We start from the raw sequence: 115,343 nt of genomic DNA on the forward strand, positions 1-115,343 counted from the left end.
CAGGTCACGCATGAACGTCGTCAGTACCCATACGGTGAATGGCAGCGTGAAGATCATGTAGGAAAAGATCAGCCCGCCGAGTGTGTTATAGAGACCCAGAAGCCGGATGATTTCGAACAGACCTGCGAGAACGGCTATCTGCGGGAACATGGAAACTGACAGAATCGTCAAGAGTAACAATGAGCGCCCGCGAAATCGAACCCTGGACAAAGCAAAAGCCGCCGTCACCGCCATCAGCAGGGAGAGGGTCACGACGCATGCCGATACAATGATGGAATTCAACAGGTTGCGGGCAAAACTTCCCGAAGCGATAACGTTCACATAATTCGCTACGGAGAATGAAGTCGGCCAATATTCGATCGTGAAAATCGCACTACCGGTTCTAAAACTTGTGATGATCGCGTAGTAAAACGGGAAAACTGCGCAAACAACGATCACAGCGACAAGCGCATAGAACGCTGTGTTCTTGATGATGGACATCGGCATCAGCGCTCTCCTCCGTCCAGCTTCACACGGCCGATCCAGATCGCCAGAATAGTCATGAGCGCTATAACCAGAAATAACAGCGTCGACTGGGCCGAGCCGTAGGCGAATTTATCGAAGTCGATCAGATTTTCGCGCGCCAGAACCGACATGGTCTTGGTCTGGGCACTGTTTGGCGTCAGCACATAGATCAGGTCGAAGATCCGCATGGCGTCGAGCAGCCGGAAAATGATCGCCACCATGAGCGCTGGCTTCACCAGCGGCAACGTGATCCGAAAGAATTGTTTGACGGGATGAGCACCATCAATACGCGCCGCTTCATAAATATCGCCGGGGATCATCTGCAGGCCCGCAAGGATCAAAAGCGCCATGAACGGTGTCGTTTTCCACACATCGACGATCAGCACGGCGATCATTGCGGTATCGGAACTTGCGGTCCAGGCAATCGGATGGTCGATCAGCCCCACGCGCATAAAGAGGTCGTTGAGGATGCCGAACTGATCATTCAGCATCCATCCCCACATGCGCGCCGACACGATGGTCGGGATCGCCCAAGGGATCAGTATTGCCGCACGCACAAGGCCCCTGCCCTTGAATTCGGCATTAAGGACGAGCGCTATGATCATTCCAAAAATGGCCTCGAGTGACACCGAGATAACGCTGAAGCGAACCGTGTTCCACACAGCGTTCCACCAGGCCGGATCGACCAGCAGTCCGGAATAAATCGTCCGCCCGCTTTTGAGCTGTATCCACGAAAGATAATTCTTGAAACCCACCCACTTGGCCGCATCGATGTTGGTCAGCGAGGCATCAGTAAAGGAAAAATAAATCGTACGGATCAGCGGCCAGCCTGCAACAACCGCCAAAGCCAAAATCATGGGAAGAAGAAACAATCGCGCGGAGCGCGAGCGCTGACGCAAGAGTTCCGAACGCACAGTGGGAGACGCTGTCATCAAATTTCCGCCCGTGATGATTGCATTCAGGGTCGATCAGCCTATCTGTGCGAATGACGTAAATCCTTCGCACCATGCCGTTGACTGGCAGGCTACCAGCTACCTCCCTGAAGTTCCGTCAGCTTGGCTTCCAGAAGCTCAAGATTATCGGCAGCAGTTCCGTTACCGGACAACGTATCGTGAACCGCGCTCCAGAACAGGGACGACACTTCATTGTATTTGACCTTCGTGGGTGCGGATGGACGAGGCACGGACGTCTCGAATACCGGCTTCCAGTTCGTGATTACCGGTTGAGCCGCGGCGATATCCTTATCGTCATAGAGAGCCTTCAGCGTAGGCAAATTGGCGATTTCGATCGCCCGTTCCTTCTGTTGTTCAGGCGCAGCAAGGAATCTGACCAGTTTGATCGCTTCCTCGGGTGATTTTGTATATTTCGAGATCGCGAGATTCCAGCCGCCCAATGTCGCTGCGGAACTTTGCCCCTCTTTCGAGCTCGGGAGGGTCGTCACGTCGAATTTGCCTTTGATCGCGCTGTCGGGGCCATTACCCAGCGCGTAGGCATAAGGCCAGTTGCGCATGAAGACGGCATTCCCCGTCTGCCAGACGCCGCGGCTCTCCTCTTCCGTATAGGCCAGGACGCCTTTTGGCGCGATCGTATCGATCCACCCCTTTGCCCGGTCTACTGCAGTAACCGCTTCGGGATTGTTGATCGAGATCGTGCCGTCGGACTCTATGATCTGGCCGCCTCCCGAAGATTTGATCCATTCGAGCGCGTTGCAAGTCAGGCCCTCATAGGCGTTACCCTGGAAAACATAGCCATACATGGCCTTGTTGCCAGCCTTGCGCTCGCCCTCCTGGATTTCCTTGGCAGTCGCAGCCATCTCATCCCAGGTTTTGGGAACCGGCTTCTTGTATTTCTCCAGCAGATCCTTGCGGTAGTAGAAGGCGGGCGCATCTGTATACATCGGCATGGCAACGAGTTTGCCATCAACCGTCTGGCTTTGGATCATTGATGGAAAGTGTTGATCGACGACATCCTTCATGGCCTCTGTCAGATCAAGAAACTGGTCGGCCAATTGCGGCGCCCAGATCACATCCGTGCGGTAGACATCGATGTCCGTATTCCCTGCAGCAAGCCACAGCCTGTACTGGCCAAACTGATCGGAGCTGTTTGCGGGCATCGCGACAATTTTGACTTTATTACCCGTTTCCTTTTCGAAACGGTCGAGCTGCTTGCGCAGGAACTCGCGCCCGTTGCCGGTATCACCCGAGGCGATCGACAGGTCGGCGGCGAACGCGCCCGAGCAGATAAGCGTGGTAGCCAAAAGGCTGACAAAAATTGATTTCGCTCTCATGATTTCCTCCCGTAAATCCAAGTGGAACAACGCGTACTGGTGGTGCGCCGTTCCAATTTATGAAAACTCCTCCTCGAACACTTTGAAGCATTGATGCAAAATATCAATCCAAAGCGCTTTGGACAAAGGGTGACAAAGGCAGGTCTTACTGTCAAGTTGGAATATGAGATGTCCGCAAAAATCCAGAGAATGAAGCCTGTCTATTTCTACCTGTATCCATCTTGGGTTGAAATTACTTTCAAAGCGCTTCGAAATTGCGCTATGATAAGGTATGTGCATGCCCCTCTGATTAAATGAAATTTGCACGCTTGGATCGTCTGATATGAAACTCAAGGAACTGGCCGAACAACTTGGGCTCTCGCAAACGACGGTCAGCCGCGCGCTCAATGGCTATCCGGAGGTCAACGAGGCGACACGGGAGCGGGTCAACAAGGCGGCTCTCAAGTTTGGTTATAGCGCCAACGCCAATGCGCGCCGCCTGGCGATGGGGCGTGTCGGCGCGATTGGAATTGTCGTGCCGATCCACAGCAGCGAACGTTTCGGCCCGCATACCAGCGAGTTCTTGTCAGGCCTGGCGGAGCGCCTCTCGCGTGACGAAATCGATTTTCTGATCACCCCTCTGATCAACAATGACGAGATTTCCGCCTATAGACGTCTGATCTCCAGCAAGCGCGTCGACGCGATGATTGTCTCACATCCTTCCCTTGTCGATGAGCGCGTTGCTGTGCTTACGGAAGCCCAATTTCCGTTTGTGCTTCATGGGCGGACAAACATAGACGCGCCGCACGCCTGGCTGGATATCGACAATAAGGGTGCCTTCTATCAGGCAACGTCACATCTTCTCGATCTTGGCCACAAGCATATTGCCATGATCGATGGCCTTAAGGGATTCACCTTCTCGGAGCATCGCGAGGAGGGTTATCGTGATGCGCTAACGGAACGCGGTATTTCGATCGACCCGCATTTTATCGTGCACGACTGTTTTTCCGACGAGATCGGTTTTCGCGAAACCCAGCGTTTCCTGTCCTTGCAGCCTCATCCAACCGCCATTCTCGCAGGATCGATGATGACCGCATTGGGCGTCTCCCGGGCGATCCGCGCCAAGGGCTACCAGCTTGGCAAGGAAGTTTCGATCATCGCCCATGATGACGTCTTTCCCTATCTCAATGCCAGCAACATGGTTCCGGCGATGACGACGACACGTTCTTCGATAAGAGCGGCAGGTACGCGGATTGCAGAAATGCTTGTCCGCTTGCTCGATGGCGAGCCACCAGAAACCATCCACGAAGTTTGGCCGGTTGAACTGATTCTGCGCCAATCGAGTGGCCCGCCGGTTATTCCGGCTAAGTAACAGCTGACCCGCGTTTCTCGGCTTCCATACACCACATATTAATCCTTGTGGAACACAACTGGAACAGATAGTGTTTGTTCTGGTTTTGTTTTTTCCGATTCCACGCAAAGGATCGCCGATGCTCACGCGTAAACAACATGAACTTCTGCTCTTCATCCACGAGCGTTTGAAGGAGACAGGCATCCCGCCTTCGTTCGACGAGATGAAGGATGCATTGGATCTGGCCTCGAAATCCGGCATACACCGGTTGATCACTGCCCTGGAAGAGCGCGGCTTCATTCGCCGGCTTGCAAACCGTGCAAGAGCGCTGGAAGTTTTGCGCCTGCCGGACTCCATCGCTCCCGGCCTCAACGCTCAACGGAAATTCTCGCCGAGTGTCATCGAGGGAAGCCTTGGCAGAAATGTCGCCCCCGCCCGGCCACAAGCGCGTTCCTCCGACGATATAAGCGCGTCGACGGTCGTCAGCATCCCGGTCATGGGCCGCATTGCCGCTGGTGTGCCGATTTCCGCTATCCAGAACCAGACCCATATGATCGGCCTGCCCCCGGACATGATAGGGAGCGGCGAACATTACGCGCTTGAAGTCAAAGGCGATCTCGATGATCGAGGCCGGGATTTTCGATGGGGATACTGTCGTGATCAAGCGCGGTGATACTGCCAATCCGGGCGAGATCGTTGTCGCACTGGTCGATGACGAAGAGGCAACGCTCAAGCGCTTCCGCCGTAAAGGAGCGTCGATTGCCCTCGAAGCGGCAAATCCAGCCTATGAGACGCGGATTTTCGGCCCGGATCGCGTTCAGGTTCAGGGTAAGCTTGTCGGTCTTATAAGACGATACTAACAATCGCCGGGCTTTTCGCAGCCCGACGTCTGATTCCGGGCGGCATTGACACGTTTACGGGATTTGTAATCCTCGATGTTGCGCGCGGCACGCGAATACATTCGATAAGCGTTCCATGGACGGACCGGTGGTCCTACGGCATAATTGATGATGACGGACTGAAGGCGACGGGCGCGAGAAGAGTTTGCCTCGGCGAGGAATGCTTGCGAACCATTTTCGCGGTCTGTGGAAGGTAGCCGAACAGGTTCGTGTGAATTCAGGCTAATCTCTGCGGTACCGTGCAACGCGAGATCGCGCTTGGTTAGTACGAGTATGTTCTTATCCTCGCATATCGCGGTTCCGGTCGAATACGCCAGGATAACAATATCTCCCTCGCCGCACGCAGCTTGCCTCCGTCCAGCCTCGTCCGTATAGGCGATTATCAACCCTCCCGGCTCGCGTGCAGTGCAAACTTTTTCAACACACTCAAACTGCATTTCTTTAGAAGGTGCGCCGGCCTTCGACGGTTTTACCACCTCGTTTATGCCATAGCCCTGCTGCCAATTGTTTAGAGTGAACGCGCTGCCGGATGCTCGATTGACCGCCAGATTGCTGTCATCTGTACGCAGTGCGACCAGTTTTCCGTCCTCTGAAACAATGATCTGCGGCTCCTGCGCTCGCATCATCATAAACGCCGCGCCTAACAATAAGGGTATGCCGCACAGCCGCAGACGCGTCGATAGGCACAGCAACATCACAAGGCCAATGCTCATCAGGATCAAAGTACCTTGCGGCATAAGGCCTAAATTGCCGCTGGGAGAGCGCGACGCGACCATTTTTGCAAGCGCAATGACGACCTCGATGCCCCGTCCCATGACTGTAAACGGTAGCCAATCCAGATCGAATGGCATGGCCAGCAAACCGAGCACGGCAAATGGCATGACAAACACTGAAATGACCGGCAGCGCGAGAGCGTTACCGATAAGGCCGAATGGCGCCGTATTGTTGAAATGATAAGCCGCAAAGATTGAGCTCGCGGTCCCGGCTACCACTGATGTCATGGCAATAGTGCCTATGTGGTTCACGGCCTTGATCGGCAACGCTAAAACCAAATGATTGGACGCACCTTTCTGGAAGGCAAGTCTTCCCTGACGCCGGGACCACCAGCTATAAAATGCAATCAAGGCGGCAGTTGCCGAATACGACATCTGAAAGCTTGGACCAAGGATTTCGTGCGGTGATATCGCCGTGGTGATCAACGCCGCAATAGCGAGATTGCGCATCGATATAGCCGCCCGGTCAACAGTCACAGCCAGGAGTATCACAGCGAGCATGACGAAGCTGCGCTGGGCCGCGACGTCTGAGCCCGACAGCAGCAAATAGAATGCGGAGCCCACCAAGGCGATCACCGCCGAGAGTTTCTTCACGGGAAACCGCGCCGAAAAACCGGGGAAAAATGCCATGATCGCGCGTAGCGAGCCGATGATCGTTGCCGCTACCAGTGCCATGTGGAAGCCGGAGATCGACAGGATATGTGAAAGTCCGCTCAAGCGGAAAGCGCTGTTGGTGGCGTCGCTGATACCATCGCGCTGGCCGGTGATCAGCGAGGCAGCGATGTCACCCGGTTCGCCTCTGATATTGCGTAGAATGCGCTGGGTGAGTTGCTGCCTGATATTTGCAATCGCCAGCAAGATTGTAGCAACTGGTCCTGTGTCCGAAGCCACAGGCAGTGTTTCGAGCTTTCCCAGCACAAATCCACTCGCGCCGACACCCCTGTAGTAGTTATAGAAGGCGAAATCATAATTACCCGGCCGCATCGGGCCTGACTGCGGTCGCAGGTGGACGAGGCCTTTGAGACCATCGCCGACCTTCAGGTTGCGGGGCACTGATCTCGCCGAAACAACCACGCGGTTGGACCGCATTTTAGTGCCGGTCGTACTGTGGACATCACATCCACTGTAAGACGCCACCCGCCCTTGGCATCTCGCGACATCGCTTTTACACGGCCCGACATCCGCACCGTGACTTCCGAGCCGAGCATTCGGGTTCCGGCCCGGATCGTTTCGACTTTGCCAAATAGCATGCCGGCCACAAGTGCGATCGCGAATAGAAGAACAAGCCGCATCACGGGTCGCGCCTGCGCCAAGGCATGACAACCGACGAGAAAAGTCATGCCCGAAAGGATGGCACTGAGCCTCGGTTCGACAGCCGCATTAAAATAGAAAATCGCACCGACACCCGCAAAGACAGGTAAGAACAGAAACAGCGTACCGCGATCGACCTCGCAGTTGAATGCTTTGGGAATCGTGAGAGGCAGGGCCTGAAGTTGAGCTCGTGCAGAATTGCCAAGTCCACGTAACTTGGCGGGCCAGCTTTCTTTTTCAACGACTAGATCACTGGTCCGCGTTTGAGTCGCGATTTCATAGTCACCGCCGCTGTCGGGACGGAGAAAAAACTGCTGTTCCCTGGTCTTTGTTCTGGTAGCAGGACCTTCCATTTGCTTTCCGGTTCTGCAAGTGCCCTTGCACAGCAGCGGTGCTATGCTACATGAACGCCAGATCAATTCGATTGGACGTTCGGCTAATACGCCGGGCATCTGCTGGAGAACTTATGTCATCTTCTGTTGTCACCCGTTTCGCACCCTCTCCGACCGGTTATCTGCATATCGGCGGGGCCCGCACTGCCCTGTTCAACTGGCTTTATGCCAAGCATACGGGCGGCAAGATGTTACTGCGCATCGAGGACACCGATCGGGAACGCTCTTCGGAAGCAGCCGTAACTGCCATTCTCGACGGTCTAAAGTGGCTGGGTCTTGATTGGGATGGCGATGCTGTGTCGCAATATGAGCGCGCACCGCGCCATCGCGAAGTTGCAGAGGAGCTCGTCAGCAGGGGTAGGGCCTATTATTGCTATGCTTCACAGGTCGAGCTTGAGGAAATGCGCGAGAAAGCCCGTGCGGAAGGCCGTCCGCCGCGTTATGACGGCCGCTGGCGGGATCGCGATCCCAAGGAAGCGCTTGAAGGCATTAAGCCGGTCATCCGCATCAAGGCGCCTCAGGCGGGTGAAACACTCGTTCGCGACCAGGTTCAGGGCGACGTCAGGTTCCCCAACAAGGACCTCGACGATTTCATCATTTTGCGCTCTGACGGCAATCCGACCTACATGCACGCTGTCGTAGTAGACGACCATGACATGGGCGTCACCCATATCATCCGTGGCGACGATCATTTGACCAATGCGGCGCGGCAGACGGTGATCTACGATGCGATGGGTTGGGAAGTGCCGGTCATGGGTCACACTCCGCTCATTCATGGTGCCGATGGCGCAAAATTGTCGAAGCGGCATGGAGCGCTTGGAGTGGAAGCCTATCGCGCCATGGGCTACCTGCCGGCAGCGCTACGCAACTATCTTGTTCGTCTCGGCTGGAGCCATGGTGACGACGAGATCATGTCCGATGAACAGATGATCCAATGGTTTGAAATCTCGGATATCAACCGGGGCGCATCGCGCTTCGATTTCCAGAAGCTCGAGGCAATCAATGGCCACTACATGCGCATCTCCGACGATGCAGACCTGGTCAAGGCCATGATCGATATATTGCCGGAAATCGAGGGTGGCGCCGAGATGCTGTCGCGATTGGATGACAACACGAAAAAGCAATTGCTCGCCGCGATGCCGGGTCTGAAGGAGCGTGCGAAGACATTGGTCGAGCTCGCAGATAGCGCAAAATATCTTTTCGCAAAGCGGCCGCTTGCGCTTGATGAAAAAGCGTACGGCTTGCTTAACGAGGAGGGCCGGAGCATTCTTTTCGGCGTACTTCCGGACCTTGCCGCGGTTGATGAATGGAGCGCTGAACCGCTGGATGCTGCAGTGCGGGCGTATGCGGAAAAAACCGGTCTGAAGCTGGGTAAAATCGCACAACCTTTGCGAGCCGCTTTGACGGGAAGAGCAACGTCTCCGGGTGTTTTCGATGTATTGGCAGTCTTGGGAAGAGAAGAGTCCCTTGGCCGCATAGAGGATCAGGCAAAAGGGCAATAGCACGTAAATTTGAGCTCATTTTTGCATTGCAACATCGTGCCTTTCGAGTACGGTGTCGTGCCTGACAAGATAAGATTGTGGCCTCATTCGAGGTAGATGCTTTTGCGCTGGATCAGCGCAAGTCGAAGCAAGAAAGGAACGGCAATGTCTGAAAACAGCGTCAACATCGACCTGAATGGTCACGAATTCTCCTTACCTATTAAAAAGGGGACCATTGGACCGGATGTCGTGGACATTGGGACATTATATAAGAACACCGGCGCCTTCACGTATGATCCGGGGTTCACATCCACCGCTGCTTGCGAGTCGCAGATCACCTATATCGATGGCGACGAAGGCATCTTGCTGCATCGCGGTTACCCGATCGAACAGCTGGCCGAACACGGCGATTTTCTTGAAGCCTGCTATCTGTTGCTCTACGGCGAATTGCCGACAAAGAGCCAGAAGGCGGACTTTGACTTCCGCGTAACCCGGCACACTATGGTGCACGAGCAGATGTCGCGCTTCTTCAGTGGTTTCCGCCGCGATGCGCATCCAATGGCCGTCATGGTCGGCTGCGTCGGCGCCCTGTCCGCGTTCTATCACGACTCGACGGACATTTCCGATCCGCATCAGCGCATGGTCGCTTCGATCCGTATGATCGCGAAAATCCCGACCCTTGCCGCGATGGCTTATAAATATCATATCGGTCAGCCTTTCGTTTACCCGAAGAACAATCTCGATTTCGCGACGAACTTCCTTCACATGTGCTTCGCTGTTCCCTGTGAGGACTACGTGCCAAATCCGGTTCTTGCACGCGCAATGGATCGCATTTTCATCCTGCACGCCGATCACGAGCAGAATGCATCGACGTCCACAGTTCGTCTGGCGGGTTCGTCGGGCGCTAACCCATTCGCTTGTATTGCAGCGGGCATTGCCTGCCTCTGGGGTCCGGCTCATGGCGGTGCCAATGAAGCAGCGCTGCAGATGCTCGGTGAAATCGGCACCATGGATCGCATTCCCGAGTTCATCAATCGCGCCAAGGACAAGAACGATCCGTTCCGCCTGATGGGCTTTGGTCATCGCGTCTACAAGAACTACGATCCGCGCGCGAAAATCATGCAGCAGACAACGCGCGAAGTGCTCGCCGAACTCGGCATCAAGGATGACCCGCTACTTGACGTTGCCATGGAACTTGAGCGTATTGCGCTAACCGATGAATATTTCATCGAAAAGAAGCTTTATCCAAACGTCGACTTTTATTCCGGTATCACATTGAAGGCGCTTGGCTTCCCCACCACCATGTTTACGGTGCTGTTCGCTGTTGCGCGCACCGTCGGCTGGATTGCCCAGTGGAAAGAAATGATCGAAGACCCGCATCAGAAGATTGGCCGCCCGCGCCAGCTTTATACAGGTGCAACGCCACGCGATTATGTAAGTGTCGAAGATCGCAAATAGTCACCATCATATGGTCAAAAAAGGCGCCCATCCGGCGCCTTTTTATTGGTCATTTGTGTGTAGCAAATTCCAGCACTTTTTCTGCGGCAATTTCCCCGGCGGGACGCTCAGTCTGCATCAGCTTCGCAACCTTGTCGAAACTTTCAAGCTGTGCGGCGCGCCGGTGACCTGGAACCAGCAATTGCTCGATTTGACGGGCAATAGGGCCGGGTCGGACAAAAATATTGAAATATTCCGGAACAACCGGCTCGTCTGCGATGATATTTGGAAGCGCCGCACTCCATACCTTGATCCTTGGCGCAATAAATGTCCGCGCCAGCCAGTCCGGCTTGTAGGAAAGGACTGTGGGAATACGCGCCAGCGCCAGTTCCAGCGAAACGGTTCCGGAGGCGGCAAGCGCCGCGTCGGCCTCGGCAAAGGCCTTCAATCTCTCCGCTTCACCAACAACAATGCGAGGCTGTACTTTCCAGCTTGCAGTCAATTGCCAGACAAGCGGCTCGACCTTCGGCAGGGTTGGCAGAACGACGTTGATGCGATTGCCACGGTTTGCCAAAAGATCGATGGTCTCGCCAAATGGTTCCGCAAGACTGATGATTTCGGAGCGCCGAGAACCCGGCAGCACAACAAGATTCTTCTCTGCCCGATCACCGAGACTAGCGTCGCGCGCACGATTTTGTTTTGCGGCTTCGAGCAACGGCGCATGTGATACCAATCTATGTCCGACATAGGTCGCAGGCGGGCCATTCAGATCCTTCAGGGCCTGTACCTCAAACGGCAGGATCGCCAACACATGGTCGATATAAGCGCGCATTGCCTTGGCACGTTCCGGCCGCCAGGCCCACACTGAAGGACTGATGTAATTGATGATAGGGATTGAAGGGTCAGCCGCCCTCACCTTGCGCGCGACGCGATGGGTAAAATCAGGGCTGTCGATGATCACCAGACAATCTGGCTTCGCTGCGACGATTGCCGTCGAAAGCTGCGAGATCCGGCGCAGAAGCTGCGGCAGCTTTTGAACAATCGCACTAAGGCCGACAAGCGCGATTTCATGCTGATCGAACAAGCTGTCGAGCCCGAGTGCGGCAAGATGTTCCCCGCCGACACCGGTGAGCGTCACCTCGCCTGCATATTGCCGGCGCAGCGCTTGAACCAGATCGGCGCCCAGCAAATCCCCGGACTCTTCCCCCGTGACAACGGCAAGGCGCAAGGGTCTTGTCGGGTCGGTCATGAGGAGGATTCCTGCTCAAAGGTCTCGATGAATAGTCCGGCTTTGTCGGCAGCGGCAACAGTTTCGCCATAGCCGAGGATCAGTGTGCGTCGCGCCTCGATGGCGATGCCCTTGAGTCCCGCCTTGACAGCATTCTCCACGGTACTGACACCGATAGCCGGCAGGTCAGCGCGCACTTCCTGTTGCGGCTTGGCGCATTTGACCAGAACGCCACCCTTGCGATTGATACGCTTGGCATGTCGCAGCTCCGCCACGCGTTGCAGCATGGCATCGGTGCCTTCGACACCTTCCAGCGCTATGACTCGCCGGCCGATGGCGATTGCGGCTTGGCCGATATCAAGCGAGCCGATCATAATTGCAGCCTGCCGCGCCGCATTCATATTGGCGACACTCTCCTGGTCGGCACGCTTGCGCGTCAACGTGCCGGGAGCTGGCGCAAGGATGTCGGGAACGATTTCGTGGGCGCCGAGAACGCGAAAACCATAGGATTCGATCGTCGCGATGACAGCGCGCAACAGGCCGTCATCGCCCAGCCGGAACGCCCGCAGGAAACGATAGAGCGCAACGAGATTGCCGTTTCCCGGTCGGAGCGCGGCGCGGAACTCCGGTCTGTGACGAATTCCGCCGGCAAGGACAACATTGGATATGCCTTCGGCCCTCAGGATCTTCACAAGGCCGCCGAGCTCGACAATGGAAATCTCGGCGTGCTCACCCGCGTAGAGCTCAGGTTCTGCCTCGCCTTTGATCGCAACAATCAAAGGATTGCCGCCAAGCTTCCGCAGACTTGTCGCCACCGCGACTGGAAGCTGGCCATTGCCGGCGACAATCGCGGTCCGTCCCGCTATCGGCGGGTGCAAAGCTGTCGATGGCGGTGTTTTAGCTGTTGTCGTCACTGTCACTGATCTCGATTGCGGAATCGAGTGGCGGCGTACAATAGGCGCGCTTGGTATCAGCGGTGATGAAATCGACCAGGTCGGCTACGGCGGCCGAATCCGGGAATGCCACGCGCACATCATCTGCGCGGCTCTTGATCGATTTCGTACGGTCGAACAGCATGCGGACGGCATGACGCAGCTTGTGGATTTCCGGACGCGCCATCCCTGATCGTTTCATTCCGATGATATTCAGCCCGCCGAGATAGGCGTGGTTGCCGATAGCCATACCGTAGGGAACGAGATCGCTTGCCAAGGCAGCAAGACCGCCAATGAAGGCATGATGCCCGACACGTACGAACTGATGAATGCCCGCACCTCCCCCGATAATGACATTATTGCCGATGGTGACGTGCCCGCCGATCATCACATTGTTGGAGAATGTGACATTGTCGCCAATCACGCAGTCATGCGCGACATGCGCATAAGCCAGGAACATGCAATTATCGCCGATCGTGGTAATGCCACGGCTGCCATCCGTACCGCGATGCATGGTCACGCCTTCGCGGATCACGCAGTTCTTGCCGACGACGAGTGTCGTATAGCCGCCCTTGTGTTTGGTATTCTGCGGGTCACCGCCAAGCACAGCATTGGGATAGACCTTCGAACCGCCGCCAAGCGTCGTTGGCCCCATGATGACGACGTGGCTGATAAGTTCGACGTCATCGCCAATGACGGCTTCAGATCCGATGTGACAAAATGGTCCGACAGATACCCTGTCTCCGATTTTTGCACCCTGCTCGATAATAGACGTCTGATGAATGCGAGACATAAAAGGGTTCAGACTCCGGACTCGTCTTCATCGGGAAAGCCGACCATGGCGGCAACTTCCGCTTCGGCAACCTTCACGCCGTCAACTTCGGCGATACAAGCGTATTTGTGGAGGATGCCGCGCTGCTTCAGCTTCGTCACCCGCAGCTTCAGTTGGTCGCCCGGAACGACAGGCTTGCGGAACTTGGCATTATCGATGGTCATGAAGAAGACCTTGCCCGGCTTGCCGCTGCCATTGTGGAAGAGAACGATCGCGCCGGCAGTCTGGGCCATGGCTTCGATGATCAAAACACCCGGCATGATCGGCAGCTCGGGAAAATGACCGGCAAAATGCGGCTCGTTGATGCTGACATTCTTGATGCCGGTGGCCGATACGTCACGGTCGATATCGACGATGCGATCGATCAGCAGAAATGGATAACGATGTGGCAGATTCGCCAGAAGTTTCTGGATATCCGCAACTCCGAGGCTCTCCACTTTCACATTGTCACTCATCTGAACTGCTCTCCTTCTTGGTTCGAGTCATCGCACGCACGCTCGCGATTTCACGGAACCACTGCTTGAACGGCTGAGCAGGCGCGCCGGCCCACCTCTCGCCGTCCGGTATATCGTTCATTACGCCGCTCGCTGCGGCGATCTCGACGCGTGAACCTATGTTGACGTGATCCTTGATCCCGACGCTTCCGCCGAGCATCGTCATGTCACCAAGGACCACACTGCCCGAGATGCCGCATTGCGCAGCAATAACGCAATGCCGCCCTATACGCACATTATGGGCAATTTGCACGAGATTATCGATTTTCGTGCCTTCACCGATTGTCGTGTCAGCCAGAGCACCACGATCGACCGTTGTGTTGGCACCGATTTCGACATTGTCCTGAATAATAACGCGGCCGAGCTGCGGCATCTTGTCGAGACCTGCCCTGCCAGGCACATACCCAAAGCCATCCTGGCCAATTCTTACACCCGGATGCAGCAGGACGCGATTACCCAAAAATGCGTACTGAACCGAGCAATTCGGAGCGATATAGCAATCGCGACCAATCTTGCAGCCATTGCCGATGACGACATTGGCGGCGATCACAGTGCCGGAACCGATGGAAACATTGCTGCCGATGATGGCACCTGGCTCAATCGTAACATCAGTTTCAATCTCTGCGGACGGATGGACAATCGCGTGGGTCGATATACCGGTCTGTCCGCTCCACAAATGTGCATTGACAGCATTGGGATAGAGCGCGCGGCCAATGGCAGCAAAATCCTGCTGCGGATGACGGGTTACGATGATGGCGACGTTCTTAGGAACGTTTGCCTTGATTTCATCGGTGCACAATATGCCGGCAGCCTTCAGGTTACCGAGATCCAGAGCATGCTTCTTGCTTTCGATAAATACCAGCGCATCGGGTCCTGCATCCGAAAGCGAAGCCAAACGGGTGACCGGCCGACCTGCCAACGAAGTATCCACAAGAACGCCATTGGTCAGACCTGCGATCTGACCAATTGTCACGTTCAACAGTGGCTCATAAAAGATAGGATCGGCCATCGGCTACTTTCTCCCCCGGGGAAACTTGCTCCCCCCGGGAGGTCAGCAATCTATCAGAACTTGCTCGACATGCCGAAGTTGAAATTCTGAACCTGATCGCCTTCAACCTTTTTGACCGGCACAGCATAGTCGAAGCGCAGCGGACCGAATGGAGACGCCCACATGATACTGGCACCGACCGATGCGCGCCATTCCATTTCGGTTGTGCCCGCAGCTTCTGAAAGGTCGTTTCCATACAGGGTGGCCGCATCGGCGAACAAAGCACCGCGGATGCCTATGCTTTCCGGAACAACAGGCATCGGGAACTGTGTTTCCAGCGATCCGCTGAAGTAGGTCGTACCGCCGAGGAAGCTGCCGTCGTCATCATCCACCGTCAAATCTCGTGGACCGATACCGGCATATTTGAAACCGCGGATCATTTCGCTGTTGTTCTTGAACAGATCGAACACCCGCAGGTCTTCGTCGCCAAAGCCAGCGATATAACCCGCACCAACACCCACCAAGCCGACAATATCCATCTCGTCGGACAGCGTCTTGTAATACTGACCTTTGAACGTCGTCTTCAGGAAGTTGGCGTCACCACCGATACCCGCATATTCCTGATTGAACTTCGCATAGATACCGTCACGCGGGTTCTTCGTATCGTCGATCGTATTATATGTCAGCGACCAGCTAACCGAAGACTTGATCCATGGGCTTTCCTCTGCTGCATCGATGAATGCCTGAGAAATCTCTGTCGGATCGGGTATATCGGTGCCCGGTATCATCGCATCGTTATCAATCTCATACTTTTCTTCGGTGAGATTGTAGGCAACGCCGGCCGTCAGATCATCGGTGATCGGCAGACCGAAGCGAATGGTACCGCCGGTCAAGTCCGTCTCGTACTTGTTGTTCACACCCGACTGACGCTTGAAAATATCGAAGCCGGCTGCAATGCGCTGCCCAAGAAAGTATGGCTCGGTAAACGACAGCGAATAGGAGCGGTTGTTATCAAGACCGCCACCCGCTGCAATACGGATGTACTGGCCACGACCGAGGAAGTTGCGTTCGGTGATAGAAGCTTCAACCGTCGGCCCAGGGTTTTCACCACCGGTCGTATAACCGCCACCGATGGAGAATTCACCGGTCGATTTCTCGATGACGTCGACGACAAGCACAACCTGATCGGGCTGGGAACCGGGCGCCGTCGAGATGTTGACCGTCTGGAAGAATTGCAACGCTTCTAGACGGCGCTTGGCGCGCTGGATCAGAACCTGGTTGAAGGCATCGCCTTCACTGACATCGAATTCACGGCGGATAACGAAATCGCGGGTCTTTTCATTGCCGCGGATTTCAATGCGCTCGACATAGGCGCGTGGCCCCTGATCGATGGCATAGGTCACGGAAATCGTGTGATTTTCGAAGTTACGATCGCCGCGCGGCTCAACCTTCGCGAAGGCGTAGCCCTGACCGGCAACCTTCTCGGAAACCTTGATGATCGAGTCTTCGACTTCCTTGGCGTTGTAGGTATCCCCTTCGCGGGTCTCGACAAGTCCGTTCAGCTGCGAGGTATCGACACCCTCAACCGAGCTTTCGATCTGAACGCCGCCAAACTTGTACTTCTCACCTTCTTCAACTGTAATGGTGATCGTGTAGTCGTTGGTGGCGGGATCGAGTTCAGCGGTTGAAGAAATCACGCGAAAATCCGCGTAACCGCGATTGTAGTAGAACCGGCGTAGTGCTTCCTCGTCTGCGCGAAGGCGATCTTCGCTGTAAACGTCGTTTCGTGTCAGCCAGGAAAGCGGGGTGGACCTTTTGGTCGAGATTACGTCGCTCAGGCGGCGATTGCCAAAGGCCTGATTGCCGACGAAATTGATCTTGGCAATCTTGGTGCGATCGCCTTCATTGATCTCGAACACAACGTTGACGCGCCCTTCGCCCAGATCCATCGTCCGGCCGGAGACCGTGGCATCACTGCGGCCGACATTGCGGTAGGCGGCACGTACGGCCTCGACATCGGCATCGAGCGTCGCCTGGTCGAAAGCGGCGCGCGGCTTCAACTGCACAGCATTTTGCAGCGCAGGGTCCTTGATCTTCTTGTTGCCCTGGAAAATGACCTGGTTGACAACCTGATGCTCATTGACCTGAACGATCAATGTTCCACCCGACTGGCTGATGCGCACATCGCTGAACAGGCCGGTACCGAACAGACGCTTGGTTGCCGCATCGATGTCCGCATTGGAAAAAGGCTTGCCGGGCGTAATCCCCAGATTGTCGCGAACCGTCTGGGCATCCACGCGTGTATTACCACGCACTTCAATGCGGCTTACGGTTGCTGCCTCTGCTACCGTGACGCCTGCTACCGTGGTTACGATTGCACCCGAACTCACAAGAGCCGCTGATATGGCGAGCGCTGACGCTGCACCAACAAATTTTGAACTTGCCGCCATAGGCCTTATGAACCTTCGTTTCTCGTTGTCCCCGGGCGAGACCCCGGAATAAGCACTTACTCGCACACCGTCATAGCCGGTTTTTACATACACGCAAGGCTTACGGTTAAAATCTGTTTACTTCACAAGAAAGCGTGGCATCCATGCCACGCCAATCGAAGCTTATAGTAAACAGATCATGTCGCCTGACCAGCCAGCGCCTCAAATTTTCATCAATGTTTAACGTTTGCTATCTGCAAGCAAAAAGATCGTTAAACACAACAAACCCCATGAATCCCAAGACTAAAAAGAATCCGGCGCGAAAGAAAATCTCCTGAACCGCCGGCCTGACGGGCCTGCCGATGACGGCTTCAGCGGCGTAGAAGACCAGATGCCCGCCATCGAGAGGCGGCAAGGGAAACAAATTGAGCAGGCCGATACCGATGGACAGCATTGCCGTTAGCTGGATAAGCCAATCAACGCCCTGGCTAGCCGCTTGCCCTGCCATTGTGGCGATCTTGACGGGCCCTCCCAATTGGCACTTGTCTTCGCGTCCCGCGAAGAACCGGCTGAAAAACTGACCGGTGCGGGCGATGATAAATCCGCTTTCACGCACAGCCTGAACAACTGATTCGCCAGGGCCGTATTCGATCCGCCGGAAGTTACCCAACTCCTGATTGTTTACCACACCGATCACTGCAATCTTGATAGTGTTCCCCAGCGGGTCCTTTTGCTCCAGTAGCTCGGGTGTCGCGGTCAATTGAACTTCCTGGCCCTTGCGCTCCACTACAAAATTAATGGAATCGCCGGCACGCGAAGACACGTGACGTTGAACGTCCGAAAAGGTTTCGACTTTATCGCCATCTACGCTGATGAAACGGTCACCGGGCTGGAATCCGGCAACTGCTGCAGGACCACCGGGGCGGACTTCCGCAACCATCGGGTCCGCAACCATCTTGCCATAAAGAGAGAAGAACACTGAAAAAATGGCAACGGTGAGCAATATATTGAACGCGGGGCCGGCAAAGACAGTGGCGGCACGCTTCCACACCGGCTGGGTATGAAAGGCCACCGCCCGCTCTTCCGGCGTCATCGCTGCAGCCGGCGTTCCTACGGAGCTGGATACGCCCTCGTCGCCGGCAAATTTGACGTAACCGCCGAGCGGAATTGCCGAAAGTTTCCAGCGCGTTCCCTTGCGATCGGTGAACCCGATCAATTCAGGCCCGAAGCCAACGGAGAATGCCTGGACGCCAATTCCGCACCACCGTCCTACAAGGTAGTGACCCATTTCGTGGACGAAAACCACGACGGTCAGAACAATCAGGAATGGCAGAATCGTTCCGATCAAAACGCTCTGGGTACCGAAGAGAGTATGCAGTGTTTCTGTCAATATATCCTCCGGGCCAGTCAGATGGCCCTGTGGGTTCGCTCGGCTAGAAAAGAATGTCGTATGGCGTTTCCGGTGTCACCAGAATTGCCCCGATGACGTATAGCAATGCTGCAGCAGCTACAAGCCCGTCGACCCGGTCCATCACACCACCGTGACCGGGGATGAGCTGGCCGGAGTCCTTGATGCCAAATCGACGTTTCACCCATGATTCGCCGAGATCGCCGATCTGGGCGATGATCGACAATAGAAGTGCGATCAGTGGAACGGAAACGCTACCCGTCGGCGTGATAAAGGCGGCAAGTCCGACGCCGGCCGCCACTCCTGCTGCTGCGCCGCCAATTGCTCCTGACCAGGTCTTGTTGGGCGAAAAGCGTGGCGCCAGCTTTGGCCCGCCAAGCGCCCGACCATTGAAAAACGCAAAGATATCCGTCGCCCAGACGACGGCAAACAGGAACAGGATTGCCGCAAACCCATCGCCTGTATCGCCGCGCAACAATGTCAGGGCGATGGCTGGAAAGCCGGAGTAGATGAGGCCGAACGCCGGCCAATAGCCATTGGACCGCCCGCCTATCGCGGCGACAAGCGCCGCGCCTGCAAAGAGCACGCTGATCATGGTCAAGACATCTTGGGTGAAGAGAAGGACGACCATTACACAGACTAGGCAAACCCACACCAGACCGCGAGTGACGGATGTCGACCGCTGGAATGTGATGAGCTGCCATTCGTAAAACACGCTCAGGCCAATGGCGCAGGCCAGAATGCCGAAGGCAAATCCACCGATCGAAGTAAGAACAACCGTAATGACGATAAGGACAATCGCGCTCAGAACGCGTTTTTGCAAATTGGAAAGACCATTGAAGGTCACAGAGCGATTTCCTGCGCCGCCACACCGCCGAAGCGCCGTTCACGCATCTGGAATGTTTCTACGGCTTCAGCCAGATGCGAGGGCCGGAAGTCGGGCCAATAGCAGGGCATGAACATGAATTCCGAATAGGCCGCCTGCCAAAGAAGAAAGTTCGACAGGCGCATTTCACCGCTGGTACGGATAATCAGATCTGGATCAGGGATATCGGCTGTATCCAGCCGCACCGATATGGCTTCGGGCGTAATGTCTCCAAGGGCGATAACACCCGATGCAACATCCGCAACGAGGCGCTGAACTGCGCGGGTTATTTCATTGCGTGAACCATAATTGAAGGCAATAACCAGCGTGAGTCCGGTATTTCTGACCGTCAGCGTTTCCGCTTCCTCGAGGAGGCTGCGAATGTCTTTGGCCAGATCCTGCCGCTCTCCTATGATCCGCACCCGGACGTTCTCTCTATGCAGATCCGCGAGATCGCGCCTGATAAAGAGTTTCAGAAGTCCCATAAGATCGGTCACTTCCGAGCGCGGCCGCGACCAGTTTTCGGACGAGAACGCAAACAGCGTCAGGAAAGGTATATCCATCTTGCCCGCGGCGCGGATAACCTCACGCAGCGAATCGACGCCAGCCTTGTGGCCCGCCGTGCGCGGCAGTCCCCTCGCCTTTGCCCAACGGCCATTTCCATCCATGATGATGGCAATGTGGCGCGGATTGGACATTGGCTTTGACCTCCAGTGGGACTGCTTACGCAATTATCGGTTCGGACATATTCGAGAATTCACCTCATGAGACATGTGGCTTGGTATTCGAGAACCGGAGCACTGGAAACGCAACACATATCCATCGAGTGGTGATCAAAACTTTCTCAAACCTGCATGATTTCCGCTTCTTTGACAGCAACGACTTTATCCATTTCTGCAATGGTGTCATCAGTCAGTTTCTGGACTTTTTCAGACAGGACACGATTGTCATCCTGACTGATATCGCCGTCCTTTTCCAACCGCTTCAATTCGTCCATGCCGTCGCGGCGAACGTGACGCGCTGCGACCTTAGCATGCTCGACATATTGATGGGCGATCTTGACCAGTTCCTTGCGGCGCTGCTCGTTGAGTTCAGGCAACGGAATACGCAAATTGTTGCCGTCGGTAATCGGGTTGAGGCCAAGACCGGATTCGCGGATCGCGCGGTCAACCTTGCCAACCATCGACTTGTCCCAGACGGACACGGCGAGCATTCGCGACTCTGGCACAGTGATATTGGCAACCTGATTGAGAGGCATCTGCGAACCATAGGCCTCGACTGTAATAGGCTCCAGCAGGCTTGCCGAAGCGCGACCTGTACGCAGCCCGCCGAGATCGTGTTTCAGCGCCTGTATGGCACCGTCCATGCGGCGCTTCAGGTCGTTCAGATCGAGTGCATCACTCATGCTCAATGCTCCTTATTCTTGGCGGAACTGCCCGGCAGAACAATCAATGGTCCGATACGACCGTTGCACGTCCTCTACCCTGTAGCACTTCTGCAAAACCACCCTTTTCATGGATCGAATAGACGATTATTGGGATATTATTTTCACGTGCAAGAGCTACAGCAGTCGTATCCATCACAGCGAGCCCGCGATCCAGCACGTCCTTGTGGGTCAAATGATCAAACCGCACCGCATTTGGGTCTTTTTTAGGATCCGCCGAATAAATTCCGTCAACCTGGGTGCCCTTGAACAGGGCATCGGCCCCGATCTCAGCGGCACGCAGCGCAGCTGCGGAGTCGGTCGTAAAGAAGGGATTGCCAGTACCTCCGGCAAAGATCACAACCTTGCCCATGTCCATATATTCGGTCGCCAGCCTTTGCGAAAACGTCTCGCAGAATTCAGGCATGGTAACCGCCGAAAGGACAACCGTGTCGATGCCGAGCTTCACCAGAGAAGTGCGCAGCGCCAAAGAGTTGATCACCGTTGCCAGCATGCCCATGTGGTCGCCGGTAACCCGGTCTCCACCTTTGGAGGCTACAGCTACGCCGCGAAAAATATTGCCGCCGCCGATCACCACGCCAACCTGCACACCCAATGCACGAGCTTCCGCAATATCGCTGGCAATTCGATCGGCGACAGCCACATCGATGCCGAAGCCCTGATCGCCCATGAGAGCTTCCCCTGAGGCTTTGAGCACAACGCGTTTGTAAACTGCCGTACCAGCCATGGAACCTTCCTCAACGTCGTTTCGAATTCCGGATACACGAAGGGCACCGCGTTGTCACGCGATGCCCTTTGATTTCAGCTGTCTAAGGTTACTTCTTCACAGCTGCGGCAACTTCCGCTGCAAAGTCGGTCTCTTCCTTCTCGATGCCTTCGCCAAGGGCAAAACGGACGAATGCCGTGATCTTGGCCGGTGCACCGATCGTCTTTTCGGCTTCTTTAAGAGCAGCCTCGACGGTCAGATCCGGATTGATGACGAAAGCCTGCGAGAGAAGCACAACTTCCTCGTAGAATTTGCGCAGACGGCCTTCGACCATCTTCTCGATGATGTTTTCAGGCTTGCCGGATTGACGGGCCGACTCGGTAAAGACTGCCTTTTCACGCTCGACAGCAGCTGGATCGACCTCGGCGGCAGTCAGGGCAAGCGGGTTGGTCGCCGCGACATGCATTGCGACCTGACGTCCGAAAGCCTGTGCGACATCGGCGTTGCCGGAAGTTTCGATCGCTACCAGAACGCCAAGTTTGCCGAGACCGTCGGAAACAGCATTGTGAATATAGGTTGCGACAACGCCTTCATTGACTGTCAGCGCTGCCGAGCGGCGGAACGACAGATTCTCACCGATCGTACCAACGGCGTCCTTGATCGTATCGACAACCGACTTGCCCGATGAAGGATAGGTCGCAGCTGCAACCGCAGCAGTCGAACCATCCGTCGTCAACGCCACATTGGCAACGTTGCGGACAATATCCTGGAATGCGTCGTTGCGGGCTACGAAATCGGTCTCGGAGTTGACCTCTACAACAACAGCCTTCTTGCCATTCGATGCAACGCCAACGAGACCTTCGGCAGCCGTGCGCCCGGCCTTCTTGTCTGCCTTCGAAATACCCTTGGCACGCAGCCAATCGACAGCGGCTTCCATGTCGCCATTGGTTTCAGTCAGGGCCGCTTTGCAGTCCATCATGCCGGCGCCGCTAATCTCGCGAAGTTCTTTTACTTGTGCAGCAGTAATGCTCATTCTAGTCGCCTCTTCTCAAAGCGAAGGCATACTGGAAAAACCAGCATGCCAACTTTGCGGCGCGCTATGCGCCAATCGAATCATTGTTAATCACCCGATACGACGGGTGTATGAAGCCTCAAGCGGAGGCTTCACCTTCCTGAGCAGGAGCTTCTGCCGAAGCTTCAGCCGGAACTTCGAGCGCAGGCTCGACAGGAGCTTCTTCCTGTGCACCGATATCCATGCCCAGCGAACCCTGCTGACGCAGGATGCCATCGAGTGCTGCCTTGGCAATCAGATCGCAATAAAGCGAAATCGCGCGCGACGCATCGTCATTGCCAGGGATCGGAAAATCGATCTGATCCGGATCGCAATTCGAGTCGATCACTGCAACGACCGGGATACCAAGACGCTTGGCTTCCTGGATGGCAATGGCTTCCTTGTTGGTATCGATAATGAAGATGAGATCCGGAACCGAACCCATGTTCTTGATACCGCCAAGTGCGCGGTTGAGCTTCTCGCGCTCACGGTCGAGGTTCAGACGCTCCTTCTTGGTGAAGCCCTGTGCTTCGCCGGAAAGAAGTTCGTCGAGCTTGCGCAGACGCTGAATGGAATTCGAAATCGTCTTCCAGTTCGTCATCATGCCGCCGAGCCAGCGGGCATTGACGTAATACTGGGCCGAACGCGTTGCCGCATCGGCGATGATGTCCGACGCCTGACGCTTGGTGCCAACGAACAGAACGCGGCCGCCACGGGCAACGGTGTCCGAAACCTTCTTCAGCGCTGTATTGAGCAGCGGATAGGTCTGAGCCAGGTCGAGAATGTGAATGTTGTTGCGGGAACCATAAATGTATGGTGCCATTTTCGGGTTCCAGCGATGTGTCTGGTGGCCGAAGTGAACGCCAGCTTCAAGGAGCTGACGCATGCTGAAATCAGGCAATGCCATCTCTTGTATTTCCTTTTCCGGTTGAACCTCCACGGGAAGAGGCGGGAAACCCGCCACCGGAGGCCATATCGGATTTCTCCCGATATCAACCCAAATCCCGTGTGTGGAATGAAGCGGCTGTTAATGGATAATCGTCACAAACGCAAGTGCGAGGGCGATAAAACTCAGAGTCGTGCATTTTAATGTCGCAAAAACAAGTGCGTGTTTCGGCAAGCTCACCATGAGGGAGGTGGGGCGCTTGCACGGAGTCATGTTCCGCAATGGCGGCAATTAGTTATGCGGCCTACAACTTCCCTCATGGTGAGCTTGTCGAACCACGCACAATGGAATTGCCGCCCAGTAATGCTATTCCTTGGGATTGCTGTTTATCGTCTGGCATAGCACCTACTTCGTGCACTTCGGGGCGTCGAACAGCTGCAGATTGACGAGCTTCCCCGTCATGGAGAAATCGCCATAGTCCATTTTGAGATCGCGCGTCACGCCATTGCGATACATCTTGAAATTGATCCGGTAGCTCGGCAGCCCCTCCGTCTTCTCATTGTCGTCGAAATAAGCAATCGAAACCGGCCACGTCGTTTCTTTTGCCAGGGGGCCCATGTTCTTTGTCTCGTCATCATCGGAAACCGCAGATTTGCCAATAACGACCGTCGTCGCCATTACCTTATCGGCATCTTCCGATCCGTCGAACAGCTTTGTCTGGTAGAAAACTTCCCCTGCCAACGCCTTGGAGATCAAATCCTGCATGTGGCGCGTTGGAAACTGTGATAGCTCGAGATCTTCTTTGCTTGCCTCCGGCTTTGTCAGCGAAATTTCCGTCTTGTCCTTGAGCAGTGCAGCGTCGCCGCGCACCTCCTTGGTCAAGCTCTGGTCAACGAATGTCTTGTTGACGAAGCGGAATTTGTCGCCGTTGCCGGACTCGAATGTCGTCGTCTGTTGGTCAGTCACCCGTTGAGGCTGTTCTTCCATGTCAACGCGGGTGACGAAACGAAAATTCGTCGTGTAGCCCTCGCAATCCGAGCCGTTGAATTCATAGACCATGCGGCCCGTCAAACCCGTAATCCCGCTACTGTCCTGCGCGCTGTCCAGTTTGAGATCGTAAATGGCGCGATGCGGAACAAGAGTCGCGGTTCCAGCCGCAAAAGCCATTGAGGAGCCGGTCAGGCCCAAGGCACCGAGACTGAAAACAACAACAGGTAGAATGCGCATCGACAAGATTCTCCAATATTTGAACGTGCATATTAAAATAACTCTTGGCGGAAGCGAGGCAAAAATCGCAACTTCGTTCACAATCGCTCGCGATTCCGGAAACATAAGGAAATAATCCCATGACCAGCACCATCGAAAAACGCTTGCAGGAGCTTGGTATAACGCTGCCTGTCGCAGCCGCACCGGCAGCCAATTACGTTCCATTTGCCCAGACTGGTTCACTGCTTTTGACATCTGGGCAATTGCCGCTGGCAGGCGGAAAGCTCATCCACGCCGGGCTTTTGGGTGCCGAATTGAACGTCGCACAAGGCCAGGAAGCAGCCAAAGCCTGCGCGATCAATATTCTGGCGCAGGCGAAAGCGGCACTGGACGATCTCGAACGGATCATGCGGATCGTGAAAATTACCGTGTTCGTTGCATCGACACCGGATTTCATCGAACAGCACCTCGTCGCCAACGGCGCCTCGGATCTACTCGTCGCCGTGTTGGGCGATGCAGGCCGTCATGCACGCTCGGCGGTCGGCACGGCCGCCCTGCCCCTGAACGCACCCGTCGAAATCGAAGCCATTATCGAGGTTCGTTGAACATGCCTTCTGTTGATTGGTTGAAAAGCGTGCCGATCGCACATCGCGGTCTGCACGATCTGAACAACAAGCGCTGGGAGAATACTTTGTCGGCGTTTGACGCCGCCGCAGGCGCCGGCTTTGCCATCGAATGCGACGTCCATCTCTCTGCTGACGGCAAAGCCATTGTCTTCCACGATGGTACGCTCGACCGGGTGACAGGGAGCAAAGGCACTATCGACGAGCTGACAGCCGAGCAAGCCGGCAAACTTCGTGTCGGCGGCACACAGGATCATGTGCCGACGCTGGCTCAGGCCCTCAAGTTGATTGACGGCCGCGTGCCCATCGTCATCGAACTCAAGGGAATTCCCGGGCGCGATGAGGGCCTGGTAAAGGCGGTTGCCAACGATCTAGCCGAATATGACGGCCTGGCAGCCATCATGTCCTTCGATCACCACCTGATCCGCCGTTTCGGCAAAGACGCGCCGGGCATTCCCGCCGGACTGACCGCCGAGGGTCTTCGCGATGAGGATCTCGAAGCGCATTTTTCCATGCTGGCCTACGGTATCGACTTTGTCTCCTACAACGTCCGCCATCTGGAAAACCGTTTTGTCGAACTTGTCCGGGGAACGATGGACATGCCTGTCATCTCCTGGACGGTAAGGAGCGCCGCCGAAAAAGCCGTCAGCGACGCCCTTGTCGATCAAATCACTTTTGAGGGATTTGATCCGCGGGCAGCTTGAACCCAAACCTGGCTTGCTCTTGTATCGTTTGGCAAAATACCTAGCTTAAAAGGGGCAGCAAGGCCGTTTTTCAACATTGTCGCCCAATCAGGAAGCCAAACTCAAAAATGCCAAATCTTGATCGAGGCGATTTCACCTTGCGCGTCTGCGATGGCGTTGGCGCGTTCACGCAAACGGAGTGGTCAGAGCTCTCCGGGACATCGCGCGGGGCGCCCGATTACAATCCTTTCCTGTCGCATGCCTTCCTGTCTGCGCTCGAAGATTCCGGTTGTGTCGCGCGCAAGGCCGGCTGGCTGCCGCAGTTTCTACGCCTGGAGGATGGTTGTGGCACTTTGATCGGTGCCGTCCCCTGCTATTTGAAGAGCCATAGCCAGGGCGAGTATGTCTTCGATCACGGCTGGGCCGATGCGTTCGAGCGGGCCGGTGGTCGCTATTATCCCAAATTGCAGGCGAGTATTCCCTTCACGCCAGCTACAGGTCCGCGTTTGCTGGTTCGGCGCGATCGGGATGGCGACGCGGTTCGGGCTGCTCTCGCCAATGGTCTGCGCCAGCTGACCACTCAACTCGGCGTTTCGTCAGCCCATTCCACCTTCGTCACCGAAACGGATCTGCCTGCCTTCACCGACGCCGATTTCCTGCATCGCATCGATCAGCAGTTTCATTTCTTCAATGAAGGCTATTCGACCTATGATGATTTTCTGGCAACGCTCGCCTCGCGCAAACGCAAAGCGCTGAAGAAGGAACGCCGCGGAGCCCTCGCCGACGACATCAGCATCGACTGGTTGACCGGCGGCCAGCTCACCCCGGAAATCTGGGATACTTTTTTTGCATTCTATATGGATACCGGTAGCCGAAAATGGGGACGCCCCTATCTCAATCGCAAGTTTTACACGCTGATCGGCGAGCGCATGCCCGACGATATCGTGCTGGTGATGGCGCGGCGCGACGGGCGATACATTGCTGGAGCGATCAACTTCATCGGATCGGATCGGCTCTTCGGCAGGCATTGGGGTTGCATCGAAGACCACCGTTTCCTGCATTTCGAGGTCTGTTATCATCAGGCGATCGACTTTGCTATCGAAAGAAAACTGCGTGTCGTCGAGGCCGGCGCTCAGGGTGAGCACAAGCTTGCACGTGGATATCTACCCGTGACAACGCATTCCGTGCATTATCTTGCCCATGCAGGACTACGGCGCGCCATCGATGATTTTCTTGAGCGTGAGCGCGAGGATGTCGCCTTGATGAATCATGTTCTCAACGAGCACACGCCCTTCAAGAAGTCCGACCAATAAAGAGGTACGCCATGACCCCACCCTATGATGCAAACAACATATTCGCGAAGATCCTGCGTGGGGAAATCCCGTCACACAAGCTTTTCGAAGATGAGGAAACCTATGCCTTCATGGACGTCATGCCGCAAGGCAAAGGTCATTGCCTTGCGATAATCAAGGCGCCGTTCCGCAATATCCTGGATGTTGACGAAGCCAGCCTGTCAGCCGTCATCAAAACCACGCAGAAGCTCGCACGCGCGGTCAAAGCGGCTTTCGACGCCGATGGTGTCACTGTCATCCAGTTCAACGAACCAGCCGCCGGGCAGACGGTTTTCCATCTGCATTTCCATGTCATTCCGCGTTTTGACGGCGTCGCGCTGCGGCCGCATACCGGACAGATGGAGGATCAGAACGTCCTCGCCGAAAACGCGGAGAAGATCAGGCAGGCTCTAGGTAAGTAGCAACCCGCAGAGCAGGACGGCTTCGCCGGCGATCACGCTGATGATCACACGTCTGCCGAGAGCGAGATATGCAACAAAGCCTGCTGCGGCTGCACCTATCCGAAGAAACACAGAGGTCTCCGCCAGCGCCCCGCTCGGGTAGAGTATCAATTGGGCGATGACCCCTGCGACAAGCGCCGTGGCAACGGCTCGCACTGCAATCAAAGCTTCGGAATCTTCCCGGACCCGGCCACCAATGAACACGCCGATGAAGCGCCAGACGTCGGTGGGCAACCACCCTGCGAGCAGGATGAACAGATAGGGCCACCACCAATCAGTCAGGCTCTGCCAGGTCATCCGGCGGCACTCCTCTTGGCCAGATGCACATAAGCCATGGTCACAATCCCTCCGGCAACGCCGGTCAAGAGCAGATCATAGGCAGGTGCGATCGAATGGATTACCGGAAAGAGCAACAGGCCCGAAACCATGGCAACATGGACCGATCGATCGCGTGCCGAGCCCCACAGCGAGGTCAAAAAATACATTGGCGTCAAAAAGAACAACGCAGCGAAAACCATAGGCGGAAAGTCGGTCGAGAGAACATAGACCACAGCCACCACGAGCGTGTTGGTCAACGTCAACGTAATGCCCAGACCGGCGAAATAACTCGTGCGCATATCGCGCGGAACATGCTTGAGCCGCTCCATGCCGACTACCCAAGCAGTGACGGCAATGAAATGCGACAGGAGCAACAAGGTAATCTTCCGCGTCTTGGGCCCGCGCATTTCCGGCACGAAGGCCGCCACCATTGGCATCAGGCGGATTGAAGACAGGCCGACCGCAATTGCCGCGCCGAACAGCGAATAACCGCCCGCAATTGCACCTATCAGAACGATATTGGCCGGAAGAGCCCATATGATGGCGACCATGAACGTCGCCTGTAGCAGGGTAACGCCATTTTCACTGGCAAATCCGGCAAAGCCCACATGCGCTGTCATCAGGATCAACGCGGGAATGCTTGTGATCAGGGATGCGCCTGACAGAAACCACGAAAAACGAGTTCTGAGGTTCTCATCCGCATGGTGGGAGGGCAATCCGGAATCAGCCATGCCTTCAGCGATAAACGGAAGAATGGATGCCATCAAGAAAAAGGCCACCCGAAGGTGGCCTTTTTGATTATTTCTTCCGCGGCACTTTTGGTACAGACGCCTTGGGTGGCAGCGAAGCGACATTCCTGCTGGCCGACACATCGGCCCCCGCTTTTTCAAGCGGCTTCTTCGGTGCCGGCTTCTTCTTCGCCAATGGCTTCTTTTCGACCGGTATTTCCTTCTTCGGCTTCACCACCACTTCGTCGGCGATGTAGTCGAGAACCAGACCCTTCGAACCATCAGGCTTCTCGGCAACCGAAACGCGGACTGTACCGCCCTTCTTCAGCCTGCCAAACAGCACCTCATCGGCCAGCGGCTTCTTGATGTGCTCCTGAATGACGCGGCCAAGCGGCCGGGCGCCCATGCGGTCGTCGTAGCCCTTCTCTGCCAGCCAGGCGATGGCCTCCTGCTGAAGATCGAACGTCACGCCGCGGTCGGCAAGCTGTGCCTCAAGCTGAATGACGAACTTCTGCACCACCTGATGGATAACCGGAACCGGCAATGCACCGAACGGAATGATCGCATCGAGACGGTTGCGGAACTCCGGCGTGAACAGCCGGTTGATCGCTTCCATGTCATCGCCTTCACGACGCGACGAACCGAAGCCGATTGCCGCTCTCGCCGCATCGGACGCGCCCGCATTGGTCGTCATGATCAGAATCACATTGCGGAAATCGATCTGTTTGCCGTTGTGATCAGTCAGCTTGCCGTGATCCATGACCTGCAACAGGATATTGAACAGGTCCGGATGCGCCTTTTCGATTTCATCGAGCAGCAGCACGCAGTGCGGGTGCTGATCGACACCGTCGGTCAGAAGGCCGCCCTGATCAAACCCGACATAACCGGGAGGTGCACCGAGCAAGCGCGATACCGTGTGACGCTCCATATATTCCGACATGTCGAAACGCAGGAGTTCCACACCGAGCGAGGCAGCCAATTGCTTGGCGACTTCGGTCTTGCCGACGCCAGTCGGACCCGAGAACAGGTAGGATCCGATCGGCTTTTCCGGCTCGCGCAGGCCGGCACGTGCCAGCTTGATCGAGGATGAAAGCGCTTCGATCGCTAGGTCCTGACCGTAGACGACACGCTTCAGTTCTGCCTCGAGATTGGAGAGCACAGCCTCGTCATCTTTCGAAACAGTCTTCGGCGGGATGCGGGCCATCGTGGCGATGGTTGCTTCGATTTCCTTGACGCCAATGGACTTCTTGCGTTTCGCTTCCGGCAACAGCATCTGGCTGGCACCGGTCTCATCGATGACATCGATCGCCTTGTCCGGCAATTTCCGGTCATTGATGTAACGCGCTGAAAGTTCGACCGCCGACTTGATCGCCTCCACTGTGTACTTGACCTTGTGGAAGTCTTCGAAATACGGACGCAGGCCCTTCATGATCTCGATTGCATCGGGGATCGACGGCTCATTGACATCGATCTTCTGGAAACGCCGCACAAGCGCCCTGTCCTTCTCGAAGAACTGGCGAAACTCCTTGTAAGTCGTTGAACCGATGCAACGAATGGCACCCGTCGAAAGCGCTGGCTTCAGGAGATTGGATGCATCCATCGCACCGCCTGACGTGGCTCCGGCACCTATGATCGTGTGGATTTCGTCGATGAACAGGATCGCACCCGGAAACTCTTCGAGCTCCTTGATGACCTGCTTCAAACGTTCTTCGAAATCACCGCGATAGCGTGTACCCGCAAGCAATGTGCCCATATCCAGCGAGAATACGGTCGCATCGCTGAGGACGCTTGGAACCTTGCCTTCGACGATGCGCTTGGCGAGACCTTCGGCAATGGCGGTCTTGCCAACGCCGGGATCGCCGACGTAAAGCGGATTGTTCTTCGAACGGCGGCAAAGGATCTGGATCGTCCGGTTGATCTCCTGATCACGGCCGATAAGCGGATCGATCTTGCCCGCCTTGGCGCGATCATTGAGGTTGATGCAGTAGGCCGACAAGGCATCCTGCTTCTTCTTGGTCGCACCCTCTTCCGACTCGGCGGCATGATTATCTTCGCTCGGGCTTTCAGCTCCAAGCGGCGTGCGCGGCTCCGAGGCGCCGGGGCGCTTGGAGATTCCATGGGAAATGTAGTTGACCGCATCGTAGCGGGTCATCTGCTGTTCCTGCAGGAAGAAAGCCGCATGGCTTTCGCGTTCGGCAAAAATAGCAACGAGAACGTTGGCTCCGGTCACTTCTTCGCGGTTGGAGGATTGGACGTGAATGACTGCACGTTGGATAACGCGCTGGAAAGCCGCAGTCGGCTTGGAATCCTCATCGTAACCGGTGACAAGGTTATCCAGTTCGTTGTCGACGTAGTCGGTCACGGTTCGCGTCAGTTGAGCCAAGTCGACATTGCACGCACGCATGACACTGCTTGCATCCTGATCATCGATCAGCGCGAGAAGCAGATGCTCCAGCGTCGCATATTCGTGATGATGCTCGTTGGCAATTGTCAGCGCCTGATGCAGGGCGCGCTCCAGACTAGGTGAGAAAGATGGCATGAAACCTCACTTTTTCTCCATCACGCATTGCAGCGGATGTTGGTTTTGCCGCGCATAGTCCATGACTTGTGTCATCTTGGACTCCGCGACCTCATAGGTAAAGACACCACATTCTCCGACCCCATGATTATGCACATGGAGCATGATGCGCGTAGCATCTTCTCTGTTCTTCTGGAAAAACCGCTCCAGGACGTGAATGACGAATTCCATGGGCGTGTAATCGTCATTCAGAAGCAACACGCGATAAAGGCTGGGTTTCTTCATTTTGGGTTTGGTCCGGGTTATGACAGCCGTTCCCCGACCGGGCCCGTTGCCGCTTCCCTTGTCCTCATCCTGCATCATGGGTGAAAACCGCTTCATCTCTTCCGATACCCGCATTCTCATAGTGTGTCGCTCTATGCATTCTATGTAGGTCGCTCCGGCTTGATTTTAAGCCCTCTCCCGAAGCTTGCAATATCAAGTTGTGGTTGCAAAGGCCGAATTGCCCCGCAGAAATAAAAAAAGCCCGATTGCACGTGGCAGCCGGGCTTTTTCTAGTGGTGAAGTAGATGATATTTACTTCGTCACCTCGGCTACGGCTGCCTCATAGGGTCTGTATGCTTCCTTGGCGAGATTGGCGTAGAGCTCGCCGAATTTCGTCGCCTGAGCAACAAAGGCTTCATATGCCTTTTTCGAAAAGACGCTGTGGGTTTCGAATATCTGTGCAGGCGATTTGGTGGTAGCCAGTTTTTCGATCAGAACGCTACCCTCTTCGAACGACTTTTTGGAATAGTCCGCCGCTTCATTGGCGATCGTCTGCAATCCGAGGGTGAGAGCTGAGACACTCTTCATCGCAGTATTGGCGAATTCCTTGCCGGACTCATTCAGGGTTTCGAACGGAGTGGCCATTTGTCGATCCTTTCAAAGTTGAAATTTCCTACCCACCCAGAGGTAGGGTGCAGTGCACAAAAAGTCAAATTTATACCGCGTTGCAATATTAATCTAAAATTTAACCCAAATATTGCGGAAAAGGTGAACGGCCCGGTTACCATAAACAGTTTGGTAACGCTGGTGCGACTAAAGTCAAAAAATTCGTTCTGATGAATCAGGGTCATCAGGAAAGTTTCTACGCGCATATTCGAGCAGGTGTTGATTGTGCATCATAAGGCCCACCAAGGTTCCAACTACGTACAAAAATTGGGTTATGCATTTCTGGCTCTGCTGTTAGGCGCCGGGATAAACATCGCTGAGGCGCCTTCGGCAGCCGCGGCTTCGAAAGAAGCGGCTATCGTCGTCGATGCCAATACGGGTAAGACACTGTATTCATCCAACGCGGATGCGCAGCGCTACCCGGCATCTCTGACGAAGATGATGACGATCTATATGCTGTTCGACGCAATGGCATCTGGCAAGGTTTCCAAATCGACGCCTATCCCCGTTTCCGCCTACGCGGCAGCGCAGCCGCCCACAAAAGTTGGCTTCCAGCCCGGACAAACGATCAGTGCGGAAGCTGCGATTCTCTCGCTTATCACCAAGTCCGCAAACGACTCGGCTACAGCTATCGCAGAGTTCCTTGGTGGATCGGAACCACGCTTTGCCGTGATGATGACCGACAAGGCCCGCCAACTTGGCATGCGCAATACGCAGTTCCGCAATGCAAACGGCCTGCCCGACCCCAACCAGCATTCGACCGCACGCGATCTCGCATTGCTGGGCGTCGCTCTTCGTGAGCACTTTCCACAGTATTATAGCTACTTCTCCACCCGAAGCTTCAGCTATCGTGGCCGCCGTATCGTTGGCCACAACCGCCTTCTCGGCAAGATCCAGGGTGTGGATGGTATCAAGACCGGCTATACCCGCGCTTCCGGTTTCAACCTGGTTTCGTCGGTCAGCACTGACGGAAAGAAGCTCGTCGCGGTCGTCATGGGCGGGTCCAGCACGCCGGCACGCGATGCCCAGATGGCCGGGCTCATTGCCAAATATCTTCCGTCGGCGTCGCGCCGTGACAGCGGCAACCTGATTGCCTCGCGCAAGAACAGCAAGGTCGAGGTCGCGGCTGTTGAACTCCCCGCGAGCAACGAGGCGCCAATCCCTGTTCAACGTGAGCAGGCAGCGGTCGAACAGCCCGCCGAGGTCGTGACGGCCTATGCAGAGCCGGCACCGACCCCGTCGCCAGCCGAACGTATTTTGCATGTCCCTGCCCCATCACCGAAGGTTGAAATCGGCGAAGGCGATGTAGACGAGGTCGATCCGGTGACTACCGCATCGGCGCCTTCGGGCGGCTGGATGGTGCAGATCGCTTCGGTCGGCAGCTCCGAGGAAGCCAAGGCAATGCTATCCAAGGCCGCCGCACAGGTTGGCGGTCCGATCGCAGCACTCTCGCCCTATACGGAAAAGTTCCATAAGGGTTCGACAACCTATCACCGGGCTCGCTTTGCCGGCATCTCCTCCGCCAAGGAAGCCAACACTGCTTGTGCGGCACTGAAACGCCAGAAATTCAACTGCTTTGCCATTGCTCCGCAATCGTAAGGCACGCGATCTGAAAGACCCCGATTTGTACAGCGTAAAGGGTTTTGCGAATGTCCAGTACCAGAGAAATACGTGAGCCGGCTGATCCGACAGCCAGAGAAACCAAGCCATTTTTTGGCGGAATGCAAGCTCTGCAACAGGCTGCAATGAAGATTGCCGACCTGCGCCGGGGCAATTCTGCCTTCAAGACCATGGATCTGGTGAATGTGCTGCTTTGCCAGGCTGCGCGCACGCGCAGGGCCGCGATGCCGCCTGTGCGGCTGCGTTTACACGCTGACAGCCGCAATGGCGTGTCGCCGGTAAGACTTCGGGTTTCCTAGAGCAAGCCTAGAGCTGCAAGCTCGTTGCGAAGTTCTGGCGGTAGTTTCGCCCGCCCGATCTTGCCGTATCCTTCATCGAAGGGCGCGTCTTCGCTGGTCAGATAACGCCAGCCCTGAAATGCCCGGCGCGGCTGCCATTCCGTTGGAATGATGCGCGGGTCGAGCACGAGGTGGCAGCGTGAGATACCTTCATCGTCGGTAAACGTCCTGATGTCGGTCAGTCGCTGACGGCATTGGACATTGCCCTTGATCACCCAATAGAGCGATCCGCCATCGAGCAGTTCCTCGACGCGCTTTGGTACCATGCGGGTTGTATGAAATTGTTCGGCCGGCAACCCTGCCCGCCTGCGCTCGTCGAGCTTGAAATCGATCCACGCCGCGAGTTCTTCGATCGCGCTGCATCCGACACAGAGTTTTACGAGATTGAGGGCCATAGCCAAGCATTTACGCTCTCAGGTTGTGGCGTCAATCAAAACTGACCAGTTCTCCACAAAGCCTTGTTTGCAAGCGCCGTAATGGTGGCCATCAGGGGGGATTGGCAAAGGTCTTTTCAGCACTCCACTACATTAACGGCCAACCCGCCAAGACTGGTTTCCTTGTAGCGTTCGTTCATATCGACGCCGGTCTGCCGCATCGTTTCAATGCAGGCATCGAGTGGCACGAAATGCGTGCCGTCGCCCTTCACCGCCAGCGAAGCTGCCGTCACCGCCTTTACCGCACCAAGCGCATTGCGCTCGATGCAGGGTACCTGCACGAGTCCGGCAACCGGGTCACAGGTCATGCCGAGATGATGCTCCAGCGCAATTTCAGCGGCATTTTCGATCTGTTCAGGCGAACCGCCAAGCACTGCTGCAAGCCCGGCGGCAGCCATGGCGGATGCGGAACCCACTTCGCCCTGACAACCGACTTCCGCGCCGGAGATCGAAGCGTTGGTCTTGATCACCCCGCCGATAGCCGCCGAGGTCAGCAGGAAATCACGAATGCCGTTTTCGTCGGCATCGTCGTGGAAATGCAGATAGTAGCGCAGCACCGCAGGAACGACCCCGGCAGCACCATTGGTTGGCGCCGTTACAACTCGCCCGCCCGCTGCGTTCTCCTCATTGACTGCCATCGCATAGACAGAGAGCCAGTCATTGGCAAGCAGCGGATTGATACGGTTTTGCCGCCACTCTTCCTGCAGGCGATCATGCAGGTAGCGTGCGCGGCGCTTGACCTTGAGGCCACCCGGCATGATGCCCTCCTGCTCCAGGCCGCGATCGATACAGGAGCGCATCGCCGCCCAGATCCGGTCGAGACCGGCATTCAGTTCATCGCGGCTCATGAAGACTTCTTCGTTGCTGCGTTTCATTTCAGCAATGGAAAGGCCGCTTTCCTTCGCCATGCTCATCATCTGAGCGGCATTCTTGAACGGGAAAGGCACCGGATGTTCCGGCTTCGGCGCGGTCCGAGTTTTCGCAGCCTCGAGCTCTTCCTCGGTCACGACGAAACCGCCGCCAACCGAATAGAAAATCCGGCGCAAGAGCAGCCGGTCATCGACGTCATAGGCTTCAAACGCCATGCCGTTGGCGTGACCGGGGAGCGGCGTCCGCCGATCCATGATGAGATCGGTCGCCGGATCGAAGCGATAGCTCGGGTGGCCTTCGGGCGAAATGCGTTTGGTCTGCTTCACGGTCTCGAGCAGTGCGTCCATCTGGTTTGGATCGACGGTGGCCGGCAACAGGCCGCACAACCCGAGAATGACAGAGCGATCGGTTGCATGGCCGATGCCGGTAAAAGCCAGCGAGCCATGCAGATGAACGCACAACCGATCCACCTTGACGCCGGTCGGCCGTGGCCATTGCCCGCTCTTGAGTTCCTCAAGAAACAGGCTGCCGGCAGTCATCGGACCCATCGTATGGGAACTCGAAGGACCAATGCCGATTTTATACAGATCGAAAACCGACAGAAACATTTACAGCCTTTGAATTGGTGAAATCACTTGCGCCGCATAATGGCCTGCTGGCGACATTTGCCGCAGCCCGGCACCGACTTCACCTTGCGTTTCTACGACATAGGTCAGCCGGCGCAAAAGTCAAAGAAAAAGCCTGCAGTCCCTTCGTTCGCGAGATTTGCGAACCTATCAAATTCACGTACATTCGAATCGTCAGTTGTTGCTTAAAGAGAGATCCAATGGAAGCTGCCCCGAACACATCCTATTGGCTCGACATACTCGCCCTGGTCTATTTCTTCGTTGTCTGGGCGCTCTATTCCCATACCACCGCAAACGGGTTTGCGGGGAAAAAATCATTGACCTACGAGATGAACCAGGCGCGGCGGCAATGGATGGCGACCATGGCGACACGCGAATTGCGCATGATCGACACAAGCATCATGATCGGTTTGCAGCAGGGCACCGGCTTTTTTGCGTCAACCTCCATTCTGGCGATCGGCGGATGTTTCGGCCTGTTGAATTCCTCCGGCCGCGTTCTGACGCTGTTTCACGACCTGCCGTTCCTGGGCAATACCACCCAGCAATTGTTTGAAACAAAAATCCTCGGGCTTCTCGTTCTCTTCGCCTATGCATTCTTCAAATTTGCCTGGTCATATCGTCTTTTCAATTATTGTTCGATTCTGATCGGCAGCGTTCCGATGGCGCGCGACAAGGGCCCGGACGATCCGGTTGTGCTTGCAGGGATCAATCGCGCGGCGGGGATCAATATCCAGGCCGGCCAGCATTTCAACAGTGGCTTGCGCGGCATCTTCTTTTCTATCGGATATCTCGGGTGGTTTCTTCATCCCGTGCTGTTCATGATCACGACGACGCTGGTCGCCATAGTGTTGCTCAGGCGCCAGTTCTTTTCCAGGGCGCGCGATGTGCTGATGCAAAACAGCGTCAGTACTGACCTATAGGCCGCGTGGCAGGTAACGCCAGACGAACACGGCCGTGAATATCATCAGCATTGCCAGCGCGATGAAGATCGAGCCGAAATGGAAAAACGTCAGGATGATCGAATAGAAAAATGCCGGCAATATCTCGGAAAAATCGAGATAGGTCCGGTAAACCGCCGTCATCTGTGCCCGTTCATGCGGATGGACTGCGCGGATGAATGTCGTTGAGCCGAGGGTGTCGATAGCAACGCAGAAAAAGGCTCCAAAAAGCAGCATGATCGCTGCCAGCATAGGAAATCTTTCGCCGGCAATGCCCGCTCCTATGAGCGCCACGGCCAGCAAGACAAACACACCGGAAATCGTCCGCATCAGTCCCTTGGCCATGCCCACTTTGCCCCACAGGATGGAGCCGAGCAGAAACAAATTGCCGAGCGAAACCAGAAGACCACCGGCAAGATTGCCCTGCCCCGTCGCGACCATCAGGATCGGTCCATAGACGAAAAACGTACTCCAGTAGCACGAGCGCGAAAACGCGATCAGCCAGGCCAGCCGCAATCTCGGTTGCACGACGAAGCGGCGCACATTGGCGATGGGATTGGCCGGGCGGCTCGGCCCCTTCTGCAGCGCCGGATTGTCGCTGAGGCGGAAATACCAGAACAGCGTCAGCAGCAGCAGCGAGAAACCTATCGACAACAGGAACGGCGCGACCATCCCGACTTGTGTATAGAGGAAGACGCCGAGAAACGGTCCGGCGGTCCACGCAAGCGTTGCCGTCGCCATTCGCACGGATTCGGCGCGGACCAGTTCACCCTTCTTGATATGATCCATGATGTAGAGGCTGAGCGTGATCGATAACGTTCCCGAGCCGAACGTGCGCAGGAACAGGCCAGCCGCCTGCCCCGGCAGGGTATCGAGCGCGAAGGCAACGCACCCGAGTATCAGGGACACGGTTCCGGCCGTGTATACCCAGCGTCGCGGAATCCGGACAATGAGCAACGGGATCGAGAGCGTAGAGATCAGCCCAAGCAATGACATGCAGGTGTAGAGGATACTGACGCCGCGCTCGCTCTGCATGAGATCGTAGGTCTGGATCGGCACGACACTGGTGATGATCGCCCGTGCCATCGATTCGATGCCAAAGAGGATCGCGAAGACCCGCGCCGTCGGGCGCTTGGCCGTGGTAATCCAGATAGGATGGCGAACTTGATTGATCACTGGGATGACTTTGGGGGGCATTGATTCGAGCGTCGCCGGAAGTTTCGGCTGCGCGACGAGCGATAGCAGTCGATCAAGCGACATAATATGTCCGTTTCACAGAAACCGTTGAATATGTAAGAAAAATCTTCCGTTGCTTGTCAGCCAAAGACCATGGATTTTGCCAGCCATGTCGCCTAGCCTGCGCCAATTGCTGCAATGATCGAGTTCCCCGCACATGAATAGAACCGAGACTGTGAATGCACCCCCAAAGACGCGTCTCGGCAAGCTGGACGTATTGCGCGGTATCGCCCTTATCGCCATGGCGACCTACCACACGGGCTGGGATTTCGAGTTTTTCGGCTATCTCGAACCCGGAACAACCGGCCATGGCGCCTGGAAACTGTATGCCCGTGTCATCGCCTCGACTTTCCTCGCGCTTGTCGGCTTCAGCCTTGTGCTGGCGCATGGTCGCGGCATTCGCTGGCGCTCGTTTGGCATCCGCCTCGCCCAGATCGTCGCTGCCGCACTGGCGATTACGCTCGTCACGATGTACGTTACGCCGCAGAGCTTCGTGTTTTTCGGGATCCTGCACGAAATAGCGGCGGCGAGTGTTCTGGGACTGTTGTTTTTGCGGTTGCCTGCGCCGGTTATTGCTGCGGCAGCAGGGGCGGTCATTGCCCTTCCGCATTATTTCGTCTCGCCGGCATTCGATGCGCCGGTATTCTGGCCGCTCGGGCTCTCGGAAATCATCATAAGATCAAACGATTACGTACCGATCTTTCCATGGTTCGGCGCTGTTCTTGCAGGCATGGCGCTCGCCAAGACGATGCAACATTTCAATGCACTCAAATTGTTTGCCGGAAACATCGCTCCATCCTGGCTCGATCGCGGCCTCCGTTTCATCGGCAGGCACAGTCTTGCCTTCTACCTGATCCACCAGCCGGTGATCATTGCTTGCGTTTTTCTTATTTCGCAACTGTTCCCACCGGCGGTTCCGGCACCACGCGAGGTCTTCGGCAAGGCCTGTGTGCAAAGCTGCCAGAACGACAACGACAAGGCTTTTTGCGAGAAGTTCTGCGATTGCGTCATCGGGCAGACCGAAGCGCAGGGCATCTTCGATGAGATGTTTGCGGGAAAGCGCGATCAAAACGATTCACAGATGCAGGAAATCGCCGGCATCTGCACACGGGAAAACACGCCGCAATAAGGGCTATGTATTTACTCCCAATTCCGCCAGCCGCTCGATACAGCCTTCCTCGACCTGATCGAGTTCAGCCAGTGTTTCCTCGATGTCCCTGCGCTTCTGGCGCAGCTCAGCGCGCTTTTCCTCGACGCGCTTCATCATCAGATGCAGCTGTCCCATTTCTCCGGGCGGCTCCTTGTACATCTGGATGATTTCTTGAATCTCGGCGATCGAAAAACCGAGCCGTTTGCCGCGTAGTATCTGCTTGAGCAAATGCCGGTCGGACGGCCGGAACAGCCTGGTCCGTCCGCGTCTGACCGGGTGAATCAGATCTTCATCCTCGTAGAACCGCAATGTACGCGTGGACACGCCAAACTCCCGCGTCAGTTCAGTAATGGTGTAATATTCGCGCATTGCAGACACAGCCCCAGTTGTATCGATTGAATCTTTTGCTCACGCAATTACGTAAAAGTCAATTGCACGATTGTATTCGGTTGCGAACTTTAGAGCCCGTTTGGAAAGTCGCTGCGGTGAGTCAGATAGCGTGGTTTTCGAGAACCGGAGCGCAGCGTACATTGAGTACGTGAGCACCGGAAGCGCAGAAAATCGCGTCAGATGGCCGCCGCAGTAGAGTTTCAAGACGGCTCTTAGTCCATATCTCACCAAACGGATGTTATTTAAAGCCGAACCACCAGGTTGCCAGACCGAGAAACGACGAAAAGCCGACGACATCGGTAACCGTGGTAACGAATACCGCCGACGCTATGGCCGGGTCAGCACCGAAACGATGCAGCAACAACGGAATCAGAATACCACCAAGTGCGGCTGCAAGCATGTTGATGATCATCGCTGCTGCAATAATACCGCCAATATGGACATTTGCGAACCAGAGACCCGCAATGACACCAATCATGATCGCGAAAATGACCCCGTTGATGAGCCCCACCGAAGCCTCGCGGCGAATGATGCGGCCGGCGTTGTAGATATCCATGTCCCGTGTCGCCAGTGCCCGAACAGTCACGGTCATTGTCTGCGTGCCTGCATTGCCACCCATGGATGCCACGATGGGCATAAGCACCGCCAGAGCCACCATCTGCTGGATGGTGCCATCGAACAATCCGATCACAGATGCCGACAGGAATGCAGTGAACAGGTTGATCACCAGCCAGGGCGTACGTGAGCGCGACGTGGACAGCACCGAATCGGACAGTTCTTCGTCGCCGACGCCGCCGAGACGCAAGATATCTTCCTCGGCCTCTTCCTGAATGACGTCCACGATGTTCTCGATGGTCAGAACACCGACAAGCCGGTCGTTTTCGTCCACCACCGCTGCCGACAACAGGTCGTATTGCTCGAAGATTTGCGCGGCTTCTTCCTGGTCCATGGTCGCCGGGATCGCATGTCGCGTCTCGTGTGTGATCTCGTCGATTTTGACGTCGCGCCGGGTCCGCAGGATGCGATCGAGGTCGATCGCGCCCAAGAGCCGGAACATCGGGTCGATAACGAATATCTGCGAGAACGACTCGGGCAGGTCGTCATTGTCGCGCATGTAGTCGATGGTCTGGCCGACAGTCCAGAATGGCGGCACCGCGACAAACTCCGTCTGCATGCGGCGTCCGGCGGTTTCCTCCGGGTAGCCAAGGGAACGGCGCAGTCGAACCCTTTCGGTAAACGGCAGCTGCGCCAGAATCTCGTCGCGGTCTTCTTGCTCAAGGTCTTCAAGGATGTAGACCGCATCGTCGGAATCGAGTTCCTGAACGCCTTCGGCGATCTGCCGGTTCGGCATCGCATCAACGATTTCAAGGCGAACCGCCTCGTCAACCTCGGTCAGTGCGGCAAAATCGAATTCGTCGCCCAGAAGTTCAACGAGGGCCCTACGCTGATCTGGCTGCAGAGCCTCGAGGACGTGGCCAAGCTCCGACTGGTGCAGCTTGCCGACATGCGCCCTTAGAAAGAGAACGTCCCGGTCCGCAATAGCGGCGCCGACACGCGCCAGATAGGACGTGCGGACAGCACCGTCCTCGCCATAGATGTTGGCATCCTCGTCTTCAGGTGCGGATTCCGGGAGAGTATCTGTTTCCATCTATCCGCACCTGCCTTTCCTGACAAATATGGCGTCTCGTCAGTTAAAACTCAGTGTCCGTCTTGAAAGTCGCTGCGGCTAGTCAGATGGCGTGGTTTTCGAGAACCGGAGCGCAGCGTACATTAAGTACGTGAGCACCGGAAGCGCAGAAAAATCGCGTCAGATGACCGTCGCAACAGAGTTTCAAACCGACACTCAGGCAGCGTTGTCTTCCCAACCGCTGATCGCCTTCACTTCAAGGAAATCCTCGATCCCGAAGTGACCGCCTTCGCGCCCGATGCCCGACTGCTTGTAGCCGCCGAACGGAGCGTCTGCTGCATGCTCGGCACCATTAATACGCACCATGCCAGCGCGCAACTGCTTCGACACGCGCTTGATGCGCTCGCGATCGCCCGACTGGATATAGGCAGCAAGACCGTATGGCGTGTCATTGGCGATCTCTACCGCTTCTTCCTCCGTGTCGAAGGGGATCATCGCCAGTACCGGTCCGAAGATTTCTTCGCGGGCGATCGTCATGTCATTGTTGACGTCGGCGAAAACCGTCGGACGGACGTAGTAACCCCGATTGAAGCCTTCGGGGCGTCCGGTACCGCCGGCAATCAGCCGCGCGCCTTCCTTGATGCCCTGCTCGATCAGTCCCTGCACCTTGTTGAACTGCATCTCAGACACAAGCGGACCCATGTGATCGCCGTCCTGCGATGGATCGCCGACCTTGGTGGCCTTGGCGGTCTCGGCAGCGATTTCGGTCGCCTTGCCATAGACCGAGCGCTCAACCAGCATGCGCGTCGGTGCATTGCAGGACTGGCCGGTATTGTTGAACACATGCTCGACGCCGCGCTTGACGGCAGCTTCAACATCCGAATCTGCAAACACGATGTTCGGCGACTTGCCGCCGAGCTCCAGCGATACGCGTTTGACCGTATCGGCCGCAGCCTTGGTCACGGCAACGCCGGCGCGGGTGGAACCCGTGAACGACATCATGTCGATGCCGGGATGAGCTGACATGGCTGCACCAACTGATGGGCCATCACCATTGACCAAATTGAACACACCGGCAGGAAGACCCGAGGCATCGACCATTTCCGCAAAAATCACTGATGAAATTGGCGCAATCTCGGAGGGCTTGAGAATGACGGTACACCCTGCGGCAATCGCTGGAACGACTTTCAGAACCACCTGGTTCATCGGCCAGTTCCACGGCGTGATCAGGCCGCAGACACCGATCGGCTCGTACGCAAGCCGGACCGTGTCGTGACCGTTTAGCGGCCGCTCGAACTCGAACTCTTTGAGTGACCGGATGAAAGCCTTGATATGGCCGGTCCCGGATGCCGCCTGTTCATCCAGCGCCATTGTGATCGGGGCGCCCATTTCGGACGAGATAGCCTTGGCCATATCGGCGATACGCGATTTATAAACGGCAAGCAGCCGCTCAAGCCACGCCAGGCGCTCTTCGCGGCTGGTCACGCTCCATGTGGTGAAAGCCTTGCGCGCGGCGGATACGGCCTTGTCGACATCGGCTGCAGAACCCAGCGAGATCACGGCAAATGCCTGCTCGTCAGCCGGATTGATTACCTCAAGCTCTTTCGCCACTACCGGCGCTATCCACTTTCCATCGATATAGAAATCGGTCTTGCGAAGCATGGTCTGTCTCCTGCCTGTGGCTCTATGGATTATTTTTGACACTGCGCCGGATAAGTGACGGCGTGGTTCAGTTGAGTGTGTAGCGGATGATTGACGTTACGACCAACAGGAATATCGAACAAAGAGGCAAAAATAGCGGCGCCTTGAGGTTTATTGAGATTTGCGCCAGGACGAGTCGAAAATGGTGATTTTCGAGCACCGGAGCGCAGCGAACTTTTGGGTTCATGAGCACCGGCGCACAGAAAAACGCCATTTGCAGGCCGTCATGGCGCAAATCTCTTGAACCGGCGCGAAAGCCGCAGGAAATTGCCAAGCATGGCATGACCATATTCCGTCAATACTGATTCAGGGTGGAACTGCACACCATAGGTGGGGTGGCTAATATGGGTGAGCCCCATGATCTCGCCGGCATCGGATCGCGCGGTCACCGACAGATCGCTGCCATCCTTGACAGATTCCACGATCAGCGAGTGATAGCGGCCGGCGCGGAACGGGCTCGGCAGCCCCTTGAAGATGTCCGTCCCGCCATGATTGATAGCCGAGGCTCGCCCATGCATCGGTTCCTGCGCTCGCACGACCTTGCCGCCAAAGACTTCGCCGATGCATTGATGGCCAAGGCAGATGCCGAGAATCGGCACCTGTCCGCTCAACCTCTCGATAATCTCCATCGATTGCCCGGCTTCGCGCGGCCCGCACGGCCCTGGTGAAACGACAATTGCTTGGGGTGCGAGCTGCTCCACCTCCGCCGCGGTAATCGCGTCATTGCGGACCACCTGCGTGTCGACGCCAAGTTCAGCAAAGTAGCGCGCCACGGTGAATACGAAGGAGTCGTAATTGTCGATGATCAGGATCATGCCGCATCACCCTGATCGAAGACGGCAAAGATGCGCGCGGCCTTGTCCAGCGTTTCCTGATATTCCGCGGCTGGATCGGATAGCGCTGTAATACCGCCACCCGCTTGAAACACGGCCTTGCCGCCCTGAAACAGCACGGTGCGAATGCCGATATTGCCGTCGAAATTGCCATTGAACCCGATGAAACCGATCGAACCGCAATAGACGCCCCGCGCCTCGCGCTCGATCTCGGTGATGATCTCCATCGCCCGCAGCTTTGGTGCGCCTGTGATTGACCCGCCCGGGAAGGCTGCCCTGATCAGATCCATCAGGGATTTGCCTTCCATCAGCCGCCCCGTAACGGCGGAAACCAGATGATGGACGCTCGCATAGGTCTCGAGCCCGCAAAGAACGGGTGTCAGCACGGAATGCGGTCGGCAAACGCGGGAAAGATCGTTGCGCATCAAATCGACGATCATCAGGTTCTCGGCTCGATCCTTCTCCGATTTGAGAAGTATGTCGGCGAGATTCTTGTCTTCGTCGGGATCTGACGACCGCGGCATCGTTCCCTTGATCGGTCGCGTCTCGACCTGGTCGCCCTTCACCGCGACAAACCGCTCCGGCGAGCTCGACGCGATTACGATATCGCCGTGATCCAGATAGGCGGCAAAAGTTGCGGCATTACGCCGGCGCAGTGCCTTGTAGAACTGCCACTTTACAAAGCCTTCCGGCAAATCGGCGATAAAACGCTGCGCGATGTTGGCCTGGAAGATATCGCCGTCGAGGATATATTCCACCACCTTGGCAACGGACTGCATATAGGCGTCGCGCTCGAAATTCGATCGCCAGGACCCTCGCGCAATCCTCTGCTGCCCGACATTCGAAGTCTCCTGTTTTGGCTCTTTGAGATGCCGCAGGAACAATTCGGAACGCTCGATACTTTTCCTTTCCCGGGCAGCCTCGTCCGCTTCTGGCAATCCCGATGACAAAAGCCAGGCTTTTCCGGCCTGATGATCGAACGCCAGCACCACATCGTAGAAATACCAGGCGGCATCCGGCATCGAGCCTTGCGCCGGCGCATGGGGCTGCGGCAGGCGCTCCAGCAATCGCCCGAATTCATAAGAAAAATAGCCGATTGCGCCGCCCTGAAATGGCGGTAGACCGGGCTGATCATCGAGCCGGTAAAGGTCGCAATAGTGCGAAATCGCCTCGAGCGGGTGCCGGTCAACAGCGGCGCCATTCCAGCGCGCCACGCCCTTTTCCACGACGAGTTTGCCGAATGGATCCGCCGCCACATAGGAGTAGCGTCCAAGGGTGTCGTGACGCATGGCACTGTCGAGAAAGCTCAATCCCCCGAGCGGCAACAATCGCTCGGCAGCTTCGACAGGTTCCAGCCATGGAATCTCACGAATATGCAAACGACTCCTCCTCAACTACCAGGCAATACATAATGTACAACTTCTCTGATCCATCATGAGCGACAGCGTTGTGCGTGGTTCGACAGGCTCACCATGAGGGAGGTGGGTTGTTTGCATGATAAACTTCTCCGTTGCAGAAGTTAATGAATGTCAACAGTGCAGATTCTAACTCCTTGCAGTGCAAACCACCTCCCTCATGGTGAGCCTGTCGAACCACGCATGCCGCCACTGCACGCATTGGAATCGCACTCAATCACCAACTAACTTTTGCGAGTGGACAACAGAATACTTGTCTCCGTCGAGGTGATTCCGTCAATATGGCGAATGTCGCGCAATGTCCGGTCAAAGGCCTCCAGGGTCTCGACTTCGATTTCGGCAACGATATCCCAGCGCCCGTTCGTGGTATGCAGCGCACGGATTTCCGGAAAGCCTTGCAACCGCCGCACAACCTTTTCTGCGGCTTGCCCCGCAACCTCGATCATGGCAACGGCCCGGACGCCATAAATGCCCGCACCTGCCTTCAAGTTGACGGTGAAACTCTGAATCGTGCCGTTTGTGGTCAGTCTGTCGATACGCGTCCGCACCGTAGCACGCGAAATACCCAGAATCGTTGCCATGGATGAAACCGGCAGGCGGCAATCATCCCGCAGCAAAGACAATAATTTGCGGTCTACATCATCCATCGTCTTCCAATCTGATCAAATTGATTGAGCAAAATGCGCATTAATATGTGCATTTCTATCAGGATGCTGTCTTTTTGTCACCGCGTCGAAGTGCCAATATCACTGCCGAAACGTGATAATCTTGGTTAGATCCCTGACCCCTTCAAACGCGAGAGTGACAGCTGTTCATGAACATGCAGAACAATTTCGAGGACACGCACAAGCAGAAGCTGACCGTCATCGGCGCGCCGATCGAAGAAGGTGCCGGAAGGCTTGGCGCATTGATGGGGCCCGCTGCGCTGCGCACTGCCGGGCTGATCCATATGCTCGAAGATCTTGGCCACCCGGTGGAAGATCGCGGTGATTTGCGTCTCCCGAAGACATTGCCTGTTGTTCCGCCTGTCCAGGGTCTTGCGCATTACATCGAGAAAATCGCTGCCTGGTCCCGCATGCTGGCCGTCGAGACCTATGACGCAATGATAAACGGCACGTTCCCGGTCATTCTTGGCGGCGATCATAGCCTGTCCATGGGATCGATTGGCGGCGTCGCGCGCTATTGCGAAGAGCACAACCGCGAATTGTTTGTGCTCTGGCTCGACGCGCATTCCGATTTCAATACGCCCGCCACCTCACCATCCGGCAACATGCACGGCATGTCGGCAGCGCTCCTTTGCCGCGAACCCGGCCTTGAAGGCGTCTTTGGCGATGAGCCGCATGGTTTCGTCAAACCGGAAAACCTGCATCTTTTCGGCATTCGCTCCATCGACAAGACCGAACGCGTCCTTCTGCGTGAGCGAGGCATCGATGTCATCGACATGCGACAGATCGATGAGTTCGGCGTTGTCAAACTGCTGCGGCGCATTATCGAGCGCGTACAGAAGGCCAACGGCATCCTGCATGTCAGTTTTGATGTGGATTTCGTCGATCCGTCCTTTGCACCGGGCGTCGGAACCACCGTTCCTGGCGGCGCGACCTACCGCGAAGCGCATCTCGTCATGGAGATGCTGCACGATTCCGGCGTCGTCGGTTCGCTCGATGTGGTTGAGCTCAACCCGTTTCTGGATGAGCGCGGCAAGAGTGCCCTGCTGCTCGTCGATCTCGTTGCCAGCCTGTTCGGCCGGCAGATTTTCGACAAACCGACATTATCCGAACAGAGCGCTGCCGCTCTGAACGTATGACACAATAGGAGGATATTTTGCTGCACACAGCCGCTGATTTGATTTCGACGGAATCCCGCCTCGGGGCGCACAACTACAAGCCGCTCGATGTGGTGCTGGAGCGCGGCGAAGGCGTGTACGTATGGGATATCGACGGCAATCGCTACCTTGACTGCCTCTCAGCCTATTCGGCCGTCAACCAGGGCCATTGCCATCCCAAAATCCTGAAAGCAATGACCGAACAGGCAGGCAAGCTCACGCTCACCTCCCGCGCCTTCCGCAATGACCAGTTGGCCCTGTTCTACGAAGAACTCGCCGCCCTCACCGGCTCGCATAAGATCCTGCCGATGAACAGCGGCGCAGAAGCTGTCGAAACCGCCATCAAGGCCGTGCGCAAATGGGGTTACGAGGTCAAGGGCGTTCCGGAAAACGCCGCAGAAATCATCGTCTGTTCGGATAATTTCCATGGCCGCACCATGGGTATCGTCGGCTTCAGCACCGATCCTTCGGCCCGCGATAATTTCGGCCCGTTCGCGCCGGGCTTCAAGGTCGTCCCCTTTGGCGATACCGACGCGTTTGCAGCGGCACTGACCCCCAACACCGTCGGTTTTCTTGTCGAGCCGATCCAGGGCGAAGCCGGCGTGATCATTCCGCCGAAGGGCTATTTCACCAAGGTGCGCGAACTTTGCACCGAGAATAACGTCACGCTCATCCTCGATGAAATCCAGACCGGTCTTGGCCGCACCGGCGCCTTGCTTGCCGAAGCGCACGAAGGCATCGAAGCGGACGTAACGTTGATCGGCAAGGCGCTCTCCGGTGGTTTTTACCCAGTCTCGGCGGTGCTTTCCAACAGTGATGTTCTCGGCGTGCTCAAGCCCGGACAGCACGGCAGCACCTTTGGTGGAAATCCGCTCGCCTGCGCTATTGCCCGCGCCGCGCTGCGGGTGCTCACCGAAGAAGACATGATCGAGAATTCCCGCATCGAGGGCGACTATTTCCTGCAGGAGCTCAAAGGCATTCGCAGCAATATCGTGCGCGAAGTACGCGGCCGCGGGCTGATGCTGGCGGTCGAACTGCATCCGGAAGCAGGCGGCGCCAACCGTTTCTGCTACGAGCTCAAGGCGCGCGGCATCCTCGCCAAGGACACCCATGGCGATACGATCCGCATCGCTCCGCCACTCGTCATCAAGCGAGATCAGGTCGATTGGGCGCTGGAGCAGTTCAATACGGTGCTCACCAGGATGAATTGAGTTGGATAGCTGGCCGGGCAAACCCGGCCAGTTCTACATCCTCACCCGCTCGGCCTTTGGATCGTACATCGGCCGCAGTGAGGCCTCGGCCTTCACGCGGACACCGGCTATCTCGATCTCGTAATCGGAAGCCAGCACCTGTTCGGCGCTCTCGCCCTTGCTTGGCACGTATCCGAGCCCGATCGCACCGCCGAGATAATGCCCGTAATTGCCGGATGTGATCGTCCCGACGATCTTGCCATCGCGGACGATCGCCTCGTTGTGAAAGAGCAGCGGTTCGGAATCAGTCAGGCGGAATTGCACGAGACGGCGATCAAGCCCTGTGTCCTTCTTCCTCAGTACAGCATCCCGGCCGATGAAATCGCCCTTGTCGGCCTTCACCGCAAAGCCAAGCCCTGCCTCCAGCACATGATCCTCGTCGGTGATGTCATGGCCGAAATGCCGGAAGGCTTTTTCGATACGGCAGGAGTCCAGCGTGTGCAGGCCGCACAGTTTCAAGCCAAGGTCCTTGCCTGCTTCTTCGATTGCCTCGAAAACATGTGCCGTCTGCTCCGTCGAGACATAAAGCTCCCAGCCGAGTTCGCCAACATAGCTCACGCGGTGCGCCCGTGCTAATCCCATGCCGATTTCGATCTCGCGTGCCGTCCCAAAGGGATTGGCTTCATTCGAAAAGTCATTCGGGCTGATCTTCTGGATCAGTTCGCGTGAGGCAGGCCCCATCAGGCAAAGCACGGACTCCGCGGCAGTCACGTCTGTGATGACGACGAACTCGTCCTTGAGGTGCTTGCGCATCCAGGCAAGGTCGCGCTGCAACGTCGCACCGGGCACCACAGCGAAAAACGCCGTGTCCGACAGCCGCGTGATCGTCAGGTCGCTCTCGATCCCGCCGCGATTGTTGAGCATCTGCGTGTAGACAATGCGGCCGGGCTCCACATCCAGCTGATTGGCACAAAGCTTCTGCAGAAACGCCAGGGCATCGCGGCCCTCGATACGTATCTTGCCAAACGACGTCATGTCGAAGAGGCCGACATTGTTGCGCACTGCAAGGTGTTCATCGCGCTGGTTCTCGAACCAGTTCTGCCGCTTCCACGAATAGCGGTATTCGCGCTCCTGCCCCTCTTTGGCAAACCAGTTGGCGCGCTCCCATCCCGCAACTTCGCCAAATACGGCGCCCCGCGCCTTCAGATGCTCATGGATCGGCGAGCGGCGGATATTGCGCGATGTTGCCATTTGCCGGTACGGGAAATGATCGGCATAGAGCAGCCCGAGTGTTTCCGACACCCGTTCCTTCAAATACCGGCGGTTTTTCTGGAAGGGCTGCGCCCGGCGAATGTCCACCTCCCACAGATCGAAAGGCGCTTCGCCATCGTTTATCCATTGCGCAAGCGCCATCCCGGCGCCGCCGGAGGAAACAATACCGATGGAATTATAACCCGCTGCAACCCAGTAACCGCCAAGTTCCGGCGCTTCGCCGAGGTAGTAGCGGTCGTCGGGGGTGAAGCTTTCGGGACCATTGAAGAATGTATGGATACCGGCAGTGCCGAGCATCGGCATGCGGTTGACGCCCATTTCAAGGATCGGCTCGAAATGCTCGAAGTCTTCCTGCAACTGGTCGAAACAGAAGTCCTCGGAAATACCGTTCATGCCCCAGGGCTTGGCAATCGGTTCGAAAGCGCCGAGCATCATCTTGCCGGCATCTTCCTTGTAGTAGGCGCATTCATCCGGAACGCGCAGCACCGGCAGACGCCCGAGCCCCTCGATGGCTTCGGTGACGAGATAGAAGTGCTCGCAAGCATGCAGCGGCACAGTCACGCCCGACGTTCCCGCCAGATCGCGCGCCCACATCCCCGCGCAGTTGATCACGACATCGGTCTCGATCGTGCCATGCTCTTCACCTTGCGCCCAGGTAACTCCAGTCACCCGGCCATTTTTCTTGAGAACTTCGGTGACCTTGACGTTCTCGACAATCTTCGCACCGCGCTGGCGCGCACCCTTGGCAAGTGCCATGGCGATATTGGCCGGGTCGCACTGCCCGTCTAGGGGCAGATGCACCGCACCAACCACATCCTCGATATTAAGATGCGGATACATCTCCTTGACTTCGCGCGGAGAAATCTCGCGCACGTCGACATCGAATGCCCTTGCCAACGACGCCTGACGGTAGATCTCGTGCTTGCGTTCCTCGGTCAGCGCGACGGTGATCGAGCCGACCTGACGCATGCCGGTGGCGACCTCGGTCTCGGCCTCCAGCTTGACGTAGAGGTCCGCGGAATATTTGGCGAGCCGTGTCATGTTCTGCGAGGCGCGCAATTGACCTATCAACCCTGCCGCATGCCAGGTAGTACCAGACGTGAGCTGTTTGCGCTCAAGCAAAACGATGTCGGTCCAGCCGAGCTTGGCCAGATGATAGGCGACGGAACAGCCGGAGATGCCGCCACCAATGATGACGGCGCGGGCCTTCGTGGGAAGGGAGCTCATGCGCGAATTCTTTCGTTCTTGGGGTCCCACAGCGGTTGGTCAGGATGGACCGTTGCCTTGAAGCGCTCGCCGAAGATTTCTACCTCAACTTCTGTGCCGGGTTCAGTGAGTTCCGTCTTCAGCATGCCGCGCGCAATTGATTTGTCGATGCGATGGCCCCAACCGCCCGACGTTGTCTCGCCGACGATATTGCCGTCGTGCCAGAGCGTCGACATGTACGGCGCGTCGCAATCGCCCGCGTCGACGGTCAGCGTCACGAAGCGTTTCTTCACGCCCTGCTGCTTTTCACTCTCGAGCGCTGCCTTGCCGAGAAATTCCGGCTTTTCCCACTTGATGAAGCGTTCGAGCCCGCTTTGCAGCGGCGTATAATCCGTTGACAGGTCACCCTTCCACGCGCGGTAACCCTTTTCCAGACGCAGCGAATCGAGCGCGAACATGCCGAACGGTTTGATCCCGTATTCCTGCCCCGCCTCCCATACCGCATCGAAAATCGCCGCCGTATCTGCCACCTTGGTGTGGACTTCCCAGCCGAGCTCACCGGCAAACGATACCCGCACCAGCTGGCAATAGCGCCCGGCAATCTGCGTCGTCTGATGCGACAGCCAGGTTTTTTCGAGATCGGCATCACAGATATCGCGGAACAGATCGCGCGCCTTCGGCCCGGTCACGATCTGGCACGAGAAGTCGTCAGTTACATTGCTGATGCTGATCGAACTGTCTTTCGGCAAATGATTGAGCAACCAGTCGCGATCATGCCATTCGGCAACGCCGGCGGTGATCAGAAAGAACACGTCCTCGTCGATCGCCATTATCGACATTTCAGTGACGACGCGGCCCTTGTCATCGGAGAAGTAGCCAAGGCCGATACGTCCGGGCTTGGGAACGATGCCCGTAGTCAACGTCGACAGCCATGCGCGCGCGCCCTCGCCGCTTACCTTGAAGCGTGAGAAACCCGGCAGATCGAGAATACCGACCGCATCGCGCACCGCATGGCACTCTTCGCGAATACGCTCCTGCCAGGGTCCATCGCGCAGGAATGTCTGCGTGGATTCTTCGGACGTGTCATCGCCCGGTTGCGCGTACCAGTTGGCCCGCTCCCAGCCATTATAGGCACCAAACTGCGCACCGAACTCAGCGATGCGGTCGTGGATCGGCGAAAGTTTCTTGTTGCGTCCCGCCGGCCATGTGTGGCGCGGGAAATGGATTGCATATTCATGCCCGTAGACTTCAACACCCTTGGCGACACAATAGTCAGGATCGGTGAAAGCGGTAAACCGGCGCGGATCGCATGACCACATATCCCACTCCGTCGCGCCCTCGGTCACCCATTCGGCGAGGACCTTGCCCGCCCCGCCGGCCTGCGCGATGCCGAAGGTGAAGACACAGGCTTCGAACGCGTTGGGAACGCCCGGCATCGGGCCAATCAGTGGGTTGCCGTCGGGCGCATAGGGAATCGGACCGTTGATGATCTTCGACAGGCCCGCCGTGCCAAGTATCGGCACGCGTGCGATGGCATCGTTCAGATACCACTCGAGCCGCTCCAGATCGTCTGGGAAAAGCTGGAAGGAGAAGTCGTCAGGCATCGGATCGTCGGAAGTCGCCCAATGCGCCCGGCAATTGCGCTCGTACGGCCCGAGATTCATGCCGTTCTTTTCCTGCCGAAGATAATAGGACGAATCCACATCGCGCAGCAGCGGCAGCTTCTGGCCATGCTCGCGCGACCAGGCGGCGATCTCGGGAATTTCATCGAACAGCAAATATTGATGGCTCATCACTATCATCGGCACATCGCGGCCGAACATCCTGCCGATTTCCTGCGCGCGATATCCTGCAGCATTGACCACGTATTCGCAGCGAATCTCGCCCTGAGGCGTCGAGATGATCCACTCGTCATTCTCACGTCTCGCGCCCGTGACAGGGCAAAACCGGATGATCTTGGCGCCGAGATCGCGTGCGCCCTTGGCCAGCGCCTGCGTCAACTGCGCCGGATCGATATCGCCATCATTGGGATCGTAGAGCGCGCCTTCCAGCTCATGCGTCGCAATGAACGGATAGCGACCGTTGATCTCATCGACCCCAAGCACATCGATATCCATGCCCTGGTAGCGGCCCATGCTCTTCACGCGCTGGAATTCGCGCATCCGCTCCTTGGTGTGCGCCAGTCGCAGCGAGCCGGTGACATGGTAGTTCATGGGATAATCGACTTCGGCAGCCAGCCCGCGGTAGAGTTCTGCCGAATAACGCTGCATGTTCATCACTGACCAGGAGGCCGAAAACGTCGGCACATTGCCCGCTGCATGCCATGTCGATCCCGACGTCAGCTCGTTCTTTTCAAGCAGCACGCAATCGGTCCAGCCCGCTTTGGCGAGATGGTAAAGCGACGAAACGCCGACCGCCCCGCCACCGATGATGACGACGCGCGCCGACGTTGGAAAATCAGACATACAAACTCCCCTGTGGTCTCATGCTTTTTCAATTATGGCCGCGCGATTTCATCGAGGTACCACTGGATGTATCGCAGTTCATTATATTCCATCGGCGCGATCGGACCCGGCACGAAATAATGCGAGCGGACGCCGCGCGCCGTATGCTCGATGATCGTCTTGTCTTCGGCAGTCGTCACCTTCCACAGCCAGGTCAGCTTTTCGAGGTCGTAGTCCCTGCCTTCTTCGGCATCGCCGCGCACCAGCCAGATCAGTTCCATCTCGCACGTATCGACGCTTTTCGGAATGAACCGATAGATCATGCCATGGTCTGGATAGCACACGAGGAAGCTCGTGCCGCCAAGATGGATCGACGTAACGCCGCCATCAAATTCCGAGAAGCGCCCCATCAGCGGCCCGACGGGCGAACCATCCTCGCTGCCGCTGGAAACGCCGTCATAGAGCGCATAGCGGAACGTATGAATTGTTTCCTGGCCGTGCGCCGAACTCTGCCAGTGGTCGCCGGTGGCAATGTCGATGCCAAGCGCACAGGTGCGCTGTTCCATGCGTGCGTTCAGCTCAACGATCTTCTCGGCAGGCTGCTCCAGCGCATGCGTCTGCGAGTATTCCGGGTGAGCCGGTCCACAGTGATAACATTCCACGTAATTCTCGACTGCAAGCTTCCAGTTGGCATCGACCGGATAGGTCTCGCGGTGTGCGACCTTGGCGTCAGCCCAGCCATACTGACCGCAAGTCGTCCGTAGTGACTGTTCGATAATGGAAAAATCCAGTGGTTCGTCGGCAAAGCAGATGAAGATCAGCCCCTCGGCTACCCTCACATGCAGCTTCTTCAAGCCATGGGCGCTGCGATCGAAATCCTTCGGCATCAGCCGCGCCGCACGCAGACTGCCATCATTGGTGTATGTCCAGGCATGATAGGGGCAGACGAAGAAGCGCGCATTCCCCTTCTGCTTGGTGCAGACCTCGGCACCGCGGTGGCGGCAAACATTCAAAAAGGCATGGATTGAACCGTCGTCGGTGCGTGAAACGATCACCGCCTCGCTGTCGATCTTGAAAAGCTCGAAATCTCCGGCATCGGGAATGATGCTGGCGTGGCCGATGCAGTGCCAATGACGCCGGAACACCCGCTCCATATCACGCGCATAGACGTCAGGATCCATATAGAACGCACGAACGAGGCCGTGACCGGCTTTGTGCCCGGCGATCAGTTGATCGATCTTGTCCAGAGACGGCGCAATTTCCACCAAGGCCTGTTCTGCACCCATTTCATTCTCCGAAAAGATTGTTCCCGGACGCCCTGTTATTTTTGACCGCGCCGCAGTTTAGAATGATTCCGCATTGCACCGCATTCAAGCGATCGTTACTCATACAGACATGAATTATTCTCAAGCATCCAGTCACAGGGTTTTCGGGCCATGATGTCGAAGCCCCGCATTCCGCCGCTTGGCTCCCTTCGGGCGTTCGAAGCATCAGCCCGATTGTTGAGTTTCCGGCTTGCTGGAGAAGAACTCGGCGTAACGCAATCCGCCATCAGCCACCGGATCGCCGAACTTGAAACCATTCTCGGCGTCAAGCTGTTCGAACGCCTGCCGCGCGGCGTGTCGCTGACTGACGCCGGCACGCTTTACTATCCCTATATGCGCGACGCCTTTGAAAAGATCGCGCGCGGCACGGCGCTGATCAATCGGATCGGCACGACCGACGATCTTGCATTGGAGACTTATGCAACCTTCGCCATCCGCTGGCTGATCCCGCGGCTGACGGACTTCCGCAAGGTCAATCCCAATCTCGCCATCCGCATCGGCACCAGCCAGCTCGATTGGGAGCTCAACATCGATAGCTCCGACATCGGCATCATCCACACCACCCGGCCGGAGCGCATGAACCTGCACTACCGCCTGCTGGTCAAGGCGGAAATGAGACCCGTGTGCAGTCCGCAAGTGGCTGCGCGGATCGAAGGCGACGTTGGAGCCAAAGCGCTGGCCAAAGTGCCACGCCTCGCGCTTTATACCTCCCCCGAGGATTGGGGCACGTGGCTGGAGGCGGCTGGCATCGCCGATACCGCGCAGGCGGTAACGTTGAAGTTCGACACCTATCTTGCCGCCCTGCAATCGGCACTCGACGGTCAGGGCCTCGCCGTTGCACCGGATTTTCTGGTGGCTGATGACATCATGGCCGGGCGGCTTGTGGCCCCGTTCCCGCTGAAAGTTCCGCAGCCCGGCGCCTGGTATATGATCTGCCGCAAGGAGCGCGTCGGCGAAACCCGCATCCGCCAATTCGAGCGCTGGCTGGTTGAACAGTTCGGCGGAACTACTTCCGCTTGATCCCGATCGATCGGCCAACCCGCGCAGGCAGTGGCAGCTTGGAATGGGCTTGCTTGTAAAACTCGAGCGTCGGCAAAATGTCATCGGGAAACGGCACGACCTTGGGGCCGTTCATATCCACATGCAGCGACATTACCTCTGCGGTCGCCGCCACCCAGCCATCCTGGTGCACGATCTCATTATACGTGTGCAGACGCTTGGCATCGAAATCGATCAACTGGCTGGTAACCGTCACGATATGGTCGAGATGAATTTCCTGCACGTAGCAGATATGCACTTCGGCGGTGTAGATCGTCAGCTTGCGTTCGGCGGCATATTTCGGGCCGAAGCCCAATTCGGCAAGAAACTCATCGCCGCCCCGGTCGAAAACCACGTTGTAGTACGCCATGTTCAGGTGGCCATTATAGTCGATCCACTCCTTCTCCATGGCAATCGGCGCGGACCGGTACAGTTGACCTTGCAAATTTTCGGCTGACATTGTGGGCTCCTGACTGGATGGCGCAACTATTCGATCGCGGGTTGAAACATGAAGTCCATGCAGCTGCTTTGTCAAAAGCGACGCTCAATGAACAGCCCGGAAAGCGCTTGGCGGCTTACCTTCGAAATTGCGGAAGGTTCTGGTGAATGCCGATGCCGATGAAAAGCCTGTGCGCGCGGCGATATCTGCCAGCGGCGATTTCGTATCGGTAATCAGCCGCCGCGCCACTTTCAGCCGCAGCCGAAGATAATACCGGCCCGGCCCCTCGCCGACAGCTTTGGCAAAGATCTTCTCAAGACTTCGGGCGCTCAGGCCAGAGCGCTTGGCAATGGCGCCGATGGTCAACGGCTGTTCGATATGGCGCTCCATCAAGCGAATGGCACCCGCGAGCTTCGGATGCACATCGTCGAGCCGTCCCAGCGAAACCAGCGGCTGCGCATCGTTCGAGGCATGCGTCCCGTCATAGATGAACACGCTCGCCACATCGAGCGCGACAGACATGCCATAGCGCGAGCGGATCAGATGCAGCATGAGATCGAAGGTTGGCGAGGCGCCGCCGCTCGTGAAAACCGGCCCATCGATGACGTAGCGGTCTGGCCGAATATCCGCATCGGGAAACTCGGCCGTAAACTCCTCCATGTCCTCCCAATGCGTGGTCGCCTTTCGACCCGAGAGAAGTCCGGCGCGGCCAAGCAGCCAGGAACCAGCCTCGATGCCGCCAATCATCTGGTAATTGTGCACAGCACGGCGCAAATTGGCCGTGAACGTCGTGCGCGCAATGTCGGACGTACCAAAACCTCCGACAACCAATAATATATCGCCTTTTTTTGATGCATCAAATGAACCAGACACAGCAATCGGCAAACCACATGTGGTCATTGTCGGTTCGCCGTCGAGTGATACAATTCGCCAGTTGAACAGATTTGCACCTGACACGCGATTCGCCGCACGCATCGGATCGATCGTCGATGCCACGCACATGAGCGAGGCGCCGCTGAAAACCAGAACGGTCACCTGCAGCGGTTCGGAACTTGACGAAAAGAGTGGCGATGTTTCGCTATTCATCAATTCCTATTCGTATATTGCAAAGCATCGCCTGGCAATGGGGGCATGATCGTTTCAACGAGAACATGGGAGATTTACAATGGGACTCACCCCCAATCGCGAAGTATTCATCACCTGCGCCGTGACCGGTGCGGGCGATACCACAGGCCGTTCCGACAAGGTTCCGGTCACGCCGCGTCAGATCGCCGATGAATGCATCGCCGCGGCAAATGCTGGCGCAGCCATCGCGCATATTCACGTGCGTGACCCCAAGACCGGCAAGGGTTCGCGCGATGTTGCGCTCTATGCGGAGGTCGTCGAGCACATCAAGGCGTCAGGCGTCGATATGGTGCTGAACCTTACCGCAGGCATGGGCGGCGATCTCACGCTCGGCAGCGTGGAACAGCCAATGCCGCCTTCGCTCGACGGCACTGATATGGCGGGCGCAACCGAACGGCTGGAACACGTGGCAAAGCTCCGCCCGGAAATCTGCACGCTCGATTGCGGCACGATGAATTTCGGCGAAGGTGATTATGTCATGACCAACACGCCTGCCATGCTCAAAGCCATGGCGGCCCAGATAAAGGCGCTTGGTGTGCGGCCGGAGGTGGAAATCTTCGATACGGGCCACCTGCTTCTGGCCAAGTGGCTCTACGACCAGAAATTGCTTGAAGATCCGGTCATGGTGCAGCTTTGCATGGGCATTCCGTGGGGCGCTCCGGATGATATCAACACGCTGCTGGCGTTGACCAACAACCTCCCGTCGAACTGGACATTCTCGGCTTTCTCCATCGGCCGCAACCAGATGCCCTATGCGGCGATGGCGATGCTGGCGGGCGGCAATATCCGCGTTGGACTTGAAGACAATATCTGGCTCGACAAGGGCGTTCTTGCCACCAATGGCCCGTTGGTCGAACGCGCCGTAAAGGTCGCGGAAGGCATGGGCGCTCGCATTCTCGGACCGAACGAAGTCCGCGAGCGCATGAAATTAACGAAGGGCTGGTAAGAAATCATGGCAGGGATTCGCAAGGCCGCGGCTATCGGCGGCGGTGTTATCGGAGCGGGCTGGGTAGCTCGCCTCCTCCTCAATGGCATCGATGTTTCGATCTTCGATCCGGATCCGGAAGCCGAGCGCAAGGTCAGCGAGGTGATGAAGAATTCACGCCGCGCCTATAAGACAATGGTGCCGGGTGGCTTGCCGAAGGAAGGCAAGCTGACATTTGCCAAGTCGATCGAGCAGGCCGTCGCTGGCGCCGACTTCATTCAGGAAAGCGTGCCGGAGCGGCTCGACCTGAAGCATAAGGTGCTGGCGGAGATCGACAAACACGCGGCGGTCGATGCCATCGTCGGTTCTTCGACTTCGGGCATTCTTCCCTCGGACATGCAGACTGCGATGAAGCATCCGGAAAGGCTGGTCGTCGGCCATCCTTATAATCCCGTCTACCTCCTTCCCCTCGTTGAGATCGTCGGCGGCAAGCAGACCTCGCCGGAGGCCGTCGAAAAGGCCCGGGAACTTTATACTTCGATCGGCATGAAGCCGGTGGTGATCCGCAAGGAAATCGAAGCCTTCGTCGGCGACCGCCTGCTAGAAGCCGTCTGGCGCGAATCCCTGTGGCTGATCAAGGACGACATCACGACGGTTGAAGAGCTCGACGACATCATCCGCTATTCGTTCGGCATTCGCTGGGCACAGATGGGCATGTTCCAGGTCTACCGCGTTGCTGGTGGTGAAGCCGGTATGCGCCACTTCATCGCGCAGTTCGGTCCATGCCTGTCATGGCCGTGGACCAAACTGATGGACGTGCCGGAACTTGATGAGGAGCTGGTCGACAAGATTGCCAACCAGTCCGACGAACAGGCGCATGGCCTGTCGATCCGCGAGCTTGAGCGTATCCGCGACGATAATCTCGTGGCCATCATGGAAGCACTCTCCAAGCAGAACAAGGGCAAGGGCTGGGGTGCAGGCGCACTTCACAACGACTACACCAAGCGTCTGTCGAAGCTGGCGCAGAAGCCTGCCGTTTCCAAGGCAGCCACCAAGGCGGTCGCCAGCAAGCCCAAGAAAAAGAAAGGGTAAGGCCATGGATTTCGGTCTTTCGGAGGAGCAAAGGCTGATCGTCGATACGACACGCGCCTTTGTCGAGAACGAACTCTATCCGCATGAAGCAGAGGTCGAGCGCACCGGCGTCCTGCGCAAGGAACTGGCTGATGAGCTGAAGCAAAAGGCAATCGAAGCCGGGCTTTATGCTGCCAACATGCCTGAAGAGATCGGCGGTGCCGGTCTCGATACCGTGACGTGGCTGCTCTACGAAAAGGAACTCGGCCGCGCCAATTATGCGCTGCACTGGACCTGCGTTGGACGCCCTTCCAATATCCTGCTCGCCGGCACCGACGCGCAGAAGGAAAAGTACCTGTTTCCTTGCATTCGAGGTGAAAAGTCGGATTGCCTGGCGATGACCGAACCCGGCGCCGGTTCCGACCTGCGCGGCATGAAGGCGACCGCCGTTGAAAAAGGCGGCGATTGGGTCGTCAACGGTACCAAGCATTTCATCAGCCACGCCGTCGAAGCGGATTTCGTCATCCTCTTCGTTGCATCCGGCGAGGAAGACACGCCGCGCGGCAAGAAAAAGAAGATCACGGCGTTTTTCGTCGACAAGGGTCATCCCGGCATGACCATCCGCGAGGGCTATCGCAACGTTTCGCATCGCGGTTATACCAATGCGATCATCGAATTCGACGATTGTCGCCTGCCAAAGGAGCAGATCCTCGGCGAAGTTCACAAGGGCTTCGAAGTTGCCAATACCTGGCTCGGCGCAACCCGCCTCCAGGTGGCGGCCACCTGTCTCGGCCGCGCTGAACGCGCGCTTGGCCACGCCATCGAATATGCGGCGCAACGCCAGCAATTCGGCCAGCAGATCGGCAAGTTCCAGGGCGTGTCATTCAAGCTGGCGGACATGGCGACGGAACTGAAAGCCGCCGACTTGCTTACCTTCGAGGCTGGCTGGAAATTCGACCAGGGCACAGTCACGGATCAGGACATGGCGATGGCAAAACTGAAGGCCACTGAAATGCTTGCCTTCGTCGCCGACGAGGCTATCCAGATCCATGGCGGCATGGGCCTGATGGATGACCTGCCGCTCGAGCGCATCTGGCGCGACGCCCGCGTCGAGCGCATATGGGAAGGCACATCTGAAATCCAGAGGCACATCATCTCGCGTGCCCTGCTCCGCCCGCATGGCGCGTAACGGAGCATTTGATGGCATCGCACAAGCTCGATCGTCTGCTACGACCGAAAACCATCGCAGTCTTCGGCGGCCTGCAAGCCGCCGAAGTCATCAAGCAATCACAGAAAATGGGCTTTTCCGGCGAGATCTGGCCGGTGCATCCCAAACATGATGAAATATGCGGTCTCAAGGTCTACCGGTCGGTCGCCGATCTGCCGGGCAGTCCCGATGCGGCCTTTGTCGGCGTCAACCGCTTTCTTACCCTCGATATCGTGCGTGACCTGCGTGAAGCCGGAGCCGGCGTCGCTGTCTGCTACGCTTCCGGCTTTCTCGAAGCCGGTGCAGACGATGTTGATGGCGCAAGGTTGCAGGAAGAGCTCGTCGAAGCTGCAGGCGACATGCCGATCATCGGGCCCAATTGCTACGGGCTGATCAACTACTGCGATGGCGCCCTGCTCTGGCCCGACCAGCATGGCGGGCGGCGGCTGGGCCCGGACGAACGCGGCGTCGCCATCATCACGCAATCGTCCAACATTGCCATCAACATGACGATGCAGACCCGCGGCCTGCCCATCGCCCACGTCATGACGGCGGGCAACCAGGCGCAGACTGGCCTGCCGGACATGGCGATTGCACTACTCGAAGATGAACGCGTTACAGCGCTTGGCCTCCATATCGAGGCGTTCCAGTCGGCGCCAAAATTCGAACTTCTGGCCAAGCGCGCCCGCGAACTCGGGAAGCCCATAGTCGCCATGAAAGTCGGCCGCTCCGCACAGGCACGGGCCGCGACCGTCTCGCACACCGCCTCACTGGCGGGATCCGATGCGGCCTCCGACGCCTTCCTCAAGCGGCTCGGCATAGCCCGCGTCAACTCGATTGCGTCCTTCCTTGAAACATTGAAGTTTTTGCATGTGCACGGCCCGCTCGATGGCAACACGCTCTGTTCCATGAGCTGTTCCGGCGGCGAGGCATCGGTCATGGCCGATAGTGCCGAGGGTCGCGCGGTCAACTTTCCAGAACTGACGTCCGAGCACCGGGCGCGGGTCAAATCCACGCTCGGGGCGTTCGTCGCCGTCGCCAACCCGCTCGATTACCACACGTTCATCTGGAACAACGAACCGGCACTGACAGAGACATTCACTGCCATGGTATCCGGCGGCTTCTCGCTAAGCTGCCTCGTCCTCGATTTTCCGCGCAAGGATCGCTGCTCGGATGTTGATTGGTGGTCAACCGTTCGAGGCTTCGAAAACGCCCTGCGAACCAACAAAGCCAAGGGCGCTATTGTCGCTTCGCTGTCAGAGAACATTCCGGAGGAATACATGTCGGGCCTGATGGCGAAAGGCATCGCACCGCTTTGCGGCATAACAGAAGCTTTCGATGCGGCGGAAGCTGCAGCCTTCATAGGCAAGGCGTGGAAGACGCCGCTTGCGGAAGCCGTGGCGGTTCCCGACGAGCAAGCTGACGCCCGCACGCGTATCCCGGACGAGGCCGAAGCCAAGACCATTCTCAAGGAGGCTGGCCTACCCGTGCCGGACGGACAGCGCTGCACCATGAGTATGGAGGCAATCGCCATTGCCGACGCACTTGGCTATCCGGTCGCGCTCAAGGCGCTCGGCATTGCTCATAAATCCGAACAGAACGCCGTCCGGCTCAATCTGAAAGATGCCGATGTGGTCAGATCCGCCGCCGATGATCTCGTTGGTCTCGGAAGCGGTCTTTATGTGGAGCGGATGGTCAGGGGAGCGGTTGCCGAGCTTATCGTCGGTATCGTCGATGACCCGCAATTCGGTCCGGTCATGACCCTCGGCACCGGCGGCGTTCTGGTGGAATTGCTGCAGGATACGGCAACTCTGCTCCTGCCCTCGAGCCGCGAGGACATCGAGAATGGGTTGCGCTCGCTGCGCATGTTCCCGCTGCTCGATGGCTATCGCGGCAGGCCCAAGGCTGATCTTGACGCTGCTGTTGAAGCAATCGTGGGCATTGCGGCATTCGCCGTGAACAATTCTGGCAGAATTGCCGAACTTGATATCAATCCGCTGCTGGTTTGCAGGCAGGGCGATGGCGCATGGATCGCCGATGCACTGCTGGTGACAAAGGGAGAGCTGAAATGAGCGATGTAATCAGGACACGCCGCGAAGGTGGCATTCTCGAAGTCACGCTGGACCGGCCAAAAGCCAATGCCATCGACCTGACGACGAGCCGTCTGATGGGCGAAACGTTCAAGAAGTTCCGTGACGATCCCGAATTGCGTGTCGCCATCGTGCAAACCGAGGGCGACAAGTTCTTCTGCGCCGGCTGGGACCTGAAGGCGGCAGCCGGCGGCGATGCGGTCGATGGCGATTATGGCGTCGGCGGGTTCGGCGGTCTGCAAGAACTGATCGACCTCAACAAGCCTGTCATCGCGGCTGTCAATGGCATGGCTGTCGGCGGAGGATTCGAACTCGCCCTCTCCTGCGATCTGATCTATGCGTCGGACCATTCCAGCTTTGCCTTACCGGAAATCCGCGCAGGCACCCTCGCCGATGCCGCAACTGTCAAGCTGCCGAAGCGCATCCCCTATCATGTCGCCATGGATCTCCTTCTCACCGGACGCTGGATGGACGTTACCGAGGCGCACCGCTGGGGGCTGGTCAACGAGGTCCTGCCGAAAGACAAGCTGGTGGAGCGTGTCTGGGAGATCGCGCGGATGCTCGAAAGCGGACCGCCGCTGGTATTCGCCGCCATCAAGGAAGTGGCGCGCGAAGCCGAGAGCATGGGTTTCCAGGAAGCCATGAACTGGATTACCAAGCGCAAATTCCGTACAGTCGACACACTCTACGCATCCGAAGACGGCCGGGAAGGCTTCAAGGCCTTCGCCGAAAAGCGTGAGCCCGTCTGGAAAGGGAAATGACCACCGACTATTCCGCACTCATCGACGCAGAAACCTGGGCGTTCATAGAACGTACCAACAGTTTCTACCCGCCCGATGCCATCGAGCTTTCGATTGCCCAGCAGCGGGAGGTCTACGACACCATGTGCCGCGGGTTCTTTGCCGGCTATCCCGAGTCGGTGTCGTCGGCTGATCACTTGGTTGATGCTCGTGACCGCAAAATCCCCATCCGCATCTACGAAAAACGCGGCAGCGATCCGGAAGCCATCTGCCTGTATTTTCATGGGGGCGGATTCGTCGTTGGCGGACTTGAGAGTCACGACGATGTCTGCGCCGAATTGTGCGATGGCACAGGCTTCCGCGTGATCTCGGTCGACTACAGGCTCGCGCCCGAACACCTGCATCCAACCGCGTTCCGGGATTGTCTAGCGGCATTCGAACATGTGGCGTCGAGCTATGACCTGCCCATCGTCCTGTGCGGCGATAGCGCCGGTGGCAATCTGGCGGCAGCGGTCACGCATCATGTGCGCCGCCATGAACGCGCACCGATTGGCCAGGTTCTCATCTATCCCGGGCTCGGCGGGGCGACCGATCAGGGTTCCTACGTCACCCATGCCGAAGCGCCGATGCTGACGACACGGGACACGCAATACTATTTCAATCTCAGAGGCGGCGGCTTCAACTGGTCGACCGACCCGCGTTTTGCACCATTGAACGACACGGATTTCGCCGACCTGCCGGCCACTGTCGTGATTTCAGCCGAATGCGATCCGCTGTCGGATGATGGCCGGCACTATCGCGACAAAATCCTGGCATCAGGCGGCAAGGCGATCTGGAACAACGAACCCGGTCTGGTGCACGCCTACCTGCGTGCACGCCACAGCGTGGAACGCGCCCGCTCCAGCTTCCGGCGCATCACAACCGCTGTACACCTGCTTGGCCAAGGCCGCTGGCCCGGCCAGCTCTAGTTTCCCGCGCTCGCCATGCGGCGATGCTTCATCGCGTTCTCAAGCCATCCCAGCTCCATCTCTGGAACTGACGACAACAAAAGATCTGTATAATCGTCGAATGGCGGCGCCAGGACTTCCGATTTCGGTCCATAGCGAACCACCTCGCCCCGGTACATCACGGCGATTGAATCGGCGATGGATTTCACCGTTGCGAGATCGTGCGTGATGAAGAGATAGGCGACGTTCTCATCCTTCTGGAGATCGAGCAGCAGTTTCAATATGCCGTCCGCAACCAGCGGGTCGAGAGCGCTGGTGACCTCATCGCATATAATGAGCTTCGGCTTTGCCGCCAGCGCCCGCGCGATGCAGACGCGCTGTTTCTGGCCACCGGAGAGCTCCGCCGGATACCGATCCGCAAAGCCCTTGCCCATTTCGATCTTTTCGAGGAGCTCGGTGACATGCCTGTCGCGTTCCTTGCCCCGCATCTTGAAATAGAACTCGAGCGGACGGCCGATGATCGTGCCGATGGTCTGGCGCGGGTTCATCGCGGTATCCGCCATCTGGTAGATCATCTGCAACTCGCGCAGATCATTGCGCGTACGGTTGGCAAGGCGGGGAGACAGCGTGCGCCCGTCAAAGGTGATGCTGCCCTCCATCGGCGGCAACAGCCCGGTGATCGCGCGGGCCAGTGTCGATTTACCCGAACCGGATTCGCCAACGACGGCCAGCGTCTGGCCGAGATGGATATCCACTGACACATTTTTCAGCACCTTGACCAGCCCGCCGCCATAGGCCGCCGTGACATTGTTGACGACCAGGATCGGCGCGTCGGTCGGGTTCTTTTGCTCGTGCGGTATATGGTGCACCGAGACCAGCTGGTTGGTGTATTGCTGGCGCGGTTCCTTGATGATCTGGTGCGTATCACCGTACTCGACTTTCTTGCCGTGCCGCAAGACGATGATGTCATCCGCCACCTGCGCCACGACCGCCAGATCATGGGTGATGTAAAGCGCCGCAACATTGGTATCGCGGATCGCATCCTTGATCGAAGCCAGCACATCAATCTGCGTGGTCACGTCGAGCGCCGTCGTCGGCTCGTCAAACACGATCAGATCGGGTTCCGAGCACAGCGCCATCGCGGTCATGGCCCGCTGCAGCTGTCCGCCTGACACCTGATGCGGAAAACGCTGGCCAAAGGTTTCAGGATTGGGCAGGCCCAGCTTCTTGAACAGGCCGATCGCACGTTTCTCGGCTACGGCCTTCGAGCAAATGCCGTGCAAGAGCGCCGCCTCGACCACCTGATCCATCAGCTTGCGCGCGGGATTGAAGGCTGCGGCTGCAGACTGCGCGACGTAGCAAACTTCCCGTCCGCGCACCTGCCGCAGCAATCTTGGCCCGCCTTTCAATATATCGCGGCCGTTGAGCAGAACTTCGCCGCCGGTAATCCGCACGCCGCCACGCCCATAGCACATGCTGGAAAGGCCGATGGTCGACTTTCCCGCACCGGACTCGCCAATGAGCCCCAGCACCTTGCCGCGCTCGAGCTTCACGGAAACATCGTCGACAATGACGACATTGCGCGGCGGTTCTCCCGGAGGGTAGCTCGTCGCCTCGATACGCAGATTGCGGATATCGAGCAGGGTTCCACTTCTGTCTACAGGACGTTTGGCCATTAGCCGCGCCCTCCCTTCAGGCTGGTGGTGCGATTGAGGATCCAGTCGGCAACCAGATTAACTGAAATGGCAAGGACGGCGATTGCCGCAGCCGGGATGAGCGCCGCAGGAATGCCAAAGACGATGCCTTCCTTGTTTTCCTTGACCATGCCGCCCCAATCCGCATCCGGCGGCTGCACGCCAAGACCAAGAAACGACAGCGCAGAGAGAAACAGCACCGCGAAGATAAACCGCAACCCGAGCTCGGCGATCAGCGGCGTCAGTGCATTGGGCAGGATTTCCCGGAAGATGATCCACATGCGTCCCTCGCCGCGCAGTTTTGCCGCCTCTACGAAATCCATCACATTGATATCGACGGCGACAGCGCGGGCCAGCCGGTACACCCGCGTGGCATCGAGCAGGCCCATCACCAGGATTAGCGTCAACACGTTGGCAGGCAGCACCGAAAGCACCACAAGTGCGAAGATCAACGTTGGAATTGCCATGATTAGATCGACGAAGCGCGACATCAGCTGGTCGAACCAGCCTCCGATAACCGCTGCCGCAAAACCCAGCACCGAGCCCAGGATAAACGACAATGCCGTCGCCATTGCGGCGATGAAGATGGTGATACGCGCGCCATAGATCATGCGCGACAGCAGATCACGCCCAAGATTATCAGTGCCAAGCCAATATTTTGCGGAACTCGGTTCCCACACGTCGCCGACTGTTTCGCCAACTGAATATGGCGCAACCCAAGGGGCGAAGATCGCCGCAAAGAGAAACAGCGCTGTGATGATGAGGCCGATCCACGCGCTGATCGGTATGGTCTTTATATTCAGCATCTGCCGGGCCTCACTTCGGATGTCTGAGGCGGGGATTGGAAACAATCGCCACGATATCAGCAACAATATTGAGGCTGACATAGACAGCCGCGAAAACCAGCCCGCATGCCTGAACGACCGGAACGTCGCGTTTGGCAACGTGATCGACCAGATACTGGCCCATGCCGGGATAGACAAAGATGACTTCGACGACGACCACGCCGACGATCAGGAACGCGAGATTGAGCATGACGACGTTGACGATGGGCGCGATGGCATTGGGGAAAGCGTGCCGCGTGATGATCTGGAATGGCGTCAGCCCTTTCAGTTCAGCCGTCTCGATATAAGCGGATTGCATAACGTTGAGGATTGCCGCTCGGGTCATGCGCATCATGTGTGCGAGAACAACAAGCGTCAGCACCGTAACCGGCAGGGCAATGGCGCTCAGGCGTTCGCCAAATGGCATCCCCTCGTAGACTGTCGATACACTCGGAAACCATTGCAGTTGCACGGCGACGAAGTAGATCAGCAGATAACCCGTGAAGAATTCCGGCAATGACGTCGAGGCGAGACCAAGCCCGGAGATGATCTTGTCGACCGGCCCATTGCGGTAGCGCACGGCGAGCAGCCCGAGGCCGATTGCCAGCGGAACCGAAACCACCGCCGCCGCCGAGGCTAGAAACAACGTGTTCCACAGCCGGTCCTTCAGCGACGTGGCGATGTCCTGCCCGCTGGAGAGAGCTGTGCCGAGATCGCCGGTCAGGATACCTCCAAGCCAGCGGAAGTAGCGGATATAGGCCGGATCATTGAGGCCCATGTCACGCCGCAGGTTTTCAAGCGCTTGCGGCGTGGCGGATTGCCCGAGAATGGATTGTGCGACATCTCCAGGCAGGATCTGCGTGCCGACGAAAATCAGCACGGAAACAGCAAGGAGAAGGAGTACGCCCATCGCAATGCGCTGGGCGACCAGTTTAAGGACAGGCGTACTCATCCGCCGACCTCTACGCGATCAGCCAGCAGCGCGACAAGGCATAACCGCCGCTCATCTCCTGATTGCCGTCCGGCACCCAGCCGCCAACCTTTTTGCTCGTCGCGTCGATGAAGTCGTTGAACATCGGCACGATGACACCGCCTTCGTCGCGCACGATGACATTCATGTCGCGATACATTGCCTTGCGCTTGGCTTCGTCCAGTTCGCCGCGCGCCTGAAGCAGCATCTTGTCGAACTTCTCGTTGAAGAAGCGTGTGTCGTTCCAGTCTGCCTTGGAATAATAGGCAGTCGAGAACATCTGGTCCTGCGTTGGCCTTCCGCCCCAATAGGATGTCGAGAACGGCTGCTTGTTCCAGACCTGCGTCCAATAACCATCGCCCGGTTCACGTTTGACTTCGATGGTGATGCCGGCCTTGGCAGCGCTCTGCTGGTAGAGCTGCGCCGCGTCGATTGCGCCTGGAAACGCTACATCGGACGTACGCAGAAGCACCGAACCATCATGACCGGACTTCTTGTAATGGAACGCCGCCTTGTCCGGATCGTATTTGCGCTGTTCGATATCGTCCGAAAACAGCGGGTATGCCTTGTTGATCGGCGTATCGTTACCCACGGAACCGTAGCCGCGCAGAATGGTCTTCACCATCTCTTCGCGGTTCATCGCGTATTTCAGTGCCAGTCGCAGATCCATGTTGTCGAACGGCGCAGTGTTGCAGTGGGCGATGAAAACATAGTGTCCCTTGCCCGCAACGTTCTGGATTGTAACACCTGGGACGCGCTTGACGAGATCGACGATCTTCGGCTCGACGCGGTTGATCATGTGTACCTGACCGGACTGGAGAGCCGCGGTGCGGGCCGTCGCGTCGTTGATGACGATGATCTCGATCTGCTCGGCGTGGCCGCGTTTGTCGCCGTCCCAGTAGTTGGGGAATTTCGTCCCGATATGACGTACGCCCGGCTCATCCGTTACTACCTTGTATGGTCCTGTACCGATACCGGCAGTCGGCTTGTCCTTGCCGCCTCCCGGCTGGATCATCAGGTGGTAGTCATCCATCAGGAACGGCAGATCGGCATTGGCTTCTTTCAGTGTGAAAACAACGGTATCGCCGTCTTTCTTCACGCTTTCGATGCCGCCCATGACACCGAGCGCACCGGATTTCGAATTGGCATCCGAGTGACGCTCCATCGTGGCGACGACGTCGTCTGGCGTCATCTCCTTGCCATCATGGAACTGTACGCCCTTGCGGATCTTGAAGGTCCAGACTTTGGCATCGTCCGAAGAGCCCCATTCCGTCGCGAGTTTCGGATTGAGCTTGCCGTCCGGCTGGATCTCGACAAGCTGTTCGCCCCATTGGCGGCCGAACTTGTACGGAACCTGGCTCTGCCACGTCGCAGGGTCGAGACTGTCAGTGGAAGCGCCGCCTTGCATGCCGGCTTTCAACGTTCCACCCTTGACCGGACCTTCGGCAAGCGCGGCGCTCGAAAGCAGGGAGTTGGCGAAAACCGTGGTAACGCCAAGAGCCGCGGCGCGGCCGAGAAAGTCGCGGCGCGAAAGCTTGCCAAGTGCAACCCTGCGGCTGAGATAATCGAGTTCGTTTGACATATCTATTCCCCTTCTTCTGCTTGCGACGCCCGGCGTCCCAATTCTGGTTTTTGTGAATTATGCGACCTGATATCCGTAAATTTCAACCCTTTAAGTTTGGTATTTAAGACAACGCTGCAGATGCAGCGCCCAAAGTCAGATGTAATTACGTGCAATCGTCTCGGTAAAATCGCGCTCGAACACCGCATTGTCGTTCTCGTATGCTTCGATGCGCCCGGTCAGATAGAAATTGTGCTTGTCAGACCGCATCGTCGTGAATGTCTCGGTGCGGATTCGCCAGTTGTCGCGGCCCGAAACTTCTGTCCAATGGGTCTCGCCATAGGCGGAAAGTGGATCGTCGGCGCTGATTTCCCAGCGCTCGCGCGCAACGCCGCCATGGATCAGTCCGTGATCCTTGTCCCGCGCTTCGCCGAAATCGTCTTCGATCACCAGACTGATCTTGCCTGTGACCTGATCATGTTCGATCGACCGGCTGTTGCCGCCGGTGCGCAAAGTTTCGAGCTGCCACGGCGACGCGGCTTCCGGCTCCGGGAAGGTCCATTCGTCACCTGTCGCGAGCTCCCGCGAGGGGACGCTGATCTGCCCGCCCTCGATCGTGAGGCTGACATTCTCCGGCGAGGGCCAGACCATCGGCCAATAGGACGACGAGACGGCCACCCGCAATGTGTGACCGGCCGGCACGCGATAGGCAATATCGTCGAGCTTGAAGCTGATGTCGACGGCTTCTCCCGGCACAAGCGGCTCCGGCTTGTCGTGCCCGCTGCGATGGCAAAGATTGAATACACCATAGCTGATGCGCGTCGACGCACCATCCGGATGCACGTCGCAAAGCCGCACAGCGACCATGGCGACCGGCTTGTCGCTTGACAGCTTCAATTTTATCTCCGGCGCACCGACAATATCGATCGGCCTGTCCAGAACCGTGTCATAGCAAACCGAAAGCGCATCGTCGCGACGCTGGTCGCCGGGCATTTCCGGTCCGAGCCAGATCGCGCAATATTCGCCGCCCATCATGCCGCAATCCTGAGGCGATGCCACGAGATGGGAGAACTGGCCGGAGGCCTCGGACGCAAGAGACTTGTCCGCTTGCAGATGCAGCACTTCTGACGCAATCGCGTTGGACGGCCATTGCTGTTCTGCGATCCAGCGACCCGGACGTTCCGTATACCAGCTTTTGGGCCGCACCGAATCCATCAGATAAGCACGATAAGCCGGATCGTTCTCGACGCCGGTATCGATATCCTTGAGCCAGCGGTCCCACCAGCGCAGCGTTTCCTGAAGGAAGCCGATGCGCGGCTCGGGCACGGCGAAGTGCGGATACTTATGCACCCAAGGCCCGATGATGCCCTTGACCGGCGCGGTGATGCCCGCCATCAGCCGCGGCACGGCGTTCTTGTAGGCATCGCCCCAGCCACCTACGGCGAGTGTCGCCGCCTTGATCGCGGAAAAGTCCTCGCAGACCGAACCACGCTGCCAATAGGCGTCGCGCGTCTGATGGTTGAGCCAGACTGCTGGCAGGAAAGGCTCGTTGTCGAGCCGGTCGAGCCACATATCGCGCCATTTCTCGCCAACAAGCGCCGGGTCCGGCGCGCGCGACGAATAGGCGAGCATCGTCGCGCCCCAGCCGAGATTTTCGTTCAGCAGCAGGCCGCCCTTGTAATGAATATCGTCGGCATAACGGTCATCGGTCGAGCAGAGCGTGATGATCGCCTTCAGCGCTTCCGGTTGCAGCGCCGCCACCTGCAGCGAATTGAAGCCGCCCCAGGATATGCCCATCATGCCGACCTTGCCGGTCGACCAGGGCTGGGCTTCTATCCATTTGATCACCTCGCAGGCATCGGCCAATTCCTGCTCGGAATACTCGTCCTCCATCAGCCCTTCGGAATCGCCATTGCCGCGCATGTCAACGCGCAGGCAGGCGTACCCGTGGCCAGCGAAATATGGGTGAGTGAGGTTGTCCCGCGCCGTGGTGCCGTCGCGTTTGCGATAGGGGAGAAATTCGAGAATGGCAGGAACCGGAGTCTGCTCGGCACCGTCTGGCATCCAGACTCTCGCCGAAAGCCGGCAGCCGTCGGGCAGGATGATGCCCATATCGGCGTGCTCGTGGATATTATGCTGAAAAGTCTCGACTGTCCGCATTATCACCCTTCGCCTCGTCAAAGAGTCGGGAAAATGGCGAATGCTCACCGGCTTTTGCACCGCCGGTGATACGCGTCCCATCTTTCTCGTCTTTTGCGAGGTGTTCCTTTTGCCCACACTATGCGCATCTGCTCAGCGACACGCCTCCAACACTTGCGACATAAGTCCCGTCATTTGCGCCACAACCAGAAAACGCTCAACCAAGCTTCGACGGTATCATTCTCTCCACGCGCCGGAACAGCATGACGATGATACCCGTGATCACGAGATAGCCCGCCGCCAGCAAAAGCAGCGGTTCGTAAGTAAGAAACGTATCCTGCCTGACGCGCGATGCAACCGAGTATAGATCGACAACAGTGATGGTCGCGACCAGCGGTGTGGATTTCAGCTGCAGCACGGCTTCGCCCGCCAACGTCGGCAGCGCCCTGTGAATGGCTTGCGGCAGCCAGATACGGCGGAAGATCGTAAAGCGCGGCATGCCGAAAGCGCGTGCTGACTCCAGTTGTCCCTTAGGAACTCCCGCAAAGGCGCCTCGCATCACTTCGCCCTCATAACCGGCGTAAGACAGCGTCAGGGCAAGGACGGCATAGGGCCACGCCTGTCGCAGGTAAGGCCAGAGCTCGGATCCTCTGATCCACGGATATTGTGGGAAAAGCGAACCGAGGCCGTAATAGAGCAGCCAAAGCTGCACGAGCAGCGGCGTACCGCGAATGACAGTGCAGAACGCTCGCGCCGGAATGGCCAGGAACGCCGGGCCGGAGGCCTGCGCCAATCCCAGGGGAACCGCCAGCAGAAAACCAAGGACGACCGTTACGACAAGTATCCAGATAGTCCGCCACAGACCCTGCAGGATCAGACCGCCATATTGCGGCAGCCAGTCCCAACGCATGAACAAAGCCGCCGAAGCCACAAGCGCCAACCCGATGAGAATGAGCACGATACGATGCGGCGGCAGCTTGCTCGTCTGCGCGCTCGGATCCTTCTCCTTGTGAATCGGAAATGTCTCGACCGGAACTTCGATTTGCGTTTCGCTCATTACCGCGCCTCCTTCACCGAAGGCATGCCGCGCCGCGCCCGTTTCTCAACCCATTCCAGGATGACACTGGAGAACAACGTAATGAACAGATAAAGCGCACCGGCTGCGAGGTAGAACGTCATATAGGCTTTCGTCGTCCCGGCGGCCTGACGCGTTTCCAGTGTCAGTTCGCTGAAGCCAACGACTGCAAGCAGCGCCGTGTCCTTGGTCGAAATGAGCCAGAGATTGGCAAGCCCGGGCAACGCGTGCGGCAACATCGCCGGCAGCGTGATGCGGCGCATCATCAGCACAGGCGACATGCCGTAGGCCCTCGCCGCCTCGATCTCGCCTTGCGGGATGGCTTTGATTGCGCCCCGCAGCACTTCCGTCGCATAGGCACCCTGGACAAATCCGAGCACGACGATACCGGCAACGAGGCCGCTGATGTCGACACGCTGATACCCCATCCCCTCTAGGATACGGTTGATCAGGTCCGTTCCCGCATAATAGAGCAGGATAATCATCACCAGCTCGGGAATTGCCCGCACCATTGTCGTATAGATTGCCGCCAGATCGCGTGCGATCGGACCGCCATAGAGTTTCGCGTATGCGCCGAATGTTCCGATAATCAGGCCCATACCAAACGCGCCGAAAGCGATCTGCAGTGACCGGACCAGCCCGCGCAGAAGGTTGGCGCCCCAGCCTGGCGCAAAAGGAGATAGAAGATCTAGAGCGCCGACAATTCCGGCGGGGATAATCGATGCGTCGGCCAAGCCGTCCTCGATTCAGCGTCAAATGCAGGTTTCGAACTATGAAACGGCCGGAGTTGGAAACCCAACCCCGGCCCAAACTCAATCAGCCGCCATACATGTCGATGGTGAAGTACTTCTTCGAGATTTCGTCATACTTCCCGTTGGCCCGGATTTCTTTGATCGCCGCGTTGAACTTTTCCTTCATCGCGGTGTCGCCCTTGCGCACGCCAACGCCAACGCCCGGCCCGAGGATCTCCAGATCATCGGCGACCTTGCCCTTGATGTCGCAGCAAGCCTTGCCTTCAGGGGTGGCAGCAAAGGTTTCCAGCGCCAGTCCATCCGCCTGGGTAGCGTCGATGCGTCCGGCAGCCAGATCCTGGTTGGCCTCATCCTGCGTCTGATATTCCTTGATCTCGGCCGCAGTGTCAGCGAAATGCTTCTTCGCGTAGGCCTGGTGCACGGTCGAAACCTGTACGCCAAGGATCTTGCCCTTCAGACCTTCGGGTGTCGCATCCATCTTCTCGTCCTTGGAGCCGAGAATCAACGTCGGGGTATTGTAGTACTTGTCCGAAAAATCGATCGTCTTCTCGCGTTCCGCGGTGATCGACATCGAAGCTGCAATGATGTCGATCTTCTTCGTCGTCAGCGCCGGAATGATACCGTCCCACGAAACCGGCGTGATGACGCAGTCGAGCTTGGCCGCTTCACACATCGCCATGGTGATGTCGATTTCCCAGCCCTGCCATTTGCCCGATGCATCGGGCGACGCGAAAGGCGGATAGGGTTCGGCGGCAATGCCAACCTTGACCTGCTCGGCATTGGCTGCACCGAGGCCGGCAACCACAAGCACAACGGCAGCTGCCGTTGTTTTCAGAAAAGACTTCATTCTTATCTCCATTGGTTCAACTGTTCCCCAGGGTTGCTCCCTGTATTGGTTTTAGTCACTTATGAAACAGTTCGGATAAACTGTTTCAAACGTTCAGATTTTGGCGATCCGAATAGTTGTTCGGGAGGCCCTTCCTCCTCGACGATTCCATTGTGCAGGTACATCACGTGGCTCGCCACTTCGCGGGCGAACTTCATCTCGTGGGTGACCAGAAGCATCGTCCGGCCCTCTTTCGCGAGGTCGGCAATGACCTTCAAAACCTCGCCGACAAGCTCGGGGTCGAGCGCTGATGTTGGCTCGTCGAAGAGCATCACACGCGGCTGGATGGCCAGCGCACGCGCGATTGCGCCGCGCTGCTGCTGTCCGCCGGACATATAGGCGGGATAGACATCGCGCTTGGCTGAAAGACCGACGCGCTCGAGAAGCTGCTCGCCGATGGCCATCGCCTCGTCGCGCCTCATGCCGAGCACATGCACCGGCACTTCGATGACATTCTGGATCAGCGTCATATGCTGCCAGAGATTGAAGTTCTGGAACACCATGCCGAGCCGGCTGCGAATGCGCTCGATCTGGCGGCGATTGGCCGGAACCTGGCCGCCGTGACCGTCACTGACCATTTTGACGTCTTCGCCATTGATGCGAATGACGCCGCTGGTGGGATTTTCAAGGAAATTTATGCAGCGAAGAAACGTGGACTTGCCCGAGCCACTGCCGCCGATCATGGCGACGACATCGCCATCCTTGGCTGACATGGAAACGCCTTTGAGCACTTCAAGCGCGCCGAACCGCTTGTGCAGGTTCTCGATGTGGATAGCTTCAGCCTGTTCAGCCGCGCCCGGTTGGAAAGGATCCGCCGCAACGGCTACATTCGCCGTCATTCCGGGATTCCCGCGCATAGCTGTCGTGCATGCTCAATCATCAGTTATTCGATCCGCCTCTTTTGTCAGCATGGGTCTTGATTGCCCGAATTTAGCCCATCACACCACTTGCGCTCTAATTATGCAAGCGTATAAATACACAGACGAGCAATTTTTCGAGAGCACCCCCAAACTATGTCATTCGGTTCGCAGTCCATGGCCCTTCCCTTGAAACGCGTCATAATGCGCATGCCGGACAGGGTCATGGCCGGCGCCGAGCGTGACGTCTGGCACTATGGCCCGCAGTTCGATCCGCGCCGCGCATCCGAACAGCACAAGGTCTTCGCCGATCTTGTCGCCCGGTCCGGTGCCGACATTACCTGGATACGCGATGGCAACGACGCCCTCTCGGATCTCGATATTCACCCATGATCCTTCGCTCGTCACCGATAAAGGCGCGGTGCTCCTGCGCATGGGCAAGGACCTGCGCCTCGACGAGCCCGATCTGCATCATGAAACCTACCGCGAGATGGATGTCCCGGTTCTTGGCCGCATTGAAGCGCCGGGCACCGTCGAAGGCGGCGATTGCGTCTGGATCGATAGCAATACCTTGGCTGTCGGGCGCGGTGTTCGCACCAACCAGTCCGGCATCGAACAGCTCTCAGCGATCTTGAAGCCCCTCGGCATCACAGTTCTTGGCTTCGATCTACCGCTCTGGCATGGCGAAGAAGCCTGCCTGCATCTGATGTCGATCATTTCCCCATTGGCCGAGGATTTGGCGCTGGTGCACCTGCCACTGCTGCCTGCCGCCTTCTACCAGCTCCTGAAGGAGTGCGGCATCCGCCTCGTCGTGGCGCCGGAAGAAGAGTTCGCCGCGAGCAATGGGCTTAATCTGAATGTCTTGCCGACTGCCCCCTATGAGGTGATCGCCGTTGCCGGTTTTGACAAGACCAAGGCTGCCATGGAAGCCGCTGGGTGCACAGTCACCACATTCGAGGCCGATGCCCTGTGCATCGCCTGCGAGGGTGGCCCCACCTGCCTGACCCGGCCCGTCTGGCGCCAATGAAAACCCAGACCGCCACACGCAAGAGCTTCCGCCGCGAGGGCGAAGATAAGCGCCGCGAGGATTTGATCGCGGCGACGCTCGAATGTGTGGCGGAGCGCGGCCTTGCCGGCGCGACCGTGCGGGAGATCGCTCTGCGCGCTGATGTTACCGCTGGTCTCATCCGCTATTATTTTCCGGCCAAGGACGATCTTATCGGTGCGGCCTATCGCGCGGTCATGAACCGCATGACGGTCCAGGCAAGCGATGCGCTGAAGAGTGCAGCCGATGATCCGCGTGACCGGCTCAATGCTTTCGTGAAGGCCAACCTCGGTCAACCGATCATGGACCCTAACAATCTCTCCCTCTGGGCTGGATTTATCGGCATGGTCCATGCCGATCCAGCCATGGCCTTGGCGCACCGCGACGGCTATCTTGGCTTCCGCGACGAGCTGGAAGCGCTCATCCGCGAAGCATTGCTGGCCGCCGGCAAGCCGGCTGAGCCAATTCATACCCGCCGCCACGCCATCGCCGTCAACGCGATTATCGACGGGCTATGGCTTGAAGGCTGTCTTGCGGGTGATATTTTTGCCGAAGGAGAGTTGGCCGAGACCGGTATAGCCGCTATCGAAGCCGTTCTTGCAATTTCTCTCAATCCTGAAAAAGGAGGCGCGATATGATGCGCTATGCGTCTGTCACCGACCGTCTGGCCGGACTTGGATCCGATAAATGGGCTGTCCATTTCCGCGCCCGCCAAATGAAGCAGGCGGGACACGAGATCATCGAGTTGACGATCGGCGAGCCTGATATTCCGACGCCAACCGACATGATAGACGTTGCGGAACGGGCGATGCGTGCTGGCCGGACCGGCTATTCCAGCGGTCGCGGCGAACCGGCATTGCTCGCCGCGCTTTCGGCGAAATACACCGCACGCACGGGACGCCAGATTGGTCCGGAAAACATCATGTGTTTCTCCGGCACGCAAACTGCCTTGTCGATGGTCATGATGGGACTTGCCGAGGAAGGCGACGAGATCATCACCGGCGATCCGCTCTATGCGACCTATGACGGCGTTGTCCGTGCGACGGGAGCAACACGTGTTTCCGTTCCGCTGCGCCCCGAAAAAGGTTTCCGCATGCAGGCCGCAGACCTTGAAAAAGTCATCACGCCGCGATCGAAGGTTCTCCTCCTCAACACACCGCATAATCCGACAGGCGCTGTGCTCAGCGCCGCGGAAATAGCCGAAATCGGCCAAGTCTGCATCAGGCACAATCTCTGGATCGTTTCCGATGAAGTTTATGAACTGATGATCTTCAATGGCACGTTCGCGTCGCCACTAGACCGGGCAGAACTTGCCGATCGCACGATTGCCGTTGCCTCCATCTCGAAATCCCATGCCGCTCCGGGTTTCCGCAGCGGCTGGTGCATTGCCCCGAAGGAATTTACGGAGCGCCTGCTGCCACTGTCCGAATCCATGCTTTTCGGTGGACAGCCCTTCATCGCCGACATGACCGCCTATGCTCTGGGCCGCCCATCCACCGCCGCCGCCACGATGCGCGAGAGCTTCCTGCGCCGCGCCCAGCGCATTTCGGAACGTCTGGATGGCAAGGCGGGTATCGTCTCCAAAATCCCGCAAGCCGGCATGTTCATTCTTGCCGACATTCGCGCAACCGGGCTGTCCGGACAGGAATTCGCCATGCGCCTTCTCGAAGAGGAGCTCGTCGCGGTCATGCCAGGCGAATCCTTCGGCGACAACCTTGCAGGCTATCTTCGCTTGAGCCTCAGCGTTGCCGATGACAAGATCGATGCGGCCTGCGCCGGCATCGTCCGCCTTGCATCGCGGCTGCAACAACGGAAATCCGCATGACCACTGTCGGTGAAGCCCTCGTCCACCTGCTCGAATCCTATGATGTCGATACGGTTTTCGGCATTCCCGGCGTCCACACGATAGAGCTCTACCGCGGCCTCGCCGGTTCAAAAATCCGCCATATCACGCCGCGCCATGAACAGGGAGCGGGCTTCATGGCCGATGGCTATGCGCGGGCGACCGGCAAGCCCGGCGTTGCTTTCGTCATCACCGGCCCAGGCATCACCAATACGATAACCGCCATGGGTCAGGCCCGCGCCGACTCGATCCCCATGCTGGTCATCTCCGGCGTCAACCAGCGGGATTCGCTCGGCAAGGGCATGGGTTTCCTGCACGAACTGCCCAATCAGCGCGCCATGTTGCAGACTGTCGCGATGTTCTCGCATCGCATCGAGAAGCCCGACGAGCTGCCCATCGTGCTCGCCAGAGCCTTTGCCCTGTTTGCCTCGCGCCGTCCCGGTCCCGTCCATATCGAGATTCCGCTGGATGTGATGGCACTGCCGCTGGAGGGTGCAGAACGCCTGTCCTACGATGCGCCGATCCCGCACGCTTCTTCCGAGACCATGGCGGAATTGACGCGTCTATGCCTCGGCGCCGAACGGCCGGTGATCCTGATAGGCGGCGGCACCAAGGCTGCTGCCAGCGCCCTGCAAGCACTGGCGGAAAAGCTCGATGCGCCGGTCATCGCGACGACCAACGCGCGCGGCATCATGCATGCTCACCCTCTGCTCATACCAGCCGGCCCCAGTCTGAAGCCGTGCCGCGACCTGCTCGCCAACAGCGATCTCGTTATCGCGATCGGTACGGAGATGGGCCCGACCGATTATGACATGTATGGCGACGGCGGTTTTCCTGAGCTCAAACGGCTCGTGCGCATCGATATCGACGCGGGACAACTCGACCGCCATCCGGCCTTTATGCCGGTCGAGGCTTCGGCAAACGAAACCGTTGAGGTACTTGCGGCCGCCCTGCCGGAGCGCCGCAACAGTAATTTAGGCCAAGAGCGCGCACGCCAAACGCGCGATGCCGCCTGGGCTCATATCGGCCCGCGCTACCAGGCCATGGTCCGCTTCCTCGACACCCTTCGCGACACGCTGCCGGGTTCGCTCATCGTCGGCGATTCCACGCAGGCCATCTATGCGGGCAACCTGTACTACGATCACGACCGCGTCGGCGGCTGGTTCAACGCTGCGACCGGGTTCGGAGCGCTTGGCTTTGGCCCTCCGGCCGCCATCGGCGCATCGCTGGGAAAGCCGGAAACAACGACGATCTGCATCGTCGGTGATGGCGGCTTCCAGTTCGTCCTCGGCGAACTCGGCGCGGCGGTCGATGAGCGTGTGCCTGTCATTTTCATTGTCTGGAACAATCAGGGTTATCGGGAGATCGAACGCGCCATGATCGAGGTCGATATCGACCCGGTTGGCGTGCGTCCATCGGCTCCCGACTACCTGAAAATCGCCGCGGCATATGGTGTTCCGTCAAAGCGCTTGGACAACATCGACGACTTGCCTGCCGCCTTGCTAGCAGCCAAGGCGAGCGGAACGCCATATCTCATTGAAATCGATGAGAAACTGTTCGATTAACGCAATCTCCGGAAGCGTTGCCAGGAATTGATGACGGCGTCGCAAAAAACCAAGCCTTTGCCGCATCCGGGCTTCTTGGCTGTCTGGTGTAAGACTATCGTTGGAAAGCCTTTCCAACCAACAAAATCAAGGGAACTATGATGAAAGCATTATTGATGAGCGGCGTTATGGCATTTGCGCTGCTCGGTGCCGCAGGTGGCGCATCGGCTGCCGAATGCGGCAATGTCACCATTGCCAGCATGAACTGGCAGTCTGCGGAAGTCCTCGCCAATCTCGACAAGATCATTCTCGAATCCGGCTATGGCTGTCAGGCTGAAATCATTCAGGGTGACACGATCCCGACCCTGACCTCCATGACGGAAAAGGGCCAGCCCGACATTGCCCCTGAAGGCTGGATCGATTTCATGCGCGATATCATGGATAAGGCAGTTGCCGACGGCAAGCTCGTCTACGCCTCCAAGTCGCTCTCCGACGGCGGTGTGCAGGGCTGGTGGATCCCGAAATATCTCGCCGACGCCCATCCCGACATCAAGACGATCGACGACGCGCTGAAGCATCCTGAACTCTTCCCCGCCCCCGAAGATCCCTCCAAGGGCGCCGTGTTCAACGGACCTGCCGGCTGGGGCGGCACTGTAGCAACCACGCAGTTCTTCAAGGCCTATGATGCCGAGCAGAAGGGCTTCACGCTCGTCGATACGGGTTCCGCCGCCGGCCTCGATGGTGCGCTGGCAAAAGCCTACGAGCGCAAGGAAGGCTGGATCGGCTACTATTGGGAACCGACTGCGCTCCTTGGCAAATATCCGATGGTGAAGCTCGACCACGGCGTGAAATTCGATGCCGCCGAATGGAAGCGTTGCAACACGGTTGCCGATTGCCCGGACCCCAAGAAGAACGATTGGGAAATCGCCGAAGTCGATACGGTCGTGACGAAGAAATTCAGCGAAACGTCCGGCCCGGCCATGGATTATCTCAAGGCCCGTTCGTGGGACAACAAGACCGTCAACACGCTTCTGGCCTGGATGACCGACAATCAGGCGACAGGGGAAGACGGCGCGAAATACTTCCTGAAGAACAATGAGCCTGTCTGGACGAAATGGGTCAGCGCAGACGCTGCCGAAAAGATCAAGGCAGCAATCAACTAACAGGACAGCCGATGCCGGTTATCTCTCCCCTTGTGGGAGGGCTATCGCATAGGAGGTTCACCCCCACCCGCAGCTTTGCTGCGACCTCCCCCATCAAGGGGGAAATGTGTGTGCCACCGCGCTCTTCACCCTCCCCTTGATGGGGAGGGTCGGACCAAAGGTCCGGGGTGGGGTGACATGTACAATCTTCCTGTTAGGCAATGACCGCGAACCATATGTGACTGTCCTCCCCTTGCGGGAGCCAGAACGCGCTAAAACCTCGTAGCGTATCTCAGCCCGTCATAAATCGCCGCGTGGATATTGCGCGCGTGGACTGCATCGCCGATCCGCAACAGATCGAACGTGCCCTCTCCCCGCACGGGAAAGATTGCGCCACCATTGACCAGCCGGTCATAATCCACGGCGCCGCCATTGCGCGACAACGGCTTCAACTCGCGGTAGAGATCATCGATCGGCAAAGTGCCGTGCTCCACAACCACCTGATCGACCAGACGCTCCTCGCGATAGTCCGGCGCAAAATCCGAACCGAGCGTCGCGACAAGCTGGTTGCCGTTGCGGGTAACGCTGACAAGCCGCGTATTGATCGTCACGCGCACGCCCTTTTCCTGAAAGGCGCGCATATAGGGCACGTGGTTCATGCCGCCCATCTCCGGCGCGAAAAACCGCTCTGGACTGACAAGTTCCAGCTTTGAACCTGCACGCGCGATCATTTCCGCCGCGCTCATCCCCTGATGCCCGCCATTGTCATCATAGAGCAGCACATTCTCGCCCGGCTTCACCGCACCCGCCAGAATATCCCAGCTCGAGACCACCAGATCATCGCCCGCCGTCAATGGCGGGTTTTGCGGCAGGCCGCCTGTCGCGATAACCACGACATCCGGATCTAGCCCAAGCACGTCATCGGCTTCGGCCCAGACATTGTAGCGTAGCGAGACGCCGAGCCGCTCGAGTTCGTCCAGACGCCAATCGACGATGCCGATCATCTCCTTGCGCCGCGGATTTTGCGAGGCAAGCCGGACTTGTCCGCCGGCCTGATCCGAAGCCTCCAGCACCGAGACCCTGTGCCCGCCCTCGGCGGCAACACGCGCGGCCTCGAGCCCTGCCGGACCCGCCCCGACCACCACCACATTGCGCGGCGTCTGCGCTTTCGCAATGACGTGCGGCATCGTCTGCTCGCGCCCGGTTGCCGCATTGTGCACGCACAGCGCCTCGCCGCCCTCATAGATTCGGTCGAGGCAATAGGTGGCGCCGACGCAGGGCCGGATGCGATGTTCGTCGCCCGCCATGATCTTGCGCACGATATGCGGGTCGGCGAGATGCGCGCGGGTCATCCCGACCATGTCAAGCTTGCCCTCGGCCACGGCGTGCCGCGCCGTCGCCACATCGGCGATACGCGCCGCGTGAAATGTCGGGAATTTCGTTAGCTGGCGAATTTCACCGGCAAAATCGAGATGCGGGGCGGACCGCATGCCCTGGATCGGGATAACCTCGTTCAGCGCCGCGTCCGTATCGATATGGCCGCGAATGATGTTCAAGAAGTCGAACTTGCCGGAAGCGGCGATGCGCCGGGCAATCTCGACGCCCTCTTCCTTCGAGAGCCCCTGCTCCCAATCCTCGTCGGCCACCATGCGAATGCCGACGATGAAATCCGGGCCGACCAAGCTGCGCACCGCATCGATCACCGCCCAGGTGAAGCGCAGCCGGTTGTCCAGTGACCCGCCATAGTCATCATCGCGATGATTGGTGGCGGGCGACCAGAAACCATCCATCAGATGCCCATAGGCCTCGAACTCGATACCATCGAGCCCCGCCGCCTGCATACGCTGCGCAGCAGAGGCATAATCGCCGATGATCCGCTCGATATCCCATTCCTCCGCTTCCTTCGGGAAGGCGCGGTGCGCAGGCTCCCGTATCGGGGAAGCCGAAACCACGGGCAGCCAGTCGGCCTTGTTCCAGCTGGTGCGGCGGCCAAGATGCGTCAGCTGGATCATCACAGCGGCGCCGTGCTCATGGCAATCGTCGCTGAGCTCGCGCAGCCAGGGCACGATCTCGTCCTTGTAGGCGTGGAGATTGCCGAAAGCAGGCGGCGACTCGCGTGAGACGACCGCAGACCCCGCCGTCATCGTCAGCGCGATACCGCCCTTGGCCTTCTCGGTGTGATAGAGCCGGTAGCGCTCTTTCGGCATGCCGTCTTCGGAATAGGCAGGCTCGTGACTGGTCGACATTATGCGGTTTTTGAGCCGCAGATGTTTGAGCTGATAGGGTTGCAGCAGCGGATCGTCATGTGATGCCAATGGACCAGATTCCCTTTGTCCGGATTCCCTCTGTCTGGAATGATCCTAACCTTGTCGCGACGTATTCAGTTTCTCCCCCGCGACGTGTTCTGGTACGGAGCCGTCACACATTTCCCATTGAGACGAACATCATCACAACACATACTCTTGCCGGTTCGAATTCCTTTCTATCCCAATGATAGCGAACTCATACTTAAGTTGTATATAAAGGGTTGAAAAATCTTGTTATATCGGCGTTAATCCTACTTTTTTACAATTTATATTACAACACTATTGGAATACAACATTGGATAGAAGAGAATTACCGTTTTCGTTGTTTGATTCAACTGGTTTCGGATTAGAGGTGGGGCCTAGCTACAATCCACTACTTCCGAAAGCTAAAGGCTACAATTGTCGAGATCGTAGACCACGCCGATGCGGCCCATCATGGAAACTGACAGCCCTGCTTCGTTGCCTAAAATCGGCAGTACGATAATGGCAACCACAGCCCGCCGAATGTCCGCCGCAAAGGTTCCAACTGTTGTCGTGGTCATCCCCTATTACAATGGTTCGGACACCATAGAGCGTGCCGTTGTTAGCGTCCTCGGCCAGACGGTTGCGCCGAATGAATTTATCATTGTCAATGACGGATCAAAGGAGGAAGAGAAGACCTTCCTGCACAAACTCGCCAAGCGATATGAGTTTCGTATTATTGATCAAGCAAACGGTGGTCAGGGTTCGGCTAGAAACGCAGGGGTTACCGCATCGACCTCTGAATATGTGAGCTTCCTCGACCAAGACGATTTCTACCTCAAGACGCATATTCAAACGCTCATCGAAGGCATTCCCGAAAACGACCCTCATTTTGGATGGGTCTACGGCGACCTGATTGAAGCTGACGGCGACGGCAACGTTATCCGGACAAGCATGGTCAAGGAGCACAGTAAGCACCCGAAGACGCACATCCTCGACCTCGTTCGTTATGATATGCACGTTTTGCCATCAGCCTCGCTGATCTCCCGGGTTGCGTTCGAAGATGTCGGCGGCTTCGATCCCCAATTCATGGGCTACGAAGATGACGACCTGTTCATGCGGATATTCCGGAAGAACTACACCAACAGCTTCATTGATCGATCCGTGACCGTATGGTGTATTCATACCGACAGCACATCCTACAGCATTCGCATGAGCCGCAGCCGTCTGAAGTATTTCAAGAAGCTTGCCGCAGCATTTCCAGATGATCCCATAAAGATGCGCTTCTTTATGCGGGACATCCTTGTTGAGCGGTTCCATTGGGCCTTCGTTGCAGAGGCCATCAAGGCTTCTGTAGACAGGAAGAGCAAGTTTGCCGCCCATAGGGATGAGCTACTTGATATTCTCAGAGAGTACGCCAGCGTCGTTTCAGCATCCCCATACGTGTCGAAGTCGTTTAAAATCAGACTGCGACTACAGATAAAGTTGCTTTCAACTGGCTATCCACCCGCGATCCGTACCGCTCACTTCGGAATTGGTACATTCCGAAAGTTTGCATCTATGACACGCCGATAAAGTTCCTTCATACATCCCAAAGGGATTGATCATGAGCAAAGACGATAATGCTGCGTACTTTCGCCGGCACAGGGACGAAGGACGAGCAAAGATAGAGAGCGGAGAGAACGAGGATCACAGACTCGCTATTGATTTCGCTTTAGATCACGCTGGAACAAGTGGACAAGAGTTCCTAAAGGCGTGGCGAAACCGGGATTGGGGCAGCCTTCGTTCAATGTGGCCAGAATGGGTCCCCTATCTGCGAACGAAGTACGTGCAGTTCTACAGAGCCGATGCCAACGTGAAGAACTGATCGATCTGCTCGACCGTGAAACCGAGGGCACTGAATCCTTCTTGCATCATCTCATCTGTCGGCACGAAGGTTGCCGCATCTGAATAGGACATTTGGGTCTCTGCATTGTGTTGAACAATCCACGCCTGGATATGGGCGGCCAAATCAATTGCTCGAATTGTCGACGAATCGTTTGCCAAACATTTCCAGTTTAAGCGGTATCACAGCCCCGGGACTGTAACGGGCTTGTTGGGATGCAGAACTATCGGGAGGAAATACGGCAATTTCGGTCGATGTTTATTTTCGGCATGGGCGGTGCGTTCGCCTGCCTCGTGTATCTCGGCGAACTATGGGAATACTGGCAGATCGGACCGATGAAGTACGGTCCGGTTACCGCAGCCTTGGGTTTCCTCTTCGCGATTTTTCTGATGGGCATGTCTTGGGAATACGTACTTCGAGCGCTGCGTGGCCAAGATATCGAGTTTCGCGTTGACGAGAATGGCATGGAAGGTATGGCTCGGCGCCTGCCCTTGCTCACTGCTGTCTGGCGCAGGATAACCTGGGACCAGGTCACAACTATTTATGCCCGACCGAATACCGGATTTGTTTCAATTAGATTCTCGGTAGCCAGGTCCATCTATACCATCGTCATCAGCAATTCAGCCATTCCGGTTGATGTGAAAAAAGCAGCGTTGGAAGGCTTGCGGCGGCACAGACCTGATCTCCATAAGGAGCTAGCCCTCGCCTTTGAGAATGCAAGATCCTGGACGGACAAGGGGAGATGATGACGGAACAGCTTGATCCCAATAAAAAGGAAACGCCAGAGATCGAAGCCAAATGGGCAGACAAGTCGCAAAAGCCATTGGATTATTACGGCCCGGAAATGATGTTCGGGAGGATTTGGGTAGTGCTCATTATCTTCGGTATCGCAATGATAGCTATCCATTGTGATCCGGTCCTGTCTCGCAAATTCTGATGTCGAAATTGTTCCGCAGTCCTCAGCTAACCAAGGTTTGGAATATCGTCCGCGTATCATGGTTTCTGATTTGCGTGGTGGTTGCGACCGCCATTGGAGCATATTACGGCTACAACACCTATGGGTGGTTTGGTGCTGTTGGGACGAGTCTCCTTGGTCTTATCATCGGAACTATCGTTGGTGCCGCGCCGCAATTGTTATGGATGTGATGAGTGCCACTGAAAGAGCCGCAAATGCCCGCCGGGAATCTTCGCAAATCTCCCTCAGCTAATTGCAGCCCCTGTTGAGAAAGAACTTCTCCACCGATTTGAGCGCGCTGCCTGAATATTCCTGCGGATCCAGATCGGCTATCAAATCGGAGAACGCGAGATTTGCGTTGGGACTGTCGATATATCTCTGAAGCAGTGCGCAATGCTTGTTTTCCTTTGCGACACGCAGGGCGACAGCTTCAAGGAACCCGATGCAGAAACCGCGTTTCAGCTCATCTTTCCTGTCCCTGCACATGGACTGAAGCTTGGCGAAGGTTGGCTCGTCCGCGAACGCAAGGTTGCCGAAGCTCGCGCCAAGCACGAGGGTCAGGGCAATGGTCGTCCCAATGATCCGACTGGCCCTTCTACGCGCGCTTTTTCTCTTGCCGGCCCTCCCGGCATCGTAAACAACAGACGGCATTTTTCCACCTCCCGGCTTCTGGGCAAATATCGTTTACCGCCTGCAGCGGTCATCGCATGCATTGGCGACATGAAGCGGCCGACCATCAGCAAAGCTCAAGCGTGATCTGAACCCCAGTTCAGGAAAAAGCCGACATCGCCGGGCATTCCGCCGGGGAAACTGATGATCATTGCCTTGAGCTTGAAACCCTGCGGCTTGGCAAGTTTCTGATAGCGATCATAAAATTCCTTTGCCTTGCCTTGCAGCGTTTGTGGCCAGTCTTTGTCGCCGCTATTTATGGCGCGACCGCTGTCCGAACAAAGATCCGATGAAAAGCTATAGACCATAGCCTCGAATTTGCCCGCCTGGACAGCGTTCGCCACAAGCCGGCGAACCGACAGGACGTCTGCTTCGCTGACATGGTTCTTGAGGAAATCTTCAGCGAAGTCGGCAGCCTTCTGCTCCTGGATTGCCTTTGCTTTCGCCTGCTTTTGATCTTCCTCCCTTGCACGTTTGATGACTTCATTGCGAATGTCCGCCGCGCTCGGGGGCATCGCGTTCAAATCCAGGGGTTCTTTTTTCTCTGGCATCTGCTTGATCCTTTCGTGGATGACGTTGTTTGACGGATATCGTCTTCAAAGCACGTCGGGGACCACGGCGGCGGTAGTCTCTGGCGCGATATAGCCGTTGGGCCGCTTTTGCCGCTTGCCGAGATTCGGCGCGTCAAACTTGACCCGTTCGTAGGGGATCGACTTGAGGATGTGCGAAATACAGTTGATGCGCGCGCGCTCCTTGTCGTCGGACGGCACAATCCACCACGGAGCATCGGGCCTGTCCGTCAGCTTGAGCATCTCGTCGTAAGCGCGGGAATAGTCCCACCAGCGTTGATACGACGTGACATCCATCGGACTGAGTTTCCACTGGCGCAAGGGGTCGTCGATGCGACGGCGGAACCGGCGCTCCTGCTCTTCCTCGCCGACAGTGAGGAAATACTTCAGCAGTATGATGCCGCTTTCAACGATCGCCGCCTCAAACAGCGGGGTAAGTTCAAGAAAACGTCGCGTTGTCTTTTCGGAACAGAAACCCATGACCCGCTCGACGCCTGCGCGGTTGTACCAGCTCCTGTCGAAGATCACGATCTCGCCCGCAGCGGGAAAATGTTGAATGTAGCGCTGCATGAAGATCTGCGATTTCTCGCGGTCGCTTGGCGAAGGAAGCGCAATGACGCGGAACACGCGCGGGCTTACCCGTTCCGTGATCCGTTTGATCATGCCGCCTTTTCCGGCCGCATCGCGGCCTTCGAACAGGATGATGACGCGGGCGCCGGATTTCTTCACCCATGCCTGCAAATGCGCGAGCTCGATCTGAAGCTTTTTCATTTGCTTGTTGTAGCGGTCCTTGCCGAGCTTCTTGTGCTCGACATGCTCCTCTTGCCGCAATGTGTTGTCGTGTTTGTTCATCACATTATCCTCCCTCTGGTGTCTGCACTTGAAGTCCTGTTGAAGCTGCAACCGTTCCCTCGGAAAGTCCTTTTTGCCTGGCCTCAAAGCCGCGGATTGCATCCTCCACATCCTCGAAAACATACTGGGGCCCAATGCGGTCCAGGAGACCGCTTCGTTCGAGCATCGTCTTCACCTCGGCGTGCAACTCGGCGATGCCCAGTGTCATTCCGTCCTCTGCCAGATCGCCTCGGACGTCATCGAGCATGGCAAGCGCGGTGCTGTCGATCTGGGCAATTGCGCTGGCGTCAAGAACGAACCAGCGGGTCCCGGCAGGTAAACCGGAGGCAATGGTTCTGATGCGCTCACGAACGTAGTCGGCGTTGAAAAACAACAGGCTGCCCTGGATTATATAGAGGGCGAGACCCGGGATCGGACGGGCTTTGGGAAAGCGGTGCAGCTTGTAGAGGCCGTCGCGGCTGCCGAGACGGCCGAGCAGAGCATCCCGCGGAAACATCATCTGACGCACCAGGTGGACCAGCGTTGCGGCGATAGCGATCACCACCCCGGCCAATACACCGAAGCTTATGGCTCCCCACATGGTGATAAGCGCAAAAACGAACTCGGCGCGGCTGATACGCCAGATGTGTCGCAACTCTGGGATATCGATCAGGCTGAGAGCAGCGGCTACCAGAATGGCACCAAGTGCGGGGATGGGGAGAATCCGCATCGCATCGCTGAAATAGAGTAGCGTCGCTATCAGAGCTGCGGCCGAGACGAGCCCTGCCACCTGAGATTTTCCGCCTGCCGAATAACAGATCGCCGTCCGGGAGTCCGAGACGCTGATCGGAAATGACCCGAAGAGGCCAGCGGCGATGTTGCCCGCGCCCAGCCCGATCAGTTCCTGATTGGCGTCGACATGTTCGCCGGAGCGTCCCGCGAAACTGCGGGCTGCAACTATGCCTGATCCAAAACTCACCAGAAAAACAGCCGCTGCACCCAGCACGATTCGGTCCAGGGGAAGTGCGGCTAGAGAAGGTATCGAGATGGATGGCAGCGCAAAGGGGATGTCGCCGATAACGGCAATGCCCATCTGCTGGAAGTTGAAAAGTACCGACAGGATGGCCGAAACCACAACGACAATGACCGGACCGGGAACAGGCAGGCGCGAAGCCCTGACCACCTGCAAAAGAATGAACATGGACAACCCGAGCAGAAGCGAAGGCCAGTTTATCGCGGCACTCTCGTTGATGAGTTCAAGGAACGGCGCTATGAGCCCGTCCGATTGAATCGACAACCCTGTCAGGCGGCCAATCTGTCCAACGATGATCGATACGGAAATACCGGCGAAGAAACCGACGAGGATCGGCCGCGAAAGGAATGTTGCCACAACGCCGAGACGCAACAGACGCGCTGCGAGGCATATGGCTCCGACGACGAGGGCGATCAGCGATGCAACCATGGCACGGTCTGCCGATGCGTCCGCCGGCAGGGAGACGACGATCGATGTCACGGCCGCTGCCAGCACGGTCATGGTTGCCGCGTCCGGGCCGACTATCAGGATCCTGGAAGGGCCGAACAGCGCGTAGCCGATTGGAGCCGCTATGCTCGCATAGAGTCCCGTTTCCAGAGGCAGGCCGACAATCGCCGGGTAGGCAATGGCACTTGGCAAGCCAACTGCGGCGACCGCGAGCCCGGCCGATATATCGCTTGGTAGCCAATTGGCCCGATATCCCCTCAGGCTCCTGAAAACGGGGATGGACAAGGTCATGGCCTGGACCTCAGGCTGTTGGCAACTATCATTGTCAATGCTCCAGGAAAACGCTTCTGATCCGACTGCTTATTCGCAGTTTCAACGACGCAGTTATAGTCTGCGAAGATCTGGCGTTCCCGCAGCTTCATGCATGCGTTCCGGAGGAGCAAGTACGTTACGGTAACAACCTTGCATAGAGGTTTGCCATACCCGTCGAGTTAGCCTGGTAAAACGCAAAATGGCGGCACGAGGCCGCCATTTTTTGCAATACAATCATCACTTTATAAAGTGAGAATGGTGCGGTCGAGAAGACTCGAACTTCCACGTCTTTCGACACAGCGACCTCAACGCTGCGCGTCTACCAATTCCGCCACGACCGCACTGTGGTAGAAGCCGAACATGTCGGCTTGGCGCTAGTAGCAAATAGGTTTCAGCTAAACAAGCCCTATCATCGACTATCGCAATTGTTTTTCGTCAATGCGGTCGAAATACGCCCAAGCTGCATCTGACTGGAAATCCGCCGCGAAAAGGTCCATATCCGGCGCACCCATTCTGAACATCGTCAAACGTTCGGCGCAGGCAACCACAACCGGATATGAAATTCGCATCATGAAGACCAACCGCGACGATCTCGCCCCCGCATTCCTCTCCCGGGACTTGTCGCCCCCGGTCGAATGGCTGATCGCCGACGGCCTCACCGACTATGATGCGGCGCTCGCCTTCATGGAGAGCCGCGTTGCGGCGATCAGGGACGGCACGGCGCGCGAGCTCGTCTGGCTCGTCGAGCACCCGCCGCTCTATACGGCCGGCACCAGTGCCAAGTCGGGCGATCTCCTCGTCTCCGACAGGTTTCCCGTCTACGCGACGGGGCGCGGCGGCGAATATACCTATCATGGCCCGGGTCAGCGGGTTGCCTATGTCATGCTCGATCTCAAGCGGCGCCGCGAGGATATCCGCGCCTTCGTCACTGCGCTCGAACAGTGGATCATCGCTACCCTCGCCGCGTTCAACGTCCGGGGCGAGCGGCGCGAGGATCGCGTCGGCGTCTGGGTGATGCGGCCGGAGCGGCCCGCCCTGCCCGATGGCTCGCCGGCCGAGGACAAGATCGCCGCCATCGGCATCCGCCTGCGCAAATGGGTCAGCTTCCACGGCATCTCGATCAACGTCGAACCGGAGCTTGCGCATTTCGACGGCATCGTGCCGTGCGGCGTACGCGGCCACGGCGTCACCAGCCTTGTCGATCTCGGCCTGCCGGTGGATATGCACGACCTCGACCGGGCTCTGTTCGATGCGTTCGAGGATGTGTTTGGCGCGGTGGAGCGTTAGAGCATTATATAGGCTTGCACCACCGTCATGCGTGGTTCGCCCTTCGACAAGCTCAGGACGCTCACCATGAGGGAGATTGGTGGGTTGCAGCGAAATCGCCGACCTGACGTTTTCTTGGCTCCCTGCAATCCACTTACCTCCCTCATGGTGAGCGTCCTGAGCTTGTCGAAGGGCGAACCACGCATGACGGAAACTGCAAACCCTTGCCGCGGGGCCTTTCCCCCGGCCGAGCGATTCGACACTGCAGCTTGCAGCCGTTTCGGCGTCTGGAGGATATGGTCTTTTCGTCCGGCTACTTTGTCGCAAAGGCCCGACAATGGATAGACATTGCCATCGCCTTTGCTCCTCGTATCCGAACGAAAAGGCTCATACCATTTCGACCAGATTAACAGGTCCTGCCCCTAAATGAACGAGAGATGAACGGACCCATCAGCAAGCATTCAGGCACTCTCAACTATGTGTGAGACGATCGATGAAACCATTTCCAAGTTAGCACGTTGCTAATCATGAAAGACCGCAAGAGAGAAGGGACAAATTTATGTTTATTCTTCTGAGCATTGCCATGATGATTGCGATGATCGTTTCCGCGATTATCATGATTATAGAAGAAAACAAAAAGCGGGAAGCTCCTCTCAGAACACCCCGCTTTGGTGTTTATCATCATCGCCACGATCTTTAATCGCGCCGTCCAAAGCTCTAGATTTCTTCAGAGCCGTTTGTCGCGTCTGGCGATATCAAGCCGCCTTCAACCGGAACTTCAGTCTCGATTTCGTCGGTTTCGGTTTCCGAAATCCGCTCTACCGAAACAACTTTCTCGCCATCCGCCGTATTGAATATCGTGACACCCTTGGTGGAACGTCCGGCAATGCGGATGCCGTTGACCGGCACGCGGATCAGCTGCCCGCCATCGGAGACAAGCAGGATCTGATCCGACGCTTCTACCGGGAACAAGGATACGAGCTTGCCAATCTCATCGGTCTTCGACGTATCGGTCGCCCGAATACCCTTGCCACCCCGTCCGGAAACGCGGAATTCATAGGACGAGGAGCGCTTGCCGTATCCGTATTCGCTAACTGTAAGCACAGTCTGCTCGCGATCACGCAGCTCGGCATAGCGTTCCGGCGACAGGTCCGCCACATCCGTTGCTTCCTCACCAACGAGTGCCACTTCTTCTGCGTCGTCCGCACCCTGCGCACGTCGATCAGCAGCAGCCTGCTTCAGATAGGCAGAGCGTTCGGCAGGACTTGCCTCGACGTGCCCAAGGATAGCCATCGATATGATTTTATCGCCTGGAGCCAGCGAAATACCGCGAACGCCGATTGAGTTGCGGCCGACGAAGACACGCACATCGGTTACCGGGAAGCGGATGCACTGGCCGCCGGCGGCAGTCAGCAACACATCATCGAATTCGTCACACGTATCGACGCTGAGGATTTCGTCTCCCTCATCCTCCAGCTTCATCGCGATCTTGCCATTGCGATTGACCTGAACGAAATCGGACAGCTTGTTCCGGCGCACCGTCCCACGCGTCGTGGCGAACATCACGTCAAGATTGGCCCAGCTTGCCTCGTCCTCCGGCAGCGGCATGATCGTGGTAATGCGTTCGCCCTGTTCGAGCGGCAGCATATTGATCAAGGCCTTGCCGCGCGATTGTGGCGTGCCGATCGGCAGGCGCCAGACCTTTTCCTTGTAAACGATGCCGCGCGATGAGAAGAACAGCATCGGTGTGTGCGTGTTGGCCACGAAGAGCCGTGTGACAAAATCCTCGTCCTTCATCGAAACGCCCGAGCGGCCCTTGCCGCCGCGGCGCTGCGCGCGATAGGTCGCCAAAGGCACGCGCTTGATATAACCGGCATGGCTGACCGTCACGACCATGTCTTCACGGGCGATGAGGTCTTCATCGTCCATGTCAGCGCCGCCATCCGTCAATACCGAGCGACGTGGCGTACCAAACTCATCGCGAATGGCAATGAGTTCATCCTTGACGATGCCCATGATGCGCAGACGCGATGCCAGTATCTCAAGGTAGTCGGCAATTTCGACACCGATCTTGTTGAGCTCGTCGGCGATTTCATCGCGTCCGAGTGCTGTAAGGCGCTGCAGGCGCAGATCGAGAATGGCTCGCGCCTGCTCTTCCGACAAATTGTAGGTGTTGTCGTCGTTGAGCTTGTGGCGCGGATCGGCAATCAACATGATCAACGGCGCCACATCACTCGCAGGCCACCGGCGTTCCATCAACTGATCGCGGGCCGTTGCCGGATCCGGCGCGCGGCGGATCAACGCGATGATCTCATCGATATTGGCTACGGCAATAGCAAGACCAACCAATACATGGGCGCGGTCACGTGCCTTGCGCAGCAGGAATTTGGTCCGGCGGCTGACGACTTCCTCGCGGAAGCTGACGAAAGCCCGCAAAATGTCGAGAAGGTTCAAAAGTCCTGGCTTGCCGCCATTGAGCGCCACCATGTTGGCGCCGAAAGACGACTGTAGTGGCGTGAAACGATAAAGCTGGTTGATAATCACGTCAGTGACCGCATCGCGCTTCAGTTCGACCACAACACGATAGCCGTCACGATCGGATTCATCGCGGATGTCAGAAATGCCTTCGATGCGCTTTTCACGCACCAGATCGGCCATCTTCTCGATCATCGTCGCCTTGTTTACCTGATAAGGCACCTCGGTGATGATAATGGCCTCGCGGTCACCGCGCATGCTTTCGACAGCAACCTTGCCGCGCATCAGGATCGAGCCGCGGCCTGTGCTATAAGCAGAGTAAATACCGGATCGGCCAAGGATCAGGCCGCCGGTGGGAAAATCCGGACCTGGAATGTGTTCCATCATTTCCGGCAGTTCGATCGCCGGATTGTCGATCAGCGCAATACAGCCGTTGATGACCTCGGCCAGATTGTGCGGAGGCACGTTCGTCGCCATGCCGACGGCAATGCCGCCAGAACCATTGACGAGAAGATTCGGAAAGCGCGCCGGCAGAACGGTCGGCTCTTGCTCGCGGCCGTCATAATTGTCTTGGAAATCGACCGTTTCCTTGTCAATATCGGAGAGCAGCGACTCCGTGACCTTTTCCAGGCGGCACTCCGTGTACCGCATCGCTGCGGGGGAATCGCCATCGATCGAACCGAAATTGCCTTGCCCGTCAACCAACGGGTCACGCAGCGACCAGTCCTGCGCCATACGAACGAGCGCGTCGTAGATCGAAGCGTCACCATGCGGATGGTATTTACCCATCACTTCACCGACGACACCGGCCGACTTGCGATAGGACCGGTTCCACGACAGCCCCATTTCGTTCATCGCATGCAGTATGCGTCGATGCACGGGCTTCAGGCCGTCGCGCACATCGGGCAGCGCACGGCTAACGATCACGCTCATCGCATAGTCGAGATAGGAGCGCTGCATTTCCTCGATGATGGAAATCGGCTCGATCCCGAAGGACGGTCCGGATTTATCGTCTTCGGAGCCAGGAGGTGGAGTTAAATCAGACACGAGGCACTCATCTTTCGGATAGAATCAATCTTTGATCTTATAGAGGCTTTTCCAGCCAAAAGCCAATAAACGGCGCGTTAATACACAGCTGAAAACCCTTTAAAATCATGTGATAAAATGGAGTTTCTCATGCGGTGAAAAACTTCTGGGTTGAATTGCATGTTTCTCGACGTTGGATAGCGAATCCGGTAGGTTGAATCAGCCGTAATGGCCGGGTTGGTGCACCTTTAACCAGAAAAGAAAAGCAAAATCGTGGCGTACGCAGACACCATTCTCAATGCCTTTGTGACGCTCATGGTTACGATCGATCCGCCCGGTCTCGCACCGCTGTTTCTGGCGCTGACGACAGGCATGAACCGGGCAGAGCGCAGTCAGGTTGCGCTCCGGTCCAGCCTCACAGCGTTCGTCGTTCTTACCATCTTCGCGATTGCCGGTGCGCAGATACTTGCGCTGTTCGGCATCACCCTCGGCGCCTTCCGCATTGCGGGTGGTCTGCTTCTGTTCTGGATAGCCTTCGAGATGATCTTTGAGCGGCGCAACGAGCGCAAGGAGAAAAGTGCAGAGGTTGCGATTACAAAGGATCACATCCGCAACATTGCCGCCTTTCCTTTGGCGATACCGTTGATCGCCGGTCCGGGCGCGATTTCCGCAACCATTCTTCTTGCAGGAACGCTTTCGAGTGCCACATCGCGACTGGCTTTGATCGGCATAATCCTGATCTGCATAGCCTCTTGCTATGCTGTGTTTTTCCTTGCCGAGCGTATCGACGGCTTTCTTGGTGAAACAGGCCGTTCAATATTGACCAGACTACTCGGCGTAATTCTCGCCGCCCTCGCCGTCCAGTTCGTGGCGGACGGTATCCGGACCCTCGTCAACAGCTGATCGTTGGTTAATAGCCCGGGCTTATGCGGACATCGACGCCATCGCCAAAAACGACCGTCAAAGGCTTGCCTGCGATGATTTCCCCAAGTTCAGGTGCAATCGCCAGCGGGACGGCTTTGTTCACCGTTTCAAGTGCTGACGATACAAATGCCTCCTTGACGACGCGGTCGCCGCCCGGCGTTCTAAAAATAACGCGCGGCATTGCGATAACCGTACCATCGCGCCGCAATGCAAAGCGCAACGTCACGCCCATATCTTCGGCGCCGGTTGGCCGGACCCAACAGGCAAGAAGTGCCGAACCGATTTCTCTCGTGGAATAAATCGGTTCGCTTTTGCCGCAGGCCTGTTCCGATGCCAGCGCCGGCGTCAGACCGGGCAATGTGAGAGCCATCGCTGCTGTGACGAACCACCAGATCGACCGCATGACGACCAATTCAGCGCGCCTCTGCTTCGATTTCATCAACGGCATCCCTTTGCGTGATCAATCGTGCGCTGCGAACACCGCTGACGGAAATCCATAGCCAGCTCAACGCTACGGCAAGTCGATTGCGTACGCCGATGAGAAAATAGATATGTGCCAGGCCCCAGAGCCACCAGGCGAGATAGCCTTTCAGTTTGATCCAGCCGAAATCGGTAACCGCCGCACGCTTGCCGATCGTCGCGAGATCACCCGCATGGCGATAGACAAACGGCCGCGGCGTCTGGTCGCCGCCGAGCCTTGCCTTGATGGTTTCGGCAATGTGCTTACCCTGCTGTTTCGCCGCGGGGGCAATGCCCGGCACAGTGCCCTTGCCGCCATTCGGCACGGTTGCGGTATCACCGATCACAAATATTTCGGGACGGTCCGGTGCAGTCAGGTCGGGTTTGACGACAACGCGTCCGGCTCGGTCGGATGGCGCGTTCAGCCATTTGGCAGCGGGAGACGCCTGCACGCCGGCAGCCCAGATGATTGTCTTGGCGCGCAGCGACTGGCCGCCGAATTCAACGCCGTCAGCATGACATTCTGTGACCGGATGGCCGAGATGAACAGTCACGCCCAGCTTTTCCAGTGCTCGCTTGGCGTAGGCCGACATATCGTCGCTGAACGCAGGCAGCACGCGCGGACCACCCTCGATCAGCACCACGCGCGCCTCTGCCGGGTCTATCACCCTGAAATCACCCTTCAGCGTATCGCGCGCGAGATCGGCGATCGTTCCGGCGACCTCGACCCCTGTGGGCCCACCGCCTATGATCACCAGGGTCAGATATTCCATGCGCCTGGCAGGATCCGGTTCGCGCTCGGCCTTTTCAAACGCGGTCAGAATGCGCCGGCGGATCATCGTGGCGTCTTCCAGCGTCTTCAGACCGGGTGCATAGGGCTCCCAATCATCATGACCGAAATAGGCATGGCGCGCGCCGGTCGCCAGCACCAGCGTGTCATAGGGTATGGTCTCGCCGTCAGCGGTTGAAACAGTCCGGGCAGCCGTATCGACATTGTCAACAGTACCGAGCAAGGTCTTGACGTTCTTGTACTTCCGCACGAGATGCCTGATTGGCCAGGCGATTTCAGACGTCGCCAATGTCGACGTCGCGACCTGGTACAGCAGCGGCTGGAACAAATGGTGGTTACGCTGATCGATGATTGTAATGTCGATATCGACATTACGGAGATTATAGACAGCCTCCAGGCCGCCGAAACCTCCGCCGACGACGACGAGGCGGTGTTTGGTGTGGGATGGCGTCTGGATTTCAGTCATGATGAGGCTCCGATGCGCAGACCGAGATCTGTCTAACAGACCGATTGCCATGCGACAATTGCATGAAATACCGATCAGGGATGAGTTATCGAGAGGTCTCTCGGAGCTCGACGCCGACCAGCGCCGCCCAACGTCCGGGCGTCATGCCAAAGGCTTTCTTGAACTGCCGGTTGAGATGGCTTTGGTCGGTGAATCCCGTTTCCACCGCGATCCCGGCCAGCGGTTCGCCGGTTTTGATCATCTCGCGGGCCCGTTGCAGGCGCCGCATCAATAAAAAACGATGTGGGCTTGTGGCATAGAGCGTGCGGAAGTGCCGGGATAAAGCGTAGCGATCAAGACCGCTTACCGCTTCAAGCTCATCTGATCGTACAAGGCGCAAGGCGTGCTCTTCGAGATAATCGCGTGCCAATTGCGTTTGCCGGATCGCCGGCGTGCCCAGCGGCCTCGCATGCTGTCTTGCATGCCGCGTCAAGCCCAGGGTCAGGTGCGAAACGACATCGTCGACCAGTAGTTCATCCAACTCCTCATCGAGATTGCGGAGAGCTGCTACCAAGGCAGCATGTAACGCCGGATCGGCGATGACAGGATCGTTGACGAATGGCAGCGCACCTTGGCGATCGCCCAGCGACTGCAATGCCAGCGCGGGTTCCAGATAGAGCATGCGATAGCACAAGCCATCATCGGTGCCAGCGGCGCCATCATGCATCTCGTCCGGATGGATTACGATGATATTGCCGGGCATGCTGTGGCGCCGCTCCCCGCGATACCAGAACGTTTGCACGCCGTGCAGTGTCACACCGATCGCATAGGTGTCGTGCCTGTGCAAATCATAAGCATCCCCGGCAAACCGCGCTTCAATGCGCTCGAGGCCCGGATTGGACGGCGCAGATGTAATGGCGTCCTGCACGGGAAGTTTGCACAAACGTCCAAGACCACGCGCGGCCTCTTCGCCTAAAACGTCTTGCATAAGCTCAACTCTTCCATGACTGACGGAGAATTATATCGATGTTCGATACCAAAATTGCAATTGTGTTGCGAAACGACATGGCGCCATGGCAGGCATTGAATGTGACGGCGTTTCTGACAAGCGGCATTGTTGCGCAATCGCCCGACGTAATCGGCGAGCCTTATCGTGACAGGGCCGGGAACACTTACAACCCGCTTTCCATCCAGCCTGTGATTGTTCTGGCGGCGGATCAGGCAACAATTTCAAACATTCACCGCCGTTCGCTCGAACGCGATATCAAGACGTGTCTCTATATCGAAGAGATGTTTTCAACCGGCCACGACGCGGCCAACCGCGCTGTCTTTGCGCAATTCGCGCCGGACGATGCGAAGGTCGTCGGCATCGCCATGCGAGCCGAGAAAAAGCTCGTCGACAAGGTTACCAAAGGGGCGAAAATGCATCCATAGAAGCCGTCGTCACGTACAGGAGCTAAGCGCGTTAACGTCGGCGGATACAATGTGCTGCAGGTTACGGCTGATCTTTTCGACGGGCCAATCCCACCAGGCCAACGCCTCAAGCTTATTGACGGCATCCGGTTCAATACGGCTTTTCAAGGCCTTGGCCGGATTGCCGCCTACGATCGTATAAGGCGGGACATCGGCGGTGACAACCGAACGCGACGAAATAATGGCGCCGTTGCCGATGCTGACGCCCGGCATAATCAACGCTTCATAGCCAATCCATACGTCATTGCCGATGATAGTGTCGCCCTTGTATGGCAGTTCGCCGGGTTGCGGCATGACTTTTTCCCAGCCATTGCCGAAGATCTGAAAGGGATAGGTGGATATGCCTGACAGCTTGTGGTTTGCACCATTCATGATGAAGCGTGCACCCTTGGCCAAAGCACAGAACTTTCCAATGACCAGTTTATCGCCAATGAACGGAAAGTGATAAAGCACGTTTCGTTCAAAATTCTCAGAATCTTCCGGATCATCGTAATAGGTATAGTCGCCAACGATAATGTTGGGGTTGGAGATCGTGTTTTTGATAAAACACACCTGAGGGAATCCTTGCATGGGATGCTTGTTTTCTGGGCTCGGTCCGTTCATGGGAACTCCGTAGTGTCGCGATTAAGGAGGTCATCGTCACGCCGGACATGGCGAAATCTTGACGCCATTCTTTGCCATTCATATGAATTCCCACCCCCGCGCCAGCATGAAGACGACCAGATAACGCATGGTCTTTGCGATTGTCACGAGGACCAGAAAGCTCGGCAAGGGTTCCCGCAGTACGCCGGCGACCACTGTCAGCGGATCGCCGATGATCGGCGCCCAGCTCAACAGAAGCGTCCACCTGCCGTAGCGATGATACCAGGAGGCGGCGCGATCGAGTTGCGCGTGGCTGGCGGGAAACCATTTGCGCTCGCGAAACCTGTTAATTCCGCGGCCAAGCAGCCAGTTGACCACCGAGCCAAGGACGTTACCGATACTGGCCACCGCTATCAGCACTGCCGGCGAATAGGAATTGCTGAGGAGAAGCCCGGCGAGTGCCGCTTCCGACTGCATCGGAAGGACCGTCGCCGCAACGAAGGCTATGGCGAATAGCCCAGCATAAACGCCCAGATCACTGATCATGACTGGGCGCTGTTTCGTTCATTTGGGTGTTCTATTGGATCCGCAGCTCAGAACGGAATTTCGTCGTCGAGATCGCGCGAGAAATTGCCGCCAGCACTCGATGAACTGCTCGACGACGCACTGGAACGGCCGAAATCCGACCCCTCATTGTCCGATACCTGGCCACGGCCGGAACTATCGAACGAACGTCCACCGCCAGCATTTTCACCGCGTGAATCGAGCATCTGCAATTCACCACGGAACTTCTGCAGCACGACTTCTGTCGAATAGCGGTCGTTACCCGTCTGGTCCTGCCATTTGCGGGTCTGCAGAGCACCTTCCAGATAAACCTTCATGCCCTTTTTAAGGTACTGCTCGGCAACCTTGGCAAGATTGTCGTTGAAGATAACGACGCTGTGCCATTCGGTCTTTTCCTTGCGCTCGCCGCTGTTCTTGTCGCGCCAGCTTTCCGACGTCGCAATGCGAAGGTTGACGACCGGATCACCAGAACCGAGCCGCCGGACTTCCGGGTCAGCGCCAAGATTTCCTACCAAAATGACCTTGTTGACACTGCCTGCCATGATCTGAACTCCATAAATTCTGCTATTAAAATTTGCGCCATCATACAGAAGCCGCATTCAAGACGGGGCAACTGATTACCGCTATCCACAATATACAGTCCCCGGTCACGTCCGCATGGGTGGCCGCCAAAACCCTCCTGCCAGATTTGTCAGGAGACTTGTCGCACTTCCAATGCAGCCGCCAACCGCAACGCACCTGGTTTTTTACAGCCAACGCTTGAACAAGACTGCTTTCACACCCTGTCAGCACCATGTCAGGAGAGCATCCACAGTTTGTTCTTTTTTTGTTCTATCACTTGCCCTAACAATGTCAACATGGCTATGGTGATTCCAACAGGGTTTGACCTCGTAAACCAGAGAAGACTTTCTAAATATAGGGAAGCCTCTCCGTGAGGGCCATAACTCCTTCCAAATAGCGCGCCCTCTCAAAGGCAAACAGACATGAGCGATCAGAAGTACATTTCCATTCGCGGTGCCCGCGAACACAATTTGAAGAACATCGATCTCGATCTGCCGCGCGACAAGCTCATTGTCATGACCGGCCTTTCGGGCTCTGGCAAGTCGTCGCTCGCGTTCGATACCATCTATGCCGAGGGGCAGAGGCGTTATGTCGAGAGCCTGTCCGCCTATGCCCGGCAGTTTCTCGAGATGATGCAGAAGCCGGACGTCGACCAGATCGACGGCCTGTCACCAGCGATTTCCATTGAGCAGAAGACAACCAGCCGCAATCCCCGGTCGACTGTCGGCACGGTCACTGAAATCTACGACTATCTGCGCCTGCTTTATGCACGCGTCGGCATACCATATTCGCCTGCGACCGGCCTGCCGATCGAAAGCCAGACGGTCAGCCAGATGGTCGATCGTGTGCTGGCAATCGAAGAAGGCACGCGTCTTTTCATTCTTGCGCCGATCGTTCGCGGCCGGAAGGGCGAATACCGCAAGGAACTCGCCGACCTGCAGAAGCGCGGCTTCCAGCGCGTCAAGGTTGACGGCATTTTCTACGAGATCGCCGATGTCCCGGCGCTCGACAAGAAATACAAGCACGACATCGATGTGGTGGTGGACCGTATCGTCGTGCGGCCCGATATGTCCGCGCGTCTTGCCGACAGTCTCGAGACGTGCCTGAAACTTGCCGATGGTATCGCCGTTGCGGAATTTGCCGACAAGCCGCTTCCAGCCGATGAAACGGCCAGCGAATCCGCCAACAAATCCAAGAACGATACGCACGAGCGGGTAATGTTCTCGGAAAAGTTTGCCTGCCCGGTTTCGGGTTTCACCATTTCCGAGATCGAGCCGCGTCTTTTCTCGTTCAACAATCCCTTCGGCGCATGCCCGACCTGCGATGGTCTAGGCACACAGAAGGCCATCGATCCGACGATGATCGTGCCCGACGAAAGCCTTACTCTTAAAGGCGGCGCCATCGCTCCGTGGTCGAAGTCGAGTTCGCCTTACTACTACCAGACACTGGACGCGCTGGGTGCAGCCTATGGTTTCAAACTTGGCGATCGTTGGCGCGACCTGGGCGAGGAAGCCCAAAAAGCCATTCTCTACGGTACGGGCAGCCGCGAGGTTCAGTTCGCCTATGATGACGGTCTGCGTTCCTATCGCACCACCAAGCCGTTCGAAGGCGTCATTCCCAATCTGGAGCGCCGCTGGAAAGAAACGGACTCCGCCTGGTCGCGCGAGGAAATCGAGCGTTTCATGTCGGGGACGCCCTGCCCGGCTTGCAACGGCTATCGGCTCAAGCCCGAGGCTCTCGCAGTCAAGATCGGCGGTCTGCATATCGGTCAGGTCACCGAGAAATCCATTCGCCATGCGGATGCGTGGTTCCGCGACATCGACAAGACATTCAATGAAAAGCAGACGGAGATCGCCGAGCGCATTCTCAAGGAGATCCGCGAGCGCCTGCGCTTTCTTAATGATGTCGGGCTCGACTATCTGGCATTGTCGCGCAATTCCGGCACGCTGTCCGGTGGCGAAAGCCAGCGTATCCGATTGGCTTCGCAGATCGGCTCCGGCCTGACCGGCGTGCTCTATGTGCTCGATGAGCCGTCCATCGGCCTGCATCAGCGCGACAACGAGCAATTGTTGAAGACACTGCGCCATCTGCGCGATCTCGGCAACACCGTCATAGTCGTCGAGCACGACGAGGATGCAATCCTCACCGCCGACTATGTCGTCGATATCGGCCCGGCTGCGGGAATCCATGGCGGCGAGATCATCGCGCAAGGCTCGCCTGCCGACATCATGGCCAGCCCGAAATCCCTGACCGGCAAGTATCTGTCCGGCGAGATCGAAGTTGCGGTGCCTTCCGAACGGCGCAAGATCAACAAGAAGCGCATCAAGATCGTCGGCGCGCGCGGCAACAATCTCAAGAACGTCTCGGCGGAAATTCCGCTCGGCACGTTCACTGCCGTTACCGGCGTTTCCGGCGGCGGCAAATCGACATTCCTGATCGAGACACTGTTCAAGGCTGCCTCACGCCGCATCATGGGTTCGCGCGAACATCCGGCCGATCATGACCGCATCGACGGGCTGGAATTCCTCGACAAGGTCATCGATATCGATCAGTCGCCGATCGGCCGCACGCCGCGCTCCAATCCTGCAACCTATACGGGTGCATTTACCCCGATCCGCGACTGGTTTGCCGGTCTTCCGGAAGCAAAAGCGCGTGGCTACCAGCCGGGCCGGTTCTCGTTCAACGTCAAGGGCGGGCGCTGCGAGGCCTGCCAGGGCGACGGCGTGATCAAGATCGAGATGCACTTCCTGCCGGATGTCTATGTCACCTGCGATGTCTGTCACGGCAAGCGGTACAATCGCGAGACGCTGGAGGTGCTGTTCAAGGGCAAGTCGATCGCCGACGTCCTCGACATGACGGTCGAAGAAGGTGCGGAATTCTTCTCGGCAGTACCCGCCGTGCGTGACAAGCTGCAGACGCTGGCCAAGGTCGGCCTCGGCTATATCCATGTCGGCCAGCAGGCAAATACCTTGTCCGGCGGCGAGGCCCAGCGCATCAAGCTCGCCAAGGAATTGTCGCGCAAGGCCACCGGCCGTACGCTCTATATTCTCGACGAGCCGACAACAGGCTTGCACTTCCACGACGTGGCGAAGCTGCTTGACGTGTTGCATGAGCTTGTCGATCAGGGCAATACGGTGGTCGTCATCGAGCACAATCTCGAAGTTATCAAGACAGCCGACTGGGTCATCGACCTTGGACCGCATGGCGGCGACGGCGGAGGTGAGATCGTGGCTGTCGGCCGGCCGGAGGATATTGCCGAGGCCGAACGCTCCTATACCGGCCAGTTCCTCAGGGAGCTTTTGCGCAGGCGCCCGGGACACAAGGCGCAAGCCGCGGCAGAATAATCGATCTAGGGAGGAGACGGAGATGACCAGCGGGACCATAAGGGCGGGCATTGGTGGCTGGATTTTCGAGCCCTGGCGCGGCACCTTCTATCCAAAGGGCCTCTCCAAGGCCAAGGAACTCGAATATGCAGGCCAGCATTTGCAGACGATCGAGATCAACAGCACCTATTACGGTACGCAGAAGCCCGAGACTTTCGCCAAATGGGCGAGCCAGGTGCCGAACGGCTTCGTTTTCTCGGTCAAGGGCAATCGTTTTGTCACCAACCGCCGCGTTCTAGCCGAAGCCGGCGAGTCGATGCAGCGCTTCATCAAGTCCGGTATAGCCGAGCTGGGCGATCGGCTCGGACCGCTGATCTGGCAATTTGCACCGACGAAAAAGTTCGATGCGGATGATTTCGGCGCCTTTCTCGATCTCCTGCCGAAGAACGAATCCGGCCTCCCCCTGCGCCACGCCGTGGAGGTTCGAAATCCTTCCTTCATCGATCCTGACTTTGTGGCGCTGGCCCGCAAGAAGGGCGTTGCAGTGGTTTATGCGGAACATTTAGAATACCCGGAAATTGCCGATGTGACCGCTGATTTCATCTATGCCCGTCTGCAGAAGGGTGATGATGCCATCGAAACTGCCTATCCTGCCAAGGCGCTCGACAAGTGGGCAGATCGTGTCAAACAGTGGGCAAAAGGTGATGTACCGGATGACTTGCCACTGGCCTCTCCGAAGCAGCATCCGGAAAAGCAGCCTCGCGATGTTTTCGTCTATTTCATCCACGAAGGCAAAGTGCACGCCCCGCAGGCAGCACAGGCTCTAACCCAGCGTCTGAATGCGTAACTCAAACCACCGACGCGCAATCCCTGTCCAAAAAATATGCAATCTGCACATTTTTGCATCAGCTTGCTGCATCGCTGCTTGTGCTTTACGGTGACGAGTTAGGCAGAGAGGCAGAACACCTGCTGCCATTCACGCGATAAACTCAGGTTCCGGGAAATATTTAAACTATTCAACCGAGTTGGCATGCTTCCTGCTTTTTGAAGTGAAAGCGGGCAAGAGGTCCGTTTCTATGCATAGGGAGATCGTTCTCTGATGAAGAAAATCGAAGCCATCATCAAACCCTTCAAACTGGATGAGGTGAAAGAGGCACTGCAGGAAGTGGGGCTTCAGGGCATTACAGTGACCGAAGCGAAGGGTTTTGGCCGTCAAAAGGGCCATACCGAATTATATCGCGGTGCTGAGTATGTCGTCGACTTCCTGCCCAAGGTAAAAGTCGAGATCGTCCTGGGCGACGAATCCGTCGAGGCCGCCATCGAGGCGATCCGCAAGGCCGCACAGACTGGCCGTATCGGCGACGGAAAGATCTTTGTATCCAACATTGAAGAAGTTGTGCGTATCCGGACCGGAGAGTCTGGCATCGACGCCATCTGATTCCCAAGCCCCTCCGCTGGCACGTTCGCGCCGGCAACCAGTATCATCGTCGCTGAACAAGGAAAATTGATATGACGACCGCTAAAGATATTCTGAAACAGATCAAGGATAACGACGTAAAATTCCTTGATCTCCGCTTCACTGATCCAAAGGGGAAGCTGCAGCATGTGACGATGGATATTGCTGAAGTTGACGAAGACATGTTTGCCGATGGCGTCATGTTCGACGGCTCTTCCATTGCCGGCTGGAAGGCCATCAATGAGTCCGACATGGTTCTCATGCCAGACACCGATACGGTTCACATGGATCCGTTTTTCGCGCAGTCAACCATGGTTATCCTTTGCGACATTCTCGATCCAATCTCCGGTGAATCCTACAATCGCGATCCGCGCGGCACGGCCAAGAAGGCCGAAGCCTACATGAAGGCAGAAGGCATCGGCGACACCATCTTCGTTGGTCCGGAAGCTGAGTTCTTTGTTTTCGACGACGTCAAGTACAAGGCAGATCCGTACAACACTGGCTTCAAGGTCGACTCTACCGAATTGCCGTCGAATGACGACACGGATTATGAAACAGGCAATCTTGGCCACCGTCCGCGCGTCAAGGGCGGCTACTTTCCGGTCCCGCCAGTCGACAGCGCGCAGGATATGCGTTCGGAAATGCTCACCGTTCTCACGGAAATGGGTGTGCGCGTTGAAAAGCACCATCACGAAGTGGCTGCCGCCCAGCACGAGCTTGGCATCAAGTTCGACGCCCTCACCCGCAACGCCGACAAGATGCTGATTTACAAGTACGTCGTGCACCAGGTCGCCAATGCCTATGGCAAGACGGCGACCTTCATGCCGAAGCCGATTTTTGGTGACAATGGTTCGGGCATGCACGTTCACATGTCGATCTGGAAGGAAGGCAAGCCGACTTTCGCCGGCAACGAATATGCCGGTTTGTCGGAAAGCTGCCTGTTCTTCATCGGCGGCATCATCAAGCATGCCAAGGCTATCAACGCCTTCACAAACCCCTCGACCAACTCCTACAAGCGCCTCGTTCCAGGCTATGAAGCTCCGGTTCTGCTAGCCTACTCGGCACGCAACCGCTCGGCATCCTGCCGCATTCCATTCGGCTCTTCGCCAAAGTCCAAGCGCGTTGAAATCCGCTTCCCGGATCCGACAGCCAACCCTTATCTCGGCTTTGCCGCGATGCTGATGGCCGGTCTCGACGGCATCAAGAACAAGATCCATCCTGGCCAGCCGATGGACAAGGACCTTTATGATCTTCCTGCAAAGGAACTCAAGAAGATTCCGACCGTATGCGGCTCGCTGCGTGAAGCTCTCCAGAGCCTCGACAAGGACCGTGGCTTCCTGAAGGCCGGTGGCGTATTCGATGACGATCAGATCGACTCGTTCATCGAACTGAAGATGGCCGAAGTGATGCGTTTCGAAATGACACCGCATCCGGTCGAATACGACATGTACTACTCGGTCTGATTTGGCCGAGATTCGAAAAAGAACCCCGGTGCGAGCCGGGGTTTTTTTATCCAAGCGCTGTTCGACAAGACAAGAGCGGATTACGAAGCGGAAACAGCTTCCAGCATCTTCACCGCTGCCGTCATCTCGCGTTCACGCACAGCGCGGCGGGCAGCGGCTTCGGCGTCTTCGCCCCAATGCTCGATCGTCCAGTCTTCATCAACGTGCGCCAGCCTCCACGCTTCATCGCCGGAAATCTCGCCTTTGGCGACGGCGAGCGCCATGATTGCCGAGCCGGTCAATGTCGTGATCGTATGCAGCGCGGCAATGGCGAACGGGTCATTGAACTGGCCGAGATGAACACTGAAAGCGCCGAGCGCCTCGCGCGGCTGCTCGACATGCATTACGCCTTCCGCCAATACGAAGCGCGCGCCGAGGTTCAATGCCGCCCAATCGATGAGCGGATCCCAAAGTTCGGTCTGGCGATTGACCAGCCGCTCGGGCGAGCCGGCGCGATAACACAACATGTCGGATGAGGCGAAGCGCAGCACATCCTCCAGCACCGCCTGCGGGTCATTGACAATGCCGTCGATGGCTGTATTCGCCAATCGTGTCGCTGGCATCCGGGCCGGGTCGATTTCCTTGTCCTGTGCCGAGAACTCATCGGCAATCAATTGCGCCGCCGCTCGCGTCGGCAGTGCAAGGGTCTGCCGCGCCGGTGTCTTGACCGCGCGGCCATCCAGCTTGACAGCAAACATGCCCTCATGCTCGGCCACTGCGGCTTCCTTGTAAAAGCGCTTTGGCAAAGGCATTTTCGACTGGATCTGCGCGCGGCGAACAGGATCCGGATCGGAAAGGTCCTGTTTCTTGTCCATATTGAAAAGGTCGTTACGCATCGTGACAGTCCGCTAATTAATTATCTTCGTCGCCGTCGCTCTCATCGAGTCCCAGCAGGTTCCAGGTCTGCACCATATGGGGTGGCAATGGCGCGGTTACATCGATGATGCCGCCCGAAGGGTTGGGAACACGGATCCGGCGAGCATGCAGGTGCAAGCGGTTCTGGATACCGCCCGGGAACGACCAGTTCGTATCCGCTTCGAAATATTTCGGGTCGCCGATGATCGGGCAGCCGATGTGGGCAGCGTGCACGCGCAATTGATGCGTGCGGCCCGTATAGGGTTCCATCTCCAGCCACGTCAGAACCTGTCCGGCGGACTCGATCACACGATAATAGGAGACGGCATGGTCTGAATCCGGTTCGCCGTGCTGGGCAACGCGCATGCGGTCGCCGTCGGGCGTCGTTTCCTTGACCAGCCAAGTGGTGATCTTGTCCTCGCGCTTGCGCGGTATGCCTTTCACCAGGGCCCAATAAGTTTTCTTCGTCTCACGCTCGCGAAAAGCCGCGGTCAGCGCCTGCGCAGCGCCGCGTGTGCGGGCAACCACGAGAACGCCCGACGTGTCGCGGTCGAGCCGGTGAACAAGCCGCGGCTTTTCGCCCTTCTTGTTGCGCCAGGCTTCCAGCATGTCATCGACATGGCGATTGACGCCGGAGCCGCCCTGCACTGCCAGACCCGCCGGCTTGTTGAAAACGAAAACCTTCGGATCTTCATAGAGCAGCATCTGCTTCAGGACATCGCCATCGTCACGGCCGCGAATGCTCTTGCCAGTCAAATGACCTTCAGCCTTCGAATCGACCGGCAGCGGAGGGATGCGGACTGTCTGTCCGGCTTGCAGCCTTGTGTCGGATTTGGCGCGCGATCCATCGATCCTTATCTGGCCGGACCGCAACAATTTCTGCAGATGCCCGAAGCCCAAACCAGGAAAATGTACCTTGAACCAACGGTCGAGGCGCATTTCCGCCTCACCCGTATCGACTGTCTTCTGTTCTACCGCTGCCATCAACTCTGCCTTTTTAGATCAGAGGTGCGAATAGCACTAAGTAGTCATTCTTGCGAGCCATAATCCAAAAAACAGCGCGCCAATGCTCAAGATCACACTCGCCAGCATATAAAAAAGAGCGATTGCGAGTTCACCGCGTTCCCAAAGCACCGCGACATCCAGCGAAAATGACGAAAACGTCGTGAAGCCGCCTAGAATCCCGATGGCTATGAAGAGCCGCAGTTCAGGCGATCCTTCGAAGCGGCGGGCGAGAAGCTCGATAAAAAGGCCCATGAGAAAGCCGCCGATGACATTCACCGCCAGTGTTCCGTACGGGAAGGCCACGCCGAAGACTCGCGCCATCCCGACCCCGACAAGATATCGCGCGACAGATCCGATGGCTCCACCTGAAGCCACAAGTAATATTGCGTTCATTTTACATTCAGCCTGCGCAGTTTATGTTGCCAACTCAAATGGTTGAATCATCACGGGACGTTACGCGACGTAGAAAAATGTTCCACACAGGAACGCGGAACTGGCTTAACTTTAGAGCATTGAATATTGCGGTGCACAAGAGTCTGATGCAGTGTCATTTCTACAGCGTGAGTAGCGGGCCCCAGTAGCGGAGTGGCAAAGTGTCATTGTTAAACATCTATTGGAAATCGCTCCAATATCTCGGCGCTGAGAAGCGCGCGACTGTGTTTATCTGCGCCGTCAACGTCGCCCTGGCATTGACGATGTTGTTCGAGCCGTTGCTTATGGGTCTCGTCATCCAGGCAATTGCCGACAAGTCCGACATCTGGCTCCCGCTTACTCAATTGGCAGCGGTTGGTTTGTTCCACATCGGCGCGAATGTCCTGGTTGCACGCGAGGCCGACCGCCTTGCGCACCGGCGCAAGCTTGCCGTGCTCACGGAGTCTTACAATCGCGTGATCAGCATGCCGCTCTCGTGGCACCACCAGCGTGGCACGTCCAATGCGATGCATACGCTTTTGCGTGCTATCGAGACATTGTTTGGCCTTTGGCTCGAATTCATGCGCACGCATCTCGCGACTGCGGTGGCGCTGGGAGGGCTCATTCCGTTGGCTTTGACGCAAGACTGGCGTCTGGCTTCGGTATTGGGGGTCCTGGGTGTCGTTTACGTCCTCGTGAGCCGCTTTGTCACGGCCAAGACCAAGGACGGTCAGGCCCAGGTCGAGCGCCATCACATTACGGCCTTCAGCCACGTCACAGACTCGATGGGCAATCTCTCCGTATTGCAGAGCTACAATCGTATCGACGAAGAAACGCGCGCGCTGCAGTCCTACGCGAAGCAGCTGCTTGCCGCGCAATACCCTGTGTTGAACTGGTGGGCCTTGGCCGCCGGTATCAATCGCATGGCTTCTACAATCTCCATCCTGGTGGTTCTGGCTCTCGGCGCCCATTTCGTCATGCAAGGTGAAATGCTGGTCGGTCAGGTCGTGTCCTTCATCGGCTTCGCCACACTGCTGATCGGTCGTCTCGACCAGCTCAGTGCGTTCGTCAACCAGATTTTCGCAGCCCGCGCCAAGCTGGAAGACTTCTTCGAGATGGAAGAATCGGCCGCCTACGCGGTCGAGCCGAAGGCCGCGCACGATATCGACAACGTCAGCGGTAACGTCGAGTTCGAGAATGTTTCCTTCGAGTTCGCCAATTCGACACAGGGCCTCAAGAACGTTTCGTTCAAGGCCAAGGCTGGGCAGACCGTCGCCATCGTTGGCCCGACAGGTGCCGGCAAGACGACGCTGATAAATCTCTTGCAGCGTGTGTACGATCCGAAGGAAGGCCGTATTCTGGTCGATGGTATCGATACGCGTACCGTCAGCCGCCGGTCACTGCGCAACGCTATTGCAACCGTGTTCCAGGATGCGGGCATGTTCAACCGCTCGATCGAAGACAATATCCGTGTTGGTCGTCCGAAGGCCAGCGACGAGGACGTGCTTGCCGCGGCCGAAGCCGCCGATGCCAGCGACTTCATTCTCGCCAAGTCTGCCGGCTACGGGACTGTTGTCGGCGAGCGCGGTTCGCAGCTGTCGGGCGGTGAACGCCAGCGCGTCGCCATCGCCCGCGCGATCCTCAAGGATGCGCCGATCCTCGTGCTCGACGAGGCAACCAGTGCACTCGACGTCGAGACGGAAGCACGCGTCAAGGTAGCTGTCGACAAGCTGTGCCAGAACCGCACGACCTTCATCATCGCTCACCGTCTCTCGACTGTCCGCGATGCCGACATCGTGCTCTTCATGGACCAGGGCGAAATCGTCGAGTCCGGCAGCTTCGATGCCCTGGCACGCCAGAACGGCCGCTTCAGTTCGCTGCTCAAGGCGGGTGGCCTGAAGCTCGACGACGATACGGCAAACGTAACGCCCTTCCCGCGCAAGCCGGAAGCTGCTTAACGGACAAACATCACACAAACAAAAGGCCGCTTTTCAGCGGCCTTTTTTATTCCTCACCGCGTTCCCGCCGCAGCTTGTTCCAGTAGTCGATGCGCTTGCGTATCTCGCGTTCGAAGCCGCGTTCCGGCGGATCGTAAAACGTCTGCCGCCCAAGCGCTTCCGGAAAATAATTCTGGCCTGAAAAAGCCTCCGGCTGATCATGGTCGTAGGCATAGCCCTTGCCGTAGCCCTCGCCCTTCATCAGCTTCGTCGGCGCATTGAGGATATGCTTCGGCGGCACGAGCGAGCCGTTTTCCTTGGCCGCACGTGTTGCGGCCTTATAAGCCAGATAGACCGCATTGGATTTCGGCGCGGTGGCGAGATAGACGCAAGCCTGCGCCAGCGCCAGTTCACCCTCCGGCGAGCCCAGATAGTCATAGGCGTCCTTGGCGGCATTGCAGATCACCAGCGCCTGTGGATCGGCCATACCGATGTCCTCGCTTGCCATGCGCACGAGCCGCCGTCCAAGGTAGAGCGGGTCTTCACCCGCATCGAACATCCGGCAAAGGTAATAAAGCGCTGCATCAGGATCGGAACCCCGCACGGATTTATGCAGCGCCGAGATCAGATTGTAGTGACCGTCCTGGCTCTTGTCGTAGACCGGAGCGCGCCGCTGCACGATCTGCTGCACCCGTTCCGCGTCGAAAATCTCTCCATCTCGCGCTGCGCGCCAGACCTCCTCGGCAAGCGTCAGGATCGCCCGGCCGTCACCATCGGCCATGCGCACGAGGCTTGCCCGCGCCTCGTCATTCAGCGGCAGGGCTTTGCCTTCATGACTTTCCGCACGTTCGAGCAGCGCGGTCAGGCTTGCCTCGTCATGCGGATGAAACACCAGCACCCGCGCACGCGACAACAAGGCCGCATTCAATTCAAAAGACGGGTTCTCCGTCGTCGCACCGACAAGAACGATTGTGCCATCCTCCATCACCGGCAAGAACGAATCCTGCTGCGCCCGGTTGAAGCGATGTATTTCGTCGACGAAGAGCAATGTCTGGCGGCCGGACATTTTTCGGGACCGCGCCATGTCGAAGACCTTCTTCAGGTCCGCCACACCGGAGAAGATCGCCGATATCTGTTCGAAGGCCAAATTCGTTTCGTTGGCGAGAAGCCGGGCCACGGTTGTCTTGCCGGTCCCCGGCGGCCCCCAGAAGATCATCGAGCCGAGCGAGCCGGATGCGATCATCCGGGTCAAGGCGCCTTCAGCTCCGGTCAGATGCTCCTGCCCGGTAACCTCGCCCAGCGTTTTTGGCCGCAATCGGTCCGCAAGCGGCCGGCTCCTGTCTGATGCCGGATCGTCATTGACCGAAAACAGGTCAGCCATATTCTCTATTTGCCTCGCTTAGCGAATGATTTGCCGGATTATGGCACCGCCGCGCTCGAATTCGAAGCGCCAAAGCGAAGGATCGCTGGACATCGCCTTACTTAAATCGGCAATCGTATCGATTTCCTGTCCATTGACTCCGCGAATGATATCCCCGGGACGCAAACCTATGCGCGCGGCCGGAGAATTGCGGGTCACCTTGTCCACCGCCACGCCATCCGTGTCCGCTGGCAGCTGCAGCCGGGCGGCGCTGCTTGGCGTCAGCTTGAGGACGAGCGCGCCGGACAGCGGGTTCTTGCCCCCGATCATCAATTGATTGTCCGGAGAGTCGGCGCGGGGCTTTTCGAGCGAAACCGTCACTGTCTTTTCCGCTGCCCGGCTGAGTACACCGAGTTTCACGGCCTTGCCAATTCCGGCTGTCGTCAGGCGGTAGCCAAGCCCGTCGGGATTTTCGATCCGCACATCATCGACCGTTAAGACCACGTCGCCGACGAGAAGCCCGCCCTTCTCGGCGGGGCTCCCCTTCGTGATGTTGGTCACCAATGCGCCATAGGGTTGCTTCATACCCAGACCTTCAGCCACATCGGGTGTCACATTCTGGAAAGTGGCGCCGATATAGGGCCGCTCGAACCTGTCCGCGCCTCCCTTCGCCGTCTCGACAACGGCGCGTACCATATTGGCCGGAATAGCAAAACCGATACCGACCGACCCGCCCGAGCGCGAGAATATAGCCGTGTTGATACCGATGAGCTTGCCATCCATGCCAATCAGCGCGCCACCGGAATTGCCGGGATTGATCGCAGCGTCGGTCTGGATAAAGAAGTCGAAATCCGAGATGCCAACCCGCGTGCGCGCCTGCGCCGAAACGATGCCGCTCGTCACTGTCTGGCCGACACCGAAGGGATTGCCGATGGCGAGCACCAGATCGCCAACCTCGACCCCGTCAGAATCCGCCAATCCCAACGACGGCAATGGCTCGCCCGCGCCGATCTTCAAAATTGCAAGATCGGTCGATTCATCCTTGAGCAGAACCTTCGAGTCGAACTCACGCCCATCGGACAGTGCAACTTTCACCGTATCAGCATTGCGGATCACGTGATTATTGGTGACGATGATCCCGGAAGGATCGGTAATCACGCCTGAACCGAGCGACGATTGCACGCGCGGCGGTGCATTGAATTGTCCGCTACCAAAGAATTGCTCGAAGAAGGGATCACCGGCAAAGGGTGAGCGCGTCTGCACCTCATGTGCCGCATAGACGTTCACCACCGCGCCCGCCGTCTGCTTCACCAGCGGCGCAAAGGAGAGCTGCAACTCACTGCGTGTCGCGGGCAACTGCTTGGTCGTATCCGTTGCTGTTTGCGCATGGAGCGGCATCACCATTCCGGAGAATATGGCGGTACAAAGGAAAAGTGCCCGCGCTGATGCAGCGGCTTTGGAACTCATATCAATCTCCCGGTACGTGATGAATCAATCGAAACTGTCTCGACCAATGTGGTGATTTTGAACCGAGATACCAGCGAAGAAACAAAGCAAATTTGAGACATAAGGTACCAGTTGGAATGTGCATACCACCGACTTCATGCATCGCCATATTTGGGATAATAGTACAACCACAGGTATCTTGAGAAACCGAGGATATGCAAAAAGGCCAGTTCAAGATATTTCCATGCGAAGTTGCAGGTATCGAGGTGGTTGAAGCTGCCACGAACCATGCCTTTCCACGCCATTCGCATGAGCAATATGGAATCGGCGTTATCCACCAAGGGGCGCAGAAATCCTATAGCGGCCGCGGTATGGTGGAGGCGGGTCCCGGCGACGTGATCACCGTCAACCCGGGCGAGGTGCATGACGGCACGCCGATCGGCGATGCCGGACGTTCATGGCGCATGCTCTATTTCGATCCCGCGATCATCAGCCAAGCCATCGACGACATGAATGAAGATGCTCCAAGAACCCGCGAGTTCATCCGGCCTGTGATGAGCAACGCAAATGTCGCGACTGTTTTCCAGCGCCTTTTCTCAGTCATGGCAACTGCCAATTCGCCTGAACTCCAGCGCGAAGAACTCTTGCTGCAGTTGCTCCCCACGATTGTCCGCGAACGCAATCAACAAGACGGTTCAAGCCCGGCGTTTGCAGCAATCGACCGCGCGAGGAATTTGATCGATGATGAGCCGACTTTTCCGGTAACGCTGGCCGAGCTTGCACGGATAAGTGGATTGAGCCGATTTCAGGTTCTGCGCGGTTTTGTCAAAGCAACCGGTTTCACACCACATGCTTATCTCATGCAACGTCGGATCGACTTTGCCCGCCGTCTCATCGCGAATGGATCGCCATTGGCCGATGCAGCTGCGACGAGCGGTTTCGCTGATCAGAGCCACATGACACGCCTATTTGTGCGCAAATATGGCCTCTCTCCCGGCGCCTACGCCGCCGCTTTTGCCTGATTTTCCGCTCCAGCTGCAATCCTGTTCAAGACGGACACCTCCTGATCGGCTTCAGTTCATTCTCTGAGCATGCAGAAGGAGAATAGTTGTGGGCTTCGAATTCCTCATTACTTCGTTGATCATCGTCATCTCGCCCGGTACGGGTGTCGTCTACACCTTGGCGACAGGTCTCGCGCGCGGCGCCCGGGCCAGTGTCGCGGCGGCTTTTGGCTGCACCATCGGCATCATTCCACACATGGCGGCAGCTATCGGAGGGCTGGCTGCGATCCTCCACACAAGCGCCCTCGCCTTCCACACGTTTAAATATGCCGGCGTTGCCTATCTGCTCTATATGGCCTGGAACGCTTTGCGCGAGAATGGCTCACTGAATGTCGACAGCGAAGCCGGAGAAAAATCGCTGATACAGGTGACGATCACCGCGATCCTGATCAATATCCTCAACCCGAAACTATCGATTTTCTTCCTGGCATTCCTGCCGCAATTTGTCAGCGCCACGGAGCCGCATCCGCTCCGGCGAATGCTTGTCCTAAGTGCCGCTTTCATGCTGATGACCTTCGTCGTGTTCGTCGGCTACGGCCTTTTCGCCGCCTCGGTCCGCGATCAGGTCATCTCGCGCCCGCGCATCTTGACATGGATGCGCCGGAGCTTTGCCGGAGCGTTTGTTGCG

The 115,343-nt window shown here is 57.3% G+C and carries 104 protein-coding genes, 1 tRNA gene and 2 pseudogenes (2 of these 107 cut by a window edge); 41 read left to right on the top strand and 66 right to left on the bottom strand.

Annotated elements, in window-relative coordinates; genetic code table 11:
• The 3 genes from N8E88_RS27555 to N8E88_RS27565 all read right to left on the bottom strand — a co-directional run.
• A protein-coding gene (locus tag N8E88_RS27555) for a carbohydrate ABC transporter permease (RefSeq protein ID WP_262293352.1) crosses the window boundary here: on the bottom strand, positions 1-486 show its 5' portion. Its footprint begins 345 nt before the window's first position; the window shows 486 of its 831 coding nt (coding positions 1-486); its start codon is at positions 484-486; its stop codon lies beyond the left edge, outside the window.
• Positions 486-1,436 (bottom strand): carbohydrate ABC transporter permease, encoded by a 951-nt coding sequence (locus N8E88_RS27560; RefSeq protein ID WP_262293353.1) that lies wholly within the window; start codon positions 1,434-1,436, stop codon positions 486-488. Before N8E88_RS27560 ends, N8E88_RS27555 begins: the two co-directional genes overlap by 1 nt.
• Positions 1,437-1,528: 92 nt before the next feature.
• Positions 1,529-2,791: an ABC transporter substrate-binding protein gene (locus N8E88_RS27565; protein WP_262293354.1), complete on the bottom strand. Its 1,263-nt coding sequence runs from the start codon at positions 2,789-2,791 to the stop codon at positions 1,529-1,531.
• Positions 2,792-3,113: 322 nt separating this feature from the next.
• Between N8E88_RS27565 and N8E88_RS27570 the strand changes: the two genes are divergently transcribed.
• Both N8E88_RS27570 and lexA read left to right on the top strand, forming a co-directional pair.
• Positions 3,114-4,142 carry a substrate-binding domain-containing protein gene (locus tag N8E88_RS27570; RefSeq protein WP_262293355.1) on the top strand — a complete coding sequence of 343 codons (1,029 nt, stop codon included), beginning with the start codon at positions 3,114-3,116 and terminating at the stop codon, positions 4,140-4,142.
• A 118-nt stretch (positions 4,143-4,260) separates the two neighbouring features.
• A pseudogene (gene lexA / locus N8E88_RS27575) lies at positions 4,261-4,981 on the top strand (transcriptional repressor LexA).
• On the opposite strand, the gene N8E88_RS27580 reads toward lexA, so the two are convergent.
• Positions 4,978-6,846 carry a ComEC/Rec2 family competence protein gene (locus N8E88_RS27580; protein ID WP_262293356.1) on the bottom strand — a complete coding sequence of 623 codons (1,869 nt, stop codon included), beginning with the start codon at positions 6,844-6,846 and terminating at the stop codon, positions 4,978-4,980. The pseudogene lexA and the gene N8E88_RS27580 sit on opposite strands and share 4 nt — an antisense overlap.
• Positions 6,831-7,457, bottom strand: coding sequence for a hypothetical protein (locus N8E88_RS27585; protein WP_262293357.1), 627 nt, complete (start codon positions 7,455-7,457; stop codon positions 6,831-6,833). The genes N8E88_RS27580 and N8E88_RS27585 overlap by 16 nt, the downstream gene beginning before the upstream one ends.
• Positions 7,458-7,570: 113 nt before the next feature.
• Between N8E88_RS27585 and gltX the strand changes: the two genes are divergently transcribed.
• Entirely contained in the window at positions 7,571-8,998 is a 1,428-nt protein-coding gene (gene gltX / locus N8E88_RS27590; RefSeq protein ID WP_262293358.1) for a glutamate--tRNA ligase, read from the top strand.
• A gap of 144 nt (positions 8,999-9,142) precedes the next feature.
• Entirely contained in the window at positions 9,143-10,435 is a 1,293-nt protein-coding gene (gene gltA, locus N8E88_RS27595) for a citrate synthase (protein WP_112529278.1), read from the top strand.
• Positions 10,436-10,484: 49 nt separating this feature from the next.
• Here the strand turns inward: gltA and lpxB are convergent, their stop codons facing one another.
• The 14 genes from lpxB to N8E88_RS27665 all read right to left on the bottom strand — a co-directional run bounded on the left by lpxB (position 10,485) and on the right by N8E88_RS27665 (position 24,904).
• On the bottom strand, positions 10,485-11,663 hold the full coding sequence (lpxB, locus tag N8E88_RS27600) for a lipid-A-disaccharide synthase (RefSeq protein WP_262293359.1): 1,179 nt from the start codon (positions 11,661-11,663) through the stop codon (positions 10,485-10,487).
• On the bottom strand, positions 11,660-12,556 hold the full coding sequence (locus N8E88_RS27605) for an LpxI family protein (RefSeq protein WP_262293360.1): 897 nt from the start codon (positions 12,554-12,556) through the stop codon (positions 11,660-11,662). The genes lpxB and N8E88_RS27605 overlap by 4 nt, the downstream gene beginning before the upstream one ends.
• Complete coding sequence (gene lpxA, locus N8E88_RS27610) at positions 12,540-13,367, bottom strand: acyl-ACP--UDP-N-acetylglucosamine O-acyltransferase (protein ID WP_262293361.1); 828 nt, start codon at positions 13,365-13,367, stop codon at positions 12,540-12,542. Before lpxA ends, N8E88_RS27605 begins: the two co-directional genes overlap by 17 nt.
• 8 nt (positions 13,368-13,375) lie before the next feature.
• Positions 13,376-13,861, bottom strand: a complete 486-nt coding sequence (gene fabZ, locus N8E88_RS27615; RefSeq protein ID WP_262293362.1) for a 3-hydroxyacyl-ACP dehydratase FabZ — start codon at positions 13,859-13,861, stop codon at positions 13,376-13,378.
• Positions 13,854-14,909: a UDP-3-O-(3-hydroxymyristoyl)glucosamine N-acyltransferase gene (lpxD, locus tag N8E88_RS27620; RefSeq protein ID WP_262293363.1), complete on the bottom strand. Its 1,056-nt coding sequence runs from the start codon at positions 14,907-14,909 to the stop codon at positions 13,854-13,856. Before lpxD ends, fabZ begins: the two co-directional genes overlap by 8 nt.
• Before the next feature lie 53 nt (positions 14,910-14,962).
• Positions 14,963-17,338 (bottom strand): outer membrane protein assembly factor BamA, encoded by a 2,376-nt coding sequence (gene bamA / locus N8E88_RS27625; RefSeq protein WP_262293364.1) that lies wholly within the window; start codon positions 17,336-17,338, stop codon positions 14,963-14,965.
• 229 nt (positions 17,339-17,567) lie between these two features.
• Positions 17,568-18,707, bottom strand: coding sequence for an RIP metalloprotease RseP (rseP, locus tag N8E88_RS27630; RefSeq protein ID WP_262293365.1), 1,140 nt, complete (start codon positions 18,705-18,707; stop codon positions 17,568-17,570).
• Between the two features lie 43 nt (positions 18,708-18,750).
• Positions 18,751-19,572, bottom strand: a complete 822-nt coding sequence (locus tag N8E88_RS27635) for a phosphatidate cytidylyltransferase (RefSeq protein WP_262293366.1) — start codon at positions 19,570-19,572, stop codon at positions 18,751-18,753.
• Positions 19,569-20,288: an isoprenyl transferase gene (locus N8E88_RS27640; RefSeq protein ID WP_262293367.1), complete on the bottom strand. Its 720-nt coding sequence runs from the start codon at positions 20,286-20,288 to the stop codon at positions 19,569-19,571. The genes N8E88_RS27635 and N8E88_RS27640 overlap by 4 nt, the downstream gene beginning before the upstream one ends.
• Before the next feature lie 146 nt (positions 20,289-20,434).
• Positions 20,435-20,995: a ribosome recycling factor gene (gene frr / locus N8E88_RS27645; protein WP_262293368.1), complete on the bottom strand. Its 561-nt coding sequence runs from the start codon at positions 20,993-20,995 to the stop codon at positions 20,435-20,437.
• Positions 20,996-21,038: 43 nt separating this feature from the next.
• Positions 21,039-21,761: a UMP kinase gene (pyrH, locus tag N8E88_RS27650; protein ID WP_114430038.1), complete on the bottom strand. Its 723-nt coding sequence runs from the start codon at positions 21,759-21,761 to the stop codon at positions 21,039-21,041.
• An 88-nt stretch (positions 21,762-21,849) separates the two neighbouring features.
• Positions 21,850-22,773, bottom strand: a complete 924-nt coding sequence (gene tsf / locus N8E88_RS27655; protein ID WP_262293369.1) for a translation elongation factor Ts — start codon at positions 22,771-22,773, stop codon at positions 21,850-21,852.
• Between the two features lie 118 nt (positions 22,774-22,891).
• A complete protein-coding gene (gene rpsB / locus N8E88_RS27660) occupies positions 22,892-23,698 on the bottom strand; it encodes a 30S ribosomal protein S2 (protein ID WP_262293370.1) in 807 nt (268 codons plus the stop codon).
• A 384-nt stretch (positions 23,699-24,082) separates the two neighbouring features.
• Positions 24,083-24,904, bottom strand: coding sequence for a cell envelope integrity EipB family protein (locus N8E88_RS27665; RefSeq protein ID WP_410010625.1), 822 nt, complete (start codon positions 24,902-24,904; stop codon positions 24,083-24,085).
• Between the two features lie 119 nt (positions 24,905-25,023).
• On the opposite strand from N8E88_RS27665, the gene N8E88_RS27670 reads away from it, so the two are divergent.
• The 4 genes from N8E88_RS27670 to N8E88_RS27685 all read left to right on the top strand — a co-directional run bounded on the left by N8E88_RS27670 (position 25,024) and on the right by N8E88_RS27685 (position 27,942).
• Entirely contained in the window at positions 25,024-25,488 is a 465-nt protein-coding gene (locus N8E88_RS27670; protein ID WP_262293371.1) for a RidA family protein, read from the top strand.
• Positions 25,489-25,490: 2 nt separating this feature from the next.
• On the top strand, positions 25,491-26,210 hold the full coding sequence (locus tag N8E88_RS27675) for a glycerophosphodiester phosphodiesterase (RefSeq protein WP_262293372.1): 720 nt from the start codon (positions 25,491-25,493) through the stop codon (positions 26,208-26,210).
• 107 nt (positions 26,211-26,317) lie between these two features.
• Positions 26,318-27,502 carry a GNAT family N-acetyltransferase gene (locus N8E88_RS27680; RefSeq protein WP_262293373.1) on the top strand — a complete coding sequence of 395 codons (1,185 nt, stop codon included), beginning with the start codon at positions 26,318-26,320 and terminating at the stop codon, positions 27,500-27,502.
• A gap of 11 nt (positions 27,503-27,513) precedes the next feature.
• A complete protein-coding gene (locus N8E88_RS27685; protein ID WP_262293374.1) occupies positions 27,514-27,942 on the top strand; it encodes an HIT family protein in 429 nt (142 codons plus the stop codon).
• Here N8E88_RS27685 and N8E88_RS27690 read toward each other — a convergent pair.
• The 5 genes from N8E88_RS27690 to N8E88_RS27710 form a co-directional block, all read right to left on the bottom strand.
• On the bottom strand, positions 27,931-28,278 hold the full coding sequence (locus N8E88_RS27690; RefSeq protein ID WP_114430028.1) for an AzlD domain-containing protein: 348 nt from the start codon (positions 28,276-28,278) through the stop codon (positions 27,931-27,933). The two genes, N8E88_RS27685 and N8E88_RS27690, sit on opposite strands and share 12 nt — an antisense overlap.
• Positions 28,275-29,063 carry an AzlC family ABC transporter permease gene (locus N8E88_RS27695; protein WP_315975268.1) on the bottom strand — a complete coding sequence of 263 codons (789 nt, stop codon included), beginning with the start codon at positions 29,061-29,063 and terminating at the stop codon, positions 28,275-28,277. Before N8E88_RS27695 ends, N8E88_RS27690 begins: the two co-directional genes overlap by 4 nt.
• A 34-nt stretch (positions 29,064-29,097) precedes the next feature.
• Positions 29,098-31,566, bottom strand: coding sequence for an ATP-dependent Clp protease ATP-binding subunit ClpA (gene clpA, locus N8E88_RS27700; RefSeq protein WP_262293375.1), 2,469 nt, complete (start codon positions 31,564-31,566; stop codon positions 29,098-29,100).
• Between the two features lie 6 nt (positions 31,567-31,572).
• Positions 31,573-31,926, bottom strand: coding sequence for an ATP-dependent Clp protease adapter ClpS (gene clpS, locus N8E88_RS27705; protein ID WP_262295661.1), 354 nt, complete (start codon positions 31,924-31,926; stop codon positions 31,573-31,575).
• 195 nt (positions 31,927-32,121) lie between these two features.
• Positions 32,122-32,454: a phasin family protein gene (locus N8E88_RS27710; protein WP_262293376.1), complete on the bottom strand. Its 333-nt coding sequence runs from the start codon at positions 32,452-32,454 to the stop codon at positions 32,122-32,124.
• Between the two features lie 246 nt (positions 32,455-32,700).
• Here N8E88_RS27710 and N8E88_RS27715 point away from each other — a divergent pair, with 246 nt between their 5' ends.
• Together N8E88_RS27715 and N8E88_RS27720 are read left to right on the top strand one after the other, a co-directional pair.
• Positions 32,701-34,074 (top strand): D-alanyl-D-alanine carboxypeptidase, encoded by a 1,374-nt coding sequence (locus N8E88_RS27715; RefSeq protein WP_262293377.1) that lies wholly within the window; start codon positions 32,701-32,703, stop codon positions 34,072-34,074.
• A gap of 50 nt (positions 34,075-34,124) precedes the next feature.
• The gene (locus N8E88_RS27720) at positions 34,125-34,394 is read left to right on the top strand and encodes a hypothetical protein (RefSeq protein WP_262293378.1); all 270 of its coding nucleotides are present in this window, start codon (positions 34,125-34,127) and stop codon (positions 34,392-34,394) included.
• Here the strand turns inward: N8E88_RS27720 and N8E88_RS27725 are convergent.
• Together N8E88_RS27725 and N8E88_RS27730 are read right to left on the bottom strand one after the other, a co-directional pair.
• Entirely contained in the window at positions 34,391-34,828 is a 438-nt protein-coding gene (locus N8E88_RS27725) for a DUF1489 family protein (protein WP_262295662.1), read from the bottom strand. The two genes, N8E88_RS27720 and N8E88_RS27725, sit on opposite strands and share 4 nt — an antisense overlap.
• A 116-nt stretch (positions 34,829-34,944) precedes the next feature.
• Positions 34,945-36,345: an L-serine ammonia-lyase gene (locus tag N8E88_RS27730; protein WP_262293379.1), complete on the bottom strand. Its 1,401-nt coding sequence runs from the start codon at positions 36,343-36,345 to the stop codon at positions 34,945-34,947.
• Positions 36,346-36,563: 218 nt separating this feature from the next.
• On the opposite strand from N8E88_RS27730, the gene N8E88_RS27735 reads away from it, so the two are divergent.
• Complete coding sequence (locus N8E88_RS27735) at positions 36,564-37,283, top strand: DUF599 domain-containing protein (RefSeq protein WP_262293380.1); 720 nt, start codon at positions 36,564-36,566, stop codon at positions 37,281-37,283.
• Here N8E88_RS27735 and N8E88_RS27740 read toward each other — a convergent pair.
• Entirely contained in the window at positions 37,278-38,561 is a 1,284-nt protein-coding gene (locus N8E88_RS27740) for an MFS transporter (protein ID WP_262293381.1), read from the bottom strand. The two genes, N8E88_RS27735 and N8E88_RS27740, sit on opposite strands and share 6 nt — an antisense overlap.
• Positions 38,562-38,694: 133 nt before the next feature.
• Between N8E88_RS27740 and N8E88_RS27745 the strand changes: the two genes are divergently transcribed.
• Positions 38,695-39,666: an acetyltransferase domain-containing protein gene (locus tag N8E88_RS27745; RefSeq protein ID WP_262293382.1), complete on the top strand. Its 972-nt coding sequence runs from the start codon at positions 38,695-38,697 to the stop codon at positions 39,664-39,666.
• 3 nt (positions 39,667-39,669) lie between these two features.
• Here the strand turns inward: N8E88_RS27745 and N8E88_RS27750 are convergent, their stop codons facing one another.
• The 6 genes from N8E88_RS27750 to N8E88_RS27775 form a co-directional block, all read right to left on the bottom strand.
• On the bottom strand, positions 39,670-40,056 hold the full coding sequence (locus N8E88_RS27750; RefSeq protein ID WP_112529338.1) for a MerR family transcriptional regulator: 387 nt from the start codon (positions 40,054-40,056) through the stop codon (positions 39,670-39,672).
• A gap of 259 nt (positions 40,057-40,315) precedes the next feature.
• Complete coding sequence (mgtE, locus tag N8E88_RS27755; protein WP_262293383.1) at positions 40,316-41,725, bottom strand: magnesium transporter; 1,410 nt, start codon at positions 41,723-41,725, stop codon at positions 40,316-40,318.
• A gap of 195 nt (positions 41,726-41,920) precedes the next feature.
• Positions 41,921-43,366, bottom strand: coding sequence for an aldehyde dehydrogenase family protein (locus N8E88_RS27760; protein ID WP_262293384.1), 1,446 nt, complete (start codon positions 43,364-43,366; stop codon positions 41,921-41,923).
• A 263-nt stretch (positions 43,367-43,629) separates the two neighbouring features.
• Positions 43,630-44,220: an anthranilate synthase component II gene (locus N8E88_RS27765; RefSeq protein ID WP_262293385.1), complete on the bottom strand. Its 591-nt coding sequence runs from the start codon at positions 44,218-44,220 to the stop codon at positions 43,630-43,632.
• On the bottom strand, positions 44,217-45,617 hold the full coding sequence (gene pabB, locus N8E88_RS27770) for an aminodeoxychorismate synthase component I (RefSeq protein WP_262293386.1): 1,401 nt from the start codon (positions 45,615-45,617) through the stop codon (positions 44,217-44,219). The genes N8E88_RS27765 and pabB overlap by 4 nt, the downstream gene beginning before the upstream one ends.
• A 260-nt stretch (positions 45,618-45,877) precedes the next feature.
• Complete coding sequence (locus N8E88_RS27775) at positions 45,878-46,300, bottom strand: Lrp/AsnC family transcriptional regulator (RefSeq protein ID WP_262293387.1); 423 nt, start codon at positions 46,298-46,300, stop codon at positions 45,878-45,880.
• Between the two features lie 167 nt (positions 46,301-46,467).
• Here N8E88_RS27775 and rocF point away from each other — a divergent pair, with 167 nt between their 5' ends.
• Complete coding sequence (rocF, locus tag N8E88_RS27780; RefSeq protein ID WP_262293388.1) at positions 46,468-47,457, top strand: arginase; 990 nt, start codon at positions 46,468-46,470, stop codon at positions 47,455-47,457.
• Positions 47,458-47,477: 20 nt separating this feature from the next.
• On the top strand, positions 47,478-48,686 hold the full coding sequence (rocD, locus tag N8E88_RS27785; RefSeq protein WP_262295663.1) for an ornithine--oxo-acid transaminase: 1,209 nt from the start codon (positions 47,478-47,480) through the stop codon (positions 48,684-48,686).
• 33 nt (positions 48,687-48,719) lie between these two features.
• Here the strand turns inward: rocD and N8E88_RS27790 are convergent, their stop codons facing one another.
• Genes N8E88_RS27790 through N8E88_RS27800 form a run of 3 tightly spaced genes read right to left on the bottom strand, consistent with a single transcriptional unit; the run spans position 48,720 to position 54,873 of the window.
• A complete protein-coding gene (locus N8E88_RS27790) occupies positions 48,720-51,164 on the bottom strand; it encodes a GcvT family protein (protein WP_262293389.1) in 2,445 nt (814 codons plus the stop codon).
• Positions 51,161-53,608, bottom strand: a complete 2,448-nt coding sequence (locus N8E88_RS27795; protein ID WP_262293390.1) for a GcvT family protein — start codon at positions 53,606-53,608, stop codon at positions 51,161-51,163. The genes N8E88_RS27790 and N8E88_RS27795 overlap by 4 nt, the downstream gene beginning before the upstream one ends.
• A 32-nt stretch (positions 53,609-53,640) precedes the next feature.
• Positions 53,641-54,873 (bottom strand): aromatic ring-hydroxylating oxygenase subunit alpha, encoded by a 1,233-nt coding sequence (locus N8E88_RS27800; protein WP_262293391.1) that lies wholly within the window; start codon positions 54,871-54,873, stop codon positions 53,641-53,643.
• Between the two features lie 150 nt (positions 54,874-55,023).
• Between N8E88_RS27800 and N8E88_RS27805 the strand changes: the two genes are divergently transcribed.
• On the top strand, positions 55,024-55,932 hold the full coding sequence (locus tag N8E88_RS27805; protein ID WP_262293392.1) for a LysR substrate-binding domain-containing protein: 909 nt from the start codon (positions 55,024-55,026) through the stop codon (positions 55,930-55,932).
• Here N8E88_RS27805 and N8E88_RS27810 read toward each other — a convergent pair.
• Positions 55,919-56,410: a thioesterase family protein gene (locus N8E88_RS27810; RefSeq protein WP_262293393.1), complete on the bottom strand. Its 492-nt coding sequence runs from the start codon at positions 56,408-56,410 to the stop codon at positions 55,919-55,921. The two genes, N8E88_RS27805 and N8E88_RS27810, sit on opposite strands and share 14 nt — an antisense overlap.
• An 84-nt stretch (positions 56,411-56,494) precedes the next feature.
• Positions 56,495-57,478, bottom strand: coding sequence for a GlxA family transcriptional regulator (locus tag N8E88_RS27815; protein ID WP_410010626.1), 984 nt, complete (start codon positions 57,476-57,478; stop codon positions 56,495-56,497).
• Between the two features lie 76 nt (positions 57,479-57,554).
• Here N8E88_RS27815 and N8E88_RS27820 point away from each other — a divergent pair, with 76 nt between their 5' ends.
• From N8E88_RS27820 to N8E88_RS27845, 6 genes are read left to right on the top strand one after another with little or no spacing between them, the layout of a single operon-like run.
• On the top strand, positions 57,555-58,460 hold the full coding sequence (locus N8E88_RS27820; RefSeq protein WP_262293395.1) for a beta-keto acid cleavage family enzyme: 906 nt from the start codon (positions 57,555-57,557) through the stop codon (positions 58,458-58,460).
• A gap of 6 nt (positions 58,461-58,466) precedes the next feature.
• Positions 58,467-59,531 carry a carnitine 3-dehydrogenase gene (locus N8E88_RS27825; protein ID WP_262293396.1) on the top strand — a complete coding sequence of 355 codons (1,065 nt, stop codon included), beginning with the start codon at positions 58,467-58,469 and terminating at the stop codon, positions 59,529-59,531.
• A 4-nt stretch (positions 59,532-59,535) separates the two neighbouring features.
• On the top strand, positions 59,536-60,699 hold the full coding sequence (locus N8E88_RS27830) for an acyl-CoA dehydrogenase family protein (protein WP_262293397.1): 1,164 nt from the start codon (positions 59,536-59,538) through the stop codon (positions 60,697-60,699).
• Positions 60,700-60,710: 11 nt separating this feature from the next.
• The gene (locus N8E88_RS27835) at positions 60,711-62,789 is read left to right on the top strand and encodes an acetate--CoA ligase family protein (protein ID WP_262293398.1); all 2,079 of its coding nucleotides are present in this window, start codon (positions 60,711-60,713) and stop codon (positions 62,787-62,789) included.
• Positions 62,786-63,568: a carnitinyl-CoA dehydratase gene (locus N8E88_RS27840; RefSeq protein ID WP_262293399.1), complete on the top strand. Its 783-nt coding sequence runs from the start codon at positions 62,786-62,788 to the stop codon at positions 63,566-63,568. The genes N8E88_RS27835 and N8E88_RS27840 overlap by 4 nt, the downstream gene beginning before the upstream one ends.
• A complete protein-coding gene (locus N8E88_RS27845; protein WP_262293400.1) occupies positions 63,565-64,515 on the top strand; it encodes an alpha/beta hydrolase in 951 nt (316 codons plus the stop codon). Before N8E88_RS27840 ends, N8E88_RS27845 begins: the two co-directional genes overlap by 4 nt.
• On the opposite strand, the gene N8E88_RS27850 is transcribed toward N8E88_RS27845, so the two are convergent.
• The 9 genes from N8E88_RS27850 to N8E88_RS27890 form a co-directional block, all read right to left on the bottom strand.
• On the bottom strand, positions 64,512-66,170 hold the full coding sequence (locus N8E88_RS27850) for an ABC transporter ATP-binding protein (protein WP_262293401.1): 1,659 nt from the start codon (positions 66,168-66,170) through the stop codon (positions 64,512-64,514). The two genes, N8E88_RS27845 and N8E88_RS27850, sit on opposite strands and share 4 nt — an antisense overlap.
• Positions 66,170-66,994, bottom strand: coding sequence for an ABC transporter permease (locus N8E88_RS27855; protein WP_112529375.1), 825 nt, complete (start codon positions 66,992-66,994; stop codon positions 66,170-66,172). Before N8E88_RS27855 ends, N8E88_RS27850 begins: the two co-directional genes overlap by 1 nt.
• 10 nt (positions 66,995-67,004) lie before the next feature.
• Positions 67,005-67,964, bottom strand: coding sequence for an ABC transporter permease (locus N8E88_RS27860; RefSeq protein WP_262293402.1), 960 nt, complete (start codon positions 67,962-67,964; stop codon positions 67,005-67,007).
• A 10-nt stretch (positions 67,965-67,974) separates the two neighbouring features.
• On the bottom strand, positions 67,975-69,564 hold the full coding sequence (locus N8E88_RS27865) for an ABC transporter substrate-binding protein (protein ID WP_262293403.1): 1,590 nt from the start codon (positions 69,562-69,564) through the stop codon (positions 67,975-67,977).
• A gap of 135 nt (positions 69,565-69,699) precedes the next feature.
• Positions 69,700-71,703, bottom strand: coding sequence for a CocE/NonD family hydrolase (locus tag N8E88_RS27870; RefSeq protein ID WP_262293404.1), 2,004 nt, complete (start codon positions 71,701-71,703; stop codon positions 69,700-69,702).
• A 196-nt stretch (positions 71,704-71,899) separates the two neighbouring features.
• Positions 71,900-72,739: an ABC transporter permease gene (locus N8E88_RS27875; protein WP_262293405.1), complete on the bottom strand. Its 840-nt coding sequence runs from the start codon at positions 72,737-72,739 to the stop codon at positions 71,900-71,902.
• Positions 72,739-73,404 carry an ABC transporter permease gene (locus N8E88_RS27880; RefSeq protein ID WP_262295664.1) on the bottom strand — a complete coding sequence of 222 codons (666 nt, stop codon included), beginning with the start codon at positions 73,402-73,404 and terminating at the stop codon, positions 72,739-72,741. The genes N8E88_RS27875 and N8E88_RS27880 overlap by 1 nt, the downstream gene beginning before the upstream one ends.
• Positions 73,405-73,573: 169 nt before the next feature.
• Positions 73,574-74,356: a transporter substrate-binding domain-containing protein gene (locus tag N8E88_RS27885; protein ID WP_262293406.1), complete on the bottom strand. Its 783-nt coding sequence runs from the start codon at positions 74,354-74,356 to the stop codon at positions 73,574-73,576.
• A gap of 59 nt (positions 74,357-74,415) precedes the next feature.
• Positions 74,416-75,234 (bottom strand): ABC transporter ATP-binding protein, encoded by an 819-nt coding sequence (locus tag N8E88_RS27890; RefSeq protein WP_262293407.1) that lies wholly within the window; start codon positions 75,232-75,234, stop codon positions 74,416-74,418.
• Positions 75,235-75,429: 195 nt separating this feature from the next.
• Between N8E88_RS27890 and N8E88_RS27895 the strand changes: the two are divergent.
• From N8E88_RS27895 to N8E88_RS27915, 5 genes and pseudogenes are all read left to right on the top strand, one after another.
• Positions 75,430-76,279: pseudogene (locus N8E88_RS27895) on the top strand (dimethylarginine dimethylaminohydrolase family protein).
• Positions 76,276-76,935, top strand: coding sequence for a TetR family transcriptional regulator C-terminal domain-containing protein (locus N8E88_RS27900; RefSeq protein ID WP_262293408.1), 660 nt, complete (start codon positions 76,276-76,278; stop codon positions 76,933-76,935). The pseudogene N8E88_RS27895 and the gene N8E88_RS27900 overlap by 4 nt, the downstream one beginning before the upstream one ends.
• On the top strand, positions 76,935-78,122 hold the full coding sequence (locus tag N8E88_RS27905) for a pyridoxal phosphate-dependent aminotransferase (protein ID WP_262295665.1): 1,188 nt from the start codon (positions 76,935-76,937) through the stop codon (positions 78,120-78,122). Before N8E88_RS27900 ends, N8E88_RS27905 begins: the two co-directional genes overlap by 1 nt.
• Positions 78,119-79,705: a 5-guanidino-2-oxopentanoate decarboxylase gene (locus N8E88_RS27910; protein ID WP_262293409.1), complete on the top strand. Its 1,587-nt coding sequence runs from the start codon at positions 78,119-78,121 to the stop codon at positions 79,703-79,705. The genes N8E88_RS27905 and N8E88_RS27910 overlap by 4 nt, the downstream gene beginning before the upstream one ends.
• A gap of 140 nt (positions 79,706-79,845) precedes the next feature.
• Positions 79,846-80,847 (top strand): ABC transporter substrate-binding protein, encoded by a 1,002-nt coding sequence (locus N8E88_RS27915; protein WP_262295666.1) that lies wholly within the window; start codon positions 79,846-79,848, stop codon positions 80,845-80,847.
• Between the two features lie 251 nt (positions 80,848-81,098).
• On the opposite strand, the gene N8E88_RS27920 is transcribed toward N8E88_RS27915, so the two are convergent.
• Positions 81,099-83,141 (bottom strand): NADH:flavin oxidoreductase, encoded by a 2,043-nt coding sequence (locus N8E88_RS27920; protein ID WP_262293410.1) that lies wholly within the window; start codon positions 83,139-83,141, stop codon positions 81,099-81,101.
• A gap of 474 nt (positions 83,142-83,615) precedes the next feature.
• On the opposite strand from N8E88_RS27920, the gene N8E88_RS27925 reads away from it, so the two are divergent.
• Positions 83,616-84,668 carry a glycosyltransferase family 2 protein gene (locus tag N8E88_RS27925; protein WP_262293411.1) on the top strand — a complete coding sequence of 351 codons (1,053 nt, stop codon included), beginning with the start codon at positions 83,616-83,618 and terminating at the stop codon, positions 84,666-84,668.
• A 261-nt stretch (positions 84,669-84,929) separates the two neighbouring features.
• On the opposite strand, the gene N8E88_RS27930 is transcribed toward N8E88_RS27925, so the two are convergent.
• A complete protein-coding gene (locus tag N8E88_RS27930; RefSeq protein ID WP_262293412.1) occupies positions 84,930-85,052 on the bottom strand; it encodes a hypothetical protein in 123 nt (40 codons plus the stop codon).
• 141 nt (positions 85,053-85,193) lie between these two features.
• Between N8E88_RS27930 and N8E88_RS27935 the strand changes: the two genes are divergently transcribed.
• Genes N8E88_RS27935 through N8E88_RS27945 form a run of 3 tightly spaced genes read left to right on the top strand, consistent with a single transcriptional unit; the run spans position 85,194 to position 86,124 of the window.
• Complete coding sequence (locus tag N8E88_RS27935; RefSeq protein WP_262293413.1) at positions 85,194-85,724, top strand: hypothetical protein; 531 nt, start codon at positions 85,194-85,196, stop codon at positions 85,722-85,724.
• Positions 85,721-85,915, top strand: a complete 195-nt coding sequence (locus N8E88_RS27940) for a hypothetical protein (protein ID WP_262293414.1) — start codon at positions 85,721-85,723, stop codon at positions 85,913-85,915. Before N8E88_RS27935 ends, N8E88_RS27940 begins: the two co-directional genes overlap by 4 nt.
• Positions 85,915-86,124, top strand: coding sequence for an autophagy-related protein 27 (locus N8E88_RS27945; RefSeq protein WP_262293415.1), 210 nt, complete (start codon positions 85,915-85,917; stop codon positions 86,122-86,124). Before N8E88_RS27940 ends, N8E88_RS27945 begins: the two co-directional genes overlap by 1 nt.
• Positions 86,125-86,182: 58 nt before the next feature.
• On the opposite strand, the gene N8E88_RS27950 is transcribed toward N8E88_RS27945, so the two are convergent.
• The 5 genes from N8E88_RS27950 to N8E88_RS27970 all read right to left on the bottom strand — a co-directional run bounded on the left by N8E88_RS27950 (position 86,183) and on the right by N8E88_RS27970 (position 90,135).
• The gene (locus N8E88_RS27950) at positions 86,183-86,584 is read right to left on the bottom strand and encodes a hypothetical protein (protein ID WP_262293416.1); all 402 of its coding nucleotides are present in this window, start codon (positions 86,582-86,584) and stop codon (positions 86,183-86,185) included.
• 95 nt (positions 86,585-86,679) lie between these two features.
• The gene (locus tag N8E88_RS27955; RefSeq protein WP_262293417.1) at positions 86,680-87,153 is read right to left on the bottom strand and encodes a histidine kinase; all 474 of its coding nucleotides are present in this window, start codon (positions 87,151-87,153) and stop codon (positions 86,680-86,682) included.
• A gap of 45 nt (positions 87,154-87,198) precedes the next feature.
• Positions 87,199-88,023, bottom strand: coding sequence for a polyphosphate kinase 2 (gene ppk2, locus N8E88_RS27960; RefSeq protein WP_262293418.1), 825 nt, complete (start codon positions 88,021-88,023; stop codon positions 87,199-87,201).
• A gap of 4 nt (positions 88,024-88,027) precedes the next feature.
• Positions 88,028-89,773, bottom strand: coding sequence for a SulP family inorganic anion transporter (locus tag N8E88_RS27965; RefSeq protein ID WP_262293419.1), 1,746 nt, complete (start codon positions 89,771-89,773; stop codon positions 88,028-88,030).
• A gap of 277 nt (positions 89,774-90,050) precedes the next feature.
• Positions 90,051-90,135: transfer RNA gene (locus tag N8E88_RS27970), tRNA-Leu, on the bottom strand.
• A gap of 229 nt (positions 90,136-90,364) precedes the next feature.
• Here N8E88_RS27970 and lipB point away from each other — a divergent pair.
• Positions 90,365-91,081, top strand: coding sequence for a lipoyl(octanoyl) transferase LipB (lipB, locus tag N8E88_RS27975; protein WP_262295667.1), 717 nt, complete (start codon positions 90,365-90,367; stop codon positions 91,079-91,081).
• Positions 91,082-91,619: 538 nt separating this feature from the next.
• Positions 91,620-91,760: a hypothetical protein gene (locus N8E88_RS27980; protein WP_262293420.1), complete on the top strand. Its 141-nt coding sequence runs from the start codon at positions 91,620-91,622 to the stop codon at positions 91,758-91,760.
• A gap of 17 nt (positions 91,761-91,777) precedes the next feature.
• Here the strand turns inward: N8E88_RS27980 and gyrA are convergent, their stop codons facing one another.
• Complete coding sequence (gyrA, locus tag N8E88_RS27985; RefSeq protein WP_262295668.1) at positions 91,778-94,495, bottom strand: DNA gyrase subunit A; 2,718 nt, start codon at positions 94,493-94,495, stop codon at positions 91,778-91,780.
• Positions 94,496-94,876: 381 nt separating this feature from the next.
• Here gyrA and N8E88_RS27990 point away from each other — a divergent pair, with 381 nt between their 5' ends.
• Complete coding sequence (locus N8E88_RS27990) at positions 94,877-95,464, top strand: MarC family protein (RefSeq protein ID WP_410010708.1); 588 nt, start codon at positions 94,877-94,879, stop codon at positions 95,462-95,464.
• Between the two features lie 7 nt (positions 95,465-95,471).
• Here N8E88_RS27990 and N8E88_RS27995 read toward each other — a convergent pair whose 3' ends face one another.
• The 3 genes from N8E88_RS27995 to N8E88_RS28005 all read right to left on the bottom strand — a co-directional run bounded on the left by N8E88_RS27995 (position 95,472) and on the right by N8E88_RS28005 (position 98,167).
• Positions 95,472-95,924 (bottom strand): UCP034077 family protein, encoded by a 453-nt coding sequence (locus tag N8E88_RS27995; RefSeq protein WP_262293422.1) that lies wholly within the window; start codon positions 95,922-95,924, stop codon positions 95,472-95,474.
• A complete protein-coding gene (locus N8E88_RS28000; protein WP_262293423.1) occupies positions 95,899-97,200 on the bottom strand; it encodes an NAD(P)/FAD-dependent oxidoreductase in 1,302 nt (433 codons plus the stop codon). The genes N8E88_RS27995 and N8E88_RS28000 overlap by 26 nt, the downstream gene beginning before the upstream one ends.
• Before the next feature lie 85 nt (positions 97,201-97,285).
• Positions 97,286-98,167: an AraC family transcriptional regulator gene (locus N8E88_RS28005; RefSeq protein WP_262293424.1), complete on the bottom strand. Its 882-nt coding sequence runs from the start codon at positions 98,165-98,167 to the stop codon at positions 97,286-97,288.
• A gap of 38 nt (positions 98,168-98,205) precedes the next feature.
• Between N8E88_RS28005 and N8E88_RS28010 the strand changes: the two genes are divergently transcribed.
• Complete coding sequence (locus tag N8E88_RS28010) at positions 98,206-98,613, top strand: PTH2-like family protein (RefSeq protein ID WP_262293425.1); 408 nt, start codon at positions 98,206-98,208, stop codon at positions 98,611-98,613.
• 9 nt (positions 98,614-98,622) lie between these two features.
• Here the strand turns inward: N8E88_RS28010 and N8E88_RS28015 are convergent, their stop codons facing one another.
• The 3 genes from N8E88_RS28015 to N8E88_RS28025 form a co-directional block, all read right to left on the bottom strand.
• The gene (locus N8E88_RS28015; RefSeq protein WP_262293426.1) at positions 98,623-99,255 is read right to left on the bottom strand and encodes a Vat family streptogramin A O-acetyltransferase; all 633 of its coding nucleotides are present in this window, start codon (positions 99,253-99,255) and stop codon (positions 98,623-98,625) included.
• 78 nt (positions 99,256-99,333) lie between these two features.
• Positions 99,334-99,777: a YqaA family protein gene (locus tag N8E88_RS28020; protein ID WP_262295669.1), complete on the bottom strand. Its 444-nt coding sequence runs from the start codon at positions 99,775-99,777 to the stop codon at positions 99,334-99,336.
• Between the two features lie 50 nt (positions 99,778-99,827).
• Positions 99,828-100,340 (bottom strand): single-stranded DNA-binding protein, encoded by a 513-nt coding sequence (locus tag N8E88_RS28025; protein ID WP_315975269.1) that lies wholly within the window; start codon positions 100,338-100,340, stop codon positions 99,828-99,830.
• 441 nt (positions 100,341-100,781) lie between these two features.
• Between N8E88_RS28025 and uvrA the strand changes: the two genes are divergently transcribed.
• The 4 genes from uvrA to glnA all read left to right on the top strand — a co-directional run bounded on the left by uvrA (position 100,782) and on the right by glnA (position 106,601).
• On the top strand, positions 100,782-103,703 hold the full coding sequence (uvrA, locus tag N8E88_RS28030) for an excinuclease ABC subunit UvrA (RefSeq protein ID WP_262293427.1): 2,922 nt from the start codon (positions 100,782-100,784) through the stop codon (positions 103,701-103,703).
• A gap of 22 nt (positions 103,704-103,725) precedes the next feature.
• Positions 103,726-104,529: a DUF72 domain-containing protein gene (locus N8E88_RS28035; protein ID WP_262293428.1), complete on the top strand. Its 804-nt coding sequence runs from the start codon at positions 103,726-103,728 to the stop codon at positions 104,527-104,529.
• 252 nt (positions 104,530-104,781) lie between these two features.
• The gene (locus N8E88_RS28040) at positions 104,782-105,120 is read left to right on the top strand and encodes a P-II family nitrogen regulator (RefSeq protein WP_008123000.1); all 339 of its coding nucleotides are present in this window, start codon (positions 104,782-104,784) and stop codon (positions 105,118-105,120) included.
• A gap of 71 nt (positions 105,121-105,191) precedes the next feature.
• A complete protein-coding gene (gene glnA, locus N8E88_RS28045; RefSeq protein WP_114429396.1) occupies positions 105,192-106,601 on the top strand; it encodes a type I glutamate--ammonia ligase in 1,410 nt (469 codons plus the stop codon).
• Between the two features lie 80 nt (positions 106,602-106,681).
• On the opposite strand, the gene N8E88_RS28050 is transcribed toward glnA, so the two are convergent.
• The 3 genes from N8E88_RS28050 to crcB are packed head-to-tail and all read right to left on the bottom strand — an operon-like array spanning position 106,682 to position 108,893.
• On the bottom strand, positions 106,682-107,476 hold the full coding sequence (locus N8E88_RS28050) for an ATP12 family chaperone protein (RefSeq protein ID WP_262293429.1): 795 nt from the start codon (positions 107,474-107,476) through the stop codon (positions 106,682-106,684).
• A 16-nt stretch (positions 107,477-107,492) separates the two neighbouring features.
• A complete protein-coding gene (locus N8E88_RS28055) occupies positions 107,493-108,479 on the bottom strand; it encodes an RluA family pseudouridine synthase (protein WP_112526933.1) in 987 nt (328 codons plus the stop codon).
• A gap of 36 nt (positions 108,480-108,515) precedes the next feature.
• Positions 108,516-108,893 (bottom strand): fluoride efflux transporter CrcB, encoded by a 378-nt coding sequence (crcB, locus tag N8E88_RS28060; RefSeq protein WP_262293430.1) that lies wholly within the window; start codon positions 108,891-108,893, stop codon positions 108,516-108,518.
• A gap of 200 nt (positions 108,894-109,093) precedes the next feature.
• On the opposite strand from crcB, the gene N8E88_RS28065 reads away from it, so the two are divergent.
• Positions 109,094-110,869, top strand: a complete 1,776-nt coding sequence (locus tag N8E88_RS28065) for a glucan ABC transporter ATP-binding protein/ permease (protein ID WP_262293431.1) — start codon at positions 109,094-109,096, stop codon at positions 110,867-110,869.
• A 46-nt stretch (positions 110,870-110,915) separates the two neighbouring features.
• Here N8E88_RS28065 and N8E88_RS28070 read toward each other — a convergent pair whose 3' ends face one another.
• Entirely contained in the window at positions 110,916-112,229 is a 1,314-nt protein-coding gene (locus tag N8E88_RS28070; protein ID WP_262293432.1) for a replication-associated recombination protein A, read from the bottom strand.
• An 18-nt stretch (positions 112,230-112,247) separates the two neighbouring features.
• Positions 112,248-113,675 carry a DegQ family serine endoprotease gene (locus N8E88_RS28075; RefSeq protein WP_410010627.1) on the bottom strand — a complete coding sequence of 476 codons (1,428 nt, stop codon included), beginning with the start codon at positions 113,673-113,675 and terminating at the stop codon, positions 112,248-112,250.
• 194 nt (positions 113,676-113,869) lie between these two features.
• Between N8E88_RS28075 and N8E88_RS28080 the strand changes: the two genes are divergently transcribed.
• Together N8E88_RS28080 and N8E88_RS28085 are read left to right on the top strand one after the other, a co-directional pair.
• Entirely contained in the window at positions 113,870-114,676 is an 807-nt protein-coding gene (locus N8E88_RS28080; protein WP_262293433.1) for an AraC family transcriptional regulator, read from the top strand.
• 88 nt (positions 114,677-114,764) lie between these two features.
• A protein-coding gene (locus N8E88_RS28085) for a LysE family translocator (RefSeq protein WP_262293434.1) crosses the window boundary here: on the top strand, positions 114,765-115,343 show its 5' portion. It continues 33 nt past the right edge of the window; only the first 579 of its 612 coding nucleotides appear in the window; its start codon is at positions 114,765-114,767; its stop codon lies off the right edge, out of view.

This window comes from Phyllobacterium zundukense (assembly GCF_025452195.1).
Taxonomy (GTDB): Bacteria; Pseudomonadota; Alphaproteobacteria; order Rhizobiales; family Rhizobiaceae; genus Phyllobacterium; species Phyllobacterium zundukense_A.

What these genes read in the sequence shown, in the direction of transcription:
- pyrH (WP_114430038.1), bottom strand. Translation starts at nt 21,761, where the DNA reads ATGGCTGGTACGGCAGTTTACAAACGCGTTGTGCTCAAAGCCTCAGGG.
- N8E88_RS27890 (WP_262293407.1), bottom strand. Translation starts at nt 75,234, where the DNA reads ATGACGGCGAATGTAGCCGTTGCGGCGGATCCTTTCCAACCGGGCGCG.
- clpA (WP_262293375.1), bottom strand. Translation starts at nt 31,566, where the DNA reads ATGCCATCTTTCTCACCTAGTCTGGAGCGCGCCCTGCATCAGGCGCTG.
- bamA (WP_262293364.1), bottom strand. Translation starts at nt 17,338, where the DNA reads ATGGCGGCAAGTTCAAAATTTGTTGGTGCAGCGTCAGCGCTCGCCATA.
- ppk2 (WP_262293418.1), bottom strand. Translation starts at nt 88,023, where the DNA reads ATGAACAAACACGACAACACATTGCGGCAAGAGGAGCATGTCGAGCAC.
- fabZ (WP_262293362.1), bottom strand. Translation starts at nt 13,861, where the DNA reads ATGAGTGACAATGTGAAAGTGGAGAGCCTCGGAGTTGCGGATATCCAG.
- N8E88_RS27765 (WP_262293385.1), bottom strand. Translation starts at nt 44,220, where the DNA reads ATGATCCTGATCATCGACAATTACGACTCCTTCGTATTCACCGTGGCG.
- N8E88_RS28000 (WP_262293423.1), bottom strand. Translation starts at nt 97,200, where the DNA reads ATGACTGAAATCCAGACGCCATCCCACACCAAACACCGCCTCGTCGTC.
- N8E88_RS27885 (WP_262293406.1), bottom strand. Translation starts at nt 74,356, where the DNA reads ATGAAGTCTTTTCTGAAAACAACGGCAGCTGCCGTTGTGCTTGTGGTT.
- N8E88_RS27950 (WP_262293416.1), bottom strand. Translation starts at nt 86,584, where the DNA reads ATGCCGTCTGTTGTTTACGATGCCGGGAGGGCCGGCAAGAGAAAAAGC.
- N8E88_RS27640 (WP_262293367.1), bottom strand. Translation starts at nt 20,288, where the DNA reads ATGTCCAATCCGCGCCACATTGCCATCATCATGGATGGAAATGGCCGT.
- N8E88_RS27845 (WP_262293400.1), top strand. Translation starts at nt 63,565, where the DNA reads ATGACCACCGACTATTCCGCACTCATCGACGCAGAAACCTGGGCGTTC.
- N8E88_RS27805 (WP_262293392.1), top strand. Translation starts at nt 55,024, where the DNA reads ATGATGTCGAAGCCCCGCATTCCGCCGCTTGGCTCCCTTCGGGCGTTC.
- N8E88_RS27990 (WP_410010708.1), top strand. Translation starts at nt 94,877, where the DNA reads ATGGTTACGATCGATCCGCCCGGTCTCGCACCGCTGTTTCTGGCGCTG.
- lpxA (WP_262293361.1), bottom strand. Translation starts at nt 13,367, where the DNA reads ATGTCTCGCATTCATCAGACGTCTATTATCGAGCAGGGTGCAAAAATC.
- N8E88_RS27760 (WP_262293384.1), bottom strand. Translation starts at nt 43,366, where the DNA reads ATGCTTCGCAAGACCGATTTCTATATCGATGGAAAGTGGATAGCGCCG.
- N8E88_RS28040 (WP_008123000.1), top strand. Translation starts at nt 104,782, where the DNA reads ATGAAGAAAATCGAAGCCATCATCAAACCCTTCAAACTGGATGAGGTG.
- gltX (WP_262293358.1), top strand. Translation starts at nt 7,571, where the DNA reads ATGTCATCTTCTGTTGTCACCCGTTTCGCACCCTCTCCGACCGGTTAT.
- N8E88_RS27840 (WP_262293399.1), top strand. Translation starts at nt 62,786, where the DNA reads ATGAGCGATGTAATCAGGACACGCCGCGAAGGTGGCATTCTCGAAGTC.
- N8E88_RS27905 (WP_262295665.1), top strand. Translation starts at nt 76,935, where the DNA reads ATGCGCTATGCGTCTGTCACCGACCGTCTGGCCGGACTTGGATCCGAT.
- N8E88_RS27955 (WP_262293417.1), bottom strand. Translation starts at nt 87,153, where the DNA reads ATGCCAGAGAAAAAAGAACCCCTGGATTTGAACGCGATGCCCCCGAGC.
- crcB (WP_262293430.1), bottom strand. Translation starts at nt 108,893, where the DNA reads ATGAACGCAATATTACTTGTGGCTTCAGGTGGAGCCATCGGATCTGTC.
- frr (WP_262293368.1), bottom strand. Translation starts at nt 20,995, where the DNA reads ATGAGTGATGCACTCGATCTGAACGACCTGAAGCGCCGCATGGACGGT.
- gyrA (WP_262295668.1), bottom strand. Translation starts at nt 94,495, where the DNA reads ATGCAGCGCTCCTATCTCGACTATGCGATGAGCGTGATCGTTAGCCGT.
- N8E88_RS27825 (WP_262293396.1), top strand. Translation starts at nt 58,467, where the DNA reads ATGGCAGGGATTCGCAAGGCCGCGGCTATCGGCGGCGGTGTTATCGGA.
- N8E88_RS27740 (WP_262293381.1), bottom strand. Translation starts at nt 38,561, where the DNA reads ATGTCGCTTGATCGACTGCTATCGCTCGTCGCGCAGCCGAAACTTCCG.
- N8E88_RS27935 (WP_262293413.1), top strand. Translation starts at nt 85,194, where the DNA reads ATGCAGAACTATCGGGAGGAAATACGGCAATTTCGGTCGATGTTTATT.
- N8E88_RS28055 (WP_112526933.1), bottom strand. Translation starts at nt 108,479, where the DNA reads ATGGCAGCGGTAGAACAGAAGACAGTCGATACGGGTGAGGCGGAAATG.
- N8E88_RS28035 (WP_262293428.1), top strand. Translation starts at nt 103,726, where the DNA reads ATGACCAGCGGGACCATAAGGGCGGGCATTGGTGGCTGGATTTTCGAG.
- N8E88_RS28005 (WP_262293424.1), bottom strand. Translation starts at nt 98,167, where the DNA reads ATGCAAGACGTTTTAGGCGAAGAGGCCGCGCGTGGTCTTGGACGTTTG.
- lpxD (WP_262293363.1), bottom strand. Translation starts at nt 14,909, where the DNA reads ATGGCCGATCCTATCTTTTATGAGCCACTGTTGAACGTGACAATTGGT.
- N8E88_RS27710 (WP_262293376.1), bottom strand. Translation starts at nt 32,454, where the DNA reads ATGGCCACTCCGTTCGAAACCCTGAATGAGTCCGGCAAGGAATTCGCC.
- N8E88_RS27745 (WP_262293382.1), top strand. Translation starts at nt 38,695, where the DNA reads ATGAATAGAACCGAGACTGTGAATGCACCCCCAAAGACGCGTCTCGGC.
- N8E88_RS27980 (WP_262293420.1), top strand. Translation starts at nt 91,620, where the DNA reads ATGTTTATTCTTCTGAGCATTGCCATGATGATTGCGATGATCGTTTCC.
- N8E88_RS27830 (WP_262293397.1), top strand. Translation starts at nt 59,536, where the DNA reads ATGGATTTCGGTCTTTCGGAGGAGCAAAGGCTGATCGTCGATACGACA.
- N8E88_RS27810 (WP_262293393.1), bottom strand. Translation starts at nt 56,410, where the DNA reads ATGTCAGCCGAAAATTTGCAAGGTCAACTGTACCGGTCCGCGCCGATT.
- N8E88_RS28015 (WP_262293426.1), bottom strand. Translation starts at nt 99,255, where the DNA reads ATGAACGGACCGAGCCCAGAAAACAAGCATCCCATGCAAGGATTCCCT.
- N8E88_RS27585 (WP_262293357.1), bottom strand. Translation starts at nt 7,457, where the DNA reads ATGGAAGGTCCTGCTACCAGAACAAAGACCAGGGAACAGCAGTTTTTT.
- N8E88_RS27735 (WP_262293380.1), top strand. Translation starts at nt 36,564, where the DNA reads ATGGAAGCTGCCCCGAACACATCCTATTGGCTCGACATACTCGCCCTG.
- lipB (WP_262295667.1), top strand. Translation starts at nt 90,365, where the DNA reads ATGAAGACCAACCGCGACGATCTCGCCCCCGCATTCCTCTCCCGGGAC.
- N8E88_RS27665 (WP_410010625.1), bottom strand. Translation starts at nt 24,904, where the DNA reads ATGCGCATTCTACCTGTTGTTGTTTTCAGTCTCGGTGCCTTGGGCCTG.
- N8E88_RS27675 (WP_262293372.1), top strand. Translation starts at nt 25,491, where the DNA reads ATGCCTTCTGTTGATTGGTTGAAAAGCGTGCCGATCGCACATCGCGGT.
- N8E88_RS27800 (WP_262293391.1), bottom strand. Translation starts at nt 54,873, where the DNA reads ATGGGTGCAGAACAGGCCTTGGTGGAAATTGCGCCGTCTCTGGACAAG.
- N8E88_RS27685 (WP_262293374.1), top strand. Translation starts at nt 27,514, where the DNA reads ATGACCCCACCCTATGATGCAAACAACATATTCGCGAAGATCCTGCGT.
- N8E88_RS27900 (WP_262293408.1), top strand. Translation starts at nt 76,276, where the DNA reads ATGAAAACCCAGACCGCCACACGCAAGAGCTTCCGCCGCGAGGGCGAA.
- N8E88_RS27570 (WP_262293355.1), top strand. Translation starts at nt 3,114, where the DNA reads ATGAAACTCAAGGAACTGGCCGAACAACTTGGGCTCTCGCAAACGACG.
- N8E88_RS27930 (WP_262293412.1), bottom strand. Translation starts at nt 85,052, where the DNA reads ATGTCCTATTCAGATGCGGCAACCTTCGTGCCGACAGATGAGATGATG.
- N8E88_RS28080 (WP_262293433.1), top strand. Translation starts at nt 113,870, where the DNA reads ATGCAAAAAGGCCAGTTCAAGATATTTCCATGCGAAGTTGCAGGTATC.
- N8E88_RS27875 (WP_262293405.1), bottom strand. Translation starts at nt 72,739, where the DNA reads ATGAGCGAAACGCAAATCGAAGTTCCGGTCGAGACATTTCCGATTCAC.
- gltA (WP_112529278.1), top strand. Translation starts at nt 9,143, where the DNA reads ATGTCTGAAAACAGCGTCAACATCGACCTGAATGGTCACGAATTCTCC.
- N8E88_RS27855 (WP_112529375.1), bottom strand. Translation starts at nt 66,994, where the DNA reads ATGCTGAATATAAAGACCATACCGATCAGCGCGTGGATCGGCCTCATC.
- rocF (WP_262293388.1), top strand. Translation starts at nt 46,468, where the DNA reads ATGAACATGCAGAACAATTTCGAGGACACGCACAAGCAGAAGCTGACC.
- N8E88_RS27910 (WP_262293409.1), top strand. Translation starts at nt 78,119, where the DNA reads ATGACCACTGTCGGTGAAGCCCTCGTCCACCTGCTCGAATCCTATGAT.
- glnA (WP_114429396.1), top strand. Translation starts at nt 105,192, where the DNA reads ATGACGACCGCTAAAGATATTCTGAAACAGATCAAGGATAACGACGTA.
- N8E88_RS27850 (WP_262293401.1), bottom strand. Translation starts at nt 66,170, where the DNA reads ATGGCCAAACGTCCTGTAGACAGAAGTGGAACCCTGCTCGATATCCGC.
- rpsB (WP_262293370.1), bottom strand. Translation starts at nt 23,698, where the DNA reads ATGGCATTGCCTGATTTCAGCATGCGTCAGCTCCTTGAAGCTGGCGTT.
- N8E88_RS27730 (WP_262293379.1), bottom strand. Translation starts at nt 36,345, where the DNA reads ATGTTTCTGTCGGTTTTCGATCTGTATAAAATCGGCATTGGTCCTTCG.
- N8E88_RS27915 (WP_262295666.1), top strand. Translation starts at nt 79,846, where the DNA reads ATGAAAGCATTATTGATGAGCGGCGTTATGGCATTTGCGCTGCTCGGT.
- N8E88_RS27695 (WP_315975268.1), bottom strand. Translation starts at nt 29,063, where the DNA reads ATGGCATCCATTCTTCCGTTTATCGCTGAAGGCATGGCTGATTCCGGA.
- N8E88_RS27945 (WP_262293415.1), top strand. Translation starts at nt 85,915, where the DNA reads ATGTCGAAATTGTTCCGCAGTCCTCAGCTAACCAAGGTTTGGAATATC.
- N8E88_RS27965 (WP_262293419.1), bottom strand. Translation starts at nt 89,773, where the DNA reads ATGACCTTGTCCATCCCCGTTTTCAGGAGCCTGAGGGGATATCGGGCC.
- N8E88_RS27565 (WP_262293354.1), bottom strand. Translation starts at nt 2,791, where the DNA reads ATGAGAGCGAAATCAATTTTTGTCAGCCTTTTGGCTACCACGCTTATC.
- N8E88_RS28025 (WP_315975269.1), bottom strand. Translation starts at nt 100,340, where the DNA reads ATGGCAGGCAGTGTCAACAAGGTCATTTTGGTAGGAAATCTTGGCGCT.
- N8E88_RS28070 (WP_262293432.1), bottom strand. Translation starts at nt 112,229, where the DNA reads ATGGCTGACCTGTTTTCGGTCAATGACGATCCGGCATCAGACAGGAGC.
- N8E88_RS27560 (WP_262293353.1), bottom strand. Translation starts at nt 1,436, where the DNA reads ATGACAGCGTCTCCCACTGTGCGTTCGGAACTCTTGCGTCAGCGCTCG.
- N8E88_RS27680 (WP_262293373.1), top strand. Translation starts at nt 26,318, where the DNA reads ATGCCAAATCTTGATCGAGGCGATTTCACCTTGCGCGTCTGCGATGGC.
- N8E88_RS27790 (WP_262293389.1), bottom strand. Translation starts at nt 51,164, where the DNA reads ATGAGCTCCCTTCCCACGAAGGCCCGCGCCGTCATCATTGGTGGCGGC.
- N8E88_RS27725 (WP_262295662.1), bottom strand. Translation starts at nt 34,828, where the DNA reads ATGGCCCTCAATCTCGTAAAACTCTGTGTCGGATGCAGCGCGATCGAA.
- N8E88_RS27940 (WP_262293414.1), top strand. Translation starts at nt 85,721, where the DNA reads ATGATGACGGAACAGCTTGATCCCAATAAAAAGGAAACGCCAGAGATC.
- N8E88_RS27670 (WP_262293371.1), top strand. Translation starts at nt 25,024, where the DNA reads ATGACCAGCACCATCGAAAAACGCTTGCAGGAGCTTGGTATAACGCTG.
- N8E88_RS27860 (WP_262293402.1), bottom strand. Translation starts at nt 67,964, where the DNA reads ATGAGTACGCCTGTCCTTAAACTGGTCGCCCAGCGCATTGCGATGGGC.
- N8E88_RS27995 (WP_262293422.1), bottom strand. Translation starts at nt 95,924, where the DNA reads ATGAAATCGAAGCAGAGGCGCGCTGAATTGGTCGTCATGCGGTCGATC.
- N8E88_RS28075 (WP_410010627.1), bottom strand. Translation starts at nt 113,675, where the DNA reads ATGAGTTCCAAAGCCGCTGCATCAGCGCGGGCACTTTTCCTTTGTACC.
- lpxB (WP_262293359.1), bottom strand. Translation starts at nt 11,663, where the DNA reads ATGACCGACCCGACAAGACCCTTGCGCCTTGCCGTTGTCACGGGGGAA.
- N8E88_RS27775 (WP_262293387.1), bottom strand. Translation starts at nt 46,300, where the DNA reads ATGGATGATGTAGACCGCAAATTATTGTCTTTGCTGCGGGATGATTGC.
- N8E88_RS27835 (WP_262293398.1), top strand. Translation starts at nt 60,711, where the DNA reads ATGGCATCGCACAAGCTCGATCGTCTGCTACGACCGAAAACCATCGCA.
- N8E88_RS27795 (WP_262293390.1), bottom strand. Translation starts at nt 53,608, where the DNA reads ATGTCTGATTTTCCAACGTCGGCGCGCGTCGTCATCATCGGTGGCGGG.
- N8E88_RS27750 (WP_112529338.1), bottom strand. Translation starts at nt 40,056, where the DNA reads ATGCGCGAATATTACACCATTACTGAACTGACGCGGGAGTTTGGCGTG.
- N8E88_RS27720 (WP_262293378.1), top strand. Translation starts at nt 34,125, where the DNA reads ATGTCCAGTACCAGAGAAATACGTGAGCCGGCTGATCCGACAGCCAGA.
- N8E88_RS27865 (WP_262293403.1), bottom strand. Translation starts at nt 69,564, where the DNA reads ATGTCAAACGAACTCGATTATCTCAGCCGCAGGGTTGCACTTGGCAAG.
- N8E88_RS27925 (WP_262293411.1), top strand. Translation starts at nt 83,616, where the DNA reads ATGGCAACCACAGCCCGCCGAATGTCCGCCGCAAAGGTTCCAACTGTT.
- N8E88_RS27690 (WP_114430028.1), bottom strand. Translation starts at nt 28,278, where the DNA reads ATGACCTGGCAGAGCCTGACTGATTGGTGGTGGCCCTATCTGTTCATC.
- uvrA (WP_262293427.1), top strand. Translation starts at nt 100,782, where the DNA reads ATGAGCGATCAGAAGTACATTTCCATTCGCGGTGCCCGCGAACACAAT.
- N8E88_RS28010 (WP_262293425.1), top strand. Translation starts at nt 98,206, where the DNA reads ATGTTCGATACCAAAATTGCAATTGTGTTGCGAAACGACATGGCGCCA.
- N8E88_RS27820 (WP_262293395.1), top strand. Translation starts at nt 57,555, where the DNA reads ATGGGACTCACCCCCAATCGCGAAGTATTCATCACCTGCGCCGTGACC.
- clpS (WP_262295661.1), bottom strand. Translation starts at nt 31,926, where the DNA reads ATGAAGCGGTTTTCACCCATGATGCAGGATGAGGACAAGGGAAGCGGC.
- tsf (WP_262293369.1), bottom strand. Translation starts at nt 22,773, where the DNA reads ATGAGCATTACTGCTGCACAAGTAAAAGAACTTCGCGAGATTAGCGGC.
- N8E88_RS27870 (WP_262293404.1), bottom strand. Translation starts at nt 71,703, where the DNA reads ATGCGGACAGTCGAGACTTTTCAGCATAATATCCACGAGCACGCCGAT.
- mgtE (WP_262293383.1), bottom strand. Translation starts at nt 41,725, where the DNA reads ATGGAAACAGATACTCTCCCGGAATCCGCACCTGAAGACGAGGATGCC.
- N8E88_RS28050 (WP_262293429.1), bottom strand. Translation starts at nt 107,476, where the DNA reads ATGCGTAACGACCTTTTCAATATGGACAAGAAACAGGACCTTTCCGAT.